Origin of the sequence: Bacillus sp. FSL K6-0042 (assembly GCF_038006685.1) — a bacterium.
GTDB lineage: Bacteria > Bacillota > Bacilli > Bacillales > Bacillaceae_G > Bacillus_A > Bacillus_A pseudomycoides.
Map to the genome: position 1 here is coordinate 57,672 of NZ_JBBOVS010000002.1, position 90,489 is coordinate 148,160.

Annotated in this window: 79 protein-coding genes, 1 tRNA gene and 9 pseudogenes; 54 read left to right on the forward strand and 35 right to left on the reverse strand. The window is 33.4% G+C overall.

Annotation, left to right across the window (positions count from 1 at the left end):
• Positions 1–937: 937 nt before the first annotated feature.
• Positions 938–1,756 carry an alpha/beta fold hydrolase gene (locus MHH45_RS25875; protein ID WP_088094724.1) on the forward strand — a complete coding sequence of 273 codons (819 nt, stop codon included), beginning with the start codon at positions 938–940 and terminating at the stop codon, positions 1,754–1,756.
• Positions 1,757–1,869: 113 nt separating this feature from the next.
• Here MHH45_RS25875 and MHH45_RS25880 read toward each other — a convergent pair.
• A protein-coding gene (locus MHH45_RS25880; protein ID WP_416076175.1) for an IS6 family transposase occupies positions 1,870–2,575 on the reverse strand; the annotation gives its coding sequence in 2 pieces (ribosomal slippage) (positions 1,870–2,104 and positions 2,103–2,575; 708 coding nt in all).
• Between the two features lie 282 nt (positions 2,576–2,857).
• Here MHH45_RS25880 and MHH45_RS25885 point away from each other — a divergent pair.
• Positions 2,858–5,332 carry a LamG-like jellyroll fold domain-containing protein gene (locus MHH45_RS25885; RefSeq protein ID WP_088094723.1) on the forward strand — a complete coding sequence of 825 codons (2,475 nt, stop codon included), beginning with the start codon at positions 2,858–2,860 and terminating at the stop codon, positions 5,330–5,332.
• 372 nt (positions 5,333–5,704) lie between these two features.
• On the opposite strand, the gene ltrA (MHH45_RS25890) is transcribed toward MHH45_RS25885, so the two are convergent.
• The 4 genes from ltrA (MHH45_RS25890) to MHH45_RS25905 form a co-directional block, all read right to left on the reverse strand.
• A complete protein-coding gene (gene ltrA, locus MHH45_RS25890) occupies positions 5,705–7,354 on the reverse strand; it encodes a group II intron reverse transcriptase/maturase (RefSeq protein WP_088094673.1) in 1,650 nt (549 codons plus the stop codon).
• A 640-nt stretch (positions 7,355–7,994) separates the two neighbouring features.
• Positions 7,995–8,312 carry a hypothetical protein gene (locus tag MHH45_RS25895; RefSeq protein WP_088094762.1) on the reverse strand — a complete coding sequence of 106 codons (318 nt, stop codon included), beginning with the start codon at positions 8,310–8,312 and terminating at the stop codon, positions 7,995–7,997.
• 375 nt (positions 8,313–8,687) lie between these two features.
• Positions 8,688–9,347 carry a serine/threonine protein kinase gene (locus tag MHH45_RS25900; RefSeq protein WP_340863570.1) on the reverse strand — a complete coding sequence of 220 codons (660 nt, stop codon included), beginning with the start codon at positions 9,345–9,347 and terminating at the stop codon, positions 8,688–8,690.
• 72 nt (positions 9,348–9,419) lie between these two features.
• Positions 9,420–10,031, reverse strand: a complete 612-nt coding sequence (locus tag MHH45_RS25905; protein WP_016131761.1) for a recombinase family protein — start codon at positions 10,029–10,031, stop codon at positions 9,420–9,422.
• Positions 10,032–10,465: 434 nt separating this feature from the next.
• Between MHH45_RS25905 and MHH45_RS25910 the strand changes: the two genes are divergently transcribed.
• Both MHH45_RS25910 and MHH45_RS25915 read left to right on the forward strand, forming a co-directional pair.
• Positions 10,466–10,690, forward strand: a complete 225-nt coding sequence (locus tag MHH45_RS25910) for a hypothetical protein (RefSeq protein WP_088094750.1) — start codon at positions 10,466–10,468, stop codon at positions 10,688–10,690.
• Positions 10,691–11,142: 452 nt separating this feature from the next.
• On the forward strand, positions 11,143–11,595 hold the full coding sequence (locus MHH45_RS25915) for a hypothetical protein (protein ID WP_088094749.1): 453 nt from the start codon (positions 11,143–11,145) through the stop codon (positions 11,593–11,595).
• A gap of 330 nt (positions 11,596–11,925) precedes the next feature.
• Here MHH45_RS25915 and MHH45_RS25920 read toward each other — a convergent pair.
• Positions 11,926–12,108 (reverse strand): annotated as a pseudogene (locus MHH45_RS25920) (topoisomerase DNA-binding C4 zinc finger domain-containing protein); the annotation flags it as partial.
• Between the two features lie 200 nt (positions 12,109–12,308).
• Between MHH45_RS25920 and MHH45_RS28140 the strand changes: the two are divergent.
• Positions 12,309–12,629, forward strand: coding sequence for a transposase (locus MHH45_RS28140; RefSeq protein ID WP_420482308.1), 321 nt, complete (start codon positions 12,309–12,311; stop codon positions 12,627–12,629).
• Positions 12,630–12,667: 38 nt separating this feature from the next.
• Complete coding sequence (locus MHH45_RS25925; protein ID WP_420482309.1) at positions 12,668–13,504, forward strand: IS3 family transposase; 837 nt, start codon at positions 12,668–12,670, stop codon at positions 13,502–13,504.
• Between the two features lie 72 nt (positions 13,505–13,576).
• Here the strand turns inward: MHH45_RS25925 and MHH45_RS25930 are convergent, their stop codons facing one another.
• Positions 13,577–13,852, reverse strand: coding sequence for a barstar family protein (locus MHH45_RS25930; protein ID WP_088094748.1), 276 nt, complete (start codon positions 13,850–13,852; stop codon positions 13,577–13,579).
• A gap of 12 nt (positions 13,853–13,864) precedes the next feature.
• Positions 13,865–14,257: a ribonuclease domain-containing protein gene (locus tag MHH45_RS25935; protein WP_416076171.1), complete on the reverse strand. Its 393-nt coding sequence runs from the start codon at positions 14,255–14,257 to the stop codon at positions 13,865–13,867.
• Positions 14,258–15,076: 819 nt separating this feature from the next.
• Here MHH45_RS25935 and MHH45_RS25940 point away from each other — a divergent pair.
• Both MHH45_RS25940 and MHH45_RS25945 read left to right on the forward strand, forming a co-directional pair.
• A complete protein-coding gene (locus tag MHH45_RS25940) occupies positions 15,077–16,249 on the forward strand; it encodes a serine hydrolase domain-containing protein (protein ID WP_340863575.1) in 1,173 nt (390 codons plus the stop codon).
• Between the two features lie 311 nt (positions 16,250–16,560).
• The gene (locus MHH45_RS25945) at positions 16,561–17,268 is read left to right on the forward strand and encodes an IS6 family transposase (RefSeq protein WP_340863576.1); all 708 of its coding nucleotides are present in this window, start codon (positions 16,561–16,563) and stop codon (positions 17,266–17,268) included.
• 7 nt (positions 17,269–17,275) lie between these two features.
• Here MHH45_RS25945 and MHH45_RS25950 read toward each other — a convergent pair.
• Positions 17,276–18,095: pseudogene (locus MHH45_RS25950) on the reverse strand (RNA-guided endonuclease TnpB family protein); the annotation flags it as partial.
• Positions 18,096–18,456: 361 nt separating this feature from the next.
• On the opposite strand from MHH45_RS25950, the gene MHH45_RS25955 reads away from it, so the two are divergent.
• The 3 genes from MHH45_RS25955 to MHH45_RS25965 all read left to right on the forward strand — a co-directional run bounded on the left by MHH45_RS25955 (position 18,457) and on the right by MHH45_RS25965 (position 20,533).
• Positions 18,457–18,693, forward strand: coding sequence for a helix-turn-helix transcriptional regulator (locus MHH45_RS25955; protein ID WP_088094742.1), 237 nt, complete (start codon positions 18,457–18,459; stop codon positions 18,691–18,693).
• Positions 18,686–19,012, forward strand: a complete 327-nt coding sequence (locus MHH45_RS25960; protein ID WP_088094743.1) for a 6-aminohexanoate hydrolase — start codon at positions 18,686–18,688, stop codon at positions 19,010–19,012. Before MHH45_RS25955 ends, MHH45_RS25960 begins: the two co-directional genes overlap by 8 nt.
• Before the next feature lie 187 nt (positions 19,013–19,199).
• Positions 19,200–20,533, forward strand: a protein-coding gene (locus MHH45_RS25965; RefSeq protein ID WP_340862129.1) for an IS3 family transposase whose coding sequence is annotated in 2 segments (ribosomal slippage) — positions 19,200–19,587 and positions 19,587–20,533 — 1,335 coding nt in all. Because the reading frame shifts where the segments join, the coding sequence is not laid out codon by codon here.
• 306 nt (positions 20,534–20,839) lie between these two features.
• On the opposite strand, the gene MHH45_RS25970 is transcribed toward MHH45_RS25965, so the two are convergent.
• From MHH45_RS25970 to lanM, 3 genes are all read right to left on the reverse strand, one after another.
• Positions 20,840–23,554: a DUF4135 domain-containing protein gene (locus MHH45_RS25970; protein ID WP_088094698.1), complete on the reverse strand. Its 2,715-nt coding sequence runs from the start codon at positions 23,552–23,554 to the stop codon at positions 20,840–20,842.
• Positions 23,551–25,689, reverse strand: coding sequence for a peptidase domain-containing ABC transporter (locus MHH45_RS25975; RefSeq protein WP_088094697.1), 2,139 nt, complete (start codon positions 25,687–25,689; stop codon positions 23,551–23,553). The genes MHH45_RS25970 and MHH45_RS25975 overlap by 4 nt, the downstream gene beginning before the upstream one ends.
• 259 nt (positions 25,690–25,948) lie before the next feature.
• Entirely contained in the window at positions 25,949–28,648 is a 2,700-nt protein-coding gene (gene lanM / locus MHH45_RS25980) for a type 2 lanthipeptide synthetase LanM (RefSeq protein ID WP_088094696.1), read from the reverse strand.
• Positions 28,649–28,791: 143 nt separating this feature from the next.
• Between lanM and MHH45_RS25985 the strand changes: the two genes are divergently transcribed.
• Both MHH45_RS25985 and MHH45_RS25990 read left to right on the forward strand, forming a co-directional pair.
• A complete protein-coding gene (locus tag MHH45_RS25985; protein ID WP_088094764.1) occupies positions 28,792–28,986 on the forward strand; it encodes a lichenicidin alpha family lanthipeptide in 195 nt (64 codons plus the stop codon).
• A gap of 27 nt (positions 28,987–29,013) precedes the next feature.
• Positions 29,014–29,190: a class II lanthipeptide, LchA2/BrtA2 family gene (locus MHH45_RS25990; RefSeq protein ID WP_340863578.1), complete on the forward strand. Its 177-nt coding sequence runs from the start codon at positions 29,014–29,016 to the stop codon at positions 29,188–29,190.
• 140 nt (positions 29,191–29,330) lie between these two features.
• On the opposite strand, the pseudogene MHH45_RS25995 reads toward MHH45_RS25990, so the two are convergent.
• Positions 29,331–30,164 (reverse strand): annotated as a pseudogene (locus tag MHH45_RS25995) (IS3 family transposase); the annotation flags it as partial.
• A gap of 288 nt (positions 30,165–30,452) precedes the next feature.
• Between MHH45_RS25995 and MHH45_RS26000 the strand changes: the two are divergent.
• The 6 genes from MHH45_RS26000 (at position 30,453) to MHH45_RS26025 (ending at position 33,283) form a co-directional block, all read left to right on the forward strand.
• On the forward strand, positions 30,453–30,647 hold the full coding sequence (locus MHH45_RS26000) for a lichenicidin alpha family lanthipeptide (RefSeq protein WP_088094764.1): 195 nt from the start codon (positions 30,453–30,455) through the stop codon (positions 30,645–30,647).
• Positions 30,648–30,674: 27 nt separating this feature from the next.
• Positions 30,675–30,854, forward strand: a complete 180-nt coding sequence (locus MHH45_RS26005; protein ID WP_340863579.1) for a class II lanthipeptide, LchA2/BrtA2 family — start codon at positions 30,675–30,677, stop codon at positions 30,852–30,854.
• A gap of 101 nt (positions 30,855–30,955) precedes the next feature.
• Positions 30,956–31,150 (forward strand): lichenicidin alpha family lanthipeptide, encoded by a 195-nt coding sequence (locus MHH45_RS26010; protein WP_088094764.1) that lies wholly within the window; start codon positions 30,956–30,958, stop codon positions 31,148–31,150.
• Positions 31,151–31,177: 27 nt separating this feature from the next.
• Positions 31,178–31,342 (forward strand): class II lanthipeptide, LchA2/BrtA2 family, encoded by a 165-nt coding sequence (locus MHH45_RS26015; protein ID WP_340863580.1) that lies wholly within the window; start codon positions 31,178–31,180, stop codon positions 31,340–31,342.
• A 277-nt stretch (positions 31,343–31,619) separates the two neighbouring features.
• A complete protein-coding gene (locus MHH45_RS26020; RefSeq protein ID WP_088094620.1) occupies positions 31,620–32,537 on the forward strand; it encodes an ATP-binding cassette domain-containing protein in 918 nt (305 codons plus the stop codon).
• Positions 32,534–33,283 carry a hypothetical protein gene (locus MHH45_RS26025; RefSeq protein ID WP_088094619.1) on the forward strand — a complete coding sequence of 250 codons (750 nt, stop codon included), beginning with the start codon at positions 32,534–32,536 and terminating at the stop codon, positions 33,281–33,283. Before MHH45_RS26020 ends, MHH45_RS26025 begins: the two co-directional genes overlap by 4 nt.
• 402 nt (positions 33,284–33,685) lie before the next feature.
• Here MHH45_RS26025 and MHH45_RS26030 read toward each other — a convergent pair whose 3' ends face one another.
• Positions 33,686–34,441, reverse strand: coding sequence for a hypothetical protein (locus tag MHH45_RS26030; RefSeq protein WP_088094618.1), 756 nt, complete (start codon positions 34,439–34,441; stop codon positions 33,686–33,688).
• 722 nt (positions 34,442–35,163) lie between these two features.
• Between MHH45_RS26030 and tnpB the strand changes: the two genes are divergently transcribed.
• The 6 genes from tnpB (at position 35,164) to MHH45_RS26065 (ending at position 39,852) form a co-directional block, all read left to right on the forward strand.
• Positions 35,164–36,291, forward strand: coding sequence for an IS200/IS605 family element RNA-guided endonuclease TnpB (gene tnpB, locus MHH45_RS26040; RefSeq protein WP_088094617.1), 1,128 nt, complete (start codon positions 35,164–35,166; stop codon positions 36,289–36,291).
• A 435-nt stretch (positions 36,292–36,726) separates the two neighbouring features.
• Positions 36,727–36,797: transfer RNA gene (locus tag MHH45_RS26045), tRNA-Cys, on the forward strand.
• 560 nt (positions 36,798–37,357) lie between these two features.
• The gene (locus MHH45_RS26050) at positions 37,358–37,906 is read left to right on the forward strand and encodes a hypothetical protein (RefSeq protein ID WP_088094616.1); all 549 of its coding nucleotides are present in this window, start codon (positions 37,358–37,360) and stop codon (positions 37,904–37,906) included.
• 141 nt (positions 37,907–38,047) lie between these two features.
• A complete protein-coding gene (locus MHH45_RS26055) occupies positions 38,048–38,593 on the forward strand; it encodes a hypothetical protein (protein WP_088094615.1) in 546 nt (181 codons plus the stop codon).
• A gap of 145 nt (positions 38,594–38,738) precedes the next feature.
• Positions 38,739–39,266 (forward strand): hypothetical protein, encoded by a 528-nt coding sequence (locus MHH45_RS26060; RefSeq protein WP_088094614.1) that lies wholly within the window; start codon positions 38,739–38,741, stop codon positions 39,264–39,266.
• Positions 39,267–39,684: 418 nt separating this feature from the next.
• Positions 39,685–39,852, forward strand: coding sequence for a lanthionine synthetase LanC family protein (locus tag MHH45_RS26065; protein ID WP_140386108.1), 168 nt, complete (start codon positions 39,685–39,687; stop codon positions 39,850–39,852).
• Between the two features lie 213 nt (positions 39,853–40,065).
• Here MHH45_RS26065 and MHH45_RS28145 read toward each other — a convergent pair whose 3' ends face one another.
• Entirely contained in the window at positions 40,066–40,290 is a 225-nt protein-coding gene (locus tag MHH45_RS28145; RefSeq protein ID WP_249922740.1) for a hypothetical protein, read from the reverse strand.
• A gap of 51 nt (positions 40,291–40,341) precedes the next feature.
• Positions 40,342–40,599, reverse strand: coding sequence for a Y-family DNA polymerase (locus tag MHH45_RS28150; protein WP_283936168.1), 258 nt, complete (start codon positions 40,597–40,599; stop codon positions 40,342–40,344).
• Positions 40,600–40,933: 334 nt separating this feature from the next.
• Between MHH45_RS28150 and MHH45_RS26075 the strand changes: the two genes are divergently transcribed.
• Together MHH45_RS26075 and MHH45_RS26080 are read left to right on the forward strand one after the other, a co-directional pair.
• Positions 40,934–41,689, forward strand: a complete 756-nt coding sequence (locus MHH45_RS26075) for an ABC transporter ATP-binding protein (protein WP_088094613.1) — start codon at positions 40,934–40,936, stop codon at positions 41,687–41,689.
• Positions 41,690–41,712: 23 nt separating this feature from the next.
• Positions 41,713–43,452: pseudogene (locus MHH45_RS26080) on the forward strand (ABC transporter permease); the annotation flags it as partial.
• A gap of 59 nt (positions 43,453–43,511) precedes the next feature.
• Here MHH45_RS26080 and MHH45_RS26085 read toward each other — a convergent pair.
• Entirely contained in the window at positions 43,512–44,219 is a 708-nt protein-coding gene (locus MHH45_RS26085) for an IS6 family transposase (protein WP_088094612.1), read from the reverse strand.
• 91 nt (positions 44,220–44,310) lie between these two features.
• On the opposite strand from MHH45_RS26085, the pseudogene MHH45_RS26090 reads away from it, so the two are divergent.
• The 3 genes and pseudogenes from MHH45_RS26090 to MHH45_RS26100 all read left to right on the forward strand — a co-directional run.
• Positions 44,311–46,368 (forward strand): annotated as a pseudogene (locus tag MHH45_RS26090) (DNA topoisomerase); the annotation flags it as partial.
• 92 nt (positions 46,369–46,460) lie between these two features.
• Positions 46,461–47,453: a DUF3991 and TOPRIM domain-containing protein gene (locus MHH45_RS26095; RefSeq protein ID WP_088094610.1), complete on the forward strand. Its 993-nt coding sequence runs from the start codon at positions 46,461–46,463 to the stop codon at positions 47,451–47,453.
• On the forward strand, positions 47,446–48,108 hold the full coding sequence (locus MHH45_RS26100) for a restriction endonuclease (RefSeq protein ID WP_088094609.1): 663 nt from the start codon (positions 47,446–47,448) through the stop codon (positions 48,106–48,108). Before MHH45_RS26095 ends, MHH45_RS26100 begins: the two co-directional genes overlap by 8 nt.
• A gap of 214 nt (positions 48,109–48,322) precedes the next feature.
• On the opposite strand, the gene MHH45_RS26105 is transcribed toward MHH45_RS26100, so the two are convergent.
• Positions 48,323–48,475, reverse strand: coding sequence for a ribbon-helix-helix domain-containing protein (locus tag MHH45_RS26105; protein ID WP_170927974.1), 153 nt, complete (start codon positions 48,473–48,475; stop codon positions 48,323–48,325).
• Positions 48,476–48,591: 116 nt separating this feature from the next.
• Here MHH45_RS26105 and MHH45_RS26110 point away from each other — a divergent pair, with 116 nt between their 5' ends.
• The 4 genes from MHH45_RS26110 (at position 48,592) to hfq (MHH45_RS26125) (ending at position 50,578) form a co-directional block, all read left to right on the forward strand.
• On the forward strand, positions 48,592–48,780 hold the full coding sequence (locus tag MHH45_RS26110; protein ID WP_088094608.1) for a hypothetical protein: 189 nt from the start codon (positions 48,592–48,594) through the stop codon (positions 48,778–48,780).
• Positions 48,781–49,555: 775 nt separating this feature from the next.
• Complete coding sequence (locus tag MHH45_RS26115) at positions 49,556–49,834, forward strand: AbrB/MazE/SpoVT family DNA-binding domain-containing protein (RefSeq protein WP_088094607.1); 279 nt, start codon at positions 49,556–49,558, stop codon at positions 49,832–49,834.
• 195 nt (positions 49,835–50,029) lie between these two features.
• On the forward strand, positions 50,030–50,362 hold the full coding sequence (locus MHH45_RS26120) for a transposase (RefSeq protein ID WP_088094606.1): 333 nt from the start codon (positions 50,030–50,032) through the stop codon (positions 50,360–50,362).
• Positions 50,363–50,389: 27 nt separating this feature from the next.
• Positions 50,390–50,578 (forward strand): RNA chaperone Hfq, encoded by a 189-nt coding sequence (gene hfq / locus MHH45_RS26125; protein WP_088094605.1) that lies wholly within the window; start codon positions 50,390–50,392, stop codon positions 50,576–50,578.
• Positions 50,579–51,125: 547 nt separating this feature from the next.
• Here the strand turns inward: hfq (MHH45_RS26125) and MHH45_RS26130 are convergent.
• The 3 genes from MHH45_RS26130 to MHH45_RS26140 all read right to left on the reverse strand — a co-directional run bounded on the left by MHH45_RS26130 (position 51,126) and on the right by MHH45_RS26140 (position 53,281).
• Entirely contained in the window at positions 51,126–52,076 is a 951-nt protein-coding gene (locus MHH45_RS26130) for a nucleoside hydrolase (RefSeq protein WP_016113412.1), read from the reverse strand.
• Positions 52,077–52,320: 244 nt separating this feature from the next.
• Entirely contained in the window at positions 52,321–52,785 is a 465-nt protein-coding gene (locus MHH45_RS26135; protein WP_077295669.1) for a CDI toxin immunity protein, read from the reverse strand.
• Entirely contained in the window at positions 52,778–53,281 is a 504-nt protein-coding gene (locus tag MHH45_RS26140) for a hypothetical protein (protein WP_088094747.1), read from the reverse strand. Before MHH45_RS26140 ends, MHH45_RS26135 begins: the two co-directional genes overlap by 8 nt.
• A gap of 479 nt (positions 53,282–53,760) precedes the next feature.
• Here MHH45_RS26140 and MHH45_RS26145 point away from each other — a divergent pair, with 479 nt between their 5' ends.
• The 6 genes from MHH45_RS26145 (at position 53,761) to MHH45_RS26170 (ending at position 63,167) form a co-directional block, all read left to right on the forward strand.
• A complete protein-coding gene (locus tag MHH45_RS26145) occupies positions 53,761–54,219 on the forward strand; it encodes a DinB family protein (protein WP_088094746.1) in 459 nt (152 codons plus the stop codon).
• A 179-nt stretch (positions 54,220–54,398) separates the two neighbouring features.
• Positions 54,399–55,960 (forward strand): IS3 family transposase gene (locus MHH45_RS26150; protein WP_098116876.1). Its coding sequence is split into 2 segments (ribosomal slippage): positions 54,399–55,032 and positions 55,032–55,960, totalling 1,563 coding nucleotides; the frame shifts between segments, so codons are not numbered across the junction.
• Between the two features lie 975 nt (positions 55,961–56,935).
• A complete protein-coding gene (locus tag MHH45_RS26155) occupies positions 56,936–58,393 on the forward strand; it encodes an IS110 family transposase (protein ID WP_088094731.1) in 1,458 nt (485 codons plus the stop codon).
• A 51-nt stretch (positions 58,394–58,444) separates the two neighbouring features.
• Complete coding sequence (locus MHH45_RS26160; RefSeq protein WP_077295822.1) at positions 58,445–59,314, forward strand: GNAT family N-acetyltransferase; 870 nt, start codon at positions 58,445–58,447, stop codon at positions 59,312–59,314.
• A 1,272-nt stretch (positions 59,315–60,586) separates the two neighbouring features.
• Positions 60,587–62,236 (forward strand): group II intron reverse transcriptase/maturase, encoded by a 1,650-nt coding sequence (gene ltrA / locus MHH45_RS26165; RefSeq protein WP_088094673.1) that lies wholly within the window; start codon positions 60,587–60,589, stop codon positions 62,234–62,236.
• Between the two features lie 676 nt (positions 62,237–62,912).
• Entirely contained in the window at positions 62,913–63,167 is a 255-nt protein-coding gene (locus MHH45_RS26170; protein WP_088094759.1) for a SunI/YnzG family protein, read from the forward strand.
• 127 nt (positions 63,168–63,294) lie between these two features.
• Here the strand turns inward: MHH45_RS26170 and MHH45_RS26175 are convergent, their stop codons facing one another.
• Positions 63,295–63,495: a hypothetical protein gene (locus MHH45_RS26175; protein ID WP_088094758.1), complete on the reverse strand. Its 201-nt coding sequence runs from the start codon at positions 63,493–63,495 to the stop codon at positions 63,295–63,297.
• A gap of 172 nt (positions 63,496–63,667) precedes the next feature.
• On the opposite strand from MHH45_RS26175, the gene MHH45_RS26180 reads away from it, so the two are divergent.
• Complete coding sequence (locus MHH45_RS26180; RefSeq protein WP_088093672.1) at positions 63,668–65,104, forward strand: IS4 family transposase; 1,437 nt, start codon at positions 63,668–63,670, stop codon at positions 65,102–65,104.
• A 216-nt stretch (positions 65,105–65,320) separates the two neighbouring features.
• Here MHH45_RS26180 and hfq (MHH45_RS26185) read toward each other — a convergent pair whose 3' ends face one another.
• The gene (gene hfq, locus MHH45_RS26185; protein WP_002187663.1) at positions 65,321–65,509 is read right to left on the reverse strand and encodes an RNA chaperone Hfq; all 189 of its coding nucleotides are present in this window, start codon (positions 65,507–65,509) and stop codon (positions 65,321–65,323) included.
• A 285-nt stretch (positions 65,510–65,794) separates the two neighbouring features.
• Here hfq (MHH45_RS26185) and MHH45_RS26190 point away from each other — a divergent pair.
• Positions 65,795–67,225: pseudogene (locus MHH45_RS26190) on the forward strand (IS4 family transposase).
• Between the two features lie 252 nt (positions 67,226–67,477).
• On the opposite strand, the gene MHH45_RS26195 reads toward MHH45_RS26190, so the two are convergent.
• On the reverse strand, positions 67,478–67,615 hold the full coding sequence (locus MHH45_RS26195) for a hypothetical protein (RefSeq protein ID WP_170927988.1): 138 nt from the start codon (positions 67,613–67,615) through the stop codon (positions 67,478–67,480).
• A 336-nt stretch (positions 67,616–67,951) separates the two neighbouring features.
• On the opposite strand from MHH45_RS26195, the gene MHH45_RS26200 reads away from it, so the two are divergent.
• Positions 67,952–69,238 carry a hypothetical protein gene (locus tag MHH45_RS26200; RefSeq protein ID WP_249922751.1) on the forward strand — a complete coding sequence of 429 codons (1,287 nt, stop codon included), beginning with the start codon at positions 67,952–67,954 and terminating at the stop codon, positions 69,236–69,238.
• A gap of 308 nt (positions 69,239–69,546) precedes the next feature.
• Positions 69,547–69,858, forward strand: coding sequence for a heavy metal-binding domain-containing protein (locus tag MHH45_RS26205; RefSeq protein WP_088094734.1), 312 nt, complete (start codon positions 69,547–69,549; stop codon positions 69,856–69,858).
• A 582-nt stretch (positions 69,859–70,440) separates the two neighbouring features.
• On the opposite strand, the gene MHH45_RS26210 is transcribed toward MHH45_RS26205, so the two are convergent.
• Positions 70,441–71,208 (reverse strand): hypothetical protein, encoded by a 768-nt coding sequence (locus MHH45_RS26210; RefSeq protein ID WP_340863604.1) that lies wholly within the window; start codon positions 71,206–71,208, stop codon positions 70,441–70,443.
• A gap of 829 nt (positions 71,209–72,037) precedes the next feature.
• On the opposite strand from MHH45_RS26210, the gene MHH45_RS26215 reads away from it, so the two are divergent.
• On the forward strand, positions 72,038–74,302 hold the full coding sequence (locus MHH45_RS26215) for an N-acetylmuramoyl-L-alanine amidase family protein (RefSeq protein ID WP_088094739.1): 2,265 nt from the start codon (positions 72,038–72,040) through the stop codon (positions 74,300–74,302).
• Positions 74,303–74,661: 359 nt separating this feature from the next.
• Here the strand turns inward: MHH45_RS26215 and MHH45_RS26220 are convergent, their stop codons facing one another.
• From MHH45_RS26220 to MHH45_RS26235, 4 genes and pseudogenes are all read right to left on the reverse strand, one after another.
• Positions 74,662–76,092: an IS4 family transposase gene (locus MHH45_RS26220; RefSeq protein WP_051124587.1), complete on the reverse strand. Its 1,431-nt coding sequence runs from the start codon at positions 76,090–76,092 to the stop codon at positions 74,662–74,664.
• Between the two features lie 148 nt (positions 76,093–76,240).
• Positions 76,241–77,125 (reverse strand): hypothetical protein, encoded by an 885-nt coding sequence (locus MHH45_RS26225; protein ID WP_088094667.1) that lies wholly within the window; start codon positions 77,123–77,125, stop codon positions 76,241–76,243.
• A gap of 152 nt (positions 77,126–77,277) precedes the next feature.
• Positions 77,278–77,547, reverse strand: a pseudogene (locus MHH45_RS26230) (hypothetical protein); the annotation flags it as partial.
• Positions 77,548–78,023: 476 nt separating this feature from the next.
• Positions 78,024–78,149, reverse strand: a pseudogene (locus MHH45_RS26235) (integrase); the annotation flags it as partial.
• 69 nt (positions 78,150–78,218) lie between these two features.
• On the opposite strand from MHH45_RS26235, the pseudogene MHH45_RS26240 reads away from it, so the two are divergent.
• A pseudogene (locus tag MHH45_RS26240) lies at positions 78,219–78,485 on the forward strand (DDE-type integrase/transposase/recombinase); the annotation flags it as partial.
• Positions 78,486–78,692: 207 nt separating this feature from the next.
• Here MHH45_RS26240 and MHH45_RS26245 read toward each other — a convergent pair.
• A complete protein-coding gene (locus MHH45_RS26245) occupies positions 78,693–79,664 on the reverse strand; it encodes an NAD(P)H-dependent flavin oxidoreductase (protein WP_170927981.1) in 972 nt (323 codons plus the stop codon).
• Positions 79,665–79,900: 236 nt separating this feature from the next.
• The gene (locus MHH45_RS26250; RefSeq protein ID WP_088094664.1) at positions 79,901–80,608 is read right to left on the reverse strand and encodes an IS6 family transposase; all 708 of its coding nucleotides are present in this window, start codon (positions 80,606–80,608) and stop codon (positions 79,901–79,903) included.
• 249 nt (positions 80,609–80,857) lie between these two features.
• Here MHH45_RS26250 and MHH45_RS28155 point away from each other — a divergent pair, with 249 nt between their 5' ends.
• Together MHH45_RS28155 and MHH45_RS26255 are read left to right on the forward strand one after the other, a co-directional pair.
• Entirely contained in the window at positions 80,858–81,181 is a 324-nt protein-coding gene (locus tag MHH45_RS28155) for an IS3 family transposase (RefSeq protein WP_140386115.1), read from the forward strand.
• Positions 81,182–81,594: 413 nt separating this feature from the next.
• Positions 81,595–82,290: a hypothetical protein gene (locus MHH45_RS26255; protein ID WP_088094663.1), complete on the forward strand. Its 696-nt coding sequence runs from the start codon at positions 81,595–81,597 to the stop codon at positions 82,288–82,290.
• Here MHH45_RS26255 and MHH45_RS26260 read toward each other — a convergent pair.
• Positions 82,211–82,843: an IS6 family transposase gene (locus tag MHH45_RS26260; RefSeq protein ID WP_140386114.1), complete on the reverse strand. Its 633-nt coding sequence runs from the start codon at positions 82,841–82,843 to the stop codon at positions 82,211–82,213. The two genes, MHH45_RS26255 and MHH45_RS26260, sit on opposite strands and share 80 nt — an antisense overlap.
• 363 nt (positions 82,844–83,206) lie before the next feature.
• On the opposite strand from MHH45_RS26260, the gene MHH45_RS26265 reads away from it, so the two are divergent.
• Genes MHH45_RS26265 through MHH45_RS26280 form a run of 4 tightly spaced genes read left to right on the forward strand, consistent with a single transcriptional unit; the run spans position 83,207 to position 86,074 of the window.
• The gene (locus MHH45_RS26265; protein WP_016113415.1) at positions 83,207–83,698 is read left to right on the forward strand and encodes an Lrp/AsnC family transcriptional regulator; all 492 of its coding nucleotides are present in this window, start codon (positions 83,207–83,209) and stop codon (positions 83,696–83,698) included.
• Positions 83,688–84,272, forward strand: a complete 585-nt coding sequence (locus tag MHH45_RS26270) for a LysE family translocator (RefSeq protein WP_088094662.1) — start codon at positions 83,688–83,690, stop codon at positions 84,270–84,272. Before MHH45_RS26265 ends, MHH45_RS26270 begins: the two co-directional genes overlap by 11 nt.
• Positions 84,273–84,320: 48 nt before the next feature.
• A complete protein-coding gene (locus MHH45_RS26275; RefSeq protein ID WP_088094612.1) occupies positions 84,321–85,028 on the forward strand; it encodes an IS6 family transposase in 708 nt (235 codons plus the stop codon).
• Positions 85,029–85,078: 50 nt separating this feature from the next.
• On the forward strand, positions 85,079–86,074 hold the full coding sequence (locus MHH45_RS26280) for a Replicase RepFR55 (RefSeq protein WP_353779004.1): 996 nt from the start codon (positions 85,079–85,081) through the stop codon (positions 86,072–86,074).
• Positions 86,075–86,587: 513 nt separating this feature from the next.
• Here the strand turns inward: MHH45_RS26280 and MHH45_RS26285 are convergent.
• Entirely contained in the window at positions 86,588–87,166 is a 579-nt protein-coding gene (locus tag MHH45_RS26285; protein ID WP_018767642.1) for a DUF3967 domain-containing protein, read from the reverse strand.
• Positions 87,167–87,551: 385 nt separating this feature from the next.
• On the opposite strand from MHH45_RS26285, the gene MHH45_RS26290 reads away from it, so the two are divergent.
• Together MHH45_RS26290 and MHH45_RS26295 are read left to right on the forward strand one after the other, a co-directional pair.
• On the forward strand, positions 87,552–88,775 hold the full coding sequence (locus MHH45_RS26290; RefSeq protein WP_088094729.1) for a ParM/StbA family protein: 1,224 nt from the start codon (positions 87,552–87,554) through the stop codon (positions 88,773–88,775).
• A gap of 20 nt (positions 88,776–88,795) precedes the next feature.
• The gene (locus MHH45_RS26295) at positions 88,796–89,152 is read left to right on the forward strand and encodes a hypothetical protein (protein WP_018767644.1); all 357 of its coding nucleotides are present in this window, start codon (positions 88,796–88,798) and stop codon (positions 89,150–89,152) included.
• Between the two features lie 57 nt (positions 89,153–89,209).
• On the opposite strand, the gene MHH45_RS26300 is transcribed toward MHH45_RS26295, so the two are convergent.
• Together MHH45_RS26300 and MHH45_RS28160 are read right to left on the reverse strand one after the other, a co-directional pair.
• Positions 89,210–90,115: an IS3 family transposase gene (locus MHH45_RS26300; RefSeq protein ID WP_416076180.1), complete on the reverse strand. Its 906-nt coding sequence runs from the start codon at positions 90,113–90,115 to the stop codon at positions 89,210–89,212.
• Positions 90,085–90,405, reverse strand: coding sequence for a transposase (locus MHH45_RS28160; protein ID WP_420482308.1), 321 nt, complete (start codon positions 90,403–90,405; stop codon positions 90,085–90,087). Before MHH45_RS28160 ends, MHH45_RS26300 begins: the two co-directional genes overlap by 31 nt.
• Positions 90,406–90,489 lie beyond the last annotated feature (84 nt).

The following is a 90,489-nucleotide window of genomic DNA, read 5'->3' on the forward strand; positions in this document are numbered from 1 at the left end:
CGCCACATGCCCATCAACTTAAGAAAACAAATCCACCCCAAAACGGAAAAAGTGAACTTAATTATCATGAATAAATGCGGCGTGAAAAATGTTGTTATGGGCATATTTCGAAATCTTATAGAGAATAAAAAAAGATATTGTCATATTCCTAATTCTGTAATATAATGAATTTATATAATTCTTAATATTCAGAAATTTAAAAGGAGGAATTATTATGACAATCGCAATTGCAATTTTATCATTTTTAGGTGGAGTAATTCCGTTAATAACAACTCTATTAAAAGCATTCATGTAATCTTTACTTCTTTACAATGAATTATCATCTTACAAATGATCTGTTTATCACAGCTAAATTGATGTACAGATCATTTGTGTGAGTCTAAATAGTAAAGAGGCTTATTTTCCTCACAAGGACTAAGTCTTTTTTATGATTTCTTGTAAAAAATATACAAATTTACTTCTTCTCAAAATACACGGCCAGAATCACAGCACTCTCAATATGTTTATGAATTATATGTAGTGATAACATGAGTTTCATTTTATTATAGTTAATTAATCCTAAATATAGATCATTAAGTAAGAATCCCACATTCTTCTCTATTTAGCTATACTATTATTTTTACTAATTTATTATGATATAGACATTGAGTTAAAGTGATTTATACGAAATGAACAAATGGATTTTTTAAGGGATACAAACACAATAAACCGTTCTATTTTCTTAATTCACATAATTTTCGAAATTAAAATCTTTAAATGTTAACATTTGTTATATAATAAACTTATCAAACCATTATCTCAAAAAGAACTTGTAGTGATTGGCTACAAGTTCTTTTTGTTTTTCATAACTGGAATTTTCAATTATCTTCTTGTATATTTGAATTTGGAGGGAATAATCGTTCCAATATTTGAACTTTTTAAGGAAGAAGGATTCAATATGCCATATTGCAAGGTTCGACAAGCCGACATTTACTATGAAGATATAGGAAAAGGAAAACCAATTTTAATGATACATGGCTATACACCTGATCATCGATTAATGAGTGGTTGTATGGAACCTATATTTACTAAGAGGGATGGATGGCGACGTATTTATATTGATTTACCTGGAATGGGAGTAACAAAAAACTATGACGAAATAAGTTGCTCTGATGAAATGTTGAATGCTGTTTTAGATTTTATTCAAGAAGTTCTCCCTGATCAAGAATACATAATTGCTGGTGAATCTTACGGCGGTTATATAGCTAGAGGACTTATCGAAAAACAAAAAGAACGAATACTCGGAGCTGCATTTATATGTCCTGTTATTATTCCTCTGAGCGAAAATAGAGCAGTTGAGAAACATAGAATCTTGAAAACAGATGATAGATTTATTGAAATTTTATCGAAAGAGGAATTAGAACATTTCAAAAGTAATCAAGTTGTACTTGATGAGTATAATTGGTTACGATACAAAAATGAAATTGTTGCAGGGTGTAAAATTGCAGACGAAAAGTTTTTAAATAGAGTTAGGAATAAATATGAGTTTTCATTTAAGGTCGATCAGTATAATTTTGATAAACCAAGTGTATTTCTTTTAGGAAGACAAGACTCTTCTGTTGGCTATAAAGATGCACTTAACATTTTACATAAATATCCGAGAGGAACATTTACCGTATTGGATACCGCTGGTCATAATTTACAAATAGAGCAACCACAACTTTTTAACACTCTAGTAAATGAATGGTTGGACAGAATTGAAGAATTTTATAATTAATATTCTTTTATTTTAAAAGCTTTTTCATTTAGTTCTTGATAATAAAGGAAAGGGTTCTGGTGCAAAAATATTAGTTAGAAACATAGAGTGGCAATTTCCTCTTCATTTCTATCTTAGGAAGCTAAGCCAAACAATTTATGAATAAATTGTTTCTGACTTTGGACAGACTTGTCCGGTAAACCAAGTTGCCCTTTTTTCATCATATGCATGGCTTCAACACCACTCAATATAGAGATAGCTGTTTTAAATGAATTGAACCCTAACATAGAACAAACTCGTCTTTTAATAAATAGGTGGTCTTGTTCCACTATATTATTGAGATATTTCACTTGCCTTAGTTGTATACCTAGGCATATGTTTCTCTTCTTTCAACTCTTGAATCGCTACAGGATAGGCAGGGTTCTTATCCACTGTTATCAAGCGAGGTTTAGAAACATACGAAAAAGCCAAGGCTTTCTTGAAAAAGCGCTTGGCTGCTTGTTTATCCCTTGATTTACTTAGATAAAAATCAATTGTATTTCCCTCTAAATCAACTGCACGATATAAGTACATCCATTGACCTTTTACTTTGATATAGGTTTCATCGACTCTCCAAGAATCGTTCGTTTTCTTAAGATGCCGACGAACTCTCTTATTTAACTCAGGATCATATTGGTGAACCCAACGCATAATCGTTGTGTGGGCCATAGATAAGCCCCTTTCCTCCATCATTTCCACCAAATCACGAAAGCTCAAGTTGTACCGTAGGTACCATCTTGCTGTTTGCAAAATAATATCATGATGATAATGCTTCCACTTGAATAAATTTCGCTTTTCCATACTGATCACGTACCTTTTTTAGAGTAATAGTATCAGTATGTCCAAGATTTAGGGATTACTTGTAATTATCTTGAAGTTTTCGCACCAGAACCATTGGGGTCGTTATGTACAAGCTTATTAAGAAAAAATAGAAGAGAATGTCGATAAGAAAACCGCCTTATTTTGGCGGTTTTTTACTTTGTTTTACAAATTTTTAACATTTTTTACCTTTAATTTATACTAGTTTAATAACGTTTTGCTAAAATATTCTTGTATTTTACAATATATGTGAGGAGGATTTTTGTGATCAAAAAGATGTTGTGTAAAGTGAAAGATCTTATTGGTTTTTTAGCAGTTTTCTTTTTAGTATTTACATCTTTTTCTTGGACTAGTTTTGCGGAAACAAAAGAAGAAAAAACAGAGAAAGAATCGTCAGAGAAGAAGATTGTTTTTCCGGTGTTAAGTGATGTACACATTAAAAATAGTGGAACGGATGATACGTTTCGTTTTCAAAGAGCGCTGCAGCAATTAAACGAAGTAGCTCCAAGACAAGATGCTTTTGTAGTTGTTGGTGATTTTACAGACAGTGGCTCGACGCAGCAGTATGATCGTTTCTTCCAAACTTATAAGCAATATGGAAATCAAAATGCAACTGCTATGTATACTTTAGGTAACCATGATTATTGGAACGGATTATTGGCACATGATGCACAGAAACGTTTTCTTAAAAAAACAGGAATGGAATCTATCTATTATCACAAAGTTGTAAAAGGCTATCATTTTCTTGTGATGAGCCCGGAAAATAGAGTGACACATGGATATTATTCAGATACACAAATTAATTGGTTGAAGCAGGAATTAGTAAAAGCGAAGCTAGCTGATCCAAATAAGCCAATCTTTGTCTTTTTACATCAGCAAATTAAAGGAACAGTGTACGGGAGTCATGAATGGGGGACAAATGATAGTGCCAAAATTAATGAAGTCTTAAAAGAGTATCCACAAGCTGTAACGTTTTCTGGTCATTCTCATTATCCACTTGATGATCCAAGGTCAATTCACCAAAAAGACTTTACGTCTGTTGGTACATCATCAGTTAGTTATATGGAAGTGGAAAGCGGAAAAGTACAAGGAAATATTCCGCCGGGAGCTGAAACATTAAGCCAAGGTTTATTGGTAGAAGTAGACGATCAAAAAGTGACGATTCATCGCCGTGATTTTCATACGAACTCTTGGACGGGTGAGCCGTGGGTAGTTGAACTTCCAGCAAAGAAAGAATCTTTTAAGTATACAGAAGATCGTGATAAGGAAAAGCCGACATTTTCACAAGATGCAAAGCTGAAACTTTCGAATATAACAGAGACATCTGTGACAGCGACATTTCCGCAAGCTGTAGATAATTTACTCGTTCACTCATACCGTTTGCAAGCAAAAGAGAAAGCAACAGGAAAGGTGAAAAACCAGATTTTAGCCTTCTCCGAGTTCTACCGGGATCCGGTGCCTAAAGAGCTGACATTTACATTAGGTGGACTAGAGATTAATATGGAATATAACATAGAAGTAACAGCATTAGATTCATTTGGAAATGAAAGTAGTGCTCCTTTGCGCGAAGAATTTGAAACGAATACAGAAGTAATTGATCCGAATGCGAAAGTACCGAAAGCAGATGTATTCGATGTGAACTTTTTAGATGGTACTTTTAAAGATTATTCATCGTTTGGTGCAAATGGAAGTGTAAAAGGAAATGTAGCAATTGAGTATGAGAAACCTTTAAAGAAGCACGTAATGAAATTAAGTGGACGGAATAATACATATGGATATATTCCATTTTCAAATGAGCAAAAAGAAAAGGTAAAGGATTCCTTTACACTGGAAGCAGTGTTTTCTATGAATCAAATTCGCAATCAAGCAATTATGGAAAATACTGAAAGCGGTGGAATTGGATTTGAATCAACAGGTTCTGGTTATGTAGAATTATGGGCACATATTGGTGGCAGTTATAAACGTATTGGTGTACAGCTAGAAGCTAATAAAACATACCATCTAACAGGAACATATAATGGAAGTGAACTTGCAGTATATGTAGATGGAAAAAAAGTAAATAGTCAGCGAGTAACGGGGAAAGTGTATCATCCAAACGTACCATTTGCGATTGGAGCAGATCCAACAAGCTCTGGCAATGGCGATGTTCCATTAAATGGAAAAGTCACACTTGCAAGACTATATAGTAAGGCACTAACACCTTCTGAAGTGAAAGCGGCTTATAATGAGTTTAATAATCGGATAAAAATAGAAGAGATCCATAACTTATATGAAGAAATGAATAAGGTAAATGAAACATTGGCAGGTACTTACGAATTTGGAGAGAAGCCTGGTCAATATTCACAAAAAGCGTTTGCCGCATTACAAAAAGCATATAACGGTGCAAAAGAAACGTTTGAAAGAATGATGGTAACAAAAGAAGAAATCGTTACAATGTATCAATCGTTACAAACGGCACATCAAACCTTTTTACATTCTAAAGTGGCAGAAGAAAAGCCACAAACGGCGAAAGAAAAACTTCAAGTAAAGATTAATAGAGCAAAAGATTTCTTAACAAAGATACAAGTAGGAACAGAGGTAGGGCAATACATGAATGAACCAGTGAAAGCATTAGAGCAAAAAATACAAGTAGCCGAAGCAGCTGTACGTGATCAAAATATGACGGACCAACGTGCAGATAGTATGCAACGCACATTAGAAGATGCCACTGTGCTTGTTGAGAATAGTATAAATAAATAGGGCGGGGAAGAGGCTTGTCATGGACAAGTCTCTTTTGCGTAAGGATCATTCGGGAATTGAGGGGGAACGGTACATGCCCATCAACTTAACAGAACAGGTTACCCCCAAAACGAAAAAAATGAACTTCGTTGCTATAAAAGACACAAAATTTTCGTTTAGGGGGTACTTCAAAATCTTAGCTTGATGGTGATGGGGTATCGCCAGCATTTTGGAAAAAACCCACGCTAAGCAAAAAATACAACAAGCCGTCCATATGGACAGCTCATTTAGTCGGATAAGCGAGGGGCATCACTGCCTCTAACTCTCCTAAGAACCGTACGTGACAGCTTTCCCGTCATACGGCTCAAGCCTTCTTTTTATCCAAACAACTTCTTACTTGACGCAAGGTACATGTACTAGCTTTGTAACCTTATTTGAGTGTACTGGTAAATCACGTATAATAACCTTTTCTCCATTTTGTAGTGGTTGTCTGCATAACGCACAACGATACCCTTGTTTTTTCGCCAGTTTAATTCTATCTAAGGTATTAGTTCCATCAAAGACCTTACGGTCTCGCTTTTCCCAGTATTCTTTAAGAGTAGGGTCATCGGGACTGTTCTTATATAAGACCATCACATGCCGTTTGATTTTAAACCAAGGCATTTGTAAGAGCTGGATATTTGTTAGAGGACAGGTCGGAGTCCAAGATTTCTTGCCTCCGTGATGAGGCTTTTTGAAGTAAGTCTTCTTTATCCATTTCCATGATTTCTTAGGGTGCAATCGGATAAGATGTTTACATATTTTCTCGAAAATATAATGACCGATTTTATCATATGTCTTTTGAGATACGACATGTCTCCAATATTGTCCATACCCTCTAATAATTGGGTTTAACACTTTAATGAGTTCCCTAATAGGCTGTCCTCTCATGATGCGGAACGTATCCCTTATCTTTTCCTTTGCCTTCTTAACGCTATCTTTGCTGGGTTTAATCAGTAATTTATTCCCTTGCCACGTTTTGTACTGACGTACGGAAAAACCTAGGAAATCAAATCCCTCTTCAATGTGAGTCACCTTTGTTTTTTCAATACTCAGCTCAAGTCCTCTTTTATTCAAGTACGGTTGTATCTTTTCATATATGGATTGAGCCTGTTGTTTCGTTTCTGTTAAGACAACGAAATCATCCGCGTATCGAACAATCGCTATTTTGCATTTAGGATGAATTGTGTAGCTTTCATTGAATTTATATGTCTTTCGATATATAACGCCAAGTTCCTCCTCCATTCCGTGTAATGCAATGTTAGCTAGAAGCGGGGATATAATTCCTCCTTGCGGAGTTCCTTCCTTTGTTTCAGAGAAAGAATGTTGATCTATATATCCAGCCTCCAACCATCGCTGAATCAGTGTTTTTCCTGGAAAACTATAAGTTTGTTTTCGTATCCAATGATGACTTAGATGGTCAAAGCATCCTTTAAAATCACCTTCAAATATCCACTTTTTCTTACTGTTTGTGTTAATCTTATTAAAGATATTACTAATGGCATCGTGTGTACTCCGCTTCGGTCGGAACCCGTATGAGGCGGGTTCAAATCGTGCTTCCCATTGCGGTTCTAGCGCCGTTTTCACCATATTTTGATAGACTCTGTCTTTGATAGTTGGAATACCGAGAGGTCTCAGTTTTCCGTTTTTCTTAGCGATATAGGTTCGTTTCGCTGGCTTGGGAAGATGTTGAAATATACTGAGCCTCTTTAGCTGTCGGTATAATTCGTTTCTTTTGCCAGAATGAAGTGCTGTATAACCGTCTACTCCAGAGGTACGCTTTCCATTATTCTGTTGTGTTACTTTTCTAATGGACAACAGTAAGTTAGCTTCACTCCGTAGGAGTAATCGTTGAAGTTTCCTGACTCTTCTAAGTTTCTTTTGTTGTTCGGCACGATAAATTCTTTGTCGTAGCTTCATCACATACTTTTGGACTGTATGCCAATCTACTGAATTCCAATTTGTATATGAAGCGTGCGCCGACGCTCTTTCTGAGGTGTTCATAACTGCACGCTCCTTTTCATCAGAAGTTAACCACAAATGTATTTATGTGTTGAAGACCTATGGGAAGTGGGCCCTCTTTCAAGTCTGTCATAATGTGTCCAAAAGGACGACAGTATCCGTTCAGTTATACATTTTTTGCTTTCCTGTTACCTTTCGGTATAACGGCATTTGCTTTCTCCCATATCCCATACCCTCTGTTACATCGTTTGACCTTTCGATCTCTCTACTGTTTATACAGATAACATAGGGCTTACCAAGTTCCACATTCCACAGATGCGATAGGGTTAGGCAGGTTCTTTACTCCGAGCAAGATGCGGGACGCAGCACAGTAGTATTATGACCCTACTTTTCCTCTTGCCAATACCCAAGCAAAGCCATGCATTATCTTGAGCTAACGTTTACGAAGCTTACAAACCTTCACTCTCGTTTACCATACCTATCTTCTCCTAGCAGTGTTCCGGACCATGCATTTGTCCTCTGTTTCCGCATTTCCTCATGCAACCTACATTCCCGTTACCAGAAATACAGTTTCGGATGGAGACCTTCTTTGCGTCTAGAGGGGTAGCGTAAGCTACACTGTGGGAATGCAACTTCTTGTCGCACCATAATTTCCGTTATTGGAAGTTATTAGAACAAAAATTTATTTTTTAGCCTTAGCAAGGCGAGAAAAGCTAAATAATAAAAATATAACACTTAATGCCCACAACACGCCTGCGATTACTATATGTACTGAAGCTTCTTCTGAACCCATACCAGTTTCATTTTCAAAGGTATTTATTGCAATCAGTAAATTATATCCAGCAAAGAAAAAGAAGATGATATGACTTAAGATAAAGATAAAAGAACCTTTATCAAATTTTTGTGATATCCAAAGATGAATGACAAAAAAGAATTCAACTACAATTACAATAGCAAATCCCCAATTTAACATTCCGTAAACTTCTTGTTCTAAAAACATATTATCACTTCCTTTAGCGGATAAGAGGCTTGGTGAATTATACCACTACAGTGACCGCTTTACTATATTTATACAGAGGTGATTTTTTTCTAAATTGCTTCGTTATTTAGAGAAAAAACTATGAATATCGTATACACGTCCGGTTAACATAACGTCCTATTATTGGTAGCGAAGACAAGGAGGATCCCTACTCTCACAAGGGATCCTCCTTTTTTTGTTCTATGGAACTATGCATTTTTTTATACATTCCTATCCTGGCGTGGTTTTAGGGTTCTCGTTTGTTACTGGATTATCCGAAAAATTGTATAAAATCTTGCATGTTCTTAGCGTGGGTTTTTTTCCAAAATGCTAGCGGTACCCTAGTATGTGGTCCTTTTACAATTTGAATTTCTTTTTAAGCTTCTTATATTTTCTATATGAACGTCTAACAATGTTTAACATGAAATACGGTATTTTAACAGGGAACGGCAATTTATAAATGAAAGGCAAGTAAAATGTAAAATATGCCTTTTCTAGGTCTCTCCACTTACTATCTTCTTTTGTTTTTAAGAAATCAGATACATCGACTACATATCCCCTTCCGTTTTCCATCATCACATTTTTCCCATGAACATCACAAGGAGTTAATCCTTGTTCCCTTGCATACTCTAAAGCTTCATTGATATCAAGGATTACCTGCTTAGGAATTTTAATCCCCTTATGAATAGCATCGTATAAGGTAATTTCTTTTAAACGTTTCAATACTATGAAATTTTCTCCTTTATATATAAGCTTCGAATAAGAAGGATGATTTCCGATTCTTCGGTATACTTCTGACTCTTTTTCAATTCCTTCTCCTTCTCGCGCGTAAACTTTCACTACCCAATCTTTGTATTCTTTGTGCATAAATACTGCGGCATAATTACCTGTCCCTAAACACTTCCAAATTCTAGGAATATCTTTAACTACTACAGGCTCGAATTCATCCTCACTTCTTATGCTTACCTCTTTTAATAATTCGTCCTTTATCAATCCCACAAAACTATTTATACTCATCATTTCCACTCCGGTTTTGTTAAAAGGGGTCCCATCCACATTTTAAAATGAATATGTCAAAACATATACAATTTAATTTTCCTCATACTGTTTGGCAAGTTTATAAAATGAGGAACGTTTGATGCCATACTTTTTCATAGCTCCTACGGCTGTAATTGAACCGGATTTCCATTCTTTGTAAGCATCCATAAATTCTTCTGTTATTTCGACAGGCGGACGTCCTAAACGTTTACCTTGCTTCCTAGCAAGAGCAATTCCTTCAGCTTGACGTTGTTTAATATCAATGCGCTCTTTTTCTGCAAAGGCAGATAATATTGTCAGTGTTGCTTTTTGAATTGCGCTCTGAATAACATCATTTGTACTTTCTCCAGTGTAATTGACGTTAATGTATGGTTCCTTTATAAATTGTAAATTTACTTTATGTTTTTCGTAATATCTAAATTCTTCTAATGTATCATTCATGTTTCTTCCAAGTCTTGTCAAAGAGTCAAACACAATGGTATCTCCTGTACGAACAAGACGTTTTAGCATTTGATAATTCTCTCGCTCCATATTTTTTCCAGATTCTTTATCTATGAAAATATCTCGTTCTTCTATCCCTAAATCCTTCATATTCTGAATTTGCCGTTCTTCGTTTTGATCTTTACTCGAAACTCGTACATATCCAAATATTTTATATTTCATATGCTACACCTCATTGATAATTATAACAACTATGTCTGTAAAGGTATATAGAATAAACAGATATCTGTAAAGTTTAAAATAGACATTTATAGACGTGAGTTTTTATATGATTCTATGTATCTGTAAAGGTATACTTTTATAGACACACAAAGGCTTCTCCGTATTTTTTAATACTTAGTAATAAAAGCATCCCAAAAGGTGTACCTTTTGAGACTACCGAATTTTGTTTTCACACTTCCTTTTATCACTAGCCTTTGTGATTGTCCGCAAACGTCGTAACGATGCGGATTCCTTCGGCTTCGCTACACAAACATGGAAATGAAATCTGTTACACAAACGGGACGTTTCATGGAAATTATTTCTTTTAATCAACTTCCAAATTATGTATCATGGAATATGCGGAATATTCAATTTACCCAAAAGGGGGTTAGTATATGTTTTTACAAAAATATAAGGGTTTGATTCTAGGGATAGTTGGTGCTGTTTTAGGGGTAATATCCTTTGTTTATCTTAAAGATTTAGATTATATATATAAAACGTGTCTTAAGTTATTTTCCGTAACATTAATAATTATAGGATGGGGTATTGCCTCTGATTCGAATCATTACTATAAAAAAAGGGAGAGAACGACATGTAAATGTCATTCTCTCTGCTACTAGTATCTATTGTTTAGATTTGTTATGAATTTCTTCCATACATGGGCAAAGATACCCATATAAAAAAAGCTTATCACCAAAAAATTGAAGAAAATGTTAATGAAGCATTATCAGGATTAGCATGGTAGAAAACGAACTGTATCATTGGTTCGGTTTTTTATTGGGTTCATTTTGTACATAGCCTGATTTCTTCTTGTCAATAGATTCCAATATTATGTATAATGAAACTAACGTTTTACCAATAAACGGTAATGAAGAGGTGATACAAGTGAATACACAAAACGTATCATCGGCAATCCTATGGAATTTTATGTGGAGATTGGATTACTACAAGATGAAAGATTGGTAGCGAATGAACTCGAGGAAAAAAGAGCGTTTGATTTAATTAATTTTATAAAACTACTTAATATGATATCTACCGAACGAATTGAGAGTATACTCAGGGGGAATTTCAAATGAAAACATTTGGTAAAGTATTATTAGCAGGAACTTTGGCTCTTGGCGGTTTAACAGCAATGAACATTGATACGTCAAAAGCAAGTGCAGATGAATACTGTCGTTATATTTGTGGTCCTAGCGAAACGTTGAATAGCTTTACTATTCAATTACACGCTACGGAACACCGTATGGGGCAAAATATCATCGTAAAAGCTACAAATGATAGAGCTTATGATGTACATTATAAAGCTTCTATCGAAAAGCAATACGCAACTGGCTGGGGTTATTATGATGCCGATTTCAACTGGGGTTCTATGTTACCAGCTGGGACAAATGAAGAAATTATCGTTTCAACAGGCAATGGCGAATCAATTTCGGAGACAGGCATATTCCGTGTGAAAGTTGAAGTCACAAATGCTGACGGTTCAATTGATACAATGTACACAGCGCCAATTACATTGTTAAATTAAATAATGATTTTGCTTGGTTCTGTTGCAAAATTTTTTTTACAGATAGAAAGTTAGGATGGGGTATAGCTGAATTCTATAAATTCGTCAGCTCGTAGAGAAAGGGTTAAGTCGTAAATAATGACTACCCTTTTTATTTTCCTAAAAACGCTAAAAACGTATGTAAAGCTCGTATTCACCTTTACATACGTTTTTATAACGCATGAGACTTATCGTATTAGTTAATCTACAAAAAATCAAAACAAGCAAATCTGAAGAGCTTTTTTATAATTAAACTTCAATTTTTTTAGCACATTCTTAAAAAATGAAACAGAGCTGGATTTTCATCACAGCTCACGTATTTATTGGCTCTGTATGTGTGCATGTAGGATATTGAGAACAACCAAAAAACTTATTTCCTGTTTTATTCGAATTTCGAATGACTAAATGATTTTTACATGCTGGGCATTTCCGTTCTGCAGGTTCTACCCTTTGATATACATCTTCAGCCGAATGCTCCGGATTGATTTTATTAAGGGGTACGGAAACGATTCAGGGTATGAGGGGCCACTCTGGGATTTAATTACACCTCATAACTGTATCAAAAGAATAAAGAAGTTAGGGTATTACTAAAAAATAGAACAGCCCATATCTGGTATTATCCCCTTTAGGTAGACAGTGTAAAAAAGACCATGTGCACACATGGATGTTACACTATTACTTGGAGGGGATTTTTCATGACCAAAAAAGGCTCAACTTTTAATACATATTCAGAAGAATTAAAGTTATCAGCTGTTCAAAGTTATTTAAACGGAGAAGGAAGTTACAATATGATAAAGGAAAAATATCAGCTTAGAAGTTCTACCCAACTTAAAAATTGGGTGAAAAAATTTAAAGAATGTGGTGAGATTACAGATACTCGTGGGAAAAATAGTGGAATGAAAGGTATACCAAACCCTCTAAAAGGCAAACGTGTTCATTTCAACACTGTTGAAGAGGAACGTGACTACTATAAGGCTCAGGTTGAATATTTAAAAAAGCAGTATCCAAATCTGTAAATGGAGGCGTACTAAAATATAAAGAGAGATATCATATCATTGAATCATTAAAGAGAAAATTTCCAGTTATATGGCTTACTAAATTTGCGGGTGTACATCGTTCAAGTTACTATAAGTGGATTCATACAAAAAGTATGAAAAACATGCGACTAGAATCCGATCAACGATTAAAAAAGGTAATACAATCTATTCACGTAAAGCACAAGGAATATGGTTATCCACGTATGAAAATCGCTTTACAAGAAGAGGGTTATTTTATAAATCACAAAAAGGTATATCGCTTAATGAGTGAGCTCAACATTCAGTCTATTATTCGGAAGAAGCGTCGCTTCTTTAAAGGGAATTATTCCAATACTTTTCCAAATGTTTTAAACCGTGAATTCAAAGATCGCCAACAAAATGAAGCGCTTGTTACAGACATTACCTACCTACGATTTCAAGAGGGATTCCGCTATCTTTCTGTTGTACAAGATATTTATAATAACGAAGTTATTTCTTGGAAAATTTCCAAGCGCAATGATAATGAACTTGTATTAGATACAATTGAAATGTTGGCACAAAAAAGAGATGTGCGTGGAACCATTCTCCATTCAGATCAGGGATTCCAGTACACATCTCATGCCTACAACAAACGACTTTTTGATTTAGGTATCATTGGCAGCCACTCTCGCAAAGGAAACTGCCATGATAATGCCTGTATCGAATCGTTTTTCTCCCATTTTAAATCGGAGATGTTGTATTTGAATCATTTTAAAACAGAAGCGGATTTAATACAAGCAATTGAAGAATATATTTACTTTTATAACTATAAACGGTTCCAAAAACGACTCAACCATCGAGCTCCGATAGAATATCGAGTCTCGATGGCTGCTTAGTCTTTTTAATACTGTCTACTTGACAGGGATAAGACCAATCCAAATTAGGATATAGGCTTTTTATTATATCTATTATTTTACAACAATAAAATATTCTTCCGGCATTTTTTCTTGTGCATCTTGGAAGGTTTCTAAAATTAAATCTGCATATGAACCTAACATTTTTTTACTTTCTTCAAAGAATTCCCATTCTATGGTTACAGGAGTATCAATCCACCCAGTTAGGCAATCCCATAGGGCATCAGCATTCTCTCCATAATAATTAGGTAAATCTAATTTCTCTTTTAATATTTTATGTAGCACCTCTTTACTGGTAAATTTGCGTCCATCTAATTGTATTATCTCCATAATAATTTGCTCCTATTTTATTTCAGTCAATGTTTTGTAATGGTCTGAAGTTTTATAAACTAACCCATCATTGGAATATAGAATTCTATCATTGCCTCGATATCCTGACAAATAATTAACATCAGCTTCATACCAAGTTCTACCAGGGGCATTTGGTAATAACCCTTCCTTATTTTCAAAAATATCGCCACCCATACTTTTACCTGGAGCTACCTTATGGAGGTTCCCTGCTTTTTTATCCCACCCTAAAGCTTTTGCTTGTTCTTTAGTAATATAATTATCCGGCAATTTTTTATGCTCTTTAATGTATTTAGCAACATCATCGAAACCTGTAGGATATCTCGTAAACTTCGTACTCTTAGCAGCCGCTTCAAGAGCTTTTCCTTTTTTCTCTAGATCTCCAATCTTTCCAACGACTTTTCCAACTACTCGTGATGTACCACCCGAAACAACAGATAATGGGGTTCAGCCGAGATACGTGTAAAAATGGGTCATAAGCTGTATTTTATTTCCAACACTAGTTTTTTAGATAAAAATAACTATCTCATGCTACACAAAAAGCCAATTTTCTGTACGCTAAGGAATCGACTCTTTTATGTTCTTGCTTTGCTATATAGGCGTCCGTCAACCTTTTTTCTCTACTTTGCACCAGAATCATTTATGTTGTATCGCAAGAAGAAAAATCACATTAGAAAAGAGCCGGAATTCACCCTGTTAAGAGTAAACCAAATCTTTAATATTTAAAGGACGAAAAAAAGAAACATAGAAGTGAAAAACTTCTGTGTTTCTTTTTGATTCATATATTTATTGGAAAATACTTTGAACTTTCAGGCACAGATGCTCCTTCTACCCTATTATAGAAGCTATTTTGAACGTAAGGGATTTGTAAGGAATAGGTAAGGAAAAAGAGATTTTCATTGTGTATGATTAAAATATAAAGAAGCATGAAAGGCGGAACAGATATGACGTATATATGAAAAACAAACTAGTTAACAAGAGTGTTTCAAGGAAAAGAAGTAATTTCTGTGGTTAACATATATGTGAAAAAAGAGGGATTTACCGTTTGTTAGGACAGAATGGTGTTTGTAAAAATAATCATTATGAAGATGATTACAAATTTAATGTTGACCTTTTGTCATTGGTAGAGATGATAGCTGTGTGGTTAGTATGAAACAGCAAGCAACCAACCACCTATACAATATGAATAGAGGAGAGGAATGCCTTATGAAAATACGTGGTCAAATTACATTTGCAAGTCTGGCCCTTTTAATAACTGGAAGTTCCTTGCTATACACATCACCAACCTCAATTGTAAAAGCAGAGCCCACTCAAAATGTATCTAGTTCGTTACAAACAAGCACTGAGCGAGATCGTAATTCCGTCAAGCAAGCAATGCGGGATACATTGCAACATGGATACCCGGGGATACTTGCTAAAACTTCTGAGGGTGGAAAAACGTGGGGTTATGCCGCTGGGGTAGCGAATCTGAGCACTAAGAAACCAATGAAAACAGATTTTCGCTTTCGCATTGCCAGCGTGACGAAGACGTTCACCGCAACGGTTGTACTTCAATTAGCTGGAGAGAACCGCCTGAATCTAGACGACCCCATCGAAAAATGGTTGCCTGGTGTCATTCAAGGAAACGGATATGATGCTAAACAGATTACTATCCGGCAGATATTGAACCATACAAGTGGTATCGCTGAATACTCAAGGTCAAAAGAAGTTGATTTTTTTACAAGTACAAAAAAATCGTTTACCGCTGAAGAACTAGTGAAGATTGGACTTTCGCTGCCCCCAGACTTTGCCCCAGGAAAGGGCTGGTCCTACTCAAACACAGGATACGTATTACTGGGTATCCTTATTGAAAAAGTAACCGGAAACAGCTATGCGGAAGAGATTGAAAATCGGATTATTGAACCGCTTGAATTGTCGAATACATTCCTACCTGGCAATTCAAGCGTTATTCCAGGCACCAAGCATGCCCGTGGATATTTCCAACCAGACGGAGCAAGTGAGCTAAAAGACGTTACTTATTATAACCCAAGTATAGGTAGCTCGGCTGGAGATATGATTTCTACTGCTGACGACTTAAACAAATTCTTCTCTTACTTACTCAGTGGCAAATTACTGAAGGAACAGCAACTAAAACAAATGCTTACTACAGTTCCTACAGGAAGTGCTGAAATCGGCGGATATGGTCTTGGAATCTATGAAACTAAGCTTCCAAACGGTGTCTCGATATGGGGACACTCAGGTGGAATTCCAGGGTTTGGTACTTTTGCTGGAGGTACACTTGGAGGTAAGCATATGTTGGCCGTCAATATGAACAGTATGGGTAGAGCTAACAGTCCTGATCCTTTTAAAAATATTTTACTTGCTGAATTTAGCAAGTAGGCAAAAAGGAAAAACGGATAAATTTTGTCATAGTTTTTATAGTTAAAAATATACCTTTCTGGTACAAAAGCCCCAATTTACTTTTAAAAATAAATTTAGGGCTTTTTGGAATTCAGGCGGCCACCCAACGCTATTAAGCTAATAAAACAAAATCCTCCCTAAAATGAAAAAATACGCTATTCTTTCTGTAGACTCATAGGAAAGGATGGTGTTTTTGGGGGTTCCGGTGAAAAAACTTCAAGATACATGCAAGTAACCTCTAAATCTTGGACATACTGATACTATTACTCTAAAAAAGGTGTGTGATCGGTATGAAAAAGGAAAATTTGTTCAAATGGAAGCATTATCAACCTGATATGATTTTATTAACTGTGAGATGGTACCTACGGTACAACCTCAGTTTTCGTGATTTGGTAGAAATGATGGAGGAACGGGGCTTATCCATTTCTCATACAACGATTATGCGTTGGGTTCATCAGTACGGTCCTGAATTGGACAAACGAATCCGACGTCACCTTAAACAAACAAGTGACTCCTGGAGAGTCGATGAAACATATATCAAAGTAAAAGGTCAATGGATGTACCTGTATCGTGCTGTTGATTCGAAAGGAAATACAATCGATTTTTACCTGAGCAAAACAAGAGACCAGAAGGCTGCAAAGCGCTTTTTCAAGAAGGCCTTGCAGTCCTTTCATGTTTCAAAACCTCGTGTTATAACAGTCGATAAAAATCCAGCTTATCCTATAGCAATTGAACAGTTGAAAAAAGAAAAAAGCATACCTGGTGGTATGCGACTTAGACAACAAAAGTACTTGAATAACATAGTAGAACAAGATCATCGCTTTATAAAGAAGCGAATTCGTTCTATGCTAGGGTTCAAATGTTTTGACACAGCTACATCCATTCTTTCTGGAGTAGAAGCCATGCATATGATTAAAAAAGAACAGGTTGATTTACGGGACCAGTCTGTCCAAAACCAGAAAGAATTCATCCATCAATTGTTTGGACTTGCAGCATAAGATACGATTCCGTTAGGAATCTATGCGCTTTATTATCTTTTATTCTATTTTTGCACCAGAACTCTTGTAAGTCTTCCATACCAATGACATCGTGGTTTTTGATGATTTCAGTAGAGAGCTTATGTAAGTAATCGGCTCTTGCGTTTGCAATATGTTCATGAATTCTTGCAACTTTCACACGTTGTTTATTCCAGTTCGAAGAACCTTTCGTTCTTCTGGAAAGGATACGCTGTGCTCTCGCTAATTTTTCTTCTAATATACGGAAAAATTTAGGGTTTTTGTATGTTGTGCCATCAGAAAGAATGGCAAAATCTTTTAATCCAACGTCAATTCCACAAGTGGATGCAGTTTTAAGTATTTCTTGTACCTCTGTTTCGACAAGGATAGATACAAAGTATCTACCCCACTTGGGTTGCGTCGAATCGTTGCATTTAGAATACGGCCATCCACTTCACGACTTTTTGCAAAGCGAATAAGGTCAAGTTTAGGTAATTTTATTTTGTTGTCTACAACCGCAATATTTCCATTCGTTTGCTTAGTTGTGTAGGATTGAACTTTATTCTTTTTAGACTTGAATCGTGGAATATCATTCTGTTTCTTGAAAAAACGTGAAAAAGCATCTGCGAGGTTTTTTAATGTAGATTGAAGAGCGGTACTACCTACTTCTTTTAACCAAATCGTATCCCGTTGCTTCTTTAATTGGGTGAGCTCGGCAGAGCAAGCAAATGGTTAAATACAAAGCGGGTACACCCAATGGTTTTAGCAATTAATATTTCTTGTTCCTTATTTGGATAGATACGAAATTTATATGCTTTATTTACTAACATGGGTTGCACCTCACTTTTTTGTATGATGCCTACAGTATACTAAAAAATGTAGGCTTACGCCTACCAACATTCATCTCCCACCTAAAATTGGTATTTCACCCCTTCCCATTTTTGAGGAAGGGGTCTTCTGTCGGAACATGATAAAATAATTTTGTACCTTGATAATACCCAATACCCTTTCTGTCGAATTTGTCTCTAAGAATTCTATATTTTAAAAACACTCACTCTCCTTATTTTTATTTCATCAAAACTATCCAATATACTTGTATTTCATATAAAAATTTTTATTTTTTATATAATTAAACTTTACTTTTTTATAAAATAGGTTTAATATAAGTATTAAGAAAGGGAGGTGTTAACTATGAAGGAAAATTACGGTGATTCTATAGTAAATAAAGTTTATGAATATAGAGTGTTAAAAAGAATGTCACAAAAAGATTTAGCTGACGCTGTTGGAGTTTCTAAACAAACGATATTTGTTATGGAAAAGAATAATTATTCTCCTTCACTGGTGTTAGCATATCGAATAGCAAATTATTTTAAGGTTGATATAAACGAAATATTTTCTTATGTAGGAAAGGAAGATAATAATGCTTGATCTATTAAACAGATGGATGTCAGAAAGTACAGTAAATTTCAATATCTTTGTATGTTTTACAGGCCTTCTATGGGTGGGTTCAGTAATTGTACTTTTTATTATCGGAAAAAAATTTGGTCGACCAGATGAAAGAACAAATGGTATTTATTTTAAAATTATTTCTGTTATGTTTACTGCTCAACTTGTAACGCATGGCGCCTTGATTTCTTTGGTAAATAAAGATATGTATTTCCGTCAATTTTCTATATTATTTGAAGCTATTGTATTTTTCGTTGGAGCTATTTATTCTGTTAGATTATATAGAAAAGAATTCAAATAATTTACTTATAAAAAATGGAGGGGAAAATTCGGGACTTTCACCCTATAGAATACACTTGTACCGGGCACACTAAAAAAGGTAGAGCTCTACTAAAATGTACCCTATAGAATAGACACTTAAAAAAAGTCTATTCTATAGGGTATTTCTTGTATAATAGGAGAAAAATTAGAATCGGAGAAATTTCACAATGACGAAAAAGCTATTTACAGAAAAAGAGGTTCAAACGCTATCAAAGAATCCATACGTAAAATCTATGAGTGAGAAAGGAATTACTTATACAGACGACTTTAAGCGCATATTTATTGAAGAAAATAGAAAAGGAAAGTTACCACGAGACATTTTTGAAAAATATGGTTTTGATATAGATATGATCGGAATGAAGCGTGTTACGTCGTCAAGAGATAGATGGTGTGCCGCTTATAGAAAAAATGGTGTATTAGGATTACGTGATACACGTAAAGAAAACCTAGGGAGATCTTTAGAGAGAGAACTTACTTTAGAGGAAAAGTATGCGCGTTTAGAAGCTGAACGGAACTTACTAAAAGCTGAAAATGAGCTGTTAAAAAAGATCAAACTTATGGAAGGGAGGATGAAAAGGAAATAACGTTACTACCTAGTAAAAAATATATCTTGATTCGTTCTGTTATCGTAAAATATAACCTAAGAAATATGGTGAGTCACTTATGTAAGATAGCTGGCGTTTCACGTTCTGGATATTATAACTATTTCTCTTTGAAAGCTAGAGAACAACGAAAACAAATGGATAAAAAAGACGAGAAAGTGAAGAGAATCATATTAAAAGCTTTTCATTTTAAAGGACGTCAAAAAGGAGCCCGTCAAATAAAAATGACATTGGAGGGGCAATTTCATATTGTTTACAATTTGAAGCGTATACGAAGAATTATGAAAAAATACAAGATTGTTTGCCAGATTCGGAAAGCGAATCCTTATAAAAAAATGATGAAAGCGACGCAAGAACATAGAGTGGTCCCAAACTTATTAAAGCGAGAATTCAAACAAAACATCCCGGGAAAAGTATTACTTACCGATATCACTTATTTATTTTACGGAAAAGGAAAGAAAGCGTATTTATCGACTATTAAGGATGGATCAACCAATGAAATTTTGGCTTACCACGTTTCTAGTCGAATTACGTTAGATTTAGCCATAGATACACTTGTAAAGCTAAAGAAGAATAGAAAGGTAAAGTTAGCCGAAGGAGCATTTATTCATTCTGATCAAGGCTCTCACTATACAAGTCCTATTTATCAAAAGTTGGTCAAGAAATATAGATTAGGACAATCCATGTCAAGAAGAGGAAACTGTTGGGATAACGCCCCACAAGAATCATTTTTTGGTCATTTTAAAGATGAAGCATATATAAAACCTTGTGAGTCTTTTGCACAATTAAAAAATGAAATTAAGAACTACATGACGTATTACAATCATTATAGATATCAATGGAATTTAAAAAAGATGACTCCTGTTGAATACAGAAATCATCTTTTTGATGTTGCATAACTTTTTTTAAAAATGTCCTTTACAAAGGGTACAGATTATACTGGCTCTACCTTTTACTCCTCGTGGTACCGGCTCTTAATCTAACATTCCATACCTCTCTGTGTATCTTAGTTCTAAAAATTTGTTAAACAATAGAACTGTTATTAAAGCTAATTGCATCATTTCCGATGATTAGAAAGAATATTCAACTTATCTCCTCAATTTCGACAACAAAAATATTATATTAATCATTACTTTTCTACGGCATATTCTATTGCTAATTCTCTTTGGCCCAAAATATTGCCTCCTATCACTAACTCCATTCCATCAAAATATGTTATCCAAATTGTTATTATTCAATTTCCAATAATATATTCCTGTTATTCCTGTCATATAAGATTTATTTACTGTGATGATATTATCTGTGTTTAAAAGTTTCAACCAATTATCATCTAACTTTCTTTCAAAATCTTTTTTTAATTTATTATTCCCAATTATTTCAGAACAATATTTTCCAATTAGATCATTCCCATAGGAACCATGACATAAGCAAAGATTTGGTTTTTCTTCTCTCACTAACCTCAATAAAACTTCGTAGATGATGTTATTTATTTCTTTAGATACATATCCATTTTTCAACAACATTCCTAATCCATAAATTACCCCTGGCGACCCATGACACCAATTAGTATAATACGTATCTACTGCGCTAGATGTAGGCCAATTTCTTTCACTATCGTTATATAACATAATGATTTTTTTTACTGATTTATCAACTAATTGTTTTATTTGATCATTATTTGTAATTAAAAAGCTTCTGTATAATTGAGGAATTATCCCCGATAATCCGTGTGAGTATCCATAATAATAAAACGTATCATTAGGATCAGAAGGATTTTTGAATGACCATCCACAGTTTATGTCATCAAAATGAATAATCAGATGGGTTTCAACACCATTAATACAATCGAATAGTTGTTTTTTCAAATCTTTACTACCGCTATCATGGTACATATCTATGAGAGCATTCAACAATCCTGCACTTCCTGAAATAACATCAAATTGAGTATCATATGAAATATTCTTTTTTATTACCATAAGTATTTGTATCAATTCTTTATCATGGAATATACTATACTTTTTATTTACAAAATACATAGTATGAAGTAATCCACCTATACCATCATAGAATCCTATTTGTATTTTAGGGTTTTTCATAATATGCTTCTTTAATTTAATCCACATTGACTTGAGCACACTCTTAAACCATATTTCTTCTTCTTTATTCGGTTTTCTATCATAATATGCCCATAAAAATTTAATAACACCGGATTTCCCCAGATATAATGTATCCGGCATTATGTTAAGTTCTAGTTCTTTATATTCTGTATTCGTATCCTCATGCGTAACACCAGTTTCAATAGCACTTATCCAATTATCAACAATACTATTTAATAAAAGATAATCTTTATATTTATCTATATCACACTCTTCAACGGTAGATTCCGCTAATAAATTTTTTTTCTTATTCGATGTTAAATACATCACTTTATCAAATGCTAGAGATTCTTTTATCAATACCTTCTGTCTCTTTAAATCATCATAAGAGAACTTATCAAAATACTTCTCTTGAAGATTAATAAATTCCTCAATATACGGGATTTCTCCATTATAAAGTAAGATTTGTTCTTCCTTATTTAATAATGAATTTTTTTCGAAAAATTTATATCTTTCTTCATAACTAGTCATTAAATACGGATGGTAACTTTCCCATAACAGTGTATTATAATCATAAGTGTTTTTCTTTAATACCCTATGCTTCTTGTTAGCCAACATCGTTTTCAATAAATCTACATATTGATTTTTATTTTTTAAAAATTCAATATACCCTTCTTCAAAGCCTTTTATTATTTCATTAGTATGTAAAAAATAGAGTGATTTATCTTTTTTACTATTAGGATTCGAGATTGTTTTCAACGGACTATTAGCTAAATCAATACCCCTATTAGTAATTTTTATTTTGTAATCATTAGCATACATAGTTTGACTAGAAAGTGAGCTTATTCCTGCTAACACAGCACCCTTTACGGTGTTAAATGGTAAAATGTATGTAGAATATACAGATTTCGCTAAATCGTAATCTATATATTCTGCTATTTCACGCTCGTTAGACGTTGCAATTGTTTCACAATCAATAGCAATAATGCTTCCATTAGCTATAATGATGTTTTCATAATGTAAGTCCGTAACACCCAGTAAATAAGCTATAGAAATAAAAATCCCCAGTTGATAGTAATGATCATTATGTTCCTCTTCGAAAATACCTTCAGGTTCAATGGATTCTTGAAAATAATAATTCCTTCCCTCAACTTCTTTTAAATCATTTATTCTATTAGTAATCCCCATGTTTTTCAGAAACTTGTGCTGAAACCGAGTAAAATCTTTTTCAAAAGAACACTCTCTCCATTTTAAAAAGAGTGTTTTTCCCCCTATACTAACTCTGGATGTACTTTTTCCCGACTTATGAATATCTCCTTCACCTAAGATTACGGATAATTCACCAAATTCTTCAATATTAAATCTGTTCTTTAATTCTTCATAGTGCACATCTACCAAGTATATGCTTTCTTTTATATTATGAATCGATTGATCAAAGAAATTATAAATTAATCGAAAAAGTTCAGGATATGTACTAAAAACATCTTCTCTAAGCGTATAATCACTAATAAAAGCATCTTCAAATTCTTTATAAAAAGTTTGAAAATCTACATCTATATTTTCTTGATTTTGTTGGTAAAGAGTGTTCAGATGAAAAGTCATAGTTTTCGTTACTAACGACATACAAGAACTATATAAAGAATTTATGTTACTCTTAAATATTTTCATTTCTTTATCCGAAAGATTATGTTTATTTACTACAAGATATTCAACAATATTTGTCCAAACAAATGAGAATTTATGTTTTTTACTTAACCACTTTAATGGATTATCTTGTCTATGTACTACAGCATTTATAAGGTTTGTAGAATCTATTGTTTTCAAGAATTCAGCTCCCTATCATACATTTGTTTATATAAATTACTTCTTCTTAATAATTCAGAATGCGTTCCGATATTTGTTATTTCTCCTTCTTGCAATACGATTATTTTGTCAGCTTCAATAATAGTACCTAAACGATGAGCTATAATTATTTGTGTCATATTAGCTTGCTGTAAAAATTGGGATATTAAAGCTTCTGTTACATTATCTACAGCACTAGTCGCTTCATCAAGAATAAGTAAGTCAGGATTATCAATAATTGCCCTAGCTAAGACTATCCTTTGCTTTTGGCCACCGGATAAATTACTACCCATTTCTGAAATAACAGTCTCATACTTCATCGGCATTTTTTCAATATCATTACTTATACTAGCTCTTTCGGCAGATACTATTAATTGGTTTTCATTTATATCTCTATTCATCAAAATATTATTTTTAATAGATTTATTAAAGATATTAGGTGATTGCGGGACATAACCTAGTAGACCTTTCAAAGATTCTCTATTAACATCCTCAATATTAATACCATTTATCTTTATAGTTCCCTTCTCAGGAATAAATAATCCTAATAATAATCCTGTAATAGTTGATTTTCCAGAACCAGTTTCTCCAACTATAGCAACTTTTTCTCCTTTATTAACTGTAAATGTTAAATTGTTTATAACATAATCTGTTTGACCTGGATATCTAAATGAGACGTTATTGAAAGAAATCGTTTTAATTTCATCAACTGTAATTGTCCCCTCTTTTATAAAATAATGATCTTCTTGTTCTTCTAATATATCCATAATTCTTTCAAGATTATTTTGAAGTGTACCATATATATTAAAGCTACTATACACTCCGTTTAAACTAGCAAAATAATAACTTGATATAGAATATACAAGCATTACTGTACCTAATGAAAGAATGGATTGTTGATACAAAGATAACACTAAAAAGAACATTAATAATGGAGCAAAATGAGAAACAAATTTTGTAATATTACCATATATATTATCAATGAAATTTTTTTCTTTATACTTATTTAAAGCTACATCATACTGATCTAGTAGCAATGATTTTACATATTCTTCTTGTCCAGTAGATTTTAAATAAGATATGGCAGAGAGTGTCTCATATTCTTTTCCCTGTAGTTTAGTTCCCTCAATAATTTCTTGTTTATTTTTTAGGATAATCAGTTTACGAATGAAGTATAAAAATATCCCTAATAAAATACTAATAGTAGCTAAAGATACAAAAAGTATTGGGTCGATAAACATCATAAAAATCAAAACAAATACTAGCATACCTATATCTAAAATACTTTTAATTAATGTTTCGATAAAAAAATCCCTGTTTGATTTTAATAAATTGAGTCTAAATAATATATCACTAGAATTCCTAGTAAGATAAAATTTATAAGGTACACGGAAGAGCTTATTGATTACACCCGTATAAATACTTTTATCTAACTTAGCAGAAAATATAACAACTAAATTATTTTTTAAAAGATCAAAAACTATAAACATAATCATTAAGCCCAAAAGTCCCATTATCATGTTACCATTTAGTATAGAATTACTTGAATCGGTAGTACGATCGATGAGATCTTTCATGAATATAGAAACAAGTAATACTGTGGCAGTTGATAAAATAGAACATATTAAAAGTAGGATTAGATCCAAATATGTCCCCTTGAAATAATCAACATACATTTTAAACGGATTTTCTCTTAAATTTATTTTTTTTGTTGCCTCAGTAGGTTCTGCAAGCAAAACCAGATTACTGAAATGTTCATTAAATTCTTCTAACGTTAATTTACCCCTTCCAAAGTTAGGATCTACAATATAAAACATACCATTTTTGATCTTTTCCAAAACAACATAATGATTTTTATTCCAGAATAAAATTAAAGGTTTATCTGCAATTTGAATTAAACTAGTTGAATCTGCCTCATAATACGAAACTTTATACCCAAAAGAATCTAAAGCCTCTCCTAGTTTTTTAATATTAACACCATCTCGACCAACCTCTATCGTTTTGGACAGCGTTTTAACTGGAATGTCTTGCTTATAATAACCCATTAACATAGAAACACAGCACAAACCACATTCTGATTCTTGGACCTGTCCAACGTAAGGAACCTTTTTTCTCAAGTTTTCTCCTCCCTCAACAATCTATTCATGACATATCTAAATACCAAAAATATTCTAGCTCTGCAAACTTTACTATTAATTATTCGTAGCTACTCAGGTACTCAGAGGTTAGTAGGATGCGTGTAGAGAGTTTCGCTGTTATTTTAGTATAAAAATGTCCATTTATTACTCGTATCTATTAAAAAACAACGAAAATAAGCAGTGTTTTCTCTACCTACCTCTTATTCACATGAGGTAACTGAGTAGTTACAATTATTCATCAATTAATATTAAGCAGTGATATTGCTGGAATGTCATTTTTGGCATATCTAAGATAACTATATACTTTACTTCCTTTTCCAAGCATAAAACCATACAAATTATTAGATGTAAACAAACCATTGGTATTACTATTTAATTTTTCCAGTAAAATTGTTTGTACTTCTACATAGAGAGTATGAGATATCAAACTTTCTCTATAAGCTTCTTCTATAATTTCCATAAAACTACCTACCCCATGACATAAGCAATAACTAGATTTATCAAGTTCTAATTCATTATTTATTATCGCACTACATAACCCTGTCAACTTTTTATTTAAATCTTTAATATCCACATGTTGTCCTATTTTTCTAAGTTGAAGTTTAGATAATAAAATCCCTGGTAAACCATAGCAATAATAATTAGTCATAAGTGATTTATTTCTAGGATCTAAATAATTATTTTTTTCTTCTACATACAACAACTCTTCTTTCTGAATTAATTGATTTACTAATTTATTAATTTCTATATTCTCTAAGATGACATTGGCAGAAGATAGTCCTAAGATAATCCCACTATAACCATGAGAGAATCCTGCACCAAGAGTGACTGAATTTAAGGACTTTGATAAATATACATAATAATCTTCCAGGAATGATTTGGAAGCATTTCTAAACTTAATGGATAAATAAATGGAATCATCCATTAAAAGGTTAGCCAGAAGAGCGCTCATTCCAGACAGACCTGTTAAGTAGTCGATATTATACTCCTTAGAAAAATCTATTTTTAGAAGCTTATAGCAAGCGTTAACTTCTTCTATAAAGAATGTTTCTGATGTGTTTTTAAATAACATGTAATTTATATATATATATGAACCGATACCAGTAAAAGCGTCTAGTAATTCTGGAGAATGTAATTTAGTAGATCTTATAGAAAATATTATCTTTTTAAAGTAATCTACTGGTAATTCTAACTCATCCCTTAAATATGACATAAGTAAAATTGTTCCCCCATATTCATATAAAGAAGAATTTATACCAGATAACATGCATTTCTTACCTGTATGAGAAGGTAAGAGACTTATCAAGTAACCATCTCTATCTACAATCAATTCTGAGAACTTTTTCAAATCTGATATCGCCTGTGCTGCCCCATAAGTCTCCTTACTTGATTGGTTTTGAGATGGTACTGGGACATTAATCTTACTATTATATGCGGACATAAATAAACTGGATTCAATTTGATGGATTTGCCTATTCATTTCTTGTTCTGAATATCCCTCAATTCTATTAATTACTATGTCTTTAGGTGAAATAGGGAAATAATTTTCACATACCATTTCTTTTTTATAGTTATATAGATTTCGATCATTAAAATACGCATAAAATATAGGAATATCACCATTTAGCAAGTTATCTACTTCTTCATCTGCAATTGCCTTCTTTTTATCGTCACTTTCATTTCCACTAACAAGAATATCAAATAACTCTGCTCTATTTGTATGTTTTTGCATATAATACGCTTCATATGATGTACTTAAAAACTTCGCGTAAATATGAGTTGGTCGTAACACTTGACGTACAAAAGCCCCTTCAATAACTTCCAAAAATACATTTGTAAAGTACTTTTTATTTCTCCATATCTCTTCTGACATTGATTTGAATCCATCTTTTATACATTCCAAATAATTTATAGGATGGACAATCTCATCATTACTATAAATCCTATTCATTTTTTCTTCTAATACAATTGGAGCCTCTTCATATCTCACAGAATCACTATTATAATCAACAATTACTTTATCTTTGTAATAAAAATCATTAGAAACAGATTCCCCACCAGTTAAAGCAGATATATTCAAATCACTTTCCTTCATATATGTGGGATAAATCATCGTATCAAGTACTGAATCAGAAATATACTCAAAAAAGACATTCGCCGGATCTTTTTCAATGTTTCGGTTAACATGAACCAATGTCTCTAAATCCACAAAATACGGAATTCGATTTGATACAATCACGTTTTCATAATGCATATCTGTGGATTTAAATCCATACATAATCGCTGAAATAATACCGATATTATAATAATATTTTTCTATATCTTCTATACTTTTAGGAGAATCATATACAACTAACTCATGAATCGAAAAAGTATCATATGAATAAATATTAAAGTGGTACTCTCTTATATAAGACTGGATTAGCTTCATAAAGCGTTGATCTAACTCAGCCTTTCGAGGTTTATAAATATAGCGGGTATCATCTAGATTTATAATACAGACCGACTGACCTTCTGCATGACTATCACCAGCGTCTAAAGAGATACTTTTCAAATCTGTAAAATAAAAATCATTCCTAAGTGTTTCTAAATCTACCAAAATTTTATTTATGTATCCCTCAAGATATGTAACACGCTTATTGATTATATGCTTTACTTCTTTAAATCGAGAGGAAAAAACATCTATAAACTCCTCATTAATCAATTCATAGTATGTATCTATACTGTTCTCTTCTGGACTCATGTCCTTTTCTTTCCATGACTGAAAATCACTTAAAAAACTATCTACCACTACTGGATATAAGGTATTAATTAGTGTAACTTCTAATTCCTTTTCAATCTCCAATTTATTATAAGTGGTATTAACCAACTTAATTTCCTTATCTTTTAAATAAGTTACTATAAATTTACTTACTAAATCATAAAAGTTTGTATCCATAGCTCTCTCCTTATAAATTATTCCATTTTTGATAGAAAAAAACAAATTTTTAAATAAATCTCAATATTATTATAGCATATTTTATCCTAATATTGTATTATATTTACATAACGGGTTTATGTTGTAAGAAAAGAGGGGAAAAAATGTTCAAATTCAAAAAAGAAAATATTTCTGAATTAGCAAAAGAAAGCTACTTAAACCAACTAGATAAGAGCAATACACGTCTTGAAAATTCGTTTGGTGCTGACTGCTCTTGGTGGAATGTATCATGCCATCTTGGAAATGACGGCAAGTGGTGTACTGGATCAAAAGAATGTATGCCATCGTGTAACGAATAATAATCATAAAAAAAGGAGTGTAATTAAATGAAAGAACTTAAAAAAAATATCGAATCTGAAAAAGTATTAAAAAAATTAACTGAGGCACCTAACGTATCAGGCGGAACAACTATTCCTTGTGGAATTGGAGCAGTAACTATTGATGTTAGTATTGGTCTTTGTCCAACAACTAAATGTACTACTAGATGTGGAAAACGCGGTTAATCAAGTAATCAAGTAATCAAGTAATCAAGTAATCGACATAAACCATAGAGTTAGTATAGTCATATGGACACAACTTAGTTAAGTCCTTACAATGGATTTCAAGGAGGAAGTGTCCATATGACAAATAAGAAATTTAATGGAATCAGCTTGTTTTTAAACTCATTTCCTCGATCTGTATAAAATAAAGTAATCCGATTTAAGTTTGTTTTCACCGTTGCGAAAGCTTGCGAAACAAGCTCGGCATATTTCTTTTGACCCGCGTTATGTCCTATGATTTCTCGATTAAAGAGATCAACTAATAAACATACGTAATTCCACTTTTTGTTCACACGGCCGTATGTTAAATCACTTACGACTACAGCCAACTCCTCTTTCTGATTGAACTGACAATCGAACACGTTTGAAATTTTTTCTTCGTTACAGTTAGCTTTCTTCGGTTTAAATTGTGCAATCGTATAGTTAGATACTAAACCTTGATTCTTCATAGTCCGTCCAATACGGCGGCGCGAAACCACATACTCTAACTTTTTTAGTTCTACTTTTATCTTTCGTGTTCCATAGTTCTGACGGCTCTCTCGGAAGATTTCTTTCACGAGTGGCGACAATTCATCTCCTGTATCTTGTGCTTGTTTTACCTCATAATAATAGGTTGCTCTTGATAATTGTAGGACATTGCACATTGCTGATATCGAGTATTTATGTAGGTTATTCTTCACTACTTTTACTTTCGTCCTAGTATCAGCGCCGCTTGCTTTAAAATATCATTTTCCATAAGAAGCTGTTTGTTTTCTCAACGCTTCCAATTCTAGTTGTTCAGCCATATGATTTTGATTGATCCACCGATCCAATGATGATGGTGTTAGTTCGTATTCCTTAATGATGTCTTTCCTTGGTTTACCATTTTGATACAGTTGAACCATTTGGCGTTTAAATTCTGCTGTAAAGGTTCTTCTTTCTCTTTTATTTTTCGTCATAGTAGATTCTCCCCCAATATATTAGTTGTAGTCTACTTGACCTTATTTTTTTTGTCTAGTTCAGTGTAGCCTATCACTAATTTCCTTATCTTTTAAATAAGTTACTATAAACTTACTTACTAAATCATAAAAGGTTGTATCCATAAATCTCCCCTTAAAAATTATTCCATTTTTTATAGAAAAAAACCAAATTTTTAAATAAATCTCAATATTATTATAGCATATTTTATCCTAATATTGTATTATATTTACATATAGGGTTTATGTTGTAAGAAAAGAGGAGAAAAAATGTTCAAATTCAAAAAAGAAAATATTTCTGAATTAGCAAAAGAAAGCTACTTAAACCAACTAGATAAGAGCAATACACGTCTTGAAAATTCGTTTGGTGCTGACTGCTCTTGGTGGAATGTATCATGCCATCTTGGAAATGACGGCAAGTGGTGTACTGGATCAAAAGAATGTATGCCATCGTGTAACGAATAATAATCATAAAAAAAGGAGTGTAATTAAATGAAAGAACTTAAAAAAAATATCGAATCTGAAAAAGTATTAAAAAAATTAACTGAGGCACCTAACGTATCAGGCGGAACAACTATTCCTTGTGGACTTCTTGGAGGAGCAACTGTTGAAATTAGTATTGGTTATTGTCCAACAACTAAATGCACTACTAGATGTGGAAAACGCGGTTAATCGAGTAATCAAGTAATCGACATAAACCATAGAGTTAGTATAGTCATGTGGACACAACTTAGTTAAATCCTTACATATGTTGTAAGAAAAGAGGAGAAAAAATGTTCAAATTCAAAAAAGAAAATATTTCTGAATTAGCAAAAGAAAGCTACTTAAACCAACTAGATAAGAGCAATACACGTCTTGAAAATTCGTTTGGTGCTGACTGCTCTTGGTGGAATGTATCATGCCATCTTGGAAATGACGGCAAGTGGTGTACTGGATCAAAAGAATGTATGCCATCGTGTAACGAATAATAATCATAAAAAAAGGAGTGTAATTAAATGAAAGAACTTAAAAAAAATATCGAATCTGAAAAAGTATTAAAAAAATTAACTGAGGCACCTAACGTATCAGGCGGAACAACTATTCCTTGTGGACTTGGAGCAATAGTTACTATTAGTACGGCAACAACTAAATGCACTAGTAGATGTGGAAAACGCGGTTAATCGAGTAATCAAGTAATCAACATAGACCTTATATAAATCTTTTATATTTTATAATTAGTATAAATAGATAAAACTTTACATATACTTGATATAATAAAATATATAGAATGTATCATTATAAACAATTTCCGCTGAACATATGTTTTGTGGAAATTGTTTATAATTTTTTAATTTAATAGCGAGCTATATCCCGAATTTCCATATAAATGAGTCTTTTATAAACCCCTTAATTTTATTTCAAACTTACATAAAAAACTTATCCAGATGAGGTGATAGCATGTGTAACCATATCATAAAGACAGTTAATTTAACTAAACAATTTAAATCAAAAACAGTTATAAAAAACTTAAACTTCACTTTAAAAAAAGGAGAAATTTGCGCTATTATAGGAAAAAATGGAGCTGGAAAATCTACTTTTTTTAAAATGTTATCAAATCAAGTATTACCAACAGAAGGACTGATTCAACTTGATAATCAAGAAGATAAGAATCTTCATTTATCTAGAAAAAAATTCAGTTTTTTAATAGAAGCCCCAGCCTTTTTTGATAACTTTACAGCTAAGCAAAATCTTGAATACTACAGAATACAAAGAGGCATAGAGAATAAAAATCTCATCGATGAATTAATTAGAGTGGTAAAGCTTGAGGAACATACTAAAGTAACATTCCGTAACTATTCTATGGGAATGAAACAAAGATTAGGAATCGCACTTTGCTTACTATCAAATCCTGATTGCCTAGTATTAGACGAGCCAACAAACGGATTAGATGCGGAAGGTATTCGAGAACTGCGACAATTACTTATAAATTTAAATAAAGAAAGAAATACTACAATTTTAATTTCGAGTCACGTACTATCAGAATTACAAAATATTGCTACTAGATATGTTTTTTTTAATAAAGGAAAAATCATTGAAGATATAAGCGCTGCTGATTTTGAAAGAAAAAGTTTACAGCACTTGAAAATAAAGGTAAATGATACCTCGCTAGCTATTGATTTATTAAAACAGTTCGAAAGAAATTTACAGTGTGAAATACTTGAAGACAATTGGATTATCATTAAAAATAATGTAACTAATGGATCAAATATCAATACATTCTTAACAAAAAACAATATCATTGTATATGAATTTAAAATCGAACATCATAATTTAGAAGGCTATTTCTTTAATCTTTTAGGAGGAGACTTGACATGATAAATTACATAAAGAGTGAGTTTTATCGTTTTCAAAGAAGTAAGTTACTTCTTGTAACCACTGGTATTTCTTTATTTCTAGTGTTATTTGCCCCTATTGCACTCTTTTATAGCTTAAAAGCAGATGGAACATTCCGATACGCGAATTTAGAATTCTATTTTGCTAACATAATTAGCTTCTATATAATAATTATCTTCTTAGCTTATGCCATTTCTTCGATACTTGCTGGAAAAGACTTAACTATCATGCGGCAATCACTTAGTTTTGGTCTTTCAAGAAAGAATATTTTCTTTGGAAAGCTAATAGTTTCTCTTTCTTATTTCCTAATTTTAGGTATAACTCTCGTTATAAGTTCTATGATTATAGGTAATCTATTGTTAGAACATCATACAAATTCTATTTTTTTCGATTACTTACTTGCTTTAATTAATATGCTTCCTATAATTGTAAGTTCTTTCATCTTAGCATATGTTATACATATATTAGCACTAAAAGATATAACGAATATGGCAATCCTAATACTTATATATAGTGTTTCTGGGGATATTATGAAATTCATCTCTAAAAATTTACCATTCATCAGTGACTCATATAAGTATTCCCCATCAAGTATATTAAGCACTAACTTTACTAATTTCGCTTCAAATAAAGGCGTTTTCCTAATGGAAGCGTGGGTTGTCGGCATATTGTTGTCGATACTTTATTTAATTATAGGTGTATTTTTATTTTCAAAAAAAGATCTATAACTGCACAGCTCGGAAAGTACATTATTATCATTCAGGTGACAAAAATAAGGTATACAATACTGTTTTTGTCACCTTTCACACTTGAAAATTTTCTATTATTAGCCCCTCTATCTTATTGACATAACAAATTTCTTCCTCTGACCGTTTTAAAATTTCGTATAATCTACTCATTCTACTAAGAACCAATTTTTCAATGGTTTAGCAGTTACCAATACCACTGATTTGCTCATGCTGTTCTCCCTCTATTAAGACACCAAAATAAAATGTATAAATTTTTGTGAAACGTTTTTGAGAGCACCAAGATACTTATAGATAACTCCTCTCAAAAAAATGAGCTTGTTTTAAAAAATTAATTTAAAACAAACTCAAGATACGTTCTATTCATACAAGCATTTCATTTATTTAACAATAATTGTCATGCCACCACTTTACATAAAATCCCCATGTGACACTTGGCCATACATATTCTAATACCTCTGGATTAGGCTCTGATTCTTGAATAGTGACTTTATATTGTCCCTTACCATCCTCTGAAATAACTGCCTGATCCCTAAAAGCGCACTTCACACAACTATTTGCTGAAACACATTTAGTAAAATCAAGTGCAGGATCAGACGCCTTCCCTCCACCAGCGTATGAAGATGTTCTATGGAAACCTTGATCTAATAACCACTTTTGAGCAACTTCTAACGATATATTTTCAAGTTTAACTTCTCTAGGTGGACATAAATGTGGTTTATTTTTATCGCCATTACAGCCACCAATGGCTCTCATAACGTTCAAATTTGTCTGTTTCTTTGTCTTTCCTTTGGCAACCATTATAAAGTAATTTTCGAACTCTTTTAACAGGACTTTATCAATCTTAATATCTTCTAAATTTTCACCAGCTTGTACTGCTTCTATTAAACGATTTTGTTCATTAAAAAAACGTTTAGATATATCGATAGATTTTTGACTTATTCCATCTTTAAGAGCTTCTCTTTCATTAATACTAACAATTGAATTTTCATTAACATTAACGTAGGCAGATATCCCATTTAAAGCTTTATCTACTTCTTCGGCTTGATTTATAATAGGTAAATCCGCTTTAATGTTATTAGGCATTCCAAAACATATTACACAAAAAAAGATTGAAATTACTACTAATAATTTTTTCATTTAAAATTGCCTCCCTGGTGTAATTTTAATATTTAAAAAATGAAATTTAAGCTACATAGATTATATCATTATATCTGCATTAATCGGTATAAAAAGAAAATTTATTCGAACGGAAGCATTATCATTATCGACTAGATATCATCTTGTTAACTGTATGTTAGGACCTAAAGTACAGCCTAAGCTGGTAGAAATGATGGAGGAACGATGTAAAGAAAAAGTATACCATAAAGTATTTGAAAAATGAAAAAATTATGAAGATATTGTGTTAAAGATAATTAATGATATACGTTTTCGTGCAGATATAAATTCGCAATTGGTTATGTTGAATATATGCTTAATTCACGCTTAAAAGAACTTTTAAAAACGCATATTCAAATTCAAAGAGAAACCCCTAATAACGTTTTATTAGAGATTGATAATATAATAGATACAATAATTGCCAAATATTCAACATCTACTGGGACTGTAGCAACATTTTTAGTTAAGGATACAGCTATTGAGGAGTAAACGGAGATAGTTACATTAGAAGAGGCTGATGAGACTTGGGCAGAAAGAGAAGAATTGGTTATAGGTAAAATTTATCTTTTTCCGACAGAAGACTCCTTCCTCAAAAATGGGAAGGTGTGAAACACCAATTTTAGGTGGGGGATGAATGTCGGTAAGCGTAAGCCTACGTTTTTTAGTATACTGTAGGCATCATACAAAAAAGTGAGGTGCAACCCATGTTAGTAAATAAGGCATATAAATTTCGTATCTATCCAAATAAGGAACAAGAAATATTAATTGCTAAAACGATCGGTTGCAGTCGCTTTGTATTTAACCATTTTCTTGCTCTTTGGAATGACACCTATAAAGAAACAGGAGAAGGATTAACCTATCCTTATTGCTCTGCTGAGCTCACCCAATTAAAGAAAAAACAGGATACGATTTGGTTAAAAGAAGTCGATAGTATTGCTCTTCAATCCACATTGAAAAACCTCGCAGATGCTTTTTCACGTTTTTTCAAGAAACAGAATGATATCCCACGATTTAAGTCTAAAAATAATAAAGTTCAATCATATACAACCAAGCAAACAAACGGAAATATTGCAATTGTAGGCAACAGAATGAAATTACCGAAACTTGGCCTTGTTCGCTTTGCCAAAAGTCGTGAAGTAGAAGGGCGTATTTTAAATGCAACGATTCGACGCAATCCAAGTGGTAGATACTTTATATCTATCCTTGTAGAAACAGAGGTACAAGAAATGCTTAAAACTGAATCTACTTGTGGAATTGACGTTGGGTTAAAAGATTTTGCCATTCTTTCTGATGGCACAACATACAAAAACCCTAAATTCTTTCGAATATTAGAAGAAAAGTTAACGAGAGCACAGCGTATCCTTTCCAGAAGAACGAAAGGTTCTTCGAACTGGAATAAACAACGTGTGAAAGTTGCAAGAATTCATGAACATATTGCAAACGCAAGAGCTGATTACTTACATAAGCTCTCTACTGAAATCATCAAAAACCACGATGTCATCGGTATGGAAGACTTACAAGTCAGTAATATGCTCAAAAATAGAAAGCTTGCAAAAGCGATTAGTGAAGTATCTTGGTCACAATTTCGAACGATGTTGGAATATAAAGCGAAATGGTATGGCAAGCAAGTTGTTGTGGTATCTAAAGCATTTGCTTCTAGTCAGCTATGTTCCAATTGTGGATACAAAAACAAAGATGTTAAAAATCTAACAATTCGTGAGTGGGATTGCCATTCTTGTGACACACATCATAATAGAGATCGGAATGCAGCACTCAATCTGAGAAACGAAGCAATTCGTCTCTTAACCGTAGGAACTACGGGGATAGCCTAATCCATTAGAGTTCGATAGAACCCTGTACTTAGGAATCTCCCACTTCAAACAATCCGTAAAGACGTTAAGTGGTGAGTAGTTCAAAGAGGCAAGAGGATTCTGTAAATATCTAATTTTTATTCACTATTTTAGTAGGGTTAACTCATGGTTTATGTAATAAAACATATTTGTACGTTGAAGTAGAGTAGCCTCTTCTCCTATTTAGCTGGAGGAGGCTACTCTACTTCAATAGATATGGGAGACAAATCATTGAAGTGGTTCTGTAAATAATTATTATATTTGAAAAATCAGTAATTTAGGTTACTAAATTTAAAAAATAATGGTATAATCTTATTTGAAATCTATTTATTCAGAAACAATAGTTAATTGATGTAGTGTGCAACATTGTTTTAATTGTAAAGCAGAGTGTTAATTCTCTTTCATGGAGAATTATATGGCGGCATAGCCAAGTGGTAAGGCCCAGGTCTGCAAAACCTGTATCATCGGTTCAAATCCGATTGCCGCCTTTTATTTTAGTGTATCAATACTTTTCATATGGTGGCATACCAATTAGGCATGGTGAAAAGTTAGCATACCCTTTTATATTGGTTCGAATCCAACTGTCACCTTATACCCCTTGTAAATGATTCCTTATTATAACCTTCAATAGATAATATTTTTTCGAAATTCTAAAGTAGTAAAGAAAAATTTTTTACTCCTCAGTTACTGACATACTGCACTAATTACTCAAATAATCATACTTCATACTACTACACTTATAATTCCAACAAGATTTATTTCACAGGAAGATTCTCAAAGAATAATTTTAGTAGCTGACATGAATAATGTGTGCCATTGAGTATGGCTATTCTTAATCGAATATATAAACTTTGTTTTATTAAAATTTCTAATCCTTGCTACTGTAATTGTATAAACTCATACCGCGATAAATATATTCATCGTAATACCCGTAGCAAGATAATTAAACAAGATTCATACTAAAACACTATAAAGCATTTTTTCTTAATATTAAGTTTTTGTGTTTTGAATTACTATAGTAGTTAAATAGCTGAAAGGAGATATATTTATGAAAATTAAAGGAATATTAATATCTTTCCTCGTTTTGGTTACGTTTTTAGGATTTTTGCCAATAGAGAAAGCAAGTGCATCTGTATCATCTGATTCAGTAAACGAGGTAGGAGATAGGATTGATACAAGTAAAAACTATTATATAACCCCAGCAGATTCACCAACAAGAGGATTAAGTTCTCAAAATTCTTTTAACTTTCTCCCGTCTTTAGTAGTTAGTTCAAGAAGTAACACAGTGGAAAAACCTTCCGGAATTCCTATGAAATTGCATTTTTCTGAAGAAAACCAGAAATATCGTATTGGGATGCCTTATACGATGCCTCCTAAGATGGAACTTAGTTATCTATGGGTAAGTAGTTATTTGTTTTTTGGACCGGATAAAAACGCGGCTTATTGGACGATAACTCCTGTAGAAGGAGGATATACACTGCAAGCTGAAGGTGGATACCTTGATTATAAAGAGATTGAATCACCAATGTATGGTCCTACTACACGTGCCTACTTAGGTAAAGAAAAAGTTGTGTGGAAATTAGTACCCGTTTCTTAAAGTTTATGAGGACATAAGTTTTAAATATAACTTATCCAAAAGATAATACGTGGATAAAGAATTGATAATAAGATTGTGAATTTTTAGGTTCTTAAAATATTTATATCTTTATTATATTTCAATATGAAAAGGAGTGTTGTTATGAGGATTAAAGGAGTATTAATATCTTTCCTCGCCTTGATTACGTTTTTAGGGTTTTCTCCAATCGAGAAAGCAAGTGCATCTGATTCAGTGAATGAGGTAGGAAATAGGATTGATACAAGTAAAAACTATTATATAGTTCCAGCAGATTTACCAACAAGAGGGTTAATTTTTCGTCCGCTTTCGAATTCTGTTTTATCTGTACAAGTTAGTCCAATAGGTAACACAGTAGAAAAACCTTCCGCAACTCCTGTGAAATTGCATTTTTCTGAAAAAAACCAGAAATATCGTATTGGGATGCCTATGAATATCATGGGAAATCATGGTTCTTTTTGGTTTTGGGCATCAGGGAATGGTGTATATTTTGATTGGCAGGAGAATAACGCAACTTATTGGACTATAACTCCTGTAGAGGGAGGATATACAATTCAAGCAGAAGATAGATACCTTTACTATAAAGATGTTATATCGCCAATGCATGGTCCTCTTACAGTGGCCCATTTAGGTAAAGAAGAAGTTGTGTGGAAATTAGTATCCGCGCCGTAAGTTTTAGATACATTTGTGGGGAGATAAGTTTTAATCTGTCTAAAGGATAATACGTGGATAAGGAATTGATAATCGGCGAGGAGACTTTTAAGCTCTTAAAATAGTTATACCGCTATTAAATGTAAATATGAAAAGGAGTGTTGTTATGAGGATTAAAGGTGTTCTAATATCTTTACTGGCTTTGATTACGCTTTTAGGATTTTCTCCAATCGAGAAAGCAAGTGCATCTGTATCATCCGGTTCAGTAAACGAGGTAGGAGAACGAATTGATACAAGTAAAAACTATTATATAGTTCCAGCAGATTCACCCACAAAAGGATTGCGTTTCCGTATGCTCTTTGGTGCTCGTATTTATGTACTTGTTGGTTCACAAGGAGATCCTATGAAATTGCATTTTTCTGAAGAAAACAAGAAATATCGTATTGAGGACTCTGTGAATTGGGTAGGAGGACCTATTTCTTATTGGTTTAGTACATCGGATAATAGTGTATATTTTGGTGGGGAGGAAAATGCAGCTTATTGGACGATAACTCCTGTGGAGGGAGGGTATACTCTTCAAGCTGAAGGTGGATACCTTAAATATGAGAATATTGAATCACCAATGTATGGTCCTCTTACAATGACCTATTTAGGTAAAGAAAAGATTGTGTGGAAATTAGTACCTGCACCTTAAACTTTAGATATTGATTGTCTAAAGAATACTACTTGAACTACCCCCACTTAACGAACTTGCGGTCTGTGTGAAGTGGGAGATTCCTGCGGACACCGGTGTATCCACCAGTTATCTTAGCAGGCTCAGCCCGTAGTTCCTACGGTGAGAAGTTAAGTATCTTGTACGTTGACTCACCACGCTTCCTACTTTTGCTTGGTTTTCGCAACTTCGGCAAACGTGGGGCGATAGAATGTTGAAGATTTTACGATTGCAACGATTTTTCTGCAACCAACCTCATATCTTCAGTTTTCAAAGAGCAATCTGTACAAGTAAATGGTAGCAAACATTTTGGCTTACGCCAACCGACATTCATCTCCCACCTATTTGCTGGTGTTATCACAGCTTCACACAAATTGAGGAGGGAGTCTTCTGTCGAAAAATGATAAATAAACGAATGTTTTCTGAAGAAAATGAAATTAAGGCAGATTTGAATTCAGTGGGATTAATGAATGGTATTGCAGGTATTGGTTTTGGGCTGTTACGATTATATGCACCTAATCAAATTCCTTCTATACTAGCATTAGATTCGCCAAAAATTAAGCTATAAAATTATTACTAATAATAGATAAAAGTAATTCATTTGAAGTTAAATCTGATAAAGAAAGAATGGTTTAGAATAAAAATATTAATTTTGGCGTTTAATTACTTGTGAATTAAACGCCATCTTTTTTATTGATTTCTAAATTTTAGTTATTATTAAATGGTATATAACTATTTTTCAATCTTGGGTTTCATTTTTTCTAAACGTGTCGATCTTGAATTAGTTATTCAAAGAAGTTTCCCCAATCTGTTCTAAAATAAGTAATTTTAATTTATTTAGACTAAAGCAATCTTCTAATAATATTTGTCTTTTCGTTATAGAAGTACTTTTAGGAACGTATTTATTAACAATACGGCTTTCATCAATGCCATATGCGAAACGATATAGCTCTTCACCTTTTACTTTGCCAAATCGCTGTATTAAGTGCTCTTTTGGCATTTCCAAGAAAAACAGTCACCTGCCATGTAAAGCGTCCTAGGTCGCTGATCTGATTCCTCATACATTTTTGAGTGGCTTGATATTCCAGTGTTTCTTTGGAACATCTTCGTATGTCCACAATACAATCCTAAAGTTTGAATGTTTACTTTCCACATCTAGAGCAACTTTTGAAAGGAATAAATTCGGCCCAATTCCAATGGATACGGTTATTCCAGTTGTATCATATATTTCTCTTTGAATCCTTTTAGTAATTACAATCGGATCACGTCCGAAAAGGTGAGCTGTTTGTTGCATATCTAGAAAGCACTCGTCTATTCAGTTGTCAATATTTTTTCTTATTTAATACACTATTTAAATTCTTAGTAATAGGGGCGCTATCTCATCACCATCAAGTTAATAAATTTGTGGCTTCCTAAAATGAAAAAAATGAGCTAAATTCTCGTAATTCATTAACTGTAGAAAGAAAAATTTCGTTTTAAAGCTGTTTTTTATCACAAAAACGGTCATTTATGGAGACATTTTTATAAACTGGACAGGTTTGTAGTGCAAAATACAGGGGTATGAGTAGAAGGTTGCGCTTTTTACTCATGCTTCTTTATATATCAAAGGATAAACTTAATATATTGATAGATTGAAAGGAGCAAATATGATGAATGCATTAGTATCTGCAAAAAATGTGACAAAGATTTACAATAAGAATCAATTACCTGGACTGAATAAAGTATCTTTTGATATTGAATCGGGTGAATTTATTGGCATTATGGGGGCATCTGGATCTGGGAAGACAACTTTATTAAATATCCTATCAACCATTGATACACCTACAGATGGAGATGTTTTTATAAATAATGTTGATATTAAAACACTTAATGATAATAAATCTGCGGATTTTAGGAAAGATCATTTAGGCTTTATTTTTCAAGAGTATTTTTTACTTGATAGTTTAACAGTGAAGGAAAATATTGCTGTGCCACTTACTCTGTTAAAGAAATCCCCAAAAGAAATTGAATCGGCAATAGAAAATTTAGCAAAGCGTTTTGGGATATTCGAACAATTATCCAAGTACCCTAGTCAACTTTCTGGAGGGCAAAAACAAAGGGTTGCAGCAGCAAGAGCGATTGCGAAACAGCCAAGTATTTTATTTGCAGATGAACCGACAGGTGCGTTAGATTCAAACTCTGCAACAGAACTACTTCAAAAACTAAGAGAGGTAAATGAGGAACTTCACACTACAATTTTAATGGTGACTCATGACGCTTATGCAGCAAGTTTTTCAAACAGAATCCTAATATTCAAAGATGGAAATATTATAAAAGAATTAAGAAAAAATAAACAGGATAGAAAAGAATTTTTTGAAGAGATATTAAAGGAAATCTCTAAAATTGATGAAAATCGATATAACTAAGAGTATGAAAGGAAGGCATGACTGTGGGATTATTAACAATAGCAAAAAAGAATCTGAAGAATAACTTTTCCTTCTATTCGTTCTATTTCGTTTCAGTAGCTTTTGTGCTGATGGTGTTTTTCTCCTTTATTTCTTTTTCCATGAATGATATTATCATGGAAAAGATTTCGTCTGATGGTAGAGTAGAAACAATGTCGAGAACGGTGGCAATCTTTGTTATGACATTTGTACTATTCTATATGTCATACTCCAATACTTTCTTTATGAAAAAAAGAATGAAAGAACTTGGAATTTATTCGCTCTTAGGGTATCGAAAGTCAACAATGCTAAAACTATTAACCTTTGAAAATATTATAATTTGTTTTGCTGCTCTAATTGTAGGAATCGCTTTTGGTGCTATTACTCATAAAGGAATTGTCGAAGCGATAGTCAGAGTACTAAAATTACAAATCGATACTTCTGAAGTGCCACTTATTAATCCCGATGCGGTACTATTCACCTTTGTTTTTATATTTGCTGTTTTGACTGTTTTATTTTTATCAAACTGGATAATTCTTCGAAAAAGTTCCTTACTGACTTTGGTACGTATGGAAAAAAAGGAAGAAAAGAAGGTAAAAATCAATACAGCTTTCTCGTTACTGGGATTATTCTTGATTTTAATTGGTTATTTCTTAGCTATTGATATTACAAGAGGAACTAAATCATTGTGGAAAACGATAGGATTTTCACCAATCGCGCTTTTAACAATGTTAAGTGTAATACTAGGGACAATTTTCTTTATTCACTCTTTTTTACCATATGCCATTCAAAAATTGAAGAAAAAGAAAACATGGTTTTATAAGGAATCGAATATTATTATCGTTCCAAACTTTATATTTAAAATCCGTTCGAAGGCAAAAACTTTAATTTTGTTAACTTTATTAGCTGCAGGAACTTTGGCTATATTCGGTTCCACTATATTGACGCTTTACTATCCAGTTGCTGCTACAGAACGTATCGTACCGTCAGCTATTGAGTTCCCGTTGGAAGATAAAGAATTGGCTACTAAAGCAATTAAAACTGTACAAGATACTGTTGGTAAAGAAAATATGAAATACAAAGAAACGACTATTATTCACGGAACATCCTCTTCTGACAATTTGCCTAAAGAATATAGTATAAAGAAAGAACACGGATTTGATCTTATCTCCGAGTCGGATTACAAGGAATTAATAAATATTCAGGGCAAAAATGTAGACTTTGAGAATTTAGCTAAAAATGAAAGTATCTTAGTAAAATATCGACCTGAAAAAGAAAAGCTAGATAAAGGGAAAATACATACTTTGAACTTAACACCTACAAATAACGTGGATATAAAAGTAAAAGACACCACATTACTTAATCCAATTGGATTTGCAAATAGTGTAGGAACTCTTATTATTTCGGATCAACTTTACAAAGAAATAAAAAACTTAGGGCTTACAGAAAAGACTATGATGAGCTTTAATGGAGCAGATATGAGGGATAACAAGGAAGTTTATGAAAACTTAGCTCCACTATTTAAAAATAATATTTATTTTACAAGTAGTTACCAAAAAAATGATTACATTATTCAGCAGAATAGCTCAACATTCTTGCTCATTAGTTTTGTTACTATCATCTTCTTTATTGCAACAGGTAGTATTCTCTATTTCCATAACCTTTCGAGCATGATGTCAAACAAAAACGAATTTATAATTTTAAAAAGAATGGGGTATAACAAGAAAAAGATAAAAAGAATGGTTCTGGTGCAAAAATAAAATGAAAGAGCATATAGCTCATATATTTCTAGCGGAATTCTATTTTATGCTGTAAGCCCAAACAATCGATGGATGAATTTTTTCTGATTTTGAACAGACTGATGCCGTAAATCAATCTGTTCTTTTTTAATCATATGCATAGCCTCTACACCACTCAATATAAAGGTTGCTGTTTTAAATGACTTCAATCCCAACATAGAACGTACACGTTTCTTGATAAAACGATGATCTTGTTCCACTATATTATTGAGGTATTTCACTTGCCTAATTTGGATGCCTTCTGGCATCTTATTTTCTTCTTTTAGCTCCTCAATTGCTACTGGATAAGCTGGATTCTTATCAACTGTTATAACACGAGGCTTTGAAACATGAAAAGACCGCAAAGCTTTCTTGAAAAAGCGCTTTGCAGCCTTCTGATTTCTTGTTTTGCTTAGGCAAAAATCGATTGTATTTCCTTGCGAATCAACAGCACGATACAGATACATCCATTGACCTTTTACTTTAATATATGTTTCATCGACTCTCCAAGAGTCATTTGTTTGTTTGAGATAACGTCGGATCCGCTTATCCAATTCAGGGCCATATTGATGAACCCAGCGCATAATGGTTGTGTGAGAAATGGATAAACCCCGTTCCTCCATCATTTCTACCAGATCACGAAAACTGAGGTTATACCGTAGGTACCATCTTACAGTTAATAAAATAATATCAGGCTGATAATGCTTCCATTTGAATATATTTTCCTTTTCCATACCAATTACACACCCTCTTTAGATTAGTAGTATCAGTATGTCCAAGATTTATAGATTCATTGCAATTTTCCTAGCGTTTTTGCACCAGAACCTTCAAATGTGTATCTTGAATGAGATCCGTCAAAGGGAGCTTGCCATTCAAAATTATAAAGAACAAACCTACTATAATCTGAAGCTATTAACGGAAAATGGTTTATCGCCCGTAATGAAGGCAGAAGACCAATTGATAGATCCATCTCCTTTACAGAAACTTGGAGATCGTTTGAAAGATACAAGTCTTGTTGTAACGGAATTTAAAGAGAGTACAAGAAAGAAGAAACCAAAATTGTTATATAACTTAACAGATATCTACAAGGATGCTCATGCCAAGCTAAAAGTGAATGCAGAAACAGCTAAAAAGCATATTCAAACGTTGTATGAAGAAGGTTTTATTACGTATCCTCGTTCTTCTTCTCGGCATTTACCTACAGAACAGGTGGAGCGAGTAAAAGAGGTAATGGGTGCGTTAGAAAATAGCTCCTATGTAAGTTTGGTGCAACAAATAGATCACTCTTCTATAACGAAAAAGCATGCAACTTTTAATGATGAGCTTGTAAGTAGTCATTTTGCGATTATCCCAACAACAAAATGCTATGTCGGGACCGACCGAAATCCATTGGAAAAGCAACTGTATGGCATGATTGTAAAACGATTTATGGGAAACTTTATGAAGCCAGCAATCTACCTCGTACGAGAGGTACATTTTATAGATCAAGAGGGTAATATTTACAGCACAAAAGAAAAGATCCTACAAGAGAAAGGGTTTCTAAGTGCTTTTCAGGAGGATATAGAAGAGGGATCAGTTGAGGCGTTTCAGATCCCTGTTTTACAAGAAGGAGATTCTTTCAGAATCGTTCATTATGATTTGGTTGAGTCCAGGACAAAAAAGCCAGCATTTCATACGGAAAGTTCTATTTTAACCTTTATGGAAACGGCTGGACGAAAACTAGACGATGAACATTTGAAAGAACTCATGAAAGGAAAACGGATTGGAACGGTTGCGACAGAAGAAACCTTTATTCCAAAGCTTTTAGAGCGAAGCTATATCTCTATTACAAACAGTCAAATTCGAACAACTGATATTGGTCGTGCGTTTATAGATGCTTTTCCGGTAGAGGAAATTAAAAATCCAGCCTATACGGCTGAAATGGAAGGGATGATCTACATGATTGAAAAAAAAGACATGAATTATGAGGAGTTTGTAGAGAAAACAAATACGTTTGTAAAAGATACAGTGGAGCAATTAGGCGCAATGGATGAAAAAGTATCAGATGACATTATAAGTACATGGAATCAACAAATTGAGGTATGTAAGTGTTCTTGTAGAAAAGGGAAGATTCTTCATAAAGGGAATTTCTACGGATGTAGTAATTATCCTGAATGTGAGGTCTCTTTACCAAAGGCGATTAAAGGAAAAGCGATTCCTGAAGCACAAGTGAAAAAGCTGTTTGAAAATAAGAAAACGGATCTCATAAAAGGCTTTAAATCCAATGAGAAAGAGTTTTCCGCTTATCTGGTACTTCATGAAGGCCAAATTAAATTCCAGTTCCCAACACAAGAGGAGCTGTCATTTGGAAAATGTCCAAAGTGTAAGAAAGGTGAAATACTTCATCGCAATACATTTTATGGATGTACAGAACATAAAAATGGTTGTGACTTCATGTTACCAGCAAAAATAAAAGGAAAAGCCATTCCAGGTACGCAAATGAAGAAGCTGATTCAATACAAAACAACAGACTTTATGAATGGGTTTCAAGGAGAAAAAGGAGAATTTACAGCAGCCATTGTCATGGATGAGAATTTTGGTCTCAAATTTCGATTCCCAACAACGGAAGATCGTACAATAGGTAAATGCCCGTTATGTAAGGGAAGGGTGCTTATAGGCAAGAGTAACTATCTATGTGAGCATTACAAAAAGGGATGCGATTTTATTATTTTTGGTACATTTTCTGGTAAAAATTTAAGCAGTAACCATGTGAAAAAGCTATTAGAAAAGAATGTGACGGATCAGATAAAAGGGTTTATCTCAAACAAAAGCGGGAAGAAATTTGATGCTCGTTTATCATATAGTGTACAAGAAAAGCGGCTTAAATTTTTATTTGGTAAATAACAACGAACTGAATACTTGCGTAAAAAGAGGACTATGAAACGGAATAGTCCTCTTTTTTATTTCATTTTATAGAATAAAGGGGGGATTCCGTAATGGCACATGTCAGTACGGAGGATTCGATGAAGGCAAGAAATGTAGACTTGATTTCGTATCTGGAAGCAAAGGGAGAAAGGTTTAAGAAAGAAGGTAACTATTATCGTCATACAGAGCATGACAGCCTCATTATTAAAGGGAATCAATATGCCTGGAATAGTCGTGGTGAAAAGGGATATGGAGCGATTAGCTTTGCCATGATGTACTATGAAATGACATTTCCACAAGCCGTGATGGACATTAATAAAGGGGATTATAAGGAGTTTGATCGTTCAAAAGCGGAAGAAGAACGTAAAAAAGGACAGCAGCCTTTTATTTATCCCAAGAACCTAGAAGTAAAGAAGCAAACAGAAATTAAAGAATACTTAATTGGCGAAAGGAAAATAGATCCTCGACTGGTAAATTGGCTGATTAAAAAGGATCTCATTGCCCAGGATAAAAGAAATAATGTCGTGTTCAAATGGAGAGAAGAAGGCGGTAAGGGAAAGGTAATCGGAATGAATCGCCAAGGTACTGTCAAAATGGAGAATAAACGAGGGAGTTTTAAACAAATTGTCCCGAATTACGAAAGGATTCATGCAGGTTTTACAGTCGATGTAGGAAAGCCGGATAAGATTTATTTTTATGAAGATCCCATTGATATGCTATCGCATTGGAGCATCAAGCAAAATCAAATACAAAATGCTCGCCTGGTATCGATGCATGGATTGAAACCCAAAACGGTAATACAGTCTTTAATTGATGCGAAAAAGGAAGGACATGATATAAAAGAGGTCATCATGGCAGTTGATAATGATAAAGGTGGGAAAGATTTTATCCAGACTATGAAGTGTTTAGTGGATCTAAAAGAAGAGATTCCGACACATGAAAAAGATTGGAACGATGTGCGAAAAAAACAAGTATCCCAACAAGAGAAACAACAAAAAGAAACAGCTCAACCAAAACAGCCAAAGAAATTGAATCCAATCAAAGAGGTGGAGCGAAGTGTCTAATTTAGCAGCTATGCCAAACATACTACACATTTTAATTTGTGTTTTTATCCTTTATGTATTAGGTCATGTTTGTAAATTTGTGTACCGGAAGGTCCGGGAGCGAAGAATACTGAAGCGAATGGCAAAGTCAGGTATTTACTATATAGATAGACTGGACGGTCATCAGTTTGAAGTGTATTTAAAAGCTCTCTTTCGAGAACTTGGATATCGTCCAGAAGTCACAAAACAATCGAATGATTTTGGAGCGGATCTTGTATTGAAAGGGAAAAATCGCATTGTGATTCAAGCCAAACGATATGGGATGAAAAATCGAGTTGGTATCCGTGCTGTACAGGAGATTTATGCAGCACAAGCTTATTACAAGGCTCATGAGGCGTGGGTTGTCACGAACAGCGTATATACAAAGCAAGCCAAAGAATTAGCGGAAGCGTGCAATGTAAAACTAATAGATCGTGTAGAGCTTCAAAAATTGATTAACAAAGTAAATCCAGAGTATTCGGCTGAAGATGTGTATCATGGTGTAGATCCTGCAGAAAGGAAATGTCCAGTGTGTAAGCATCATTTAGTCGTCAGAAATTCAAATAAAACTGGAAACAAGTTTTTTGGATGCTCTCAATATCCTACATGTACGCATATAGAGCCAATAAATAATTGAGCTGTGATGAAAATCCAGCTCAATTTCTATTTTTAGGAATTTATTATCAAAAAGACACCTCTTATAAAAAAACGACCTCTCAAATTTGATTGTATCGCATTTCTGTCGGGCGAATAATGCAATAGGTATTAAACGGAAGAGAAACAAATCTGATGGTTATTAAAGGTCTTAAATAGGATATATGGGTTTTAGGGGGGATATAAAAGGCTAGCCGTTATTTGCGACTTAACCCTTTCTCAACGAGTTGGCGAATTGCTTCATTTCGATTCTTGAGTTTATTTTCATGCCAAAATTGCTCGATTTGCTCCACTTGTTCTTTTGTAAATGTAACTAAAATTTGAGTATTCTTTTCTTTGTTAACAGCCATTCTAACCCTCCTCTATAAAAAGTATTATAAGTTATATAACTTATATTGACAATTGGAAAAACAAACAATAGAATAGTTATATAAGTTATATAACTATTTCGAGAGGAGAAAAGAGAATGGAGAAAACGGTCAATAAAATGATGAAGGATCTTCAATTTCTTTTAAAACATGGTCAAATAGGTATGGATCTAACTGATTTGAGGTATCAAGAAATGTTGTGTGGTGCAGTAGAAGCGACGGGTAAAAAGTATACCTTTTATATAAAGGAAGCCGATACAGCTATGATCATTTTAAAATTAGTTTAGCTGAAATGAGGTGCAGTATTTGAAAGGCTTAATTATAAAATCACCTTACATAGAAAAGATTCTACAAGGTGAAAAATAATGGGAAATCAGGGGGACAAATACCAACATAAGAGGAAAAATTGCACTTATTAAAAGCGGTAGTGGAACAGTACTAGGTACTGTTGAGCTAGTGGCAAGTAGAAAATTGACGTTACATGAATATCAAACAAGTGAGCAATTTCATTGCGTTTCTAGAGAAGATAGCTTTAATCCTCAATACAAAAATATCTATGCTTGGATTCTGAAAAATCCTGTTTCGTTTTCAGCACCACAACCATACAAACATCCGCAAGGAGCTGTCATTTGGGTGAACTTATAATATAAAAGGGGGATATAGAATGAAAATTGGGGTATCTGAATGGAAAGCATTAAAAAGCGAAACAAAGCTGAAATTATTACGTTATGCCATGTTAGAAAGCAAATCAAAACAAGAAAAATAAAAGCTCTTTATTTGCTAAAAGCAAACAAAGAGCAAAGTCATGAGTGACCGTTGAGGAAAGAAATTGGCACATTTCTTTCCTCTTTATTTTAACATATAAAAAGATGTAGAGAAAAGGGGCGTGTAGAATGAAAGAAGGTCATATTTCCTTTAAGCAAAGGTTTAAACACATTCTTGTTATGATTGTGAGTTTTTGGGTCATTATGTTTCTCATGTATGGTGAAAGGCTGTTACAATGAGAAAATGGCATAGGGTATGAGAAATATAGAGCTATAGAATATATAAGGGAGAGATTTCATGAAATCAACAGGAGTAACTCGAAAATTAGATCCATTAGGACGTATCGTTATACCAATGGAGTTAAGACGCACGCTGGAAATTGAAGAAAAGACACCATTAGAGATTTATGTAGAAGGTGAAAAGATCATCTTGAAAAAATATGAAGCGAATGGTGCTTGTGTAATAACAGGAGAAGTATCTGATAAAAATATTTCTTTAGCAGATGGAAAGATTACGCTAAGCCCAGCAGGTGCAGAGCTTATAATAGAGGAATTACAGAAGAATCTTGTAAAATAATTGGCTCCTTTTAGGGGAGCTTTTTTAAGTTATATCTAAATAATTTCACGTACCGTAATTATTAATAAAAAACAATACATATCAACTAAGGGATTATTCGCCTCACTAATGAATGCGGAGACGTCCCTTTCTGATCCCTGTAGCTTATGATACGATAGTTATATATTCGTTTTGACAGTAATAGGAGGCGTGTCTATGAAAAATCATATAAAAGTCAATGGACAGATCCGTCAAACAAATAAAAAATGGTCACATCTCAGACAACAACAAAGAGAACGCATTTCTAATTGGCTTCGTTGGGAATATACAAAATTTGTACAAGTGAATCATAGAAGACCTAAAAGATACGAGCATGATGAGATCCTTAGTGAAGTAATGGATCGAATAGAGGAACGGGAAATTTGGATTCCATATGGGGAAGTAAAAAGATATTATTTAAGTAAAATCGGTAAATGGTTTCAAAAAACAGAAAGCGAACGGGAAACACAAACACCCAGTAATGAAGAGCAGCATACCTTAGAGAAATAGTAAAGACAATAGAAAGGGGAATAGATAATGCTAAATTTTCAAGACGATATGTTTGAACAACTAAAAAAGAAAAAAGGGCAGGTTACTTTGTTTTTAAAGAGTGGAGTTCCAATACGTGGGGAGATCATCACGATAGATAAATTCACTGTTTTTATGATGGCTCAGGGTAAAAAACAACTCATTTACAAACAAGCTATATCGACGATTGTTACTTAATACATACTAGCTTTATGTAAATATTTCTCAATATTATAATGTTACTATATATACTATACTATAAGTAATTCTTTTTATTGTTTATATATTGTTGTTTCCTGTTGCAGAACTCTTATGAAAGAGTTCTCTTTTTTCATTCTAAAAATTCACACAATATTCAAATACTACTCCTAAAAATGTTAATATCTGTTATATAATAAAGAGGTCCTAGAAGTCTTAAGATATATTAATCCCTAGTTTTCTAATAAGATAGTTTGTTTTGCCCTTCAGTTTGCAATATCTTAAAAAGAACTTGTATTTTTTACAAGTTCTTTTTGTTTTCACTACAAAAACAAATGTAAACTTTTGAATATTAGTTTACATTCATTTTGTTGATTTCATTGGGTTTATTTCACTTCATCTATTTTCTTCAAAAACACTAGCAAAAGTATACATTCAAAACATGATGAATAAAGATATTAGAACACCCGTGATCAAAAAAGAAAAAGCTAGATTCATGCTAGCTTTTTTACATAATTTCCGTTATCTGAAGTTTACTTAGGATACGCTACAGTCTCTTCCTTAAGAATGTTTCCATGATATCTCTCTTAAAACTTTCGTAATTGAACTGAAAAGCGACATTATGTGTTTTATAACCCGGATTTGTCACAAAACGAAAATCTGCAATACTTTGACCAAATCCTTCTCCTTGATCGGGAATTACTTTGATGGGTACTTTTGAAAGGAGAACTGCATCTGGGTTCAACAAATACCAGATTGTTACAAAATCATGCATAGGACTTCCCCTTATACCAGGGTTCGATTTAGAGTAGAAATTATAGTAGTAGTCTAACATGGGCTTGATGATAAGCCCTGCAAGGTCCTGTGTATTACGGTGAAACGCGTCGATTTGTTGGACCATTTCGGGTGTAACAATCGCGTGTTGGGTGACGTTTAACGGAATAATTGTCAAATTCTTTGCATGCTGCAGAATTAAGTTTGCTGCATAAGGGTCTGCATAAAAGTTAGCTTCAGCCACAGCAGTCACGTTTCCAGGATAAAAAAAAGCTCCGCCCATACAAATGTATTCATTCACGTTCCGCATTGTTTCTAAATTTAGGACAAATGCCGTCGCCAACGAAGAGAGCCTTCCCAAATTAATAATTATGAGGTCATCTAAATTAGAATCTATAATCCGATAAATATCATTGATAGGGTAAGTCGGATAAGAAATCTCAGGCGGGATGATAGGTCCTAATCCCACTTTCCCATGTACTTCAGGAAAATACTGGACCAATATGCCTGTTAAAGGTACAGAAGCACCCAAAAATACAGGTATCTCTTCCTTTCCCCCAATATACTTTAAATAGTTAATATTTCTTATAGCATTCTCTCTTGATACATTTCCATAATCAGCTACAATCCCTACAAGTTGGATATCTTTACGGAAAAAGGTATACAGAACAGCAAAGGCATCATCAATTCCTAAATCTGTAAACAGAAGAACTTTTTTTGGCATATATCTTCCCCCAAAAGCAATAGAATCATAATTTCATTGAGCCTGTACTATATATATTTCATGTGTTCCTGAATAGTACGTTCTGGTTATCAGTCACTGCATATATCCTATATGTTTTTACGCCTAAAAAATATTTTTGTTTTGTATATCCTCTACATGTGAAGTTAACATAACACCACTTATAAGCAGTCAATGTATCTGGCAACCTAGAAAAGTTCCTTCAATTTTCTTTATATGTGAGCTGTTAAATGTGGTCTTTTCCAAAACCAATGATGATTTCACCTTCATGGTAAAATTCTATAACAAAATTATTTGGACAAAAAAGATAAGTGTCGCTACCAACCGCCGTTACATCGTCAATATTACGTAATACATCGTTTAAACTTGCATAGAGAACAGGAGCAGTTCCCGTACTCCATAGGATATAGACTTTACTTTCCAATGGGATAAGATGAGATATTTGATCCATTGAGTCAATGGCATGTTTAAGGGCAACCTTATTCCAATTGATTCGTCCCCACCATTCAAAAGGGTAAGAGTCATTTAATAATTTGTATATTTCTGCTCCTCTTTCAGGAAATAATTCTTTAGTTTCAGCACCTAACACACAGACACATTCTTCATATAAAGCACCATGAGTAAGTTTATGCTTTTTTCTATTTGCTTCAAGAAGTTCTAAGAGCCTTTGAGACCTGTTGTTTTTATTCATCTTTCAGCCCATCATAAGGTAAACGAAAAAATATACTAAAATCTTTATAAATTGATAAAAAATCTTTTATTTCTTGACTAATATCTTCTAGATTCCCATATATATTATCTGCGGCTAAATTTATTTCCTCATTAAAATTATACAGCTGTTTATTTACATTATCGAACCCTTCACAGCAATTATTATGTACCATACTAAATATAAGCGGTTTTATTTTTAGTGCATTTTCTTCATTTGCAATAAATTTCTCCCATAAAAGTCCCAGTATAATTTTTAACGGTAATTTTTCATCATATCTTCCCTTTATTTTTTTTAATTTAGATGCAATATCGACCAATTTATCATTACTGGATAAAGAAACTTCTATAATTTCATTAGAAGGACTATCTAATATTTCAATTGTTTGATCAGCCCAATTAATTACATCAGTTTTTGAAAATAACCCAATTTGTAATCCTATCCTAAAAACCTCAGCCATTTCTTTTGTATTAACCATATATATAACTCCTTAGATTTTTAGATAAGTATACACCACAATGAAATAAATGTAGCTTTAGAATAAAGATTGATCAAATTAGGGGGCTCGCCACATCGCCATCAACCTAAGAAATTGATTGTTCTCCAAAACGAAAGAAATGAGCCGAATTTTTATGAATAACTGTAAAAAGTTAAAATTTTCGTTATTGGGGTGTCTCAAAATCTTAGCTTGATGGGCATGGGGTACCATCAGCATTTTGGAAAAAAACCACGCTAATCAAAAAATACAATAAGCTGCCCATATGGACAGCTCATTTACATAATTATCGTTCTCGGAAGTTAAATATCATCAATGACCGAGAAAGTTAAATTATTTGTCAAAAAAAATTTTCGTTTTTTTAAGGTATAAATGGAACAGAGTAGTACAAGGAGGAGTTTAGATTATTAATTTTGAAAGGTAATAAATAGTTGAATGATAAATTAATGGAGTTGATGTAGTTGTATGAAAAAAAGAAGAAAATAATAAATCACTATGAACAATCTATTGATTGGGTAAGAAGTTTAAGACATTTATCTGAAGAGAAATGGAGGACGCAAATAGATAAAGATAAGTGGACTATTGCTGAAGTAATTGGACACCTTATACCTTGGGATGAATTTGTTTTGAATCAGCGTATTCCTTATTTATTTCAGGGTACTCAATTACCAAAGAGTCCAAATGTTAATTTAGTAAATCATCAAGCATCAATTGATAGTAAGTCTAGAACAAAGGAGGAACTAATTAATCAGTTTATAATGGTAAGGAAAAAGTTGATTTATACAATAAATGACTTAACGGATGAGTTATGGACACAGAACTTAATTCTAGGAAAAAACAAAGTATCACTCTATAGTTACTTTTTAGGCTTAATAGAACATGATCTTCATCATTATAGGCAAATTCAAAAGTTCTTGTAATTATCTAACTTATAGGGTGTTTTAGTTCCATAAGAATCTATGGGGATAGTTAAACTTTTTTTATAAAAAATAAACTTAAATTTGCTGGAGAAGAATCCATTTTAATCAATATTGATATGCTCCCCATTAGGTAGACAGATACAAAATAAAAATCTGTTTATCTAAGGGGAGTATTTTTTATGGCTCGAATGAAATATTCTAAAGCTGAAAAATTGGCTGTTTTATCTCTTTATAAAGATGGTCATCATTCAATAGCTGACATTACTACTAAATTTCCGATTGATCCTGGGACGATTAGAGATTGGAAGAGAAGGTATGAAGTGAATGGTGAAGACGGCCTAGAAGAAGCACTTTCTTGGAAGCGTTATTCAAAAGAGCTAAAGTTAGCAGCCGTCAATGATTATCTATCAGGACACGATTCGTTAAGCAAGGTTATCCAAAAATACAATATATCCAGTACGGCGGTTTTGGGAAAATGGATTAAAAAGTATAATAGTCATAGAGAATTAAATGATACCGGTAAAGGAATGACAAACTCTATGACAAATAGAAGAAAAACAACATTAGAAGAACGAATTCAAATTGTAAATTACTGTCTACAACACCAGAAAAACTATCAGCTCGCAGCCGAAAGCTATGAAGTTTCTTACCAACAGGTATATCAATGGGTCAAGAAGTTTGAAGCAAATGGTGAAGAAGCACTACAAGATAAACGCGGTCGAAAGAAAGAGGAATATGAATTAACAGCTGAAGAAAAGTTTAAACTGGAAATGAAACGTTTAGAGCGAGAAAATGAACGATTGCGTGCAGAAAATGCTTTTTTAAAAAAGTTAGAGGAACTCGAAAGGAGGCGTCGTTAACAAGCGTTCGTCTACAAAATAAATATAGAGCGATTCAAGATTTACATGCGAATGAAAATCTACCAGTAATCCTTTTATGTGAAATTTCTGGTGTATCTCGTGCTGCTTATTACAAATGGCTACAGCGGACGCCAACAGCTAGAGAATTAGAGAATGAAGCAATTCTTCAGGATATTCAAGCTATTTATGCACGAGTAGGAGGCATTTATGGGTACCGAAGAATGAAATTAAATATGAATAGGTTATATCATAAAAAGTTTAATCACAAACGTATTTATCGCTTAATGCACATCACTGGATTACAGTCCGTGATTCGTCGGAAAAGAAAGCGCTATGTTCCCTCATCTGCGCAATATGTCGCTGAAAATCGACTCAATCGTAAATTTACTGCCAGCAGGCCCAATGAAAAATGGGTAACAGATGTCACGGAGTTCAAATTAGGAAACGGAAGGAAAACGTATTTAAGTGCCATTTTAGATCTTTACGATGGCTCCATTATTAGTTATGTATTGGGACATTCAAACAATAATAAATTGGTATTTCGAACATTGGATCAAGCTATCACTATATTAAAAGAGAATGAACATCCATTGATTCATAGTGATCGAGGGTATCAATATACATCACATGGGTTTAAGAGGAAAATAGAAAAAGCAAAAATGATTCATAGCATGTCACGTGTAGGAAAATGCATAGATAATGGACCAATGGAATCGTTTTGGGGAACGTTGAAGTGTGAAAAGTATTACCTACATAAGTATGAGACATTTGAATCGTTACAACAAGCGATAGATGATTATATTCAGTTTTACAATAACGAACGTTACCAAGAAAGATTAAACGGCTTAAGCCCATTAGAATACAGGGTTCAAGCCGCTTAAAGTGTTTTTATTATTTCCACTGTCTACTTGACAGGGAGCTGTTCATATTTTTTCAAAATGAATTCTTTTTATTTATGGCGTACAGCCAACATTTTAACGAAAATATACGCTAAGCAAATTTCTGTAGCCTTTTATATATTCCAAGATTTAAAACAAAGAGCTACATACTATTCGCGTAAGGTCTTACGTTGTCAGTATTTTAGCTAGATTAAACAAAAATATAAATATTTATACAATAAAAAATATGGTTTACAAGGGGATGACGATTGTAAGGAGAGTAAGAACTTAGCTAGCCTTGCAGAACAAAGTATTATACAATAGGCTTGTCAATATATCCTTGTGTCGAATGTGGGCACACTAATATAGTGATAGTTCTGAAGCAAATTTGGGAATATTGGCGTTCAAAGCGAGTGAGAAGGAATCTTGAGGAAAGATTCTTTTTTTATGCTTGTAATGAGGAAAAACATTCGATATAGTTGGAATTACAACTAATTGAGTGAATATTGTGTTTTTTAAGGGATAAATATATGTGAAGTTGTTGGAACTAACATGTAACTAAAACGTGCAGAGCCTTACGCTACATAATGCGGAGCGCCCCAATGACTTATTAGAGGTCTAGGAAACAAGCTAGCCCCATTCTTATTATGGTCAGAAACACCATGAAAGGTCACTGCACAAATTTATTATAACAAGCAATATCTAAAAAGTTAACATACGTGGAAGATATTAGCCCCTTCGGGGCAATTTTTTAATAAATATTTTTAAAGCACTATAAGTCATAAAACAAAAAGATCCTTATAAGTTTAGTGGTTGAAACTCTTAAGAAATTTGGAGCTAGTTATACAACTAGACTTCTTAGATCGAATATGGGAATTATCACCTGACATTATAGTCCTGACATACTACATTGGGCTAAAAGCTCTAACAGAAACTGGGACAGTTAGGTATTCTATACTGCTAGGAGGATTATGAATTATGATGGAAAATCAGTTATCTCCTTTTAATTTTGTGGAGGAGAAAAACAAACAACAACAAGAGCGGAAGTTTTATAAGCTTTATGTAGGTATTGATATTGGAGCATCGTTTCATGTGGCTGCTTGTATTCAATTCCAAGCATTTATGGATCCTACAGGACGCGAGTGGAAGTGTGTTAAAACGATGAAGTTTAACGCAGATAGTTTAGGCTTAACGACTTTTTTAGACGCTTTAAAGCAAGCTGAACAAGCTGCAAGTGTAAAGCGAAATGAAATCCTTATTCTCCTAGAACCAACAGGGGGACACTACTCGTTTTTAATTACACAACTTCTCTTACAAGAAGGGTATGAGTTATTTCAAGTCGAGAATAAATCTGTAAAGGAGTTCCGTGAAAGAACACTGGGTATTTCAGAAAATTCTGATGCGATGGATGCGAAAATTATGGCGTATATGGGATTTCACAAGACGTTACATCCTAACTTACACGGGGTAAGACTCTTGAAGCCTGCGTCTCAAATTCAATCTATCTTTCGTACCCTCACTCGTGATAGATGGCTGTTAAGTGTTCAACTTACACGTCGAAAGAATCAAGTCCAGCAATTGTTACAAATTACACATCCAGACTTAAAAGTAGCTTTTAAAAAGCCTGGCTCTTTAACCGCATTAAGATTTGTCCGAATTTATCCAAGTGGTGTTGATTTACTAGGGAAATCAGAAGAAGAGCTAAAAAATTCCTTAATCCAAGCAGGAGCTAAAGCTACAGCTAAAAAGGCTTCTCAGGCACTTTATGAAATCACTAAAAGCTCTTTAGCCATTCAAAGTCCTCATCTACTAGGAAGACAAAAAATGTTGATTGAGGAGGCTCTACGTCTTGAAGAAAGTATTAAGGATGTTGATGTTTATATAACTAGCCTTTTACATGGAAATGTGGAGCAAGGGATTGAAAAGCATCCATATACAGATTTACTATATTCACTCCCATTCATGAGCGATACTTGGGCATGTACATTAGTTGGAACTATCGGTGATATTGATCGATTTAATACATACAAAGAATTTAAAAAATACTTGGGTGTATCAGCTGAAAATAGTCAATCGGGTACTTCTGTAAAAGGAACACGACAAACATTCAGTGGTGCTAGAGATACGCGGCGTGTACTGTTTCAAATGGCGTTGATTGTAATAGCAACTAAGAAAAGACCAACGGTCTTTCGTGCTTATTATAACAGCCTAGTAGAGCGTGGAATGCCGAAACGAAAGGCGATTGGACATATGTGTGGGAAAATCGCAAAACTCATTTACACAATCTTAAAAAATAGACAACCATATGACTCTATTATACACGCTAAAGCATGTGGCATCCCGTGGGAAGATATATACGACAGTAAGATCCGAAATATCGATTCCGATTCATATTTAGTGAAAGCAATGAAACTAAATGGTGAAGAAATAGAGTGAAAGTATAAAATTAAAAAGCAACAAACTATTTAATATGAGGGAGTATTTCAAATGAGTGTATCCGAAAGAACCGTAATTAATTTAGTAGCACTTGAAGAACACGATATACCTGGGTTAATTGCACTTTCAGCTGCAGTTGGATGGGATTATGATAAAGATGAAATTCAAACAGTGATGTCATCTGGCAAAGTTTACGGACACAAGAATAAGGAAGGGAAAATTGTATCGAGTGCGGCAATTATTCCGTACGGTTCAAGCCTAGCATCTATTGGTATGGTCATTGTTCATCAAAATTACAGAGGTAAAGGGCTTGGAAGAAAAGTAACACAAAAATGTTTAGATTCTGTTTCAGACGATACCACGGTTATGTTAATTGCGACAGATGAAGGGAAAACAATGTATGAGAGCATGGGATTTTGTTCGATAGACTGTGTTCATAAATATCTTTGCGACAGCTATCTTTCGGTAAAACCAGATAATAATTTGGATATGGAAATAACTCCTATGCGTGAAGAGAATTTACCTCAAGTTGTGAAGTTAGATAAAAATGCAGTTGGCGAGGAAAGAAAGACCTTTCTTATCCATCGGATTAAGCAAGCAAAAGAGGCACTTGTCGTTAAAGATTCCAATGGAACGATTATAGGATTTGGCTTGTCTATTTTAGGACCTATTAATCTAATTCTAGGACCTATTGTAGCCCCTAATGATCATATAGCATCTTTATTAATTGATAAATTGGCTAACAATCATCAATATAAATTGAGAATCGATATTCCATCAGGGAATGGGTCTTTTATGTTTAATTTAGAAAAAAATGGTTTCTCAAAAGTGAGTCAACCTCCTATAATGGTTAAAAATTCAAAGCAATTGCCATCACGTAATAAAACGTTATATGGAATAGCTGCACAAATTTTCGGATGACTTGGTTATTCAAAAAACGGGTGCTTTTCTTGAATAAGCAACAAAAGTTTATTCATTTCTCCAAGTCTATTAAAATGCCAAAAACGCCTGCTTTTTGATTAAAATTAGGGGTTTTTGGCATTTTAATGATTATAGTTTATTTTTAAATCACTACACTACATTCGACATGAAAAAACGTTGATTTTACTACTCTAAGGGAATCATCTAATCTCAAAAACGTAGGTATTTGAGACTAATGCACTTCAATATAAAAGGTGCTGAAATGAGCCTAAATAGTGTCTCAAAACCCATCTTTAAATCAAAATCTCAACTCAAATCGTATTATTGAGTTTTGAGAATCCTTTAGCGTATAAAAACGTTAAAATGTGCGTGCTACCCCTACAGACAGAAAGACATAACAAATCCTTTCTTTCAAAAGGGGATATAGTCATTTAAAACGAATATATAATTAAAAAAGTTAAGTGAATATTTCACTTCCGCTAACGCATGTTATATTAACTAAATTAGCTTAAGATTAAATCATTGGAGGAAAAAGTATGAAAAATAAAATACCTCTAATAACATTCATTTTAGCTGCTTTATTTGTAGCTGGAGGTTTTGCATTCTTCTACTGGATCAAAACATTCCCATTCAACTAAAGAAACCTAACTACCAATAACAAAAATTATGGTGCGACAAGAAGTTGCATTCCCACAGTGTAGCTTACGCTACCCCTCTAGACGCAAAGAAGGTCTCCATCCGAAACTGTATTTCTGGTAACGGGAATGTAGGTTGCATGAGGAAATGCGGAAACAGAGGACAAATGCATGGTCCGGAACACTGCTAGGAGAAGATAGGTATGGTAAACGAGAGTGAAGGTTTGTAAGCTTCGTAAACGTTAGCTCAAGATAATGCATGGCTTTGCTTGGGTATTGGCAAGAGGAAAAGTAGGGTCATAATACTACTGTGCTGCGTCCCGCATCTTGCTCGGAGTAAAGAACCTGCCTAACCCTATCGCATCTGTGGAATGTGGAACTTGGTAAGCCCTATGTTATCTGTATAAACAGTAGAGAGATCGAAAGGTCAAACGATGTAACAGAGGGTATGGGATATGGGAGAAAGCAAATGCCGTTATACCGAAAGGTAACAGGAAAGCAAAAAATGTATAACTGAACGGATACTGTCGTCCTTTTGGACACATTATGACAGACTTGAAAGAGGGCCCACTTCCCATAGGTCTTCAACACATAAATACATTTGTGGTTAACTTCTGATGAAAAGGAGCGTGCAGTTATGAACACCTCAGAAAGAGCGTCGGCGCACGCTTCATATACAAATTGGAATTCAGTAGATTGGCATACAGTCCAAAAGTATGTGATGAAGCTACGACAAAGAATTTATCGTGCCGAACAACAAAAGAAACTTAGAAGAGTCAGGAAACTTCAACGATTACTCCTACGGAGTGAAGCTAACTTACTGTTGTCCATTAGAAAAGTAACACAACAGAATAATGGAAAGCGTACCTCTGGAGTAGACGGTTATACAGCACTTCATTCTGGCAAAAGAAACGAATTATACCGACAGCTAAAGAGGCTCAGTATATTTCAACATCTTCCCAAGCCAGCGAAACGAACCTATATCGCTAAGAAAAACGGAAAACTGAGACCTCTCGGTATTCCAACTATCAAAGACAGAGTCTATCAAAATATGGTGAAAACGGCGCTAGAACCGCAATGGGAAGCACGATTTGAACCCGCCTCATACGGGTTCCGACCGAAGCGGAGTACACACGATGCCATTAGTAATATCTTTAATAAGATTAACACAAACAGTAAGAAAAAGTGGATATTTGAAGGTGATTTTAAAGGATGCTTTGACCATCTAAGTCATCATTGGATACGAAAACAAACTTATAGTTTTCCAGGAAAAACACTGATTCAGCGATGGTTGGAGGCTGGATATATAGATCAACATTCTTTCTCTGAAACAAAGGAAGGAACTCCGCAAGGAGGAATTATATCCCCGCTTCTAGCTAACATTGCATTACACGGAATGGAGGAGGAACTTGGCGTTATATATCGAAAGACATATAAATTCAATGAAAGCTACACAATTCATCCTAAATGCAAAATAGCGATTGTTCGATACGCGGATGATTTCGTTGTCTTAACAGAAACGAAACAACAGGCTCAATCCATATATGAAAAGATACAACCGTACTTGAATAAAAGAGGACTTGAGCTGAGTATTGAAAAAACAAAGGTGACTCACATTGAAGAGGGATTTGATTTCCTAGGTTTTTCCGTACGTCAGTACAAAACGTGGCAAGGGAATAAATTACTGATTAAACCCAGCAAAGATAGCGTTAAGAAGGCAAAGGAAAAGATAAGGGATACGTTCCGCATCATGAGAGGACAGCCTATTAGGGAACTCATTAAAGTGTTAAACCCAATTATTAGAGGGTATGGACAATATTGGAGACATGTCGTATCTCAAAAGACATATGATAAAATCGGTCATTATATTTTCGAGAAAATATGTAAACATCTTATCCGATTGCACCCTAAGAAATCATGGAAATGGATAAAGAAGACTTACTTCAAAAAGCCTCATCACGGAGGCAAGAAATCTTGGACTCCGACCTGTCCTCTAACAAATATCCAGCTCTTACAAATGCCTTGGTTTAAAATCAAACGGCATGTGATGGTCTTATATAAGAACAGTCCCGATGACCCTACTCTTAAAGAATACTGGGAAAAGCGAGACCGTAAGGTCTTTGATGGAACTAATACCTTAGATAGAATTAAACTGGCGAAAAAACAAGGGTATCGTTGTGCGTTATGCAGACAACCACTACAAAATGGAGAAAAGGTTATTATACGTGATTTACCAGTACACTCAAATAAGGTTACAAAGCTAGTACATGTACCTTGCGTCAAGTAAGAAGTTGTTTGGATAAAAAGAAGGCTTGAGCCGTATGACGGGAAAGCTGTCACGTACGGTTCTTAGGAGAGTTAGAGGCAGTGATGCCCCTCGCTTATCCGACTAAATACGAAACCCCTTCAGTTTTCTTGCTGAAGGGGTTTTTTCTAGATACATGGAATACCGATAAGTGGGGTTATGTTAACTGAATAATCATACTTACAAATAATCCTAATTATAGTAAAATTTATAAGGGTGATAATTATGAGAAAAAGCGAAAAAGATGATTTATCTTGGAGAATATTTAAATTATGGATATCAATTCCAAGAAGTATCCGTTTAGCATTTTTGTGGTCAATTCTTATAGGATTTTCTTATTTAGGTTGGGTAAAAATTATACGTAAACTATTTGAATAAATATATTGTGACATGTTCAATAATTCCTTTATTCATAGTGTTTTGAATGTATGCTTTTGTTGTTAATTTTGAGGATATCAGGAGATTTGTTGTGAAGTCAATGATTAAGAGAAAATGAATGTAAACTAATGGGTAAAAGTTTACATTCGAAAATAGATAAAAATAATTTGTTATTCATATCATTGGCAAACATAAATATCCAATAAAGATACTTAATTACAAATATAATTATTTGATTTATAATTATATTTAGAAAATCGAATGGAAAGGTCTTGGTAATATGTTGGGTATTGATGTTATAAAAACAACAGAGGAATTAATTATTAAATGGCAATTAGCAAAAGTTAATATTCCATTAAACGAAATTATTGAAGTTACTGAAGATGATACTTATGCTGGTGTTGAAAAAAATGATGCAATTCGAATTGGGACACCTTATGCTACAACTGATCGCATCTTAATTAAAACTAGCAAGCAAGATTATGTACTATTTACTACTAATAAAGTTTCAATTTTAAATAAAATAAATGCTTAATAATTCAATTGGTTTAACATGATTTTTTAGAAAAACAAAGAGAACTTGTAGGAATTTCTACAAGTTCTCTTTGAGATAATGTAACTACAAGAGCAAAACAAACCATCTTAACAGAAATTAAATAAATTTATACTTGTTTTGCTTTACTACGTTTCTTATTAAAAAACTTTGAAACAATTAATAATAATACTCCTATTGCAAATAAAATTAGGTTATTTGACGAAATTACTTCATCTTTCCAATATGCTAAAAATATTAATACACCGTGTCTAACTGAAAAAAATAATCCCAATCCAAGTATTGAAAGTAAATATGGAGATTTATTCATTTCCTTTTTTATCCTTTTTATCACTATATTAACACATTAAGTATTAACTTGTTAAACCCCTATAAGGCCTCACCATACATGCCCATCAACTTAAGAGATTTTAATACCCCTAATTACAAAAAAAACGTTATTCTTTCTAAACAAGCTAGATTAGAAAGGATGACGTTTTTTTATGAATCTTTTGATTAAAGATGAACTACAATCATTTGTGGAAGAATTACAGCGATATGTTACACCTGTATTTTTAGAAGAACTGGCAAGAGAAATTGGCTTTATAAAGCGAAAACGCAAGTTTTCTGGTTCAGACTTAGCTACCATTTGTATTTGGATCAGTCAAAGAGTGGCAAGCGATCCTTTAGTCCGATTATGCAGTAGACTTCATGCAACCGCAGGCACTTTACTCAGCCCTGAGGGCTTAAACAAACGGCTAAATCGAAAAGCAGTTTTGTTTTTACAGCATATTTTCTCTTTACTGTTACAACAAAAAATATGTGAACAAACACAAATCTCTAACCAACTTTTCTCGTATTTTGAGCGAATTCGTATCCTAGATGCCACTGTATTTCAAGTACCAAATGTTTTAGAGAATGTATATCCAGGCTCTGGAGGCTGCGCCCAAAAAGCTGGAATCAAAATTCAATTAGAATATGATTTACATAGTGGGCAATTTCTTAATTTCCAAGTGGGACCCGGAAAAAATAATGATAAAACATTTGGTACGGAGTGTTTAGATACCTTACGACCAGGAGATTTATGTATTCGTGATTTGGGTTATTTTTCATTGGAGGACTTAGATCAAATGGATCAACGAGGTACATACTATATTTCTCGTTTAAAACTAAATACGAATGTATATGTGAAAAATCCAAACCCCGAATACTTTAAAAACGGTGCAATAAAGAAACAATCGGAATACATACAAATCGATGTGAAACAGATTTTGAAACAACTACAGCCTGGAGAAACATTTGAATTAAAACATGTGTATATTGGCGATAAACAACAACTGTTTGCACGCGTTATTTTTAATCGATTAACAGATAGGCAACTTCAAAAACGACGAGCGAAGATCGCGGAAAAAGAAAAATCTAAAAATAGAACGTACTCAGAGAAAAGTAAAATGATAGCGGGATTAAACGTGTACGTGACGAATATACCTTGGGAATGGGTTCCGATGGAACAGGTACATGAGTTATATACTTTACGTTGGCAAATAGAGATTGTCTTTAAAACATGGAAATCACTCTTCAAAATAGACCATTATCGTAATGTAAAACAAGAGCGATTAGAGTGCCAACTATATGGAAAGCTAATCGCTATTTTCCTATGTTCCTCTACAATGTTTAAAATGCGTCAACTTCTTTTACAAAAGAAGAAAAAAGAGTTAAGTGAATATAAAGCGATTGGTATGATTCAGGATCATCTATCTCTTTTGTATCAAGCCATACAGAGAAACACCCACGAAATAACAAAGGTCCTAATCCGCCTGTTCCACCTCCTACAGAAGAATGGGCGCAAATCTCACAGATATGAGAAGAAGACTGTCTTTGATATCATGGGTGTTGTCTATGAGTATAATGAATTGAAAAAACAAAAGAAAGTTGCATAATTTAAAAAATGAAGCCCGTTAGGGTTTATTTGTGATGCGTATTTTTAAGAGTATGCTTTTATTTTAGGAATGTTTTGATCCGATGAGCCGAAAGCTCAGGTTGTGCTCACTCTTAAGTTGATGGGCATGGCCTCACCATATCAAAACAAGAAAATTGTACGTTTAGACACATTTATTAGACGAGAGCACCTCTAAATTTAGAGGTGCTCATTTTTTTTACATAGCAATTGTGGATATAGCTTGTTTGTAAATCAGTTGTTGTTTTCCATTAACCAACATAAGTACAGTAAAACGATCTACCCCAACAATTTGCCCTGGTATTCTAACGCCACTTTTTAAAAATAGAGTAATATTCTTTTTTTCTATTTTTAATCGATCATATTGCTCTTCTTGAAAGTCCCTCATTTATTTTTCCATCCCCTTTATAAAAACAATCATTTCATATAGGGGTCCCGCCACATTGCCATCAAGCTAAGATTTTGAAGTACCCTAAAAATAAAAATTTTATCTCATCACAGTTGTCTATGAGAATCCAGTGCATTTTTTTCGTTTTGGAGAACGATGAGTTTCTTAAGTTGATGGCGATGGGGTCCCGCCCCATCGCTATCAAGCTAATAAAACAAAATCCCCCCTAAAATAAAAAAATACGCTATTCTTTCTGTAGAATCATAAGAAAGGATGGCGTTTTTTATGTCTATTTCTGTATCCGATGAATTACAGCTATTCGCTCAAGAGATTCAAAGCTTGTTATCTCCAAATACTTTACGGGACCTTGCTAAAGACGTTGGTTTTGTGCAACGAACCAGTAAGTACCAAGCAAAAGATTTAGTTGCTTTATGTGTATGGATGAGCCAAAATGTCGCTACGACTTCTTTAACTCAGTTATCTAGCTGTTTAGAAGCATCAACAGAAGTGCTCATCAGTCCTGAGGGATTGAATCAACGGTTTAATAAAACGGCCGTCCAATTTTTGCAACACATATTAGCTGAACTACTAAACCAAAAATTGGCCTCATCTATACCGATTTCTTCTCCATATACTTCTGTTTTTAAGCGTATTCGTATTTTAGATTCAACTGCATTTTAGCTCCCAGATTCCTTTTCATTCGTTTATCCAGGTGCAGGAGGCTGCAGCCATACAGCGGGGGTGAAAATTCAGCTTGAATATGATTTATTAAGTGGACGGTTCCTGCATATTCATACCGGTCCAGGTAAACAACATGATCGAACCTACGGTTCTCTGTGTGTCCCAACTGTGACAGCGAATGATTTATGTATCCGAGATTTAGGATATTTTCATCTGAAAGATCTTCAACATATACAGGATAAAAAGGCTTACTATATCTCTCGTATCAAGTCGAATACACGTATTTATCAAAAAAATCCCAATCCTGATTATTTTAAAGATGGAAGAATCAAGAAAGGTACAGAGTATATACAAATAGATATGGAGGATTTAATGAACTCTCTTCTGCCAGGACAAACATGTGAAATATCCAACGCTTATGTAGGAATGAAGGATAAGGTACAAACTCGTGTGATTGTTCATCGACTAACAAAAGAACAACAAGAAAAACGACTACAAGATCAAACCGTAAGAGAAAAAAAGAAAGGAATGAAGTATTCTCCTCGTAGTAAACGACTCAGTGGTATCAATGTATATATGACAAACACTTCTACAGATGTTGTACCAATGGAACAAGTACATGATTGGTATTCTTTACGTTGGCAAATCGAAATTTTATTTAAAACGTGGAAATCATTCTTTTGCATTCATCATTGTAAAAAGATAAAACAAGAACGATTAGAATGCCATTTGTATGGGCAACTGATTGCCATTCTACTCTGTTCTTCTATTATGTTTCAAATGCGGAAGTTACTTCTTATGAAGAAGAAACAAGAATTGAGTGAATATAAAGCTATTTATATGATTAAAGACTATTTTTTTCTTCTATTCCAAGCTATACAGAAAGACACCCAAGAGCTATCAAAGATTCTAATTCGCCTGTTCAACCTCCTACAGCAAAATGGGCGAAAATCTCATCGATATGAGAAGAAAACAGTCTTTGATATATTAGGTGTCGTTTACAATTGTACCACGTCTGATAATCAAGCGGCTTAATTCAAAAAAATGAAACCCGATAGGGTTTATTTCGTATGCAAATCTTTAAATTCTCTACACATAATCTTTATAAAAAAGAAACAACCTCTATAATAATTAACGTTGTATGAGCTTAGCTTGATAGCGATGTGGTGCTACCCCTATAGGGATAGTACCACATCCATCAACCTAACAGAACAGCTTGTCCCAAAAATGATAAAAATGAACTTCGTTGCTATAAAAGACATAAAACCATAAACAATTACTTCATATTTACTTTTGTTGTGGACGATAAAAGGTATCTACCAATTGATTATACTCGCTTCTTGAAATTTCTTTATTATACAGTTTAATTAATAACTCTTTATGCGCCTTCGAAAACGCCATTTTGTCAATGAATTTTGGATACATATGATTATTCTCTCTCCCTCTGATAAATTACTATGTTGCAGTTCATCTACTTCTCTTGAATATTATAATAGAATAAACAACCAATGTTTTATGAAATATTATAAATCCAATGAACATACGGGTTTCCTTTTTTGTTTGTTAGTTTCATCAGCAAATACGTCAGACCTTTGAAAGACTTTTGTAACATTTATGAAAGTAAATTGAAAGATTTATATAATAAGATGAATATATAGAAAGTGATTTTATTTTAATCCGAAGTAAAAAGTATAAGCAATGTACGGTATAATTTCATTTTTTGTATTCTTGTAGAGATGATAAAAGAAAGGGAGAGATCACATGAGTCAAATGAAAAAAGTAATTCCCGCAGCATTAGCATTTGCTGTTTTAGCAAGTCCAGTTTTTTCTTTAAAAGCAGAAGCAAGTACAGTATCTTCAGGTTCTAGCGCAATTACTTCTGTTGAAAAAGAAAATCCATCATTAAATATTAAAGATGGACAGGTATCTGAAGAAAATTCCAATGTAAACCAAGAATTTGATGCAAATTATATCAATAATAATATTATTAGAGCGAATTTTCCATCTGTTACACCACCTCATATCAAGCAAGCGAAACCTCTTGAATATGTATATTTAGATTATTTTTATACAAATAACAATAAAATTATTGGGGATTGGAGAAACAAAGAGCTAAAACATATGGATCCAAAACCTAGATTTTATTATGACTTAATTTGGGGTATGGGATATAGTGAATCCCAAGTTGAAGAATATTTTGGAAGTACTTACGGAGAGAGCTTTGTAAAAGGACTTGTTCTGGAAACATTAGAAAACTTTTTCAAAACTCGTTATGCTCAAGATCCTAATGATCCTGATGTACAAAAAATATTACAATCTAAATATTACGAAAAAAGCGATGCTGAAGATTCAATTTGGTCGCCAGAATTTTTTGTAGGACCAGGTGACTTGAAAAGAGCGATTCTAGAGGAATTTGGAAAGAAAAGTTTAGATGAGCTTGGAATCCAAGTCATTTGGGGTGACAATAATTGGGGCGCTGAAAAGGCTGTAACAATTGGTTATTCAGCGAAGACACCATTTAACCCACTAAAAGATGCTGAACTAACTGAAAAGAAATATCTTAAGAAAGTTCCTGGTGGATCAGCATCAATTCCAGCTAAAAACACAGGATATGAAGTAACATTTGACATCAAAACAGGGTTGACTAATGAACAATCACAATCATTTGCTCACACTGTAGGTTTCAATGCTGGTGTTGGCATTGAAGATATTTTTGAAATTGGAGCAAGTTATGAGTTCCAAAGTACATTTGGTACAAGTATCTCGTTAAGTGAAGAACAAACAGTATCCCGTAAATTTAGTCTTACTAACGATACTGATAAAACGATTACAGCAGCATTATATCAAGTTACTGCTGAGTATAGCCTAAAACCTGGATCGGTTGCTGCGGGAGCTGTAAATAAAACAATAAATTCACCTTTTGCACAGTTTTGGCAAGGTGGCGGTTATTGGGATACAGCTACAAAAGTTAAGGTATCTTCTACTTCAACAGGTGCAATTAAAACAGATGATTTAAAACTAGTTCGTTCAGATGTACTAGAAAAATAAAGAGATACGGAAAAGATACCTTATTTTCTGAATCCCCCTTATATAATGAGATAGAATATATATTCTATCTCATTATTCGTGTAATTAATAAAATTTTAGATTCTTATATTCTTAATGAACTGTTAATTCTTAAATAAATTCACCAATTAAAACTACCATATAAAACTTACTTTCATTTTTTTACTTATGAAATCTTACAAAAGTGTCATCTTTATGTAAGGTAATTAGATAGTTCATTTACGATTTCAAGGTGATAATAAAAGTATAAGAAATAATAAATTTTTAGATATTATAGGAGAGTGCTAGTAATGATTGTAACAACAACTTCTACGATTCAAGGAAAAGAAATTATTGAGTATATTGACATTGTAAACGGTGAAGCAATTATGGGTGCAAATATCGTACGCGATTTATTTGCTTCTGTTCGTGACGTTGTAGGTGGCCGTTCTGGCGCATATGAAAGTAAATTGAAAGAAGCACGTGATATTGCAATGGAAGAAATGAAAGTTCTTGCGAAGCAAAAAGGTGCAAATGCAATTGTTGGTATTGATGTAGACTACGAAGTCGTTCGTGATGGAATGTTAATGGTGGCTGTAAGCGGTACAGCTGTATGTGTGTAAATAGCTAGAATGTGGATTTTTCTATAGTTGTTATGTATTTCTATAAATATAGATGCATTATGTTTATGAACACATCACAACACATAAAAAAGGAAGAGAATTTTTATAATTCTCTTCCTTTTTTATTTATGAGAAATTTCATGTTCATTAGCTGTTTAGTTCATCGAAAAATGCTGTAGAATTTACCTATGCTATTATAACAGTATAAAACATGGTTTTAAGATGTAATATTGCATATCAAAATGTATTGATATGCATGTAAGCGTTTACTATAATGAGGGTATAAAGATTTACCACATCTTAATACATAAAAAGAGGAGGAAATAACATGACAATCGCAATGGCAGTTTTGAAATTTGTAGGTGGAGTACTTCCGTTAGTAGCAGAACTTTTAAAAGCAGTAATGTAAGCCCATTATTCCGCAATTATTTGTAAAAATTATCATACAAATGATCTGTATATCAAAGAAGAATTGATGTGCAGATCATTTGTGTGAGTCTAAATAATAAAAAGGCTTATTTTCCTCACAAGGATTAAGTCTTATTTTTATTTCTTGTGAAAAATATACAAATTTACTTCTTCTCAAAATACGGCGAGTTTATGTTTCTTTATCTCAGCAAGCTCATCAGAGGTATAACTAAAAATTTCAGATTCTTTTACTGGATTCGAAGTTATCGTTGCCAGTTTTCGCTTCTCTCCTGGTAGTGCATGAAAAAGTTTCTTTAGGTCAAAAGAAGGATTACCTGGTTTTATATTTGGAAATTCTTGTCTAATATATTTTAGAGCTAAAGGACCATTCATTTGACCACTATTTTCACTTTTTAAGTAATATGTTTGCCAATTCGTAAGTGCAATACCAGTATTCCCTTCATCTAATTGTTTTTGCGTAATATAATACACATCACGTTCATATACATTTGAAGCATCAGGATTTAAGTCCACTATTATACCAGCTTGCTTAATCAGAAGTTGTTGACCATGTTTTATCGTTTTATATTCAACTTTCCCATCTTTATGGAAAATTTTAATTCTCTTAGAAAAGTGTTGGTTTTTATAATAATCATAAACACTAATACCAAATTCTCCTTTGTTAAAAGTAGGAGCTTTGTAAGCACGGTTTTCATTGTTAGCTGTATAATCATATTTAGCACTTTGTTCTGATAAAAGAATAACAAAAGGCTCTTTTAGAAACGTATCATAGGTATCTCCAAATGTTGTAAGAATCGTTTCTCTTGTATCAACGTCTGCATGCGCTTTATGTTTTGTAATTGGGTTGAAACTGAATAAGATTCCCATCGCTATTCCTACAGGGGAAATTTTTTTTATACTTCTCTTTATCTTTTCTTTCATGGCTTCGTTCCTTACTTTCTAAATATACTGTTACCAACATGTTTAAATTAATATCGGTAAGTTTATCTTACTTTAAACCCCTTTCAAATTTCTTTCGTAAATGTTACAAAACCCTTTCATTGCTTCTCATACAAACACGTCAGGACTCTTTGCAAGTAATTTCTTAAACTTGGACATACAGATAGGAATAAAATGATTGACACATAAGTAAACACCGATCATACAGTCTAAAAATAAACTTTTGCGAAGGATTAACACCATGAATCACAAAAACATAAGTATGAGGATTATTATTCGTACAATTATTTTTTTAGTACTTAACTTATTTATATTTTCCTCAGGGATGCCGTTCTTACCTTGGTTTGTTGAAGATAGTTGCGGTTTACTTGGAATTTGCGTTACTACACCTCTATTATTATTTATTCGTGTAATTATGACATATCTAAAAAAAGAAAAGGCCTTTGTATAACAAGAACGAGGCAAACCATTCTTTTTCGTTATTATTGATTTATTAAAATAAAAAATTGATACTCAAAAAACAAGAAAGGTTGGCATTTTGCCAGCCTTTCTTGTTTACTACTTAATTCATTTTATAAATAAAAATTTTGTTTTGGGGATACTTCAAAATCTTCGTTTAATGGCATGGGACAAGCTAAAAAAAACCAGAAAATCGTATAAAATTCTAAATTTTATACGATTTTAACGAAAGAGTTTTGTAACACTTTCGCAAGAAAAATGAAAGGTATTTAAACTAAGATAAACTTCAGAACGTTAAATTCAGTTTAATAAATAGAAAAAAATAGGGTAGCACAAAGTGAGGAGCACAATTATGAATGGAAAAGCAAAAAAAAGTATGCGAAAAGTCCTCCCTGTAGGAATTGCAATGGGGATTTTATTCAGCGCCAGCCCCGTAACAGAATATAAAGTGAAAGCAGATGTTGATACGTTCGGAACGGTTGTTACAACACTTGGAGGTATATATGACGCATTTGGTAAAGAGGCTTTTACTAAATATTTAGAAGAGGTTAATGCAAAAAGTAGTTATGGTAATTTTTGGGAAAACATTACTTACATGGCTCCTACTTTTAAAAAAGGAGAGTTTGGAGTTACTGTATTTGATTATTATAAAAATCAAGATTTTAGCCAGAAGGTTAAAATTGCTTATCCCAATGGAAAAGTTGAATATAAAACAATCAAGCATGGACAACAACTTCGTATTAAGGACGCTGGTACAATAGTAGATTTAACTCCTGATGAACCAGAACTATCTAAACATGATATTTTGTATATTACACAAAAACAATTAGATGAAGGAAAAACCGGTGTTTCACTTACGAATTTCAAAACGTATTATCTAGAAAGTGACAATAGTGGTCGTAGAAATGAACTAGGATGGAAATTTATAAAACAACATTTCCCAAATGCTTATCATCCTAAAAGCGGTTTGGCTAATATCGGTGTTAATGAGGATGAACTTTTCGGAAAATTACCAGAAGACAAACGAATGCTAGGAACAAGTACTTCAAAGACAGTGGGCAAAGAGGCTCTTTCTAATTATGTTACGAATGATCCTGAAGCTCTTGCAGATTTTAATAATCGGTTACCTGATATATTGGCGGATCGTACTAGCATCTTAGAGACACCTATTTCACTAACGTTTAGTATACTAAATGACGGTAAACCTTATCAAATTATCCCCTATAAAAAAGGGACGAATAAAGTAATCGTAAAAACAGGTTCAAAATATCTTTCAGGGAAAGAAGGAAATGCACTTCAATATTCCGATTCGATTGGTGATGATGAAGTGTTTGAACTTGTCCAGACCGGCAATTCTAATGACAATAAATTCCAGTTCTATTTAAAAAACAAGAATGGAGTAAGTTTAGCTGGTAATCAGAATGTTCAACGATTTGGTACTGATTGGAGTTTCAAATCCGAAATTCGCTTCACTGCAAAAAGCAACAATGAAATTCATAACTGGTTAAGAAATTGGTATCCAGGTAAAGAAAATGAGAAACAGAAGCATGACGGAATACAGATAATAAGTGATGAAAAGGATCCTAGTAAATGGATTGCAAAAGATGCTTCTGGAAATGTGATAAAGAACAGTTGGGTGAAGAAGTATGATGATTATTATTATGCAGGTTCTGATGGAATTCTTTTGAAAGGTTGGCAGGAAATTGAGGGGAAGACATATTATTTTAATTTGAATTCTAACCATATGAGGATGCCAAATGTAGTGGGGGATATTGATGGGAAGTACTATCACTTCAATAATGATGGTGCTCTGCAACGATCAGCATGGGGGGAGGATGCCTATGGTCTAGCCTATTCTGATGCTTCTGGAGCGTTTATTGAAAATGGTTTGCGGGAAATCGATGGTAAAATTTATTATTTTAAAGATGTTCGAGTTACTAAAAATGAAATACGTCTAGAAGATCAAAATGTCATTCTTCACTTTTCTGACAAAGGCGCACTTGAGAAAGTTTCTAAGCTGAATGGAGAAGCGCTAAGCTCGGTGACTGAAGTTACTTTTGAAGAGAAAACGTTAATGTTTGAAGGAGATGGTTCCACTAGAAAAAGCGGGATCTCTAAAACCTTTTTACCTGGATTTGATGGGAAAGAGCAACCTGTATTGGTATATTACAGCTTAGAAGAAGGGCGTTACTATACCGGTTGGAAGGAAGTTGATGGTAAAAAATACCACTTCGATGATGGCAGACACTTTACTTTCGATGGTCATGAAACCATTGATGGAATAAAATATTATTTTAATCATGAAGGAGAAGCTAAGCAGACAGGTTTTGTAAAAACTAACGGTAAAACATACTATTATAATGATAAAGGCGAAATGCAAACAGGCTGGCAAAAAATCAATGATAAATGGCATAGCTTCGAGAGTTCTGGAGAAGCTACGGTAGGAAAATTCACAGCTTGGGCACGCTCCGCTTCACAGTTTGGATGGTTCGATTACTATGCTAAAGACAATGGCGAGATTTATGTAAACGAAACTGTTTCTCTTCCTACAAAACATGGAGATAAAAAACATATCTTTGATAGTTATGGACATTTTACGATAGACTGGAACAGTTAAGATCATTTAAAAACTATAAATAGGTGTTAAAAAATATAAAATAAAACAAGAAATTATAAGACTGCAAGGCATTTTTTTCAGAAGGCTTTGCAGTCTGTTTATATTATCGCGCACGGTAGTATAAAAATTGAAAAACAATCTACAACCTTCTTTCTTTTTAAATCGTTAAGGCTTTTTCTGCCACATACAAGGGTGAAAACTAAGGGAGAAAGTGAATGCAGGGGTACCGCCACACATCCATCAACTTAAGGTATATTTTTATACAAAATGGGGTCTTTTCACGTAATATTTTATTATCGTTTATAGATGTTATAAAAGTAGGCATATCAAATAAACCCTGACGGGTTTGAATTTTTTTACTATGCTACCTGATGAGTAGAAGTGGTATACTCATACACAACACCCAAAATGTCAAAGACTGTCTTTTTCTCGTATCGATGAGATTTTCGTCCGTTGCGCTGTAGGAGGTTAAACAGACGAAGGAGAACCTTTGATAGCTCTTGGGTGTTTTTGTGTAATGCTTGGTGAAAAAGTGAAAAATAATCTTTAATTATGTACATCGCTTTATATTCACTTAGCTCTTTCTGTTTCTTACGTAATAGGAGTTCTCTCATCTTAAACATTGTAGAAGAACATAATAGGATACTAATGAGTTGTCCATAAAGATGACATTCTAATCGCTCTTGTTTAATAGATTTACAACGATGAATTTGAAACCAGGATTTCCATATTTTAAATAACAGTTCAATTTGCCAACGTAGTGAATATAAATCATAGATTTTCTCTTTTGGTACCCATTCCGTAGGAATGTTTGTCATATATACCGTAATTCCTTGTAAAAGTTTCGTACGCTCTGTATATGTAATTCCTTTTTTCTTTTCACGAATAGCTCGATCACGTAGGCGTTTTTGTTTTTGCTCCTCCGTACATTTATAAACCACAATGCGAGTAGGTAGTTTGTCTTTGCTCCCTACATATACATCATGTAATTCATACACTTGGCCAGGTTGTAATTGGTTCATAATGTCTTCCAAATGAATTTGTATATATACCGGCCTCAGTTGAGCGGGTTTTGTTTTAAATATGACTGTTTCGAATTCCTTTCTATATATCTTAGTTGGTAACTTAAGACGTGATAAATAATATCCTTGCTTATCTTGAATAGACTTAAAGTCTTGTAAACGAAAATATCCTAAGTCACGAATATATAGTTCATTCTTTTGTGCCATACCTGTTCGAGTCGCACCATACGCTTGATCACTTCGTTTTCCTGGTTCAATTTTCACATCAGAAAATTCTCCACTCAACAAGTCATACTCCAGTTGAATTTTTACACCAGCTTTATGACTACATCCTCCGGCACCAGGATAAGTAGATGCAAATCGATCCGGCACTTGAAATGTTGTAGAATCAAGGATAAGAATACGCTCAAAGTAAGTAGAAAGAGCATGAGAAATCTTAGATAATCCCCCAATTTTAGCTTGTAGAAGTGTAGTAAATACAGTTCGAAAGAAGGCTACAGAAGCCGAGTTAAATCGCCGATTAAGTCCCTCAGGACTTAATAAAATTCCTGTTGAAGTTTCTAATTGACTACAAAGTTGAGTAAGAGAGGTAGTAGCGATTTGTTGATTTAACCATACACACAAAGATAAAAAATGGTGCCCATGGCACTTACGTTTTCGTTTCATTCCGCCTGCTTCTATAGCTAATTGATTAAGTGTAGCAGGAGACATATAGCGATATAACTCTTCGGCAAATAAAGACAACTCTTGTTTTTGATGCATATTCATAAAAAGCACGTCACCCTTTCTCATTAACATAAGAGAATAGTAACGTGCTTTTAACTTCAAGAATAGTCTAAATCCTTAAGTTGATGGATGTGGGGTAGAACCACATGTATTTTTAGTCAATTCCAATTAAGTAATTCAACCTAAAGTTCTATTTTATATTTTTTTCAGCTGCGTAATCACCATAAAAGTAAGTGTCCCTTAAATCCTCACTTTTAGGAGTAGCAATTATAGTATATTCACCATTTCCATCGACTTCAAACAAAGCTATATTATTATATTCCGGTTCTATAAAGTGGGGAAAGTGATCAGGATTTGAATCATTTACTTTCATTTCGATACTGTATATTCCTTTTGTTAATACTCCACTTTTTTGAAAGCCCTCAATTAGATCTTTGGCTTTTGGAATAGGATGTTTATTTTTATTCATGTCAAATTCAAATAGAAAATTCACCACACCTAGATACATGCCATTACGATTTTTACCTTGGAGGTCACTTGGTATTAATTTAGGTAAAAGTTCAGTAGTATCTATCTTTTGGGTCTTTTTAAAATTATCAAGTAGCTCTTGATAATTATTTACATTTACCCCAATGTTGTCGTAAGGAAATATACGAATAGAACCATTTTCTTCTGGGACAGCTTTATTAGGATATTTTACTAACCCATATTTTTTTATGATCTGTTTCATTACTTGAACTACTTCTGGATGTTGCTCAATATATGCACCCTTGAATTGTTCAAGATAGATATCGTCACTGTCATCATTTAAAATTTTTAAAGTACCTCTTTCAATCATTAGGAACGGATAAGTACGATATGGCTTTTTAATTTCTACATAAGTTTGATGGTCAATCCCTTCAAACCAATTATTATCTGTCTGAATAACAGAAAACTCACCTTGTATTCCATAGTTTGTTTTTAAATATTCTTGTATTGGTTGATTCAGTTCATCTTTAGGGAAATAACATCCACTAAGAATTAGGAATGATGTACTGACTAAGATGACTTGAATTAATCTTTTAATACTTTTCATTTTCCACCCTACATTTCTTGAATTTTAATAACATTATAACACTTTACATCCGACTAAATTGCCACGTTGGCTTAAGTACACTTCTTTACAGTCTTAGCGAAACAATTAATAAAGTCGTTTAAAACGACTTTATTGTAAATTAAACAACTTTATTATCTCTGTACAAGAAATTCAAGTAATTTCAATTTTTCAATTATCATTGACTTATATTTGATAGCTTCATACTGTGAATTATCAATTTTTGTCTTTTTTATATTTAACATATCAAATATTTCTCTTTCAATATCACTTCTTGCTTCTAAAACTTTAATTGTTCCGTCTAAACCGTGATAGCCTTTCATTTTCGCATACCCTTGATTTGTATAATACTCAATAAATCCAGCAGACCATTCTTTTGCTCTTTCATTAAATACCTTTCTGAATGGGGTATCTTTGCCCATCCCCTCGAAATGGGGGAATAGCAAGCGAACTATTAGCAAAATCCTTATAGATAAAGGATCTTAACTTCTTTTTAAAATGTACATGTCAAATCATATACATTTTAATTGACACATTTCAAATAATAATAAGTTGTATTTTTGAAATGAAAAATTCTAGATTTATAGCCATGTCATAAAGTATACTTTTTGACATGATGTATTTATTTCTAATAAATTAAGCTAATTCCCCCATTTCGGGTATTTGGGCAAAAACATCCATATTTCTTTTTCATATAAAGAAACTAATATCCTTAAATTCGACATACTTCTTTATAAAAGATACATGATGTAAGTGATATATTTAATACTGTAGTAAATGAATTGTGTCCAAGTACAATAATAATTACTACATTTCACATAGGGGTAGTACCAGTGTTCTTACAACTGGGGGCGAAGTAGCATTTCTTATAAGAGAGATGCTACTTTTCTTCTTCATATTCCTTCATTATTTTATAAAACGTGTTTTTCTTTAGCTCTAATATTTCCATAAACATAACAGCTGTTATTTCTCTACTCTTCCATTTTCAATGAGTTTCTTCTATTAAGATTAGTACAAATAATACATAATTATGAATCTGAAGGTTCTGTTGCAAAGTACTCTAAACCACATTTGCGCATTTAAAAAATTACAGGGGATAGACTTTTACAAAAATACCTTTCATTGTACAACAAAATATCTCAATAATCTCATTGAACAAGATCATCGACACGTGAAGCGCCGTTTCGCTCGTTCCTTAGGATTTCAAAGTCGTCGTCATGCCTCACGTACGATAAAAGGGATAGAAACGCTTCATGCCATATACAAACAAAGACGAAGTCTTCAATCAGACTCCGTCTCTTCGGCGTATAACGAATTACAGAATTTATTAATGGTTTCATAAAATTTGACCACAATCTTCCCATGTCTCTATGTGTAAAAAACTTTGCAACAGAATCATCTCGGACATACCCGTATTACGAATTTTAAAAGAAGATTGAGATATCTATTTTTTGAATTAACTTAAAGTATGAATATTCTGTATTCAATCTGTGATGCAAGCACCTATTTTAAGTTCATCTTCTTAAGAGGATCAGACGTGAATTCTAGCTTAAATACAAGCTTTATATTCTGTCATGATATTGTTGATGATTGTTTTGACTGGCAGAATCTCTTTGATTTCATGAACTCTTGCGCCAGCAAAAACAAGACCATTCTCACAATCACCATCCATTGATGTTATCAAAGAATCTAGCGTACAAAAACGATAAGAACAATTTTTTAGGCAATTAATGCACTTTTTTATTTTTATCTTTTTATCATCAGCTACCAGTTCAGTGAAGTTATTCTTAATAGCACGACCTTGGAGACCTACAGTTGTTTTGAGCAGTATAGTATCTTCCGGGCGAGCATGTACATATTTTTCTTTAAATGATAAAGGTGCGTCACACTCATTACTTGCAACGAATCTTGTCCCCATCTGTACTCCAGAGGCCCCCATACTTAAGGCACGAGCAAGATCTTTTCCGGTCATAATTCCTCCAGCAGCAATTACGGGAATTTTAACCGCTGCAACTACTTCAGGTAATATATCGAATAAAGGTCTTTCGGTTCCAAGGTGTCCCCCGGCTTCATAACCTTCTACAACAACTGCAGATGCACCCAGACGTTCAGATAATTTAGCAAGCTTCGCTGAAGAAACGATTGAAATAACTGGTATGCCGGCCTTTTTGCCCCAAGTATACATATCTCTTGAAATTCCAGCACCTGATATGATGAAATCAACTTTTTCTTCAATGGCCGTTTTCATTTTTTCAGCAAAATCATTCATCGCGAAAAGAACGTTTACTCCAATATAACCGGCATTATGTACCTTTTCCTTTGCCTTCCTTATATGTAGTCTCATTTCATCGATGGAAATTCCAGTTCCTGAGATAATCCCAATTCCTCCAGCATTTGCAACAGCAGATGCAAGTTTGCTTAATGAAATACCTACGCCCATACCTCCTTGCATAATTGGAACCTTTGGTATCATATGACCGATTTTTAACTGTGGAAAGTTCAAGTAAAGACCCCATTTCATCACTGTTTTTAGAGTGTACCTTTAAAGCATCCTTATTGTAGCACAGCGTTTTTAATAAACACTAGGAAATTAATACCTGATACTAGTAGTTTGTGATGTTTTTTGTTGTTTTTCACAAAATGTTCGAATAATATCCTATAAATCTTGAAACAATCCCAAATGTACACTTTTATGGGTTCTGGTGCAAAAACCATTTGATAGAGATATAGAACCTACATGGCCTATTCAATGACAGATTATGATGCAATTCCAAATAACTTATGTATGAACCCAACTTCATTTTGAGCAGACTTCACCTGTAGGTTAAGTTGTCCTTTTTTCATCATATGCATGGCTTCGACGCCGCTCAATATAGAAGTGGCTGTTTCATACGATTTGAATCCTAACATAGAACGTACACGTTTCTTAATGAAACGGTGATCCTGTTCCACTATATTATTGAGATATTTAACTTGCCTTATTTGTATGCCTTCAGGCATATGTTTCTCTTCTTTTAACTCTTGAATCGCTACGGGATAGGCCGGGTTCTTGTCTACTGTTATAACACGAGGTTTACAAATATGAGAAGCAGCCAAGGCTTTCTTGAAAAAGCGCTTGGCTGCTTGTTTATCTCTTGATTTACTTAGATAAAAATCAATGGTATTCCCTTCTGAATCAACGGCACGATATACATACATCCATTGCCCTTTCACTTTAATATAAGTTTCATCGACTCTCCATGAATCATTTGTTGTTTTAAGGTGATGTCGTACTTTCTCTTCTAATTGAGGTCCATATTGATGAACCCATCGCATAATCGTTGTGTGAGCCATGGATAAGCCTCGTTCCTCCATCATTTCCACCAGGTTACGGAAGCTCAAATTGTACTGTAGGTACCATCTTACTGTTAATAAGATTAGTTCCGGCTGATAATGCTTCCATTTGAATACATTTTCCTTTTCCATATCGATCACACACCTTTTTCTAGAGTAATACTATCAGTATGTCCAAGGTTAGGAGATTACTTGCATGTATCTTGAATTTCTTGCACCGGAACCATAAAAACAGCTACAATTTTTTATTCTTAAACAAAGCACTAAGATTCCTATTTTTTAATTAAAAAACCAGGGATTATTACCTCTGGTGTCTCAAAAAAATGTTTTAGACCATAGAAAAAAGGGGATAAATTTCAAACTTATTCAGAGGAATTAAAGATACAAGTTGTAAAAAGTTATTTAAATGGTGAGGGCTGCCACTCCCGCAAAGGAAACTGCCATGACAATGCTTGCATTGAATCATTCTTCTCTCATTTTAAATCTGAAATATTTTATCTTAATTATTATCAAACAAAGGAAGAACTAATTCAAGCTATTGAAGCATACATCCATCATTACAACTACAAACGATTCCAAAAAAGGCTTAGCCATCGAGCTCCGATTGAATATCGAATCTCGATGGCTAAGCCTTTTTTTACAGCTGTCTACTTGACGGGGGTAAGACCAATCAGTATGTCCAAGTTTCGAAGATTCGTTACATGAGCTTTATAGTTTTTGCACCAGAACCCAAGTGGCCCTTATATGTTTGTTAAAATGTGGGTATTTATGGTGACACTCTACTAATAAAAAACATCATTTCCATATATTATAGATTGTAATTATGATGTTTAAAGTTATACTTTTTGTATAACTTTAAAAATTTGTATTATCAATTATACAGGAATAATAACTACTCAGCTATACCTTTAATTTAGGAGTTTCATAGGCGAAAAGTCGGTCTATTTTTTTTGCTACAACACAAACATGTGTGATACCACTACATCTTGTGATAAAACAGATAAACATATTTTTTAGTAATTTTCCCCAACTATCTTATATCTTCATGAGGTGACTGAATAGTTATCAGAAATATTTATATAAGTTATGTATTAGGGTTGAGTTTTTAGGAGGTTTAAATGAGAAAAATATTGCCAGGGGCCATTTTGTCTCATACCCAGTATGGGTATTTAAAGGTACCGAAAAATGTCAAAAGTCAGTGTCCTAAATGCGGTAAATCAAGTGAATTTACGTTAAAAACGAATTTTTACCAAGTTACAAAAAGGGGATTATTCGCAGAAGGGCTTTGTTTTGAATGTCAAAAGCCATCAGAATTTGTGATTATGTTTAATGATTATCCGAATCGAATAAATGAAGAAGTAGAAGTAGAGGTTTATATTTATAGTCCTTCGGATTTAAGAAATCCTTTGGATCAGCTCGAACGCAATAAACATATCCCTATAGACCTTGTCAGGGCATATCGCTCTACTTTAAATGTAAAAGATAATTCTGCTGCTGCAGTACTGTCAAAACGAGTTCTTGAAAGTGTCCTCAAACATTTTCTTGGAGAGCAAAGTAATGGGCAGTCTCTTTCCCAGCAATTTGAGCAATTGCCAGAATATATCGATTTAACTAAACCGATTCAAGATATTGGCCACCTCGTTCATCCCGACAGTCCTCTTTATGGGATGCTTGAATTGCAACAGGAAATTGATGATGAAACAGTAGATTTATTAACAGAATTATCAGAAGTCCTTATCGAATATTTATTTGTGTTGCCTGAAAAAATCGAATCAGTACATGATAAGATTGAACAGAAATTTCCCAAGGGATAGCACGCACACGTTTCTTAATAAAACGGTGATCTTGTTCCACTATATTATTGAGATATCTAACTTGCCTTAGTTGTATGCCTTCAGGCATATGTTTCTCTTCTTTCAACTCTTGAATCGCTACAGGATAGGCAGGGTTCTTATCTACTGATATCACGCGAGGTTTAGAAACGTACGAAAAAGCCAAGGCTTTCTTGAAAAAGCGCTTGGCTGCTTGTTTATCTCTTGATTTACTTAGATAAAAATCAATTGTATTACCTTCTGAATCGACTGCACGATATAAATACATCCATTGCCCTTTTACTTTAATATAAGTTTCATCGACTCTCCACGAGTCATTTGTTGATTTAAGATGATGTCGTACTTTCTCTTCTAATTGAGGTCCATATTGATGAACCCAACGCATAATCGTTGTGTGAGCAATTGATAATCCTCTTTCCTCCATCATTTCCACCAGGTTACGAAAGCTCAAATTGTACCGTAGGTACCACCTTACTGTTAATAAGATTAGTTCAGGCTGATAATGCTTCCATTTGAACAAATTTTCCTTTTCCATACTGATCACACACCTTTTGTAGAGTAGTAATATCAGTATGTCCAAATTTAAGAGATTTTTTGCACCAGAACCCTATTTCCTAATTATCGATGAAGGAGCTTAGAAATGGAAAAGATTCATAGGATTTTAAGTGATTTTGCAAAGGTTAATGCGTATGAAGGTGTAGGTAATGATTATAGTCTAAATCTATAGTACTAGTATTGTCCAAGTTTAGGAGATTACTTGCAAGGGCTTTAGAGTTTTTGCACCAGAACCCTGTTTTTAACATATATATTATTTTTCATTATTAAAGAAAATACCACTTGTTTCTTTGTTAAATAAATATTAAAATGATTAAAAGTTTATAAATAAAGGTTGATTGACTTGGATTCTTACGATTATAAAATTGTACAATCAATAATGAATAATGGTAGAGTTACTTGGGCTGAATTGGCATCTCACATTGGATTATCTTCACCAGCAGTTGCTGATCGTGTCAATCGTTTGATTAGTAATGGAGTAATTAAAGAGATTGGAGCCAAGATAGATGGAGAAAATGTAGGAACAGATTGTACAGCTTTTGTATCAGTTTCATTAGAAAAACCAAAATATAGAGAAGAATTCTTACATCTTATTACTAATTTGGAGGAGGTACAAGAATGCCATCATATTGCGGGGGATGATGATTATTTATTGAAAATTCGTTGTCGTAATACCAAGGATTTAGACAGAGTGATTAGCTATGAGATTAAAAGTCTGCAGGGAGTACTTCGAACAAAAACAACAATAGTGATGGATACAACGAAAGAAACATTTAAAATTCCTTTGCAAAAAGATAAGTTTTTTATTGATGAGGTAGGAGAAAATGATAAGTGAATTCTTACTCAAAGGTCTTATCATTGGTTTTAGTATTGCGGCTCCTGTAGGACCTATCGGAATTTTATGTATTCGTAGAACGCTTGAGAATGGGAGATTCGTTGGATTTATGTCAGGTTTAGGTGCTGCGACAGCGGATGGTTTATATGGTTTAATTGCGTGTCTAAGCTTAACAGTGATAACTAATTATTTGATTAATCAACAATTTTGGTTTCAACTCATTGGCGGAATTTTTTTAGGTTATTTGGGTGTTAAAACTTATAAATCAAAACCCTCAAATACAGCTACTAAAAGTAAAAATGAACAAAATATTAAGGTATATATATCTACTTTCTTTTTAACAATAACTAACCCCGTAACAATTTTGTCTTTTATTGCTCTCTTTTCAGGGGTTGGAATAGCTAATTCAGATATTGACTTAAGGGCAAAATTAATATTAGTATTAGGAGTTTTTTTAGGTTCAATACTATGGTGGTTATTTCTTAGTATTGTTGTTAGCTTATTAAAGAAACGAATAAATGCATATTTTTGGTTCTGGTGCAAAAACGCTAGGAAAATTGCAATGAATCTATAAATCTTGGACATACTGATACTACTAATCTAAAGAGGGTGTGTAATTGGTATGGAAAAGGAAAATATATTCAAATGGAAGCATTATCAGCCTGATATTATTTTATTAACTGTAAGATGGTACCTACGGTATAACCTCAGTTTTCGTGATCTGGTAGAAATGATGGAGGAACGGGGTTTATCCATTTCTCACACAACCATTATGCGCTGGGTTCATCAATATGGCCCTGAATTGGATAAGCGGATCCGACGTTATCTCAAACAAACAAATGACTCTTGGAGAGTCGATGAAACATATATTAAAGTAAAAGGTCAATGGATGTATCTGTATCGTGCTGTTGATTCGCAAGGAAATACAATCGATTTTTGCCTAAGCAAAACAAGAAATCAGAAGGCTGCAAAGCGCTTTTTCAAGAAAGCTTTGCGGTCTTTTCATGTTTCAAAGCCTCGTGTTATAACAGTTGATAAGAATCCAGCTTATCCAGTAGCAATTGAGGAGCTAAAAGAAGAAAATAAGATGCCAGAAGGCATCCAAATTAGGCAAGTGAAATACCTCAATAATATAGTGGAACAAGATCATCGTTTTATCAAGAAACGTGTACGTTCTATGTTGGGATTGAAGTCATTTAAAACAGCAACCTTTATATTGAGTGGTGTAGAGGCTATGCATATGATTAAAAAAGAACAGATTGATTTACGGCATCAGTCTGTTCAAAATCAGAAAAAATTCATCCATCGATTGTTTGGGCTTACAGCATAAAATAGAATTCCGCTAGAAATATATGAGCTATATGCTCTTTCATTTTATTTTTGCACCAGAACCACTTTTTGCTCAGTCGAGCAAAAACCGAATTAAGTCCCCGAATCAAACACTTATCCAAAACACCCGGGGCTATTAATCAAGCAATCAAGAAAGTTACTACTTATATTGATAATATTGTCCTAGAATATGAGGGTGCTACTACAAAGGATTATCTTACCAAACGAAAATATGAGGCATTAGAAACTGTTTTATCCTATTTGGTACAAGAAGGGTATTCTCAAGTAAAGCAAGATCATATCAGCAAAAAATCAGGTATTTCAAAACCAATTATTAACTACGTGTTTAATTGGTTACAAGACTTGGGAGTATGCCAACAAATTAAAGTACGAAGACATGGTAAAATTGCCCCTTCAATTTACATTTTAACTCTACATAACAATTACTTAAAAATCATTGAATATTTCAAGGTAAAATGGGCTGTAGCAATTGATGTATGTTCTACTTTCACTAAATTTTTAAAGAAAAAGCTCTTTAAAAAAACTGTTGAATCCAAGCATGAGAAAAAGAATATTTTATCTAATGGCATAGATATTTTAAATTTTGAAGAACTAGAAAAACCAAATAACACTGCACAAAACACTACTGATAGATCACAAGATTTAAATGATTATTTAAGTAAAGATCAGAAAAAAGCATATCGCTATATAACAAGTCAACCAGTAACATATTTAACAGAACAGGATGCTTATACTATAGCCTTAAGAATGTCGAAAAAAATTGACCGTTATCAAAGATGGGATTTTGAAAGATGCGTTGAATGGTTTGAATATAATCAAGCTGAAATAAGTAATCCCGCTCATTTTATGAAAATGTTCGCTGAAAAATCTAAGCAAAGAAAAGAGCGTAACGATTACATAGCAAAAGAAGCCTTAACTAATATGGAACACAAGCAAAAATACGAAAGCAAACTTCCAATTATAGACTGGCTTAATAGCAAGAAAATGGATTCCGTTTTACAAAAAATGGGCGTTCTAAAGTCCTAATAAAAAAACATCTAAAACTTAGCCTTGCTCAAAAAAAATTAATTAGCAAGGCTATTTGTCATGTATTCTTATAACCCCCAAGCAACTTATCCTTCTTCGATACAAAGAAATTCAAAACACCTCTCAGTTCCTATAATTATTTCTCATTTTCTAGACTATTCAGCTATGAAATTTACACTTATATAAAACTGAAAATTCACTCATTTACTCACAGATTAACCTTGAAATTTACTAAGATAAAATCTTGAATCGCTTGGTATAGTTAGCCTAACATCCCTAAAATAGATTCTAATGTTTATAATAGTTTTATTTTTTAAACAAGATTTAATAAATATAGTATTCTATCCCAAATTCACAACTACTTCTATATTCAACAAGGATTAGACCTTTATCACTTTTAATAAATCAGTTGTTATTTCTGTGATTATTTAAGGAGACATATCAAATTCATAAAAAAGTAGGGAAGCTTGTAAAAACATACAAGTTTCCCTGCTTTTTTACGTATTATTTAAGTTATTTTTTAAATAATTTAGCGAACCATGATTTCTCTTGTTGAGTAGATGCAACTAGCTTCTTAGTTTCTTGTATTTCACGAACTACTTCTAATAGCTGTTGATCTCTGTTATTTATTTTCCCATCAATATTCTTTTGTTGTTCATCAATCTTATTTAGTAACATTTGATTAGTTTGTTCTAAATGGTCTATGCGTTTTAAAAGTTCCATGTTCATGGCTTTTTGTTCTTGAAAATATATAGAAACCTCTTTCATACTTTCATACATTGTCTGAATGATTGGCTTCGTTATTTCGTCGTCTTCATCACTCTCTTCTACCACAATATAATCTACGTTTTGTTTTAACATCCGTTCTATTATCTCTGGTGGCTCTTGTGCATCTTTCATATTAGCAATTAATTTAAAAAGCTCTAATGCTTCCTGTTCATATCTCAGTGTTCGCCCCTTCGTCCCAGCGACGGTTGGTAAATATGGTTTGAATTGATCCCGCCATGCCTGAAGAGTTGTCCGTGGCTTCCCAAGCATCCTTGCTATATCTGCAAGGGAATATGTTTTCTTGTAAGGTTCTTCCCTATCCATTTCATTGTCACCGCCTCATCGTCATTTGTTGTTATCGATGTCGATCATGTTGTCATTGCATTGTTATTGATCATCATTTATGTCGGTCATGTTGTTGTTTTACTGCTATTCATCATCATTTATGTCGGTCGTGTTGTTGTTTTACTGTTATTCATCATCATTTATGTCCGACATGTCGGCATCTAATTGTTATGTGTCTAATTCGTTTGAAAGAAGGTATTTCCTTGTTTATTTTGAATTTTTTAAGTGTATAGGTTAATTAAATAATAAGTACGATTAAAGTCGCACTTATTATAAAAGGTGTTCTTATTTTTGGTTAAATGTGCTAAAATATAATTAAAAGTAGTACTTAAGTCGTACTTAATGTATGGAGGAGGAATTATAAATGAAAATCGGAAGAAAAGTAGCGGATTTCGGAAATAGTTTTAATAATTTCATGGTTGATGGTTATTATATTGAACTTGCAACGAATGTAGTTAAAATTTCAAAGAAAAAAGCTGAGGATTTACTTGTTGATCGTATTTCTAGACCAGAAGATTTACTAGATAGATTACTAATTTCTACTGAAATTGATGGTGAAGAATCTTTCTATTTAGTTGGACAATTAGCTGAAGATAATCAATTAGCAAACTCTCATGTAAATAAGATGCACGATAAAATTAATAGTCCTATCCCTTACATAAGCTTTTTAGGAGCAATTGCATATTATCATGCTCTTAACGCTGAGCAAGAAGATAATGAAGTTGAAATTGAAAACATGAGTATGATGCTTCCAATTTGGCTTTTAAAACGCGAAGAGAAATTTAGCATTGCCCATAAAAAAATGGAAGAAAGATTTATCGGTGAACATAAAGTTAAAGTGTTAACACCAGGAATGGAAAGAGAACTAACTATTACAGTTAATTCAGCAAAATGTAGAAATGAATCAGAAGTTGCTAGACATTCTTTAAAATATAAAATGGTTTCAAAAGATCAGAATACAAATGTAATTAGTATTGAAAAGCGATATGAATCCGAGAGATTCGATGACTATGAAGTGGTTTTAACTGACATTGGTGGCGGTTCTACAGATGCTGTGCGATTAGGTAAAGGGCTCACTACACCTAAGCACAGAGATTCTTTCCAAGTTATCGATATTGAACCATTCTTAGGATACCTAGAACGCTTTAGAAAAGAAAAATTGATTCAATACTTTAAAGATCTAAGAACATTAGAGAAATTTATTGTTAATAATTATAAAGAACAAAAGTATGTACTATCGAATGAAAATACTGGTGAAGAATATGATTTCACAGCTGAAATTGTAGAAGCACTAAAAGAATATGCAAGAATTTTAGTTGCTAAAATTCTTGATGTATTCATCCCATCTAGTACGAATACAGTATTGAAATTCATCTATATCGGAGGCGAAGCACCAGTTTTAGAACCATACATTCGTCTTGCTTTATTGGATCATATGTCTGAAACAGCTGCTAAAAACAATCACTTCTTCTTGAACGATATTATTCAAAATAACGAGAAAGAAGTATTTGCTCCAACATCACGTACAATTAACCTAGCTGCGCTAGAATTAAAAGCAATTGATGAAATGAAGGGACAGTTAGCATAGAATAAAGGGACGTGCTGATAATGGCTAAAAATAGAAAAATGGCATTGCGTGCTGATAATATGCCTGACGATGTATATAAGATTCTTAATGAAAAAGCTAATAGTAGGCAATTAACAGCATTTGTTGTTGAACTGGTACAAAATGAAAAACGTTATGAGCAACTACTGCGGAAATTAGATCATGTAGAACAGAGATTAAATCTTTTAGATACAGTTGAAAATAAATTGGATCTTCTACTTACTAATGGATTTGTTCCCACACAGAAACAAGAAGATTTAAAAATGGAAGAGCCTGTACTCCAAGAAGGTAAAATTATTGATGCTAAGGAAGTACTTGGTGGTATTTCTGAAGAAGATAACGAAGAGATTGATTTCTAACTAATAAAAAGACCTTTAGGTGGTCTTATCCCTGTCAAGTAGACAGTATTAAAAAGACTAAGCAGCCATCGAGACTCGATATTCTATCGGAGCTCGATGGTTGAGTCGTTTTTGGAACCGTTTATAGTTATAAAAGTAAATATATTCTTCAATTGCTTGTATTAAATCCGCTTCTGTTTTAAAATGATTCAAATACAACATCTCCGATTTAAAATGGGAGAAAAACGATTCGATACAGGCATTATCATGGCAGTTTCCTTTGCGAGAGTGGCTGCCAATGATACCTAAATCAAAAAGTCGTTTGTTGTAGGCATGAGATGTGTACTGGAATCCCTGATCTGAATGGAGAATGGTTCCACGCACATCTCTTTTTTGTGCCAACATTTCAATTGTATCTAATACAAGTTCATTATCATTGCGCTTGGAAATTTTCCAAGAAATAACTTCGTTATTATAAATATCTTGTACAACAGAAAGATAGCGGAATCCCTCTTGAAATCGTAGGTAGGTAATGTCTGTAACAAGCGCTTCATTTTGTTGGCGATCTTTGAATTCACGGTTTAAAACATTTGGAAAAGTATTGGAATAATTCCCTTTAAAGAAGCGACGCTTCTTCCGAATAATAGACTGAATGTTGAGCTCACTCATTAAGCGATATACCTTTTTGTGATTTATAAAATAACCCTCTTCTTGTAAAGCGATTTTCATACGTGGATAACCATATTCCTTGTGCTTTACGTGAATAGATTGTATTACCTTTTTTAATCGTTGATCGGATTCTAGTCGCATGTTTTTCATACTTTTTGTATGAATCCACTTATAGTAACTTGAACGATGTACACCCGCAAATTTAGTAAGCCATATAACTGGAAATTTTCTCTTTAATGATTCAATGATATGATATCTCTCTTTATATTTTAGTACGCCTCCATTTACAGATTTGGATACTGCTTTTTTAAATATTCAACCTGAGCCTTATAGTAGTCACGTTCCTCTTCAACAGTGTTGAAATGAACACGTTTGCCTTTTAGAGGGTTTGGTATACCTTTCATTCCACTATTTTTCCCACGAGTATCTGTAATCTCACCACATTCTTTAAATTTTTTCACCCAATTTTTAAGTTGGGTAGAACTTCTAAGCTGATATTTTTCCTTTATCATATTGTAACTTCCTTCTCCGTTTAAATAACTTTGAACAGCTGATAACTTTAATTCTTCTGAATATGTATTAAAAGTTGAGCCTTTTTTGGTCATGAAAAATCCCCTCCAAGTAATAGTGTAACATCCATGTGTGCACATGGTCTTTTTTACACTGTCTACCTAAAGGGGATAATACCA

Excerpts from the sequence above, each read along its gene's own strand:
- MHH45_RS25875 (WP_088094724.1), top strand. The coding sequence starts at position 938 with ATGCCATATTGCAAGGTTCGACAAGCCGACATTTACTATGAAGATATA.
- ltrA (WP_088094673.1), bottom strand. The coding sequence starts at position 7,354 with ATGAACACCTCAGAAAGAGCGTCGGCGCACGCTTCATATACAAATTGG.
- MHH45_RS25895 (WP_088094762.1), bottom strand. The coding sequence starts at position 8,312 with ATGTTTTTAGAACAAGAAGTTTACGGAATGTTAAATTGGGGATTTGCT.
- MHH45_RS25900 (WP_340863570.1), bottom strand. The coding sequence starts at position 9,347 with ATGAGTATAAATAGTTTTGTGGGATTGATAAAGGACGAATTATTAAAA.
- MHH45_RS25905 (WP_016131761.1), bottom strand. The coding sequence starts at position 10,031 with ATGAAATATAAAATATTTGGATATGTACGAGTTTCGAGTAAAGATCAA.
- MHH45_RS25910 (WP_088094750.1), top strand. The coding sequence starts at position 10,466 with ATGTTTTTACAAAAATATAAGGGTTTGATTCTAGGGATAGTTGGTGCT.
- MHH45_RS25915 (WP_088094749.1), top strand. The coding sequence starts at position 11,143 with ATGAAAACATTTGGTAAAGTATTATTAGCAGGAACTTTGGCTCTTGGC.
- MHH45_RS28140 (WP_420482308.1), top strand. The coding sequence starts at position 12,309 with ATGACCAAAAAAGGCTCAACTTTTAATACATATTCAGAAGAATTAAAG.
- MHH45_RS25930 (WP_088094748.1), bottom strand. The coding sequence starts at position 13,852 with ATGGAGATAATACAATTAGATGGACGCAAATTTACCAGTAAAGAGGTG.
- MHH45_RS25940 (WP_340863575.1), top strand. The coding sequence starts at position 15,077 with ATGAAAATACGTGGTCAAATTACATTTGCAAGTCTGGCCCTTTTAATA.
- MHH45_RS25945 (WP_340863576.1), top strand. The coding sequence starts at position 16,561 with ATGAAAAAGGAAAATTTGTTCAAATGGAAGCATTATCAACCTGATATG.
- MHH45_RS25955 (WP_088094742.1), top strand. The coding sequence starts at position 18,457 with ATGAAGGAAAATTACGGTGATTCTATAGTAAATAAAGTTTATGAATAT.
- MHH45_RS25960 (WP_088094743.1), top strand. The coding sequence starts at position 18,686 with ATGCTTGATCTATTAAACAGATGGATGTCAGAAAGTACAGTAAATTTC.
- lanM (WP_088094696.1), bottom strand. The coding sequence starts at position 28,648 with ATGGATACAAACTTTTATGATTTAGTAAGTAAATTTATAGTAACTTAT.
- MHH45_RS25985 (WP_088094764.1), top strand. The coding sequence starts at position 28,792 with ATGTTCAAATTCAAAAAAGAAAATATTTCTGAATTAGCAAAAGAAAGC.
- MHH45_RS25990 (WP_340863578.1), top strand. The coding sequence starts at position 29,014 with ATGAAAGAACTTAAAAAAAATATCGAATCTGAAAAAGTATTAAAAAAA.
- MHH45_RS26000 (WP_088094764.1), top strand. The coding sequence starts at position 30,453 with ATGTTCAAATTCAAAAAAGAAAATATTTCTGAATTAGCAAAAGAAAGC.
- MHH45_RS26005 (WP_340863579.1), top strand. The coding sequence starts at position 30,675 with ATGAAAGAACTTAAAAAAAATATCGAATCTGAAAAAGTATTAAAAAAA.
- MHH45_RS26010 (WP_088094764.1), top strand. The coding sequence starts at position 30,956 with ATGTTCAAATTCAAAAAAGAAAATATTTCTGAATTAGCAAAAGAAAGC.
- MHH45_RS26015 (WP_340863580.1), top strand. The coding sequence starts at position 31,178 with ATGAAAGAACTTAAAAAAAATATCGAATCTGAAAAAGTATTAAAAAAA.
- MHH45_RS26020 (WP_088094620.1), top strand. The coding sequence starts at position 31,620 with ATGTGTAACCATATCATAAAGACAGTTAATTTAACTAAACAATTTAAA.
- MHH45_RS26025 (WP_088094619.1), top strand. The coding sequence starts at position 32,534 with ATGATAAATTACATAAAGAGTGAGTTTTATCGTTTTCAAAGAAGTAAG.
- MHH45_RS26030 (WP_088094618.1), bottom strand. The coding sequence starts at position 34,441 with ATGAAAAAATTATTAGTAGTAATTTCAATCTTTTTTTGTGTAATATGT.
- tnpB (WP_088094617.1), top strand. The coding sequence starts at position 35,164 with ATGTTAGTAAATAAGGCATATAAATTTCGTATCTATCCAAATAAGGAA.
- MHH45_RS26050 (WP_088094616.1), top strand. The coding sequence starts at position 37,358 with ATGAAAATTAAAGGAATATTAATATCTTTCCTCGTTTTGGTTACGTTT.
- MHH45_RS26055 (WP_088094615.1), top strand. The coding sequence starts at position 38,048 with ATGAGGATTAAAGGAGTATTAATATCTTTCCTCGCCTTGATTACGTTT.
- MHH45_RS26060 (WP_088094614.1), top strand. The coding sequence starts at position 38,739 with ATGAGGATTAAAGGTGTTCTAATATCTTTACTGGCTTTGATTACGCTT.
- MHH45_RS26065 (WP_140386108.1), top strand. The coding sequence starts at position 39,685 with ATGATAAATAAACGAATGTTTTCTGAAGAAAATGAAATTAAGGCAGAT.
- MHH45_RS26075 (WP_088094613.1), top strand. The coding sequence starts at position 40,934 with ATGAATGCATTAGTATCTGCAAAAAATGTGACAAAGATTTACAATAAG.
- MHH45_RS26085 (WP_088094612.1), bottom strand. The coding sequence starts at position 44,219 with ATGGAAAAGGAAAATATATTCAAATGGAAGCATTATCAGCCTGATATT.
- MHH45_RS26095 (WP_088094610.1), top strand. The coding sequence starts at position 46,461 with ATGGCACATGTCAGTACGGAGGATTCGATGAAGGCAAGAAATGTAGAC.
- MHH45_RS26105 (WP_170927974.1), bottom strand. The coding sequence starts at position 48,475 with ATGGCTGTTAACAAAGAAAAGAATACTCAAATTTTAGTTACATTTACA.
- MHH45_RS26110 (WP_088094608.1), top strand. The coding sequence starts at position 48,592 with ATGGAGAAAACGGTCAATAAAATGATGAAGGATCTTCAATTTCTTTTA.
- MHH45_RS26115 (WP_088094607.1), top strand. The coding sequence starts at position 49,556 with ATGAAATCAACAGGAGTAACTCGAAAATTAGATCCATTAGGACGTATC.
- MHH45_RS26120 (WP_088094606.1), top strand. The coding sequence starts at position 50,030 with ATGAAAAATCATATAAAAGTCAATGGACAGATCCGTCAAACAAATAAA.
- hfq (WP_088094605.1), top strand. The coding sequence starts at position 50,390 with ATGCTAAATTTTCAAGACGATATGTTTGAACAACTAAAAAAGAAAAAA.
- MHH45_RS26130 (WP_016113412.1), bottom strand. The coding sequence starts at position 52,076 with ATGCCAAAAAAAGTTCTTCTGTTTACAGATTTAGGAATTGATGATGCC.
- MHH45_RS26135 (WP_077295669.1), bottom strand. The coding sequence starts at position 52,785 with ATGAATAAAAACAACAGGTCTCAAAGGCTCTTAGAACTTCTTGAAGCA.
- MHH45_RS26140 (WP_088094747.1), bottom strand. The coding sequence starts at position 53,281 with ATGGTTAATACAAAAGAAATGGCTGAGGTTTTTAGGATAGGATTACAA.
- MHH45_RS26155 (WP_088094731.1), top strand. The coding sequence starts at position 56,936 with ATGATGGAAAATCAGTTATCTCCTTTTAATTTTGTGGAGGAGAAAAAC.
- MHH45_RS26160 (WP_077295822.1), top strand. The coding sequence starts at position 58,445 with ATGAGTGTATCCGAAAGAACCGTAATTAATTTAGTAGCACTTGAAGAA.
- ltrA (WP_088094673.1), top strand. The coding sequence starts at position 60,587 with ATGAACACCTCAGAAAGAGCGTCGGCGCACGCTTCATATACAAATTGG.
- MHH45_RS26170 (WP_088094759.1), top strand. The coding sequence starts at position 62,913 with ATGTTGGGTATTGATGTTATAAAAACAACAGAGGAATTAATTATTAAA.
- MHH45_RS26175 (WP_088094758.1), bottom strand. The coding sequence starts at position 63,495 with ATGAATAAATCTCCATATTTACTTTCAATACTTGGATTGGGATTATTT.
- MHH45_RS26180 (WP_088093672.1), top strand. The coding sequence starts at position 63,668 with ATGAATCTTTTGATTAAAGATGAACTACAATCATTTGTGGAAGAATTA.
- hfq (WP_002187663.1), bottom strand. The coding sequence starts at position 65,509 with ATGAGGGACTTTCAAGAAGAGCAATATGATCGATTAAAAATAGAAAAA.
- MHH45_RS26195 (WP_170927988.1), bottom strand. The coding sequence starts at position 67,615 with ATGTATCCAAAATTCATTGACAAAATGGCGTTTTCGAAGGCGCATAAA.
- MHH45_RS26200 (WP_249922751.1), top strand. The coding sequence starts at position 67,952 with ATGAGTCAAATGAAAAAAGTAATTCCCGCAGCATTAGCATTTGCTGTT.
- MHH45_RS26205 (WP_088094734.1), top strand. The coding sequence starts at position 69,547 with ATGATTGTAACAACAACTTCTACGATTCAAGGAAAAGAAATTATTGAG.
- MHH45_RS26210 (WP_340863604.1), bottom strand. The coding sequence starts at position 71,208 with ATGAAAGAAAAGATAAAGAGAAGTATAAAAAAAATTTCCCCTGTAGGA.
- MHH45_RS26215 (WP_088094739.1), top strand. The coding sequence starts at position 72,038 with ATGAATGGAAAAGCAAAAAAAAGTATGCGAAAAGTCCTCCCTGTAGGA.
- MHH45_RS26220 (WP_051124587.1), bottom strand. The coding sequence starts at position 76,092 with ATGAATATGCATCAAAAACAAGAGTTGTCTTTATTTGCCGAAGAGTTA.
- MHH45_RS26225 (WP_088094667.1), bottom strand. The coding sequence starts at position 77,125 with ATGAAAAGTATTAAAAGATTAATTCAAGTCATCTTAGTCAGTACATCA.
- MHH45_RS26245 (WP_170927981.1), bottom strand. The coding sequence starts at position 79,664 with ATGAAATGGGGTCTTTACTTGAACTTTCCACAGTTAAAAATCGGTCAT.
- MHH45_RS26250 (WP_088094664.1), bottom strand. The coding sequence starts at position 80,608 with ATGGAAAAGGAAAATGTATTCAAATGGAAGCATTATCAGCCGGAACTA.
- MHH45_RS26255 (WP_088094663.1), top strand. The coding sequence starts at position 81,595 with ATGAGAAAAATATTGCCAGGGGCCATTTTGTCTCATACCCAGTATGGG.
- MHH45_RS26260 (WP_140386114.1), bottom strand. The coding sequence starts at position 82,843 with ATGGAAAAGGAAAATTTGTTCAAATGGAAGCATTATCAGCCTGAACTA.
- MHH45_RS26270 (WP_088094662.1), top strand. The coding sequence starts at position 83,688 with ATGATAAGTGAATTCTTACTCAAAGGTCTTATCATTGGTTTTAGTATT.
- MHH45_RS26275 (WP_088094612.1), top strand. The coding sequence starts at position 84,321 with ATGGAAAAGGAAAATATATTCAAATGGAAGCATTATCAGCCTGATATT.
- MHH45_RS26285 (WP_018767642.1), bottom strand. The coding sequence starts at position 87,166 with ATGGATAGGGAAGAACCTTACAAGAAAACATATTCCCTTGCAGATATA.
- MHH45_RS26290 (WP_088094729.1), top strand. The coding sequence starts at position 87,552 with ATGAAAATCGGAAGAAAAGTAGCGGATTTCGGAAATAGTTTTAATAAT.
- MHH45_RS26295 (WP_018767644.1), top strand. The coding sequence starts at position 88,796 with ATGGCTAAAAATAGAAAAATGGCATTGCGTGCTGATAATATGCCTGAC.
- MHH45_RS28160 (WP_420482308.1), bottom strand. The coding sequence starts at position 90,405 with ATGACCAAAAAAGGCTCAACTTTTAATACATATTCAGAAGAATTAAAG.